This window comes from Vibrio sp. 11986-1-5 (assembly GCF_963878025.1).
In the GTDB taxonomy this organism is placed as follows: Bacteria; Pseudomonadota; Gammaproteobacteria; order Enterobacterales; family Vibrionaceae; genus Vibrio; species Vibrio injensis.
Window position 1 is genome coordinate 56534 of sequence record NZ_CAWNVW010000044.1, and the last position, 115343, is coordinate 171876.

The 115343-nt window shown below is 43.4% G+C and carries 105 protein-coding genes (2 of these 105 running past the window's edge); 59 read left to right on the forward strand and 46 right to left on the reverse strand.

Annotated elements, in window-relative coordinates:
• The 14 genes from AACS00_RS10290 to AACS00_RS10355 form a co-directional block, all read left to right on the forward strand.
• A protein-coding gene (locus AACS00_RS10290; protein ID WP_110167339.1) for a lambda-exonuclease family protein crosses the window boundary here: on the forward strand, positions 1–1673 show its 3' portion. 91 nt of this gene lie to the left of the window's left edge; 1673 of the gene's 1764 nt are visible here — the last part of the coding sequence; its start codon lies beyond the left edge, outside the window; it ends in the stop codon at positions 1671–1673.
• Between the two features lie 77 nt (positions 1674–1750).
• Positions 1751–2026 (forward strand): hypothetical protein, encoded by a 276-nt coding sequence (locus AACS00_RS10295; protein WP_110167340.1) that lies wholly within the window; start codon positions 1751–1753, stop codon positions 2024–2026.
• Positions 2027–2031: 5 nt separating this feature from the next.
• Positions 2032–2196: a hypothetical protein gene (locus tag AACS00_RS10300; protein ID WP_161426223.1), complete on the forward strand. Its 165-nt coding sequence runs from the start codon at positions 2032–2034 to the stop codon at positions 2194–2196.
• Positions 2189–2398: a hypothetical protein gene (locus AACS00_RS10305; protein ID WP_110167341.1), complete on the forward strand. Its 210-nt coding sequence runs from the start codon at positions 2189–2191 to the stop codon at positions 2396–2398. Before AACS00_RS10300 ends, AACS00_RS10305 begins: the two co-directional genes overlap by 8 nt.
• Before the next feature lie 95 nt (positions 2399–2493).
• Complete coding sequence (locus tag AACS00_RS10310) at positions 2494–2889, forward strand: hypothetical protein (RefSeq protein WP_110167342.1); 396 nt, start codon at positions 2494–2496, stop codon at positions 2887–2889.
• A 33-nt stretch (positions 2890–2922) separates the two neighbouring features.
• On the forward strand, positions 2923–3747 hold the full coding sequence (locus AACS00_RS10315) for a DUF2303 family protein (protein WP_258306855.1): 825 nt from the start codon (positions 2923–2925) through the stop codon (positions 3745–3747).
• A gap of 47 nt (positions 3748–3794) precedes the next feature.
• Positions 3795–5312, forward strand: coding sequence for a DNA cytosine methyltransferase (locus tag AACS00_RS10320; protein WP_110167343.1), 1518 nt, complete (start codon positions 3795–3797; stop codon positions 5310–5312).
• 10 nt (positions 5313–5322) lie between these two features.
• Positions 5323–5976, forward strand: coding sequence for a phage N-6-adenine-methyltransferase (locus AACS00_RS10325; protein WP_110167344.1), 654 nt, complete (start codon positions 5323–5325; stop codon positions 5974–5976).
• Entirely contained in the window at positions 5973–6176 is a 204-nt protein-coding gene (locus AACS00_RS10330; protein WP_110167345.1) for a hypothetical protein, read from the forward strand. The genes AACS00_RS10325 and AACS00_RS10330 overlap by 4 nt, the downstream gene beginning before the upstream one ends.
• 60 nt (positions 6177–6236) lie before the next feature.
• On the forward strand, positions 6237–6605 hold the full coding sequence (locus tag AACS00_RS10335; protein ID WP_110167346.1) for a hypothetical protein: 369 nt from the start codon (positions 6237–6239) through the stop codon (positions 6603–6605).
• A gap of 5 nt (positions 6606–6610) precedes the next feature.
• Complete coding sequence (locus tag AACS00_RS10340; protein ID WP_110167347.1) at positions 6611–6886, forward strand: hypothetical protein; 276 nt, start codon at positions 6611–6613, stop codon at positions 6884–6886.
• Positions 6887–6952: 66 nt separating this feature from the next.
• Positions 6953–7135, forward strand: a complete 183-nt coding sequence (locus AACS00_RS10345; RefSeq protein ID WP_110167348.1) for a helix-turn-helix transcriptional regulator — start codon at positions 6953–6955, stop codon at positions 7133–7135.
• 269 nt (positions 7136–7404) lie between these two features.
• Positions 7405–8292, forward strand: coding sequence for a sce7726 family protein (locus tag AACS00_RS10350; protein ID WP_110167349.1), 888 nt, complete (start codon positions 7405–7407; stop codon positions 8290–8292).
• Entirely contained in the window at positions 8258–9187 is a 930-nt protein-coding gene (locus AACS00_RS10355; RefSeq protein WP_110167350.1) for a sce7725 family protein, read from the forward strand. Before AACS00_RS10350 ends, AACS00_RS10355 begins: the two co-directional genes overlap by 35 nt.
• Positions 9188–9319: 132 nt before the next feature.
• On the opposite strand, the gene AACS00_RS10360 is transcribed toward AACS00_RS10355, so the two are convergent.
• From AACS00_RS10360 to AACS00_RS10395, 8 genes are all read right to left on the reverse strand, one after another.
• The gene (locus AACS00_RS10360) at positions 9320–9940 is read right to left on the reverse strand and encodes a hypothetical protein (RefSeq protein WP_110167351.1); all 621 of its coding nucleotides are present in this window, start codon (positions 9938–9940) and stop codon (positions 9320–9322) included.
• 35 nt (positions 9941–9975) lie between these two features.
• Positions 9976–10155, reverse strand: a complete 180-nt coding sequence (locus AACS00_RS10365) for a hypothetical protein (RefSeq protein ID WP_110167352.1) — start codon at positions 10153–10155, stop codon at positions 9976–9978.
• 54 nt (positions 10156–10209) lie between these two features.
• Positions 10210–10578 carry a hypothetical protein gene (locus AACS00_RS10370; RefSeq protein WP_110167353.1) on the reverse strand — a complete coding sequence of 123 codons (369 nt, stop codon included), beginning with the start codon at positions 10576–10578 and terminating at the stop codon, positions 10210–10212.
• Entirely contained in the window at positions 10575–10859 is a 285-nt protein-coding gene (locus AACS00_RS10375; protein WP_110167354.1) for a hypothetical protein, read from the reverse strand. The genes AACS00_RS10370 and AACS00_RS10375 overlap by 4 nt, the downstream gene beginning before the upstream one ends.
• Before the next feature lie 79 nt (positions 10860–10938).
• A complete protein-coding gene (locus AACS00_RS10380; RefSeq protein ID WP_181397545.1) occupies positions 10939–11322 on the reverse strand; it encodes a hypothetical protein in 384 nt (127 codons plus the stop codon).
• 3 nt (positions 11323–11325) lie between these two features.
• Entirely contained in the window at positions 11326–12441 is a 1116-nt protein-coding gene (locus AACS00_RS10385) for a hypothetical protein (protein WP_445285992.1), read from the reverse strand.
• 1409 nt (positions 12442–13850) lie between these two features.
• Complete coding sequence (locus AACS00_RS10390; protein WP_110167501.1) at positions 13851–15047, reverse strand: tyrosine-type recombinase/integrase; 1197 nt, start codon at positions 15045–15047, stop codon at positions 13851–13853.
• 398 nt (positions 15048–15445) lie between these two features.
• Positions 15446–17344 (reverse strand): DEAD/DEAH box helicase, encoded by a 1899-nt coding sequence (locus AACS00_RS10395; RefSeq protein WP_072670631.1) that lies wholly within the window; start codon positions 17342–17344, stop codon positions 15446–15448.
• 589 nt (positions 17345–17933) lie between these two features.
• Here AACS00_RS10395 and AACS00_RS10400 point away from each other — a divergent pair.
• Both AACS00_RS10400 and rnb read left to right on the forward strand, forming a co-directional pair.
• Positions 17934–18896: an OmpA family protein gene (locus AACS00_RS10400; RefSeq protein WP_110167356.1), complete on the forward strand. Its 963-nt coding sequence runs from the start codon at positions 17934–17936 to the stop codon at positions 18894–18896.
• 279 nt (positions 18897–19175) lie between these two features.
• Positions 19176–21179, forward strand: a complete 2004-nt coding sequence (gene rnb / locus AACS00_RS10405; protein ID WP_110167357.1) for an exoribonuclease II — start codon at positions 19176–19178, stop codon at positions 21177–21179.
• Between the two features lie 70 nt (positions 21180–21249).
• Here the strand turns inward: rnb and AACS00_RS10410 are convergent, their stop codons facing one another.
• On the reverse strand, positions 21250–21921 hold the full coding sequence (locus AACS00_RS10410; protein WP_110167358.1) for a MaoC family dehydratase: 672 nt from the start codon (positions 21919–21921) through the stop codon (positions 21250–21252).
• Positions 21922–22110: 189 nt separating this feature from the next.
• Positions 22111–22884 carry a helix-turn-helix domain-containing protein gene (locus AACS00_RS10415; RefSeq protein WP_110167359.1) on the reverse strand — a complete coding sequence of 258 codons (774 nt, stop codon included), beginning with the start codon at positions 22882–22884 and terminating at the stop codon, positions 22111–22113.
• Between the two features lie 339 nt (positions 22885–23223).
• Here AACS00_RS10415 and AACS00_RS10420 point away from each other — a divergent pair, with 339 nt between their 5' ends.
• The 8 genes from AACS00_RS10420 to AACS00_RS10455 all read left to right on the forward strand — a co-directional run bounded on the left by AACS00_RS10420 (position 23224) and on the right by AACS00_RS10455 (position 34505).
• Positions 23224–24078: a hypothetical protein gene (locus AACS00_RS10420; RefSeq protein ID WP_110167360.1), complete on the forward strand. Its 855-nt coding sequence runs from the start codon at positions 23224–23226 to the stop codon at positions 24076–24078.
• A 165-nt stretch (positions 24079–24243) separates the two neighbouring features.
• Positions 24244–28320, forward strand: coding sequence for a zinc-dependent metalloprotease (locus tag AACS00_RS10425; RefSeq protein WP_110167361.1), 4077 nt, complete (start codon positions 24244–24246; stop codon positions 28318–28320).
• Positions 28321–28519: 199 nt separating this feature from the next.
• Positions 28520–30172 (forward strand): peptide ABC transporter substrate-binding protein, encoded by a 1653-nt coding sequence (locus AACS00_RS10430; RefSeq protein WP_110167504.1) that lies wholly within the window; start codon positions 28520–28522, stop codon positions 30170–30172.
• Between the two features lie 4 nt (positions 30173–30176).
• Complete coding sequence (locus tag AACS00_RS10435) at positions 30177–31142, forward strand: ABC transporter ATP-binding protein (RefSeq protein ID WP_110167503.1); 966 nt, start codon at positions 30177–30179, stop codon at positions 31140–31142.
• Positions 31132–32157 carry an ABC transporter ATP-binding protein gene (locus tag AACS00_RS10440; protein ID WP_110167502.1) on the forward strand — a complete coding sequence of 342 codons (1026 nt, stop codon included), beginning with the start codon at positions 31132–31134 and terminating at the stop codon, positions 32155–32157. The genes AACS00_RS10435 and AACS00_RS10440 overlap by 11 nt, the downstream gene beginning before the upstream one ends.
• Complete coding sequence (locus AACS00_RS10445; RefSeq protein WP_110167362.1) at positions 32154–33122, forward strand: ABC transporter permease; 969 nt, start codon at positions 32154–32156, stop codon at positions 33120–33122. The genes AACS00_RS10440 and AACS00_RS10445 overlap by 4 nt, the downstream gene beginning before the upstream one ends.
• 17 nt (positions 33123–33139) lie before the next feature.
• On the forward strand, positions 33140–34072 hold the full coding sequence (locus tag AACS00_RS10450; RefSeq protein WP_110167505.1) for an ABC transporter permease: 933 nt from the start codon (positions 33140–33142) through the stop codon (positions 34070–34072).
• Positions 34073–34292: 220 nt separating this feature from the next.
• A complete protein-coding gene (locus AACS00_RS10455; protein WP_110167363.1) occupies positions 34293–34505 on the forward strand; it encodes a hypothetical protein in 213 nt (70 codons plus the stop codon).
• 186 nt (positions 34506–34691) lie between these two features.
• Here AACS00_RS10455 and AACS00_RS10460 read toward each other — a convergent pair whose 3' ends face one another.
• The 6 genes from AACS00_RS10460 to phhA all read right to left on the reverse strand — a co-directional run bounded on the left by AACS00_RS10460 (position 34692) and on the right by phhA (position 39865).
• Positions 34692–36122, reverse strand: a complete 1431-nt coding sequence (locus AACS00_RS10460; protein ID WP_072670640.1) for an aspartate kinase — start codon at positions 36120–36122, stop codon at positions 34692–34694.
• 111 nt (positions 36123–36233) lie between these two features.
• Positions 36234–36620 (reverse strand): ectoine synthase, encoded by a 387-nt coding sequence (locus AACS00_RS10465; RefSeq protein WP_110167364.1) that lies wholly within the window; start codon positions 36618–36620, stop codon positions 36234–36236.
• 9 nt (positions 36621–36629) lie between these two features.
• Positions 36630–37895, reverse strand: a complete 1266-nt coding sequence (gene ectB, locus AACS00_RS10470) for a diaminobutyrate--2-oxoglutarate transaminase (protein ID WP_110167365.1) — start codon at positions 37893–37895, stop codon at positions 36630–36632.
• An 11-nt stretch (positions 37896–37906) separates the two neighbouring features.
• Entirely contained in the window at positions 37907–38461 is a 555-nt protein-coding gene (gene ectA, locus AACS00_RS10475; RefSeq protein ID WP_172465337.1) for a diaminobutyrate acetyltransferase, read from the reverse strand.
• A gap of 287 nt (positions 38462–38748) precedes the next feature.
• On the reverse strand, positions 38749–39081 hold the full coding sequence (locus AACS00_RS10480) for a 4a-hydroxytetrahydrobiopterin dehydratase (RefSeq protein WP_110167366.1): 333 nt from the start codon (positions 39079–39081) through the stop codon (positions 38749–38751).
• A complete protein-coding gene (gene phhA, locus AACS00_RS10485; protein ID WP_110167367.1) occupies positions 39071–39865 on the reverse strand; it encodes a phenylalanine 4-monooxygenase in 795 nt (264 codons plus the stop codon). Before phhA ends, AACS00_RS10480 begins: the two co-directional genes overlap by 11 nt.
• A 243-nt stretch (positions 39866–40108) precedes the next feature.
• On the opposite strand from phhA, the gene AACS00_RS10490 reads away from it, so the two are divergent.
• Positions 40109–42091, forward strand: coding sequence for an acetoacetate--CoA ligase (locus AACS00_RS10490; RefSeq protein ID WP_110167368.1), 1983 nt, complete (start codon positions 40109–40111; stop codon positions 42089–42091).
• Positions 42092–42149: 58 nt separating this feature from the next.
• Here AACS00_RS10490 and AACS00_RS10495 read toward each other — a convergent pair whose 3' ends face one another.
• A complete protein-coding gene (locus AACS00_RS10495) occupies positions 42150–42731 on the reverse strand; it encodes a class I SAM-dependent DNA methyltransferase (RefSeq protein ID WP_110167369.1) in 582 nt (193 codons plus the stop codon).
• A gap of 193 nt (positions 42732–42924) precedes the next feature.
• On the opposite strand from AACS00_RS10495, the gene AACS00_RS10500 reads away from it, so the two are divergent.
• Complete coding sequence (locus tag AACS00_RS10500; protein ID WP_072670647.1) at positions 42925–43803, forward strand: LysR family transcriptional regulator; 879 nt, start codon at positions 42925–42927, stop codon at positions 43801–43803.
• Positions 43804–43980: 177 nt separating this feature from the next.
• Positions 43981–44880 carry a cation diffusion facilitator family transporter gene (locus tag AACS00_RS10505; protein WP_072670648.1) on the forward strand — a complete coding sequence of 300 codons (900 nt, stop codon included), beginning with the start codon at positions 43981–43983 and terminating at the stop codon, positions 44878–44880.
• Positions 44881–44929: 49 nt separating this feature from the next.
• On the opposite strand, the gene yddG is transcribed toward AACS00_RS10505, so the two are convergent.
• Together yddG and AACS00_RS10515 are read right to left on the reverse strand one after the other, a co-directional pair.
• Positions 44930–45835 (reverse strand): aromatic amino acid DMT transporter YddG, encoded by a 906-nt coding sequence (gene yddG, locus AACS00_RS10510; RefSeq protein WP_110167370.1) that lies wholly within the window; start codon positions 45833–45835, stop codon positions 44930–44932.
• Between the two features lie 25 nt (positions 45836–45860).
• On the reverse strand, positions 45861–46265 hold the full coding sequence (locus AACS00_RS10515; RefSeq protein ID WP_110167371.1) for an OsmC family protein: 405 nt from the start codon (positions 46263–46265) through the stop codon (positions 45861–45863).
• An 859-nt stretch (positions 46266–47124) separates the two neighbouring features.
• Here AACS00_RS10515 and AACS00_RS10520 point away from each other — a divergent pair.
• The 4 genes from AACS00_RS10520 (at position 47125) to AACS00_RS10535 (ending at position 51392) form a co-directional block, all read left to right on the forward strand.
• Complete coding sequence (locus tag AACS00_RS10520; protein ID WP_072670651.1) at positions 47125–47598, forward strand: dCMP deaminase family protein; 474 nt, start codon at positions 47125–47127, stop codon at positions 47596–47598.
• 547 nt (positions 47599–48145) lie between these two features.
• Positions 48146–49579: a glyceraldehyde-3-phosphate dehydrogenase gene (locus AACS00_RS10525; protein ID WP_110167372.1), complete on the forward strand. Its 1434-nt coding sequence runs from the start codon at positions 48146–48148 to the stop codon at positions 49577–49579.
• Positions 49580–50013: 434 nt separating this feature from the next.
• The gene (locus tag AACS00_RS10530; protein WP_258306856.1) at positions 50014–50991 is read left to right on the forward strand and encodes a VirK/YbjX family protein; all 978 of its coding nucleotides are present in this window, start codon (positions 50014–50016) and stop codon (positions 50989–50991) included.
• Between the two features lie 152 nt (positions 50992–51143).
• Positions 51144–51392, forward strand: a complete 249-nt coding sequence (locus AACS00_RS10535) for a hypothetical protein (protein WP_072670654.1) — start codon at positions 51144–51146, stop codon at positions 51390–51392.
• A 42-nt stretch (positions 51393–51434) separates the two neighbouring features.
• On the opposite strand, the gene yghU is transcribed toward AACS00_RS10535, so the two are convergent.
• Positions 51435–52295 carry a glutathione-dependent disulfide-bond oxidoreductase gene (gene yghU, locus AACS00_RS10540; protein WP_072670655.1) on the reverse strand — a complete coding sequence of 287 codons (861 nt, stop codon included), beginning with the start codon at positions 52293–52295 and terminating at the stop codon, positions 51435–51437.
• A 449-nt stretch (positions 52296–52744) separates the two neighbouring features.
• Between yghU and cspE (AACS00_RS10545) the strand changes: the two genes are divergently transcribed.
• The 6 genes from cspE (AACS00_RS10545) to AACS00_RS10570 all read left to right on the forward strand — a co-directional run bounded on the left by cspE (AACS00_RS10545) (position 52745) and on the right by AACS00_RS10570 (position 58212).
• Positions 52745–52957 (forward strand): transcription antiterminator/RNA stability regulator CspE, encoded by a 213-nt coding sequence (gene cspE, locus AACS00_RS10545; RefSeq protein WP_004397054.1) that lies wholly within the window; start codon positions 52745–52747, stop codon positions 52955–52957.
• Between the two features lie 258 nt (positions 52958–53215).
• Positions 53216–53359, forward strand: a complete 144-nt coding sequence (locus tag AACS00_RS10550; protein ID WP_167363660.1) for a hypothetical protein — start codon at positions 53216–53218, stop codon at positions 53357–53359.
• A 325-nt stretch (positions 53360–53684) separates the two neighbouring features.
• Positions 53685–53966 (forward strand): YhdT family protein, encoded by a 282-nt coding sequence (locus tag AACS00_RS10555; RefSeq protein WP_072670656.1) that lies wholly within the window; start codon positions 53685–53687, stop codon positions 53964–53966.
• Entirely contained in the window at positions 53959–55407 is a 1449-nt protein-coding gene (gene panF / locus AACS00_RS10560) for a sodium/pantothenate symporter (RefSeq protein ID WP_110167373.1), read from the forward strand. The genes AACS00_RS10555 and panF overlap by 8 nt, the downstream gene beginning before the upstream one ends.
• Positions 55408–55876: 469 nt before the next feature.
• The gene (gene cspE / locus AACS00_RS10565; protein WP_072670658.1) at positions 55877–56089 is read left to right on the forward strand and encodes a transcription antiterminator/RNA stability regulator CspE; all 213 of its coding nucleotides are present in this window, start codon (positions 55877–55879) and stop codon (positions 56087–56089) included.
• Positions 56090–56472: 383 nt separating this feature from the next.
• Positions 56473–58212, forward strand: coding sequence for a formate--tetrahydrofolate ligase (locus tag AACS00_RS10570; RefSeq protein ID WP_110167374.1), 1740 nt, complete (start codon positions 56473–56475; stop codon positions 58210–58212).
• A gap of 133 nt (positions 58213–58345) precedes the next feature.
• Here AACS00_RS10570 and folE read toward each other — a convergent pair whose 3' ends face one another.
• On the reverse strand, positions 58346–58999 hold the full coding sequence (gene folE, locus AACS00_RS10575) for a GTP cyclohydrolase I FolE (RefSeq protein WP_004396634.1): 654 nt from the start codon (positions 58997–58999) through the stop codon (positions 58346–58348).
• Positions 59000–59149: 150 nt separating this feature from the next.
• On the opposite strand from folE, the gene moeA reads away from it, so the two are divergent.
• The 3 genes from moeA (at position 59150) to AACS00_RS10590 (ending at position 62056) form a co-directional block, all read left to right on the forward strand.
• Complete coding sequence (gene moeA / locus AACS00_RS10580) at positions 59150–60385, forward strand: molybdopterin molybdotransferase MoeA (protein WP_110167375.1); 1236 nt, start codon at positions 59150–59152, stop codon at positions 60383–60385.
• A gap of 8 nt (positions 60386–60393) precedes the next feature.
• The gene (gene moeB, locus AACS00_RS10585) at positions 60394–61146 is read left to right on the forward strand and encodes a molybdopterin-synthase adenylyltransferase MoeB (RefSeq protein WP_072670661.1); all 753 of its coding nucleotides are present in this window, start codon (positions 60394–60396) and stop codon (positions 61144–61146) included.
• Between the two features lie 79 nt (positions 61147–61225).
• Entirely contained in the window at positions 61226–62056 is an 831-nt protein-coding gene (locus AACS00_RS10590) for a sulfurtransferase (RefSeq protein WP_110167376.1), read from the forward strand.
• A gap of 40 nt (positions 62057–62096) precedes the next feature.
• Here the strand turns inward: AACS00_RS10590 and AACS00_RS10595 are convergent, their stop codons facing one another.
• Positions 62097–63086, reverse strand: coding sequence for a sugar-binding transcriptional regulator (locus AACS00_RS10595; RefSeq protein WP_072670663.1), 990 nt, complete (start codon positions 63084–63086; stop codon positions 62097–62099).
• A 487-nt stretch (positions 63087–63573) separates the two neighbouring features.
• Between AACS00_RS10595 and tal the strand changes: the two genes are divergently transcribed.
• Positions 63574–64524, forward strand: coding sequence for a transaldolase (gene tal, locus AACS00_RS10600; protein WP_110167508.1), 951 nt, complete (start codon positions 63574–63576; stop codon positions 64522–64524).
• Between the two features lie 78 nt (positions 64525–64602).
• The gene (gene tkt / locus AACS00_RS10605) at positions 64603–66594 is read left to right on the forward strand and encodes a transketolase (RefSeq protein WP_110167377.1); all 1992 of its coding nucleotides are present in this window, start codon (positions 64603–64605) and stop codon (positions 66592–66594) included.
• Between the two features lie 63 nt (positions 66595–66657).
• Here the strand turns inward: tkt and AACS00_RS10610 are convergent, their stop codons facing one another.
• The 3 genes from AACS00_RS10610 to AACS00_RS10620 all read right to left on the reverse strand — a co-directional run bounded on the left by AACS00_RS10610 (position 66658) and on the right by AACS00_RS10620 (position 70217).
• Positions 66658–67860 (reverse strand): nucleoside phosphatase, encoded by a 1203-nt coding sequence (locus AACS00_RS10610; protein ID WP_110167378.1) that lies wholly within the window; start codon positions 67858–67860, stop codon positions 66658–66660.
• A gap of 3 nt (positions 67861–67863) precedes the next feature.
• Positions 67864–69423: a methyl-accepting chemotaxis protein gene (locus tag AACS00_RS10615; protein ID WP_110167379.1), complete on the reverse strand. Its 1560-nt coding sequence runs from the start codon at positions 69421–69423 to the stop codon at positions 67864–67866.
• 167 nt (positions 69424–69590) lie between these two features.
• The gene (locus AACS00_RS10620; RefSeq protein WP_004396643.1) at positions 69591–70217 is read right to left on the reverse strand and encodes an OmpA family protein; all 627 of its coding nucleotides are present in this window, start codon (positions 70215–70217) and stop codon (positions 69591–69593) included.
• A 152-nt stretch (positions 70218–70369) separates the two neighbouring features.
• Here AACS00_RS10620 and AACS00_RS10625 point away from each other — a divergent pair, with 152 nt between their 5' ends.
• The gene (locus tag AACS00_RS10625) at positions 70370–70996 is read left to right on the forward strand and encodes a thiol:disulfide interchange protein DsbA/DsbL (RefSeq protein ID WP_110167509.1); all 627 of its coding nucleotides are present in this window, start codon (positions 70370–70372) and stop codon (positions 70994–70996) included.
• 15 nt (positions 70997–71011) lie between these two features.
• Positions 71012–71482: an FKBP-type peptidyl-prolyl cis-trans isomerase gene (locus AACS00_RS10630; RefSeq protein ID WP_110167380.1), complete on the forward strand. Its 471-nt coding sequence runs from the start codon at positions 71012–71014 to the stop codon at positions 71480–71482.
• A gap of 105 nt (positions 71483–71587) precedes the next feature.
• Here the strand turns inward: AACS00_RS10630 and AACS00_RS10635 are convergent, their stop codons facing one another.
• The gene (locus AACS00_RS10635; RefSeq protein WP_110167381.1) at positions 71588–72208 is read right to left on the reverse strand and encodes a beta-phosphoglucomutase family hydrolase; all 621 of its coding nucleotides are present in this window, start codon (positions 72206–72208) and stop codon (positions 71588–71590) included.
• A gap of 186 nt (positions 72209–72394) precedes the next feature.
• Between AACS00_RS10635 and AACS00_RS10640 the strand changes: the two genes are divergently transcribed.
• Together AACS00_RS10640 and dcuC are read left to right on the forward strand one after the other, a co-directional pair.
• Positions 72395–73513, forward strand: coding sequence for an acyl-CoA desaturase (locus tag AACS00_RS10640; protein WP_110167382.1), 1119 nt, complete (start codon positions 72395–72397; stop codon positions 73511–73513).
• A gap of 339 nt (positions 73514–73852) precedes the next feature.
• Entirely contained in the window at positions 73853–75220 is a 1368-nt protein-coding gene (gene dcuC, locus AACS00_RS10645) for an anaerobic C4-dicarboxylate transporter DcuC (protein WP_146205774.1), read from the forward strand.
• 84 nt (positions 75221–75304) lie between these two features.
• Here dcuC and AACS00_RS10650 read toward each other — a convergent pair whose 3' ends face one another.
• From AACS00_RS10650 to AACS00_RS10665, 4 genes are all read right to left on the reverse strand, one after another.
• Positions 75305–75769, reverse strand: a complete 465-nt coding sequence (locus AACS00_RS10650; protein ID WP_110167383.1) for a hypothetical protein — start codon at positions 75767–75769, stop codon at positions 75305–75307.
• Between the two features lie 60 nt (positions 75770–75829).
• Positions 75830–76087 carry a hypothetical protein gene (locus AACS00_RS10655; RefSeq protein WP_110167384.1) on the reverse strand — a complete coding sequence of 86 codons (258 nt, stop codon included), beginning with the start codon at positions 76085–76087 and terminating at the stop codon, positions 75830–75832.
• Positions 76088–76089: 2 nt separating this feature from the next.
• Positions 76090–76986, reverse strand: coding sequence for a metal ABC transporter solute-binding protein, Zn/Mn family (locus AACS00_RS10660; RefSeq protein WP_110167385.1), 897 nt, complete (start codon positions 76984–76986; stop codon positions 76090–76092).
• Between the two features lie 127 nt (positions 76987–77113).
• A complete protein-coding gene (locus tag AACS00_RS10665) occupies positions 77114–78130 on the reverse strand; it encodes a TonB-dependent receptor (RefSeq protein ID WP_258306857.1) in 1017 nt (338 codons plus the stop codon).
• 114 nt (positions 78131–78244) lie between these two features.
• Between AACS00_RS10665 and AACS00_RS10670 the strand changes: the two genes are divergently transcribed.
• Both AACS00_RS10670 and AACS00_RS10675 read left to right on the forward strand, forming a co-directional pair.
• A complete protein-coding gene (locus tag AACS00_RS10670; RefSeq protein ID WP_110167386.1) occupies positions 78245–79528 on the forward strand; it encodes a hypothetical protein in 1284 nt (427 codons plus the stop codon).
• 366 nt (positions 79529–79894) lie between these two features.
• Positions 79895–81526: a methyl-accepting chemotaxis protein gene (locus AACS00_RS10675; protein ID WP_110167387.1), complete on the forward strand. Its 1632-nt coding sequence runs from the start codon at positions 79895–79897 to the stop codon at positions 81524–81526.
• Between the two features lie 72 nt (positions 81527–81598).
• Here AACS00_RS10675 and AACS00_RS10680 read toward each other — a convergent pair whose 3' ends face one another.
• From AACS00_RS10680 to AACS00_RS10690, 3 genes are all read right to left on the reverse strand, one after another.
• Complete coding sequence (locus AACS00_RS10680) at positions 81599–82786, reverse strand: trans-sulfuration enzyme family protein (RefSeq protein ID WP_110167388.1); 1188 nt, start codon at positions 82784–82786, stop codon at positions 81599–81601.
• Between the two features lie 13 nt (positions 82787–82799).
• Positions 82800–83795 (reverse strand): isopenicillin N synthase family dioxygenase, encoded by a 996-nt coding sequence (locus AACS00_RS10685; RefSeq protein ID WP_110167389.1) that lies wholly within the window; start codon positions 83793–83795, stop codon positions 82800–82802.
• A 454-nt stretch (positions 83796–84249) separates the two neighbouring features.
• Positions 84250–84837: an RBBP9/YdeN family alpha/beta hydrolase gene (locus AACS00_RS10690; protein ID WP_110167390.1), complete on the reverse strand. Its 588-nt coding sequence runs from the start codon at positions 84835–84837 to the stop codon at positions 84250–84252.
• 230 nt (positions 84838–85067) lie between these two features.
• Here AACS00_RS10690 and AACS00_RS10695 point away from each other — a divergent pair, with 230 nt between their 5' ends.
• Positions 85068–86069: a sigma-54 interaction domain-containing protein gene (locus tag AACS00_RS10695; protein ID WP_258306858.1), complete on the forward strand. Its 1002-nt coding sequence runs from the start codon at positions 85068–85070 to the stop codon at positions 86067–86069.
• Positions 86070–86234: 165 nt separating this feature from the next.
• Here the strand turns inward: AACS00_RS10695 and secF are convergent, their stop codons facing one another.
• From secF to AACS00_RS10715, 4 genes are all read right to left on the reverse strand, one after another.
• Positions 86235–87137 carry a protein translocase subunit SecF gene (gene secF, locus AACS00_RS10700; RefSeq protein ID WP_072670679.1) on the reverse strand — a complete coding sequence of 301 codons (903 nt, stop codon included), beginning with the start codon at positions 87135–87137 and terminating at the stop codon, positions 86235–86237.
• A 2-nt stretch (positions 87138–87139) separates the two neighbouring features.
• On the reverse strand, positions 87140–88972 hold the full coding sequence (gene secD, locus AACS00_RS10705) for a protein translocase subunit SecD (protein WP_110167393.1): 1833 nt from the start codon (positions 88970–88972) through the stop codon (positions 87140–87142).
• A 66-nt stretch (positions 88973–89038) separates the two neighbouring features.
• Positions 89039–89515, reverse strand: a complete 477-nt coding sequence (locus AACS00_RS10710; protein ID WP_072670681.1) for a hypothetical protein — start codon at positions 89513–89515, stop codon at positions 89039–89041.
• Between the two features lie 126 nt (positions 89516–89641).
• Positions 89642–90310: a hypothetical protein gene (locus tag AACS00_RS10715; RefSeq protein ID WP_110167394.1), complete on the reverse strand. Its 669-nt coding sequence runs from the start codon at positions 90308–90310 to the stop codon at positions 89642–89644.
• A gap of 197 nt (positions 90311–90507) precedes the next feature.
• Between AACS00_RS10715 and AACS00_RS10720 the strand changes: the two genes are divergently transcribed.
• Together AACS00_RS10720 and glgC are read left to right on the forward strand one after the other, a co-directional pair.
• A complete protein-coding gene (locus AACS00_RS10720; protein ID WP_110167395.1) occupies positions 90508–91905 on the forward strand; it encodes a sensor domain-containing diguanylate cyclase in 1398 nt (465 codons plus the stop codon).
• A gap of 394 nt (positions 91906–92299) precedes the next feature.
• Positions 92300–93514: a glucose-1-phosphate adenylyltransferase gene (glgC, locus tag AACS00_RS10725; protein WP_110167396.1), complete on the forward strand. Its 1215-nt coding sequence runs from the start codon at positions 92300–92302 to the stop codon at positions 93512–93514.
• Positions 93515–93610: 96 nt separating this feature from the next.
• Here the strand turns inward: glgC and AACS00_RS10730 are convergent, their stop codons facing one another.
• Both AACS00_RS10730 and AACS00_RS10735 read right to left on the reverse strand, forming a co-directional pair.
• Entirely contained in the window at positions 93611–96499 is a 2889-nt protein-coding gene (locus tag AACS00_RS10730; protein WP_110167397.1) for a chitinase C-terminal domain-containing protein, read from the reverse strand.
• 289 nt (positions 96500–96788) lie between these two features.
• A complete protein-coding gene (locus tag AACS00_RS10735; RefSeq protein ID WP_110167398.1) occupies positions 96789–97697 on the reverse strand; it encodes an AraC family transcriptional regulator in 909 nt (302 codons plus the stop codon).
• 203 nt (positions 97698–97900) lie between these two features.
• Between AACS00_RS10735 and AACS00_RS10740 the strand changes: the two genes are divergently transcribed.
• From AACS00_RS10740 to AACS00_RS10755, 4 genes are all read left to right on the forward strand, one after another.
• A complete protein-coding gene (locus tag AACS00_RS10740; RefSeq protein ID WP_110167399.1) occupies positions 97901–99049 on the forward strand; it encodes an iron-containing alcohol dehydrogenase in 1149 nt (382 codons plus the stop codon).
• Between the two features lie 158 nt (positions 99050–99207).
• Complete coding sequence (locus tag AACS00_RS10745; RefSeq protein WP_146205775.1) at positions 99208–99657, forward strand: hypothetical protein; 450 nt, start codon at positions 99208–99210, stop codon at positions 99655–99657.
• Positions 99658–99954: 297 nt separating this feature from the next.
• A complete protein-coding gene (locus tag AACS00_RS10750) occupies positions 99955–101046 on the forward strand; it encodes a calcium:proton antiporter (RefSeq protein WP_181397561.1) in 1092 nt (363 codons plus the stop codon).
• Between the two features lie 199 nt (positions 101047–101245).
• Positions 101246–101701, forward strand: a complete 456-nt coding sequence (locus tag AACS00_RS10755) for a methylglyoxal synthase (protein ID WP_072670689.1) — start codon at positions 101246–101248, stop codon at positions 101699–101701.
• 105 nt (positions 101702–101806) lie between these two features.
• Here the strand turns inward: AACS00_RS10755 and pncA are convergent, their stop codons facing one another.
• Entirely contained in the window at positions 101807–102424 is a 618-nt protein-coding gene (gene pncA / locus AACS00_RS10760; RefSeq protein ID WP_110167402.1) for a bifunctional nicotinamidase/pyrazinamidase, read from the reverse strand.
• A 13-nt stretch (positions 102425–102437) separates the two neighbouring features.
• Positions 102438–104501, reverse strand: coding sequence for a DNA helicase IV (gene helD, locus AACS00_RS10765; RefSeq protein WP_110167403.1), 2064 nt, complete (start codon positions 104499–104501; stop codon positions 102438–102440).
• A gap of 184 nt (positions 104502–104685) precedes the next feature.
• Here helD and yccS point away from each other — a divergent pair, with 184 nt between their 5' ends.
• From yccS to AACS00_RS10780, 3 genes are all read left to right on the forward strand, one after another.
• Positions 104686–106839: a YccS family putative transporter gene (yccS, locus tag AACS00_RS10770; RefSeq protein ID WP_110167404.1), complete on the forward strand. Its 2154-nt coding sequence runs from the start codon at positions 104686–104688 to the stop codon at positions 106837–106839.
• Between the two features lie 92 nt (positions 106840–106931).
• Positions 106932–107216 (forward strand): hypothetical protein, encoded by a 285-nt coding sequence (locus AACS00_RS10775; RefSeq protein ID WP_110167405.1) that lies wholly within the window; start codon positions 106932–106934, stop codon positions 107214–107216.
• Positions 107217–107349: 133 nt separating this feature from the next.
• A complete protein-coding gene (locus AACS00_RS10780; protein ID WP_110167406.1) occupies positions 107350–108609 on the forward strand; it encodes a hydroxymethylglutaryl-CoA reductase in 1260 nt (419 codons plus the stop codon).
• A 60-nt stretch (positions 108610–108669) separates the two neighbouring features.
• On the opposite strand, the gene modC is transcribed toward AACS00_RS10780, so the two are convergent.
• The 3 genes from modC to modA are packed head-to-tail and all read right to left on the reverse strand — an operon-like array spanning position 108670 to position 111243.
• Positions 108670–109782, reverse strand: coding sequence for a molybdenum ABC transporter ATP-binding protein ModC (gene modC / locus AACS00_RS10785; RefSeq protein WP_110167407.1), 1113 nt, complete (start codon positions 109780–109782; stop codon positions 108670–108672).
• A complete protein-coding gene (gene modB / locus AACS00_RS10790) occupies positions 109779–110480 on the reverse strand; it encodes a molybdate ABC transporter permease subunit (RefSeq protein WP_110167408.1) in 702 nt (233 codons plus the stop codon). Before modB ends, modC begins: the two co-directional genes overlap by 4 nt.
• Entirely contained in the window at positions 110461–111243 is a 783-nt protein-coding gene (gene modA, locus AACS00_RS10795) for a molybdate ABC transporter substrate-binding protein (protein ID WP_110167409.1), read from the reverse strand. The genes modB and modA overlap by 20 nt, the downstream gene beginning before the upstream one ends.
• A 188-nt stretch (positions 111244–111431) precedes the next feature.
• Here modA and AACS00_RS10800 point away from each other — a divergent pair, with 188 nt between their 5' ends.
• Positions 111432–111956, forward strand: coding sequence for a hypothetical protein (locus AACS00_RS10800; RefSeq protein ID WP_181397549.1), 525 nt, complete (start codon positions 111432–111434; stop codon positions 111954–111956).
• 60 nt (positions 111957–112016) lie between these two features.
• Here the strand turns inward: AACS00_RS10800 and AACS00_RS10805 are convergent, their stop codons facing one another.
• Positions 112017–114569: a LuxQ periplasmic sensor domain-containing protein gene (locus tag AACS00_RS10805; protein WP_181397551.1), complete on the reverse strand. Its 2553-nt coding sequence runs from the start codon at positions 114567–114569 to the stop codon at positions 112017–112019.
• A 36-nt stretch (positions 114570–114605) separates the two neighbouring features.
• On the reverse strand, positions 114606–115343 hold the 3' portion of the coding sequence (locus tag AACS00_RS10810) for a substrate-binding domain-containing protein (protein ID WP_072670698.1). The gene runs 354 nt beyond the window's last position; 738 of the gene's 1092 nt are visible here — the last part of the coding sequence; its start codon lies off the right edge, out of view — the gene reads right to left on this strand; it ends in the stop codon at positions 114606–114608.

Here is a 115343-nt window from a genome sequence, read left to right on the forward strand (position 1 = left end):
AAGTCTCTGCAGCCCTTGGTTGCTCACCATACAAAACTCGCGATCAACTGATGTATGAGAAAGCCACCGGCATTAAGCCTGAAATCAGTGGTTATCAAGAGAAAATCTTTGCCGATGGTCACCGCTTTGAAGAAATGGCCCGTCCAATTCTTGAAGGCAAACTCGGTGAGGAACTTTATCCAGCGACCATTACCGGTGAGTGTGAAGGGCTTACCCTACTCGCTTCACTGGATGGCTTAACCATGGATGGCGATGTAGCTTTCGAGCATAAATCCCCAAACAGCAAGCTGATCGTCAAAATTGCAGAGCAAAGCCTAGATACACACTATGTTGTTCAAATGGAGCAGCAGTTAATTTTATCTGGCGCAGCGCTTTGCAAATTCATTGCCAGTGATGGTACCGAGCAAAATTGGCACGAAATGGATTACCGACCTGACGAAGCAGTACAAAGCTGGATGATTTCAGGTTTAAAGCAGTTCAAGGCTGACTTAGTAGAGTACAAGCAAAAGCTAGCAAACGGTGAAATCACTCAGGAAAGCAAGCCAGTGGTCACCGCCGAGATCATTCAAGATCTTCCCGCTGTTACTTATAAAATGAACGGCCTTGCGATCATCAGTAACCTAGATGAGTACAAAGCCAAAGCGCTGGAACTGGTCGAACAGTCTAAGAAAAAGCTAGAGACAGACCAAGACTTTGCCAACGCAGAAAGCATGGTTAAGGTCTTTAAGTCGGCAGAAGATAAACTTGGGCTAATGTCTCAGCAGGTTCTCGGTGAAGTAGAAAGCATTGATAGCTTCGTAAAAGACCTTGGCTTTATCAGTGAGAACATTCGCCAAGCTCGTTTAGCGCTCGATAAACAAGTTAAGTCTCGCAAAGAGGAAATCAAAACTGAGTTGGTTCTCAGTGCAAAAAACGAAGTTCAGCAACTTATTAATGAAGCATCAACAAAGTACAACGCGCCATTTAACGTTAAGTTTGACTTTGCTGCGGCCATTAAAGGTAAGCGCAACATAGAAAGCATGCAGAGCGCCATCAATGACGAGCTAGCCAAAGCAAAAGTTGCACTGTCTGAACTAAAAGATGGGGTTCAAGCTAACTTGGATATCATCAATCAACATGGTGAGCACCGCTTCTTGTTTAACGACTGGGCGCAAATTGCCTTTAAAGCACCGGAAGACTTTGCAACGCTCGTTAAATTGCGTATCGCTGAGCACAAAGATGCCGAAGAAAAACGTCTTCAAGCAGAACGCGATCGCATCCGTAAAGAAGAGGAAGCCAAAGCGAAAGCAGAGGCCGAGCAAAAAGCGGAAGCGCTGCGCAAAGAGCGAGAAGCGGAAGAGCGCCAAAAGGCCCAAGCCCTTGCTCAGCAGCAAGCGAAAGACTCTGCCGTTGATAAAGCAATAGCTGAGGTTCCGCAAGCTCCATCAGAAAATCGACTAGAAGCGGCTAGAAAAGTGTTAGCCGAAGCCGAAAGCGCAGAGGTAAAGCCTTTCAAATCAACGATGAGTATTCTACTTGATGAGAAAGCAAACCCAGAAGCAACCATCACTATCACAACTGGTGAATATGACGAGCTTGTACGTAAGTCAGATTTACTCGATGCCCTATTCGCTGCCGGTGTTGATAACTGGGATGGATACAGCGAAGCAATGGAAATGCTTAAAGCTTCCTAGTCAAACCAAGCCACTTTTTTAGTGGCTTTCTTTTTAAATCAACTTAGGGACTAGCCCCTGAGTGGAGGTAACGACCAATGATCACCGCAAAAGAAGCCTATGCCCTTAGCGGCCCAGATACGTCCGATTATCTTTCTTTTCTTGAAGATAAAATCTTATCCGCAGCAAACAATAAGGCCAAGCAAATTACGATTCGCGAACTGCCTTATGCCCAGTGGCTTTACGATGAAAATTCACTGTCACAAGCCGAGAAAGATGCCTTGCGAGTTCTTCGAGAAAACGGATTCAAAGTTAGCCTTTATTACAAAGAGCTTCAATTTGTTGATATGGGCTTAGTTATTGCGTGGGGGTAGTTGTAATGAGCAATGAAGACATTATCGCCAACCTAGCGAATAAGCTCGAGCAATCTGAATCGGATAAAGCAGAGCTAGTCGCAGCATTAAAATCTCTACTTTCAGCAGAGCTATCACGTAACGCCTTATACAGCGCTCGCAGATTAATGGAGAAATACAGCCATGCCTAAAACAAAACTTTCATTCACCGCCGACAAGGTAACCCACCATGGTATTGAGGTGATCGCCGAAGGAGTTCCGGTTGAAGATGTTATCAACTCCATTTCAGAAGATGATGCCGCCGAGTATTTTGATACAGAACTCCTACTTAGCGCCATTGGTTACGAGAAAGCCGCAGCTTGGCTTGAAACCATGGGCTACCAAGTCATTTAAGCAAGGTAACGACCAAATTTTAGAAAGAAGGGAAGCGAAGAACGTCTCTTTCCTCTTTCTCTGTATCACCGTTCACTAAATAGAGAGGCGTTTTTATGTCCAAACCAGAATCAGGGAACCTCAGCATTGAGGACCGTACCACCAATTTTCCAAAGCTAATGCAAGAGCTCGATGGCGGGGTTATTTCTAACGTTGTCGGTTTAGCTCTATCGAACGTTGCGCGAGCTGTCTCGTACAGTGATAAACAAGGCAATGTGAAAATCGATTTAAAACTAAAACCCATGGGTACCAATAATGAAATGGTAGAAATTACCGTCAACATGTCGGTGAAAGAACCCAAGACAGGTTTTGGTACTAAAAATGAAGATTTTCAGTACACCTCAATCGCATTTGTAGGTAAAGGCGGCAAGCTTACCTACGATCGCCCCAAAGAAGATATTCGCGGCCAGCTCATCTTTGATGATTCCAAACAGCTTCGCGAAGTACGTTAACCCCTCCCCCTGAATAGTAAAGAGAGAAAAACCATGAGTATGGACAAAACCGCCATTCAACAAATCCAAGAAGCCGGTAATGCGAAAGAGTTTTTAAATCAATTGGCAAAAGCTGACTTTCCAGTTGCCGCCCTGCCTGAGTCGTTCAATATACACGATTTAGAAAAATTCATGCCACACCGTAACCTGTTCCGTGGCGTCATGGAAACGAGCAATATCGCTGAGTTTGTGCGGTACCATGAAGAGTTTCAAATCGAGGGTAATCAGTGTTTCATAGGGATGGAGCGCATGTCAGCCATCACGATCTTCGATATTGGAACCATGCAGAAACCCGGTCACTGTAAGCACCAAGCCAAATTAAACCTGCGTAAAACGGCATCATATAAAGCACTTCTAGAAATCAATGGGGAGCGCCTAAATCAGAAAAAGCTGGCTGAATGGATTGAAGATTACAGCGAACTGATCCAAGTGTTTTCAACTACGGGTGACCTTATTGAGAATTCCGTGGCTTCTGCAGCAGTGCGTAACATGAAATTCGAAGCCAAATCTGGTCGCGAATCCAACGTAGATGATTTTAGTCACCATCAATCAGAATACGAGTCCATTGCTGTTCGCACTAAAGAAGAGTTTCCCATGCCAGCGGTGTTTAAGTTCTCTTGTGAACCTTATTTAGGATTAAATGAGCGCCACTTTGAACTACGTATGAGCACTATTGGCAACGAAACATTAATTCTGCGTATCAAAAAACTCGAACAGCATGAAGAAGAAATGGGCGAAGAGTTTAAAGAGAAACTGACCAGCCAGTTTATTGATGACGACATCGTCATTACAACGTTTATCGGCTCATTCTCCTACTAATATCGTCTAAGCCCTCAATCGAGGGCTTTTATTAAGGTAACGACCAAATGATACTACCTAACGAAATAGTTGTAGATAATTTTGCCGGAGGCGGTGGCGCATCCACAGGGATGGAGCTTGGCCTTAACCGTCATGTCGATATCGCAATCAATCACGATCCCGAAGCGATTGATATGCACAAAATGAATCACCCAGAAACGAAGCACTATTGCGAGTCGGTTTGGGATGTTGATCCAATCGAAGCGTGCGAAAGCCGGACTGTTGGTTTAGCTTGGTTTTCGCCGGATTGTAAGCACTTCTCTAAAGCCAAGGGTAATCGACCCGTTGATAAAAACATTCGCGGCCTTGCTTGGGTTGCAATTCGTTGGGCTGCATTAGTTCCAGTGTGCATCATAATGCTTGAGAACGTTGAAGAGTTTATGACTTGGGGGCCAGTGGTAGAAGTTGAGCCGGGTAAGTTCAAACCATGCTCGAATCGTAAAGGCGAAACATTCCAAGCTTTCTTAAAAGTGCTCACCACTGGATTGGAAAAAAATCATCCCGCATGGGAAGAAATTCGCGAAGCATTGGGAAGCTGCTTTCCCTATGACCGCTTAGAAAAAGGCTTGGGCTATAAAGTCGATTATCGCGTTTTAAGTGCTTGCGATTATGGCGCGCCAACCATTCGCAAGCGTTTTTTCCTAGTGGCTAGAAATGACAACAAACCGATTGATTGGCCAGCACCCACACACGGCCCAAAAGGTTCAGGATTAATCCCTTACGCGACTGCAGCAGACATTATTGACTGGTCAATCCCTGTTAAATCCATCTTCGGAAGAAAAAAACCACTTGCCGAAAAAACAATGGAACGCATCGCCAAGGGGCTGGAAAAGTTTGTCTTTAGTTCTGATTCACCTTTCATTGTTAACGACGAATGCGCATTTATTGCCAAGCACTACACAGGCGTTACTGGTTCAGATTTAAGAGAGCCATTAGCGACCGTTACAACGACTGATCATAACGCACTAGTTATGGCATTCATGACAAAGTTTAGAGCTGGAAGTGTTGGTTATGATATTGAAACGCCAGTTCATACCATCACATCCGGTGGCGAACAAAAAAGACCTGGCACAGCAAATACGCAAGCACTAGTAACCAGCCACATGGTTAAACTGCGTGGAACAAACGTAGGTCACCCAACAGATGAACCGCTGCACACAATTTCAGCCGGTGGTTTTCATCTTGGTGAAGTTAGAGCCTTTCTTATCAAATATTATGGCACTAGTTTTGGTGAAGATCTTCAATCGCCACTGGGGACTGTAACAACAAAAGACCGTTTTGGTTTAGTTACGGTTCGCGGTGAGCAGTATCAAATTGTTGATATCGGCATGCGTATGCTTGAACCTAATGAGTTATTTGCAGCTCAAGGTTTCCCGTCTGATTACAAAATCACTCATAACTCACAAGGCAAGAAAATAAGCAAAGCAAGCCAAGTGGCAAGATGCGGTAATGCGGTATGTCCTCCGGTTGCTCAAGCGCTTGTTGAAGCGAATTTGCAGCCATTATCTAAACAAAAAGCAGCATAGGTAACGACCAATGAACCACTACGCTAAGGCTTTAGCCGAAACCCAAAGCCGATCAAGCCATAAATTAAAAGAGATTGGTGATCAATGGCAAACCCCAAAAGCAATCGCTTGGGGTTTATTCAGTACCTTTAGTGCTCGTCTCGGCTCAATTGTCATTGACATCTTCGCAGACGATTGCAACACCCTTTTACCGAATTACTACACCGCTGCCGATAACGCTCTTACCCAAAACTTAGCCGCTGATTTAAGAAAGATTGGCGGTAGCGCCGCCTACGGTAACCCGCCCTATTCTCGCCCTTGTTTCGATGATGACGAGAACGCCATCACAGGCATGGAACACATCATTGAATGGTGTCGAAAGCAGCGTGATGAAGACGCGAAAATCATACTGCTTATCAAAGCAGCGACTTCAGAATCGTGGTGGCCAGAAGATGCAGATTTTATCCAATTCATTAAAGGTCGCGTTGGATTTGAAGCGCCTGGTTGGTTTGTGCCAGAAACAGCAAAAGACAAGCCAAGCTCGGCAGGCTTCCCCTCTGCCGTGGTCATCTTTGACAAGTCTTGGGCATGGGAGCGCCGACCAATAGAGCGACTAAGCCGTGATGATTTAATCGCGCAAGGTAACGTTATCTTAGAAATGATGAATAAGCAGGTGGCAGCATGAAAGAGCAAAATATTTCTATTCCGATACCAACTGATATTGGCGATCACGAAACATTAAGGGATTACGCTTTACGCAAAGAAGCGGAATGCAATGAACTACGCGAACGCGTTGCAACGTTGCGTGAAACGATAAGCGAAGCTTGCATGATGAACGACGCTGAAAGAGTTTCAGAAAAACTAGCTAACGCATTATCAATTTGACAGTCCCTGCTTTAGCAAAGCCCAGTAGCTACATTGCTATCAACGCTGGGAGGTAACTCAATGCAATGTAGCCACTGCAAAAAAATCGCTATTACATCAAAACCGGAACCACTTTGTGAAGATTGTGCGCTAGACACCGCGCTTTCGCTTCTTGCTGTATGTAGGTTGAGTGAATCATCAATTCATGCGCTCATTCAATCTGGTTTCAATATACCGGTGATCACCGATCGCCATTATTCCGCAACCGATATAGCAAAAGAGCTAGGAATATCCGCACAGAGAGTCGGCAAGATAGCCAATGCCAACCACCTCAAAACAGCAGATCACGGTCAATGGAGGCTAAGTCAGGCAGCAAACAGCAGCAAACAAATCGAAACCTTTTTCTACAATGATAAGGGACGAGAAAAGCTCAAACAATTGTTGAGGTAACGACAATGGAAATAAACAACGACCATACCAATGCAACAAGAGTTCACCAAGGCACTAACGGAGGTAAAGCTTACCAAGCAAAATGCTATCAGCACTGGGCATCGGTACGCTTTCATGTTGAGTTGGCCTATTTAACTGAAAAGTCTTACGCCGGTGCAGCTCGAGAACTTAATCGAAAAAGAGTGCCAACTATGAAGGAAAACTCTCAGTGGTATGCACAAACCGTGAAGGATGCGCTCGAACATTACGGTGCTATTGATTCACACAGTAGTGACGACTAAATCGCGGCGATGACGCACTCAACGCCAGTCATATCATGCTTGAATAATACCGAGAAGGTGAAACTCATGGATAATCAATTCAAACCATTTATTACCGATAAAGAAATAAAATCCACTTTTGGTATCAGCCAGCCAACGCTTTGGCGCTGGACGAAGAACTTAGGTTTCCCGCCACCGATTGAGGGAATGAAAGGCCGACGCTCATACCAAAAAGTGATTGAGTGGGCAAAGGAAAAAGGAATAGCTTAATTAGGCTCCCCCTTATGGTTAAACGACGATGAGGGGGAAATAAGACAAATGGCGGTTTCTTAGTCAAAGCCTCTCGTACATTGATAATCACTGAGCTGAGCATTTAATCAATGTTGTAAGTACTCGGTTCTTCAATTTACTTGCATAATCTCAAATTTATAGCATTTATATTGAGTTAGCCCTCCCTATAATCTAGAATCCTCGCCTTTGGCATACTAGTATAGATTGTATATTTTAAAGTTTTGCTCCAACAAAAATCGGATAACACCATGAATTATAAGCAACTAGCAAAAATGTTTACTAGTACAAACATAACTAAAGTTGCTCAGGGTGATCTCAGCCTTGTGCATGATGTTACTAGTGATTTTCCTACGCTAAATCATGCGAAAACTCTTTGTGAACTTTTCGAAGCAGCATATACATTGCTTTGTAAGCATTACCCTAATGAATACGTTATAAAAAACATTATTGCTAATAATATTTTATTAGGCACACATTCCATGAACACCGCGAGTATGCTAAGCGAATTACGCATCGGAACAAATAAAGCAGACTGTGTCATCATCAATGGCTACTCTACATGCTATGAAATCAAAACTAAATTTGATTCATTAAAACGCTTACCTGAACAATTAGCGGCTTATACTTCTTCTTTTGATAGAACGTATGTGGTGACCCATGAAATACATCTTGATTCTTTACTCAAGATTCAAAAAAATATGCCAAGCTTCGGCATATTAGTATCTAATAACAAAAATCAGTTAAGCCGTAAAATTGAAGCCCCCTTAAACACAAACTTCGATACTGATTTAATGTTTCATACTCTACGAAAAAATGAGTATGTGGATATAGCACGCAGTGTTATTGGAACAGAACCTAGATGCCATCAAACAGAGCTATTTAGTGTATGTAAAGATATTTTCTGTGCGCTAGATACAACTGAAGCCAACGAGCATTTCAAAAGAGTCCTTAAAATACACCGTCGTAATGATCACAAATTTATCGACAAATTACCTAAATCAATGAAGAATCTTGGCATTAGTTACAACATTCACAAAAAAAACAAAGACAACATCATATTATCACTATTGAATTGCAATCAGTTTAATAGAGAGGTGTTTGATGTATTTTCCATTCATGAGAGGGAAGCAGTTTGAACTCGCGGCTCTTAGAGAAGTAGCTCCAAGATTAAACCCAGCCAAAGTTCGCCCAATAATTGAGCCAATCAATGATAAAATTGACCTACTTTGTGCAACAGTTGAAGTCCTAAATAAACATCATGTGATTCCTCACATTATAGTAAATCCACAAGTTGGTGATTTAGCTAGTGACTCACCTGATCATCTGAATATTGAAATCTCTGCCCGTGGTGTATCATTCATTCCTTGTGTAAGACTAAATAATCAAAATGTCATATATGCCCAAACGTTGTTACAACAGCTAAACCACGATGACGTAAAGTTTTCGCTATACTTCGAAGAAGATATACAAACCAATATTACTGCACATACGTCAAAAGCAGTGGCCAATATTATCCAAAACCTCAATAGATACTCTCATCATTTTAGTAACTCATTGCCAGCTAGCGTAATTGTAGGTAGCTCTTTCCCTGCAAAACCAAGAAATGCAGACTATAGCAGAACACCTCAGTTTTTCTCAGATGCACACGTTACATACAAAAAACCACTTATTCAAAATCAAATCGGATTTGGTGATTTTCTAACAATTGATGACAGTTGGTCTACTTCTGGAGGACCAGCTTTTGTGATCGCCCTTCACATAACCTATATTGATGAATCAAATAGTAATATGTACGTTAAACATTGTTTATCAACTAAAAATCCAAATGATCAAAGTGACCCAGCAGGTAAATTTAAGGAAGCGCTAAAGGAACTGATTGATTTTGCGAATATGACTCCTAGTCTCAACCAAAATACACTTGGGTTCCAAGAGTATTTAAAAATTCACAAGAATGGGACATATCATGGCTTAGGCGTCCCCAAAAAGTTGAGTATGATGCATCACATTGAAACACTTAATGATTATCTTTGATATCATAGGTCGATTTAATTATCTTCTGCTTCATTGCAAAGTTGGCAGATAAACCGCTAACACGACATATTTTTGTATAAAGAAAATAAAAAGAGTGGTTACGCTTAATAATAAGAAGTAGCCACTCTTAATCTATTTAGCTTTCTTACGACTTTCTAATTCAGAAAAGTGCGTGTCAGGAAAAGGGGTAGTGTAAGATTCGCCAATGCCATCAAAAAGAACAACGACATCTGTTACATTCTGAGGTGATTTAATAACCCAATTATTAGGGTCACTATTTTTTTTAGCAGTACAATCACTAAATTTATCAAAGCAATTCTTAGTATAAAAAACTCTAACTCTAGGCCCATCAACAATCACCTGCATTGAGCCTGAATTAGATTTGAAGTTCTTGTAATAGTTATCCATTACTTTCATTTTAGCTTCAGCGTCTTTAGGGATAACGGCAGATATTCGGTGGTAAGAAACCAACTCACTATTAGGAGTGGGGTTCCCCTTAGCCCACTCACCTTCAATATAAGCAGGAGCATCCATACGCCCACCTGACGAATGAGCACCTGGATAACCACCTACAGAGCCCATAGCAAAGTTTACTTTCCCCCCTGAGACTGTAGTAACAGTCATTCTATATACAGAATGTCGCCCTGTAGAACTGCCATTAGTAAGCCCAACATCTACCACATAAGGCTCTGGCCCACAGCCCCATAAGCTAAAGAACAATATGAGATAGAGACTATTTTTCCAATGAACCATTATTAAATACCTTGAGGCGATTAAATCCACCCCACTTATTGGTCAGCTTTCTTACGACTTTCTAATTCTGAAAAGTGCGTGCCAGGAAAAGGGGTAGCGGAAGATTCACCAATGCCATCAAAAAGAACAACGACGTCTCTCGTGCCTTTAGGATCTTTAACAACCCAGCCATTGGGATCGCCATTCTTTTTAGGAGCGCAATCGTTTAAGGTCAAACCACCTGCTACAAGATTGCTTTTTAGCTGAGTGTAACCATTTGTTCTTTAAAATTACTGTAATGCTTTTTCCAACACAGTTAAGGTTGGCACTAGAAGCCAACTCCAGATTCCAACACTATTAATCCACATAAACAATCTAAATTTTTTTGACTCAGTCTTAACTCGATATCTTATAAACGGGTAAGCTATCCAGTACCTTGTTAGACGACTGACTATTGAATAAGAGGTTTGGCATTGCCATCTTAGATAACCTTTCTCATCGTAAAGCTTGTCTAAGTTTTTAGCTAATTGCTTATCAATAAAAACAATGCGTTGTATGTTACCTAAACCAACCACTGCACTCATTATCACACCAGGGATTCCCCATATGATGGCGTAAATTGCAAAAACTCCACTTATAACACTAAGCAAATCACTCAAAATAAGTCCTCAACTAATCCTCCACTTGACTCCGTCAACTCGATAGCTTTTTCATATACAATATCCCCCACATTTTTACCAACAGTTCCGCCCGCCACACCACCTATAGCACCACCTGCTACAAAAGCACCAATAGAAGCAATGGCTAATACGGGAGCAGTGGTCACACCTAAAACACCAAGAACTAGCATAGTTCCCGCAACGGCTACATTTCCACCAATAGCCCCTCCACCGCCCCCCCCCAATAAACCCGACCACTTCACAGCTAGATATTTTGCCACAGTTCCCTGTGCTATCTAATTCGGCGTATGAGCTTAACGAAAAATTTGACAGGAATCAGCATGCTCATCCCTAATAACGTCAAAAATCAATTATCCCTAGTGTTTTGGCAAACAACCCTAAAACAATCAATCCTATCCAACACCAAAAACCTAAGGAATTAAACCACATAAAAATTTTAAATTTTAATGAATCGGAAGTTATACGGTGACGAATAAATGGGTAAGCAATACAATAGTCAACAAACCTTGACATTATGTTATATGACATCATGCATTGATAATTTGAATGAAGTTTATCAACATTCTTGGATAATTGTTTGTCGATCCATACAATTCGTTGGGGATCCCCAAGAGAAAGTACTGCGCCAAATATTACACCGGGAATAGACCAAATAATGGCATATCCTCCAAATATAGCTGCGGGAATCATAATTAAAAGCTCCCACCATGAAGCTGTAGACATAAATTACTCCATAATCCATTCGTACACTGAGTAGGCAATATCTCCTGCTTTTTTCCCTGCAGTAGTTCCGACAATTCCCCCTATTGCACCACCAGCAACAAATGCTCCAACAGAGGCTATCGCAACAACAGGAGCGGAAGCTGTTCCCAATAATAGAATGGTAGTACCCACAGCTAATGCCCCTAGCTTACTCCCCAAGTAAGTTCCCCCAATAAACCCTGCAACTTCTCGAGTCGTTACTTTACCACATTCACCAGATCCATCTACAGAACAAGCTTCGTACATATTCTTAGCACCGCTCGCACCACCAAGTATCAATCCCACATACCCAACACCTCGAGAGGCAGCGATGCCAATAGCTACATTTGCCATCCGTTTACCTAAATTGGGTACAAAACCCTTAGCTATGATCTCATCAGCATTATGGATAATGGAGCGAGTAGAAAGTTTAAGATTGCGTTTTATCTGAGTGTAAATGGGAAGTTGAACACTACGTTTTGATAAAGCTGCAAAACTGCCGTCTAGCTTTTTAAATAGATTGGCGCGTTCTGAGACAAAAGAACCATAGTTAATCCCACCAGTTCGGCTTGCCATGGCAACTTGAGCAACGTAGAGATGATTAATTTCGAGAAGCACACCGTTAATGTTTTTCAAATGCTGTTGCACCCCAGCGGCTATAGCGCCCACACCCATTGACGCATAAGCGTATAGATCACCAGGTAAGCCATCCGAATCGATTTTTTTCATCGTCTCATCGGCATAGTAATCTAATAATTCAAAATGTCGATTGACAGTCGCTACTTGATCTTCAGTAAGTTTAGCCAACTCGACACTTGCAGCTTGAGCCTCTTCAATCAAGGCGTCTAGCTTTTCTTGTTGAGAGGCATTTTTTGGCTCCATCGTTGGTAATATAACAATTTCACCTTGGCGAACAGGATCGTTTAGGTGCGTATTGTACTTTTTAATTACCGCTCGGTGTTGCTCACTGGTTTCGGAGCTAAACAACGTTTCCCAATAGGTATCTAAGTCTTGTGTTTGCTCTACTTGGGTAAAACCTAAATCAAATTCCGTTGCACTCTCCGAAATGGTTTTTAGGTTCACCAAAGGAATATCAGGCACTAAAGAGTGGTTAACGTTGATCGCTTTCACGTTGGTATCGACAAGGAAGCGCTCAGAATAGTCATAAAATGCGTTCAATGGATGATTAAACGCATCAGGAGCCGCAGGCGGTAAACCGTAGCTAGCCCTATTCTCTTGTGGCTCTTCGGTTTGAGACTTATCTTCTCTGGCAATAACAGGTTGTTTAGCCGCCTCTAGCAACGCAGGTATCGTCAACTTAACGCCGTGCTGACTCAACCACTCATCATTAAGGTTATCCAGTACGTCACGGGCAATTTGCTGTTCAAGATACACCAGATATTGATTCTCAACGATCTTGCCGCCAATTTTCCAATACACCAATAAGGCATTTTGATACATGTTGTAGGCTTGGGTGTCATCTAAACGTTCAGACGTCGAACGAGTCCCGTAAAAGCTCCATTTTTTATCGCCAAGCAATTTGTACTCTTGGATTAATTTCCCATCGTGAAAATGATAAAAATAGCCTTCGGTTGGCAGGCCAAGCCGTTCACCCAATTGAACCGCTGGACAAACGGGGATAAACCCTTCATAGGCGGTCTGTGTACCAATAGGTTTCACTTTCACAGGCTCTTCAAGTGAAATGCCCATCGGGTAGGATGCGATTTCAGCCACTAAGCGTTTAGGTTCATCAACGGCAGTAAGGACGGTGTATCGAGTACCATGCTCGGTTTTAGATTCCGTCCAACGGCCAAGCATTGCCTCGTTTTTCGTCTTAGCTAATACGAAGGAACAACAGACTCGATGGCGAAATGACTCATCAGAACAAGCGATCTCAAAGCAATACTCGTATTTGAGAGGAAGAGGCTTATCTGAATCACTTGGCTTTGCTGGCTCTGGAATGTAAGGAGCCATCGGTAAAGGAGGATGCAAGTTACGACTTTGAGTTGCCCCAGAAACAGCCCCTGACATATTGGTGCGAGCAAGCAGCGCTTTTTGAGCGGCAGGTTCGAGATGGTCAATAGTTTGATTATTGATCACCCAAGCAGCGTTACCCATTTCGTTTGATTCTTTGATCAACATGGGGGTCACAGGTGAATCATTTAATAATAGCCAATGGCCTTGCTCGACCTGTTCAATAAATTGATCAACACTAAAATTGGCAGGGATCGCGGCTTTAAGGGCTTTTTTATCGAGAGAATCGAGCGCACCTTCAACTTGCGCAAATTCATGAGCCATCAACTCGGTGATACGAACGGCTTTATAAGTCACTGACGTTCCTTTGGATACACTATTATATTTTTGCAGCTATTTTAGCCAGTTAACTCATCAAGACCAGACTTAAAGACCTATTAGACAAGTCAAATTATGAACCAACATCACATTATATGAACAAGATTGAGCATAATTACGCAAATAGCGGTGTATGCACCTAAAAAGCCACCTGAAATTTAGTGACCACTACAAATCACATCACACCATTTCTCATAAGCTTCCCTTTGTTCATCAAGATAATCGTAATCGAGATAATGGCTTTGTACGCCAACGTGAACTTTATGCCCTAACATGGTTTCACCGACGTGATACTGAATGCCCATCGACTCCCATATATTGCGTGCTGTTCTTCGCATATCGTGATTCGTTGTTCGAGGGAAACCTAGCTCTTCCATCTTTACCGCTAGTTTGGCTCCAAAGTCCACAGGAATACTCTCTGCCATAGGTCTATCTTCCTGAGCAACGACGGGAGGAAACATAATTTCAAACTCGGGCCATATTTCAAACTGTCTTTTTATGATTGTCGCGGCAAGCTCTGGTATTGCTCTGCGGATCTCCCGCCCATCCTTCTTCCTTGTCTTATTGTTCTCCTTCGGCACTGTCCAAACCATCCTATCCAAGTCAAAGTCTTGCTTCTTAGCTAAACGCAGCTCATTCGAACGGTTGGCAAATATCATCATCAGCCGCAAAAAGTTTTTATTACTCTCATGTACAGGTAGCGTTGATATTGCCTTCCAAATAACAGGCACCGACTCAGCATCCTGCCTCCCCCTTTTGACATCCGTGGGTTGGCCAACATCTTGCTTTTTCAATTCAGAAATGACGTTATGCTGCACTAAACCATGACGTACCGCGTAGGATATAACCTGTTTTAAACGTGACATAAGGTTAGCCGAATGCTTAGGGCCAACTCTTCGTTTCGCCTTTTGAAATACTGGCATGAAGTCCGATAGCTCCAACTGCTTAACTGGATAAGCCCCAAGATAAGGAGAGATATCAACCTCAAACATCTTTTTAAGGCTGGGCCATCGCTTTATGTTCTCTTTGGCATGGTATTCAACCCAGTAATCAATGATCTCATCGAGAGTGATAGGTTTGCTGGTTTCCGGTGCCAATGACTTACGGGGATCTATCCCACTCGCTACGAGCTCTGCTTTCGCATCTCTTTCTCTTAATGCGTCTCGGATCTTCATCGCAGGGTATTCACCAAGCTTTAGCTTTATCGGCTTACCAAAAAAGCTTACTCGATAAATCCAAGTAATTTTACCTTTCGGACTGATCCGAACACCAACACCATCACGGTAGGTAATTTCTGGTTTGCCACTGTACGGTTTCCCGTAAACAGAGCGCAACCAAGTATCTGTAATTGTCACGATAGCTTGTACCAAATTTTCAGCGGGAATAAGATTTGGTACAAATTTGGTACAAAGCAAGGACGAATGCAAGCTAATTATGATGGCTTCATGTCGATCTAAAAAATGGAAAATTAAAGAAAACTTGATTTAACTGTATGAAATAAAAGATAAAAAATGAAAGGATTCGAATCTTGGCTAGGAATTGAGAATGTAAAGGAAAGGGAGGCGTTGACATACACCAAGCAACACGTGTTCAGTACGTTAATAGTAAACATCGATGGTCACTCGGTAACACGAATACCGGATCATCAACGCTGGGCGATTGTACCTAGGTCACATCCTTAATGTAAAGGATGAATGCGAAAGCAAATAAAGAAGCCCGTAGTATTTCACTACGGGCTTAATATCAGTAGTAATTAAGCTTCGCTAGGGCGACGGCTTGAAGTACTTGGGCGATCGCCGCGATAGCTGCTACGACCATCAGCGCCACGGTTACGGTCAAAACGGCGCTCACCTTCACGAGGAGGACGAGAATCGCTACGTGCTGGACGAGCACCATCACGAGCGCCACGATAGCCACCGCCATCACGATTACCTTCTGGACGACGACCACGTGACTCGCGGAAGTCATCAAAATCACAGACAACGGCACCCACTTCTTTCTGGCGAATGCGCAGTTTACGTAATTTACCGGTCACGTCGCTAGACATGCTTTTTGGTAACTGAACAAACGTATGGCCTTGAGCTAATTTAATCGCACCGATTGAGCCTTTGGTTAAACCAAGCTCATTAGCTAATGCGCCTACGATATCTTTAACTTGTACGCCTTGATCGCGGCCAACTTGTAATTGATAAGTATCCCAATCAACATGACGAGCGTTATCACGGCTACCAAATTCACGGCGGCCATCACGACTGTCGCTACGACCATCACCTGATTCACGACGATCACGACGACGAGATTTATCACGCTCAATCGCCGCTAGCATTGGATCTTCACCGGTATAAAACAGTGGACGTTTACCCTGCTGACGCTTAAGCAAAATTGCTGCTAGTGTCGTTGCGTCAACATCTAATGATGCTTGCAATTTCTCAACCAATTCAGCAAATTTTTCTAGTGCGGCATGATCTTTATCCGCTTCTAACTCAAGGCCTAGCTGAGCTAGACGTGATTCAGCCACTTTATCACGATGAGGTAGCTGGATCTCTTCCATAGAAGTACGTGTTACTCGTTCAATGGTACGCAGCATGCGAATTTGGTTGGTGCGAACCAACAAAATCGCTTTACCTTTACGTCCAGCACGACCAGTACGGCCAATACGGTGAATGTAAGATTCAACATCGAATGGAATATCATAGTTGAATACATGGTTGATACGCGGCACATCAAGACCACGAGCCACAACATCCGTTGCTACTAAAATATCAATCACACCTTGTTTGATATGATCAACCGTACGCTCACGCAACGATTGAGGAATATCACCGTGCAAAGCAGCGGCTTTAAAGCCACGCGCAATTAACCAATCGGCTAAACGCTCAGTATCTTGACGGGTACGAACGAACACGATAGAAGCGTCCGTTTCTTCAGTTTCAAGTAGACGAGCCATGGCTTCGTCTTTCTCTACACCTTTAACAACCCAATATTGCTGCTCAACTTTTGCCACAGTTTGGTTTGAACCCGCCACGTCAACACGTGCAGGATCACGTAAAAAGCGGTCAACAATGTCTTTAACAATCGGGGGCATCGTGGCAGAGAATAATACACGCTGAGCTGTTTCTGGCGATTGTTCCATGATCCATGTTACGTCATCAACAAAGCCCATTTTTAGCATTTCATCGGCTTCATCTAGTACGAAAGTATGGCATTCGTCTAAGTGCAGACGTTCACGTGTGATCAAGTCTTTAACACGGCCAGGGGTACCAACGATGATATGAGCGCCTGATTTTAAAGCACGCATTTGCTCAACGATAGAAGCTCCACCGTAAATCTCTAATACTTTCAAACCTTTAACATTTTTGCCAAGGGTTTTAATTTCCGCAGCAACTTGAATTGCTAGCTCACGAGTTGGCGCCATAACAATCGCTTGTGGCTTGTACTGAGCAAGATCAAGTTTATTAAGAAGCGGCAAAGAGAAGGCTGCCGTTTTACCGGTACCGGTTTGCGCTTTACCTAATGCATCACGACCTGCTAATAAAAGAGGAATGGCGGCAGCTTGAATTGGAGTTGGAGTAACAAAGCCCATTTCGTTTAGGGCAGAAAGGAGTGTGCTGTTTAGTGCTAAATCACTAAATTGAATAACGGTATCTTGCATGTGGATCCCACTAAAAGAATAAATAACTAAGGTCCCACGTGCTATACCATTTCCAACCAATCCTAAAAGAAGAGCTGATTCCGTTCAGATGCGGATGAGTCTCAAAAAGCATCAAGCCACTAGGGACATCTAAGGGAGGCGGATTATTCACTAAAAGCATAAAAAAAGCCAGAAAAAATTGAAATTCATCACATATTTTTTCCTAAAGATGACAAAAGATACAATCTGTATGAACTTAACTCACTCTTTGCAGAAACTTCATTCACATCCCCCCAGCTCCCCGTCAAAGTGACTCATCGGTGTCATCCAATCTATATGTCTAACAGTGCTAATCCGCTCGTTGATCTCACAACATGACCAACATGCTGAAACATCGAACCGAAAAACAAAGCGGATTTTTCCTACGCCTGCTGTCTCTTTCACTGATATCTAATCATGCATACTTGCCGAATAATGACTAGGACTTAGCGAAATGGTTGATCTAATTCCGCATAAAGCAGTGGCAACTCGTTATTGAACAGTGTTTTTTAACACATTTGTTAATAATTAAAGAAATAGAAGTAAGTCGTTATTATTTTAAGGATAAGTAATGAAAAAAAATCTGGTCTCTCTTTCCATCATCGCTGCATTAGCGATGACAGCCGCCAGCGTTAATGCCGAGACTCATTCTGATTCAGCGATCGATTCATCAGGCTGGTGGATTGGGGCAGCATCTGGCGTGACAACTGCAGATGGAAAATCCATCACCGGGCACAGAGATAAAGCCATCAGTCCTAAACTTGAATTAGGATACGATGTTAACCAATACTGGGGAGTTTATACTGGTTATGACTATGTGCATCGCTTAGGTGTTGATAAGCTACATATCGGATCTTTGGGATTCAAAGGTCAATATGAGTTCATGGATAACCTCTCTGTTTTTGGTAAATTAGGCGCTTCTTATATTTACTCTGATGACAACACATCCAATATAAAAACAGATACATTTACTGGTTCGGTAGGCATTGGTCTTGAGTATCAACTTACTAATGCAATTTCAACAAAAGTAGGTTACGACTACTATGACCATGTACAAGTAAAAGAAGGCCGTAAACCGCATCTACACCAGATTTACTGGGGAATGGCGTATAAATTTGGCCAACCAGCAACACCAAGAGTAGTCACTGAGCAGGTGGAAGTGATTCAAGAGCGAGTCATTGAAGTCCCAGTTAAAGTTGAAGTTGCTAAGCCAGCTCGTACTGATTTCCTACTGCCTTTTGCTTTAGGTAAATCAACGCTCGAAGATCTCTCTTACTTCTATCTTGGTGAAGTTGTTGATGTGATGCGAGCTAATCCAGCGTTGGTTGCTCATCTAATCGGCCGTACAGATAGCACTGGTTCTGATGCGATCAATAACAAGATTTCAGCGCAACGTGCTCAAGCGGTTTCTCAATATCTTCAATCTCAAGGCATTGATGCAAGAAGAATTAACGTATCATCGGTCGCAGACTCTCGTCCTTTAACTCAAGGCAGTGCTGATATCGAGCGTTCAGTACAAATCATTCTTAAATAAAAGATCCCAATACCCTCTCTTCGGAGAGGGTATTATCCGCTTTAACATCATACTGCAGTGTATCCCCAGCATTAATTCCTATCTTCTAGACGATAAGCCATCTACTGCAAACGAAAGAGTGCGCTATACTTTTAGCGTATTGCCAAGTACCATGTAGATCATGACAGATTGATCAATATCCCCCGCGAGTAAGCCACCTATTTAACATTCTCAGAATCGCTTTTAGGCAGTGACAGGGAACCCAATCGCACTTTAAGAATTAAAGGGTTACAATTAAACATGTTTCAAGACAATCCACTTCTTGCTCAACTTAAACAACAAATTCAAGAAAACTTACCCAAAAAAGAAGGCCAGATCAAATCGACCGAAAAAGGCTTTGGTTTCCTTGAAATAGATAGCAAAAACAGTGTCTTTATCCCACCACCCTATATGAAAAAATGTCTGCATGGTGATAAAGTCATAGCGATTATTCGTACCGAAAATGATCGTGAAGTCGCTGAACCACAAGAATTGTTAGAGCCATCGTTAACACGTTTTATTGGTCGTATAAAAATTCATAAAGGCAAAATAAACGTTGCCCCTGATCATCCTCAACTGAAAAAACTCCCGCTGCGAGCTAAAACCCGAAAAGGCATTAATCCACAAGATGTACAAGAAGGTGATTGGGTAGTAGCCACATTAATCGGTCATCCACTCAAAGGCGATACTGGTTTTTTGGTTGAAATCACTCAAAAAATTACCGATGCTGAGGATAAAATTGCCCCATGGTGGGTCACCTTAGCAGAAAATGATTTACCCAACTGTGAACCTCCCGGTGTGGAGCATTGGTCACTGAACGATGATTCTGCTTTGCAGCGTATCGATTTAACCCATGTACCGTTTGTAACTATCGATGGCAAATCGACCAAAGATATGGACGATGCATTATACGCGATTCAGCGCCAAGATGGCGGATTTGATGTCACGATAGCGATTGCCGATCCCACTGCGTATATAACCGCTAATGACAGTATGGATAACGCCGCACGCGAGCGTGGATTTACTATCTATCTTCCTGGGCGCAATATTCCTATGTTACCGCGTGAATTAGCGGATAATCTTTGCTCACTGATCGAGAATGAAACTCGTCCAGCTCTGTGCTGTACCTTAACAGTCGATAAAGATGGCGTAATTAATAGTGAGAGTATTCGTTTTTTTGCAGCTTATATCCGATCACAAGCACGTCTTATCTATGATGAGGTATCAGACTGGTTAGAAACCGGTGAATCTCAATGGCAACCAAGCTCTGAAATTGCGCAAGTGGTTCAGGATTTGTATGCCTTTTCTCAAGCTCGCGCCCAATGGCGTGAAACTCATGCCGTAGTTTTCCCAGAAAGGCCAGATTATCGCTTTGAACTCAGCGAAGATAACGATGTTATCGCTATTCACGCCGATAAGCGCCGTAGCGCGAATCGCCTCGTTGAAGAAGCGATGATCACAGCCAATATTTGTGCAGGTAAAATACTGCAATCGTCTTTTTCAACTGGCGTATTTAACACTCATGCTGGGTTTAAAAATGATAAAATTACTGATGTTATTGCGCTTATCAAAGAACACGGTGCTGAGTTTGATGAAGCTTCACTAACCAGTCTAGAAGGATTTTCTGCCTTACGACGCTGGTTGGTCAGCCAACCGACTTCTTATCTGGATAATCGTCTGCGTAAATGGCAAACCTACAGCGAGATTGGCAATCAACCTTTACCTCATTTCGCAATGGGGCTGGATATCTATGCGACATGGACATCACCAATCCGTAAGTATGGTGATATGGTTAATCATCGTCTGTTAAAAGCTCATATTCTCGGTACAGATCCCGAGCAATGGCCTGATGAGCAATTGGGTGAAGAGCTAGCTATACATCGTAAACATCATAAAATAGCCGAGCGAAATGTTGCCGACTGGCTCTATACACGTACTCTTGCCGAAGAGCCGAGCAAACAGACCCGCTTTACTGCTGAAATTTTTGATATTAACCGAGCGGGTATGCGAGTTCGTTTACTCGAAAATGGCGCAAGTGCTTTCATTCCGGCCACACTCATTGTCGACAATAAAGAGCGAATCGTTTGTCATAGTGAGCAAGGAATCTTAGCGATTGATGATAAGCCAATCTATCGATTGGGTGACACATTAGAAGTCGTCTTAACCGAGGTTAATCAAGACAATCGCAGTATTGTTGCGAAACCAACCCAAACCTTTGCTGGGCTAGCAACGTCGGCCGATAATATCGACGCCGAGTCAGTCTAAAACCAAATCGGTATAAAAACTAAGGGGAAGCATCGGCTTCCCCCTTTTTATCACTGTCATATAGGTAGAATTAAAAGTGCAGTTGAATGACCGAAACCACCACGCATGCGGGGCGACGGACGCCTTCTATTTCTACTTTAATTTCACGTTCAATCTCTAAGCCTTTTTTCACTGGCGTGACTTTGAGTAACGTACTGACAGCGCGAAGACGATTCCCTGCTTTGACTGGATAAGGGAATCGTACTGAATTTAAACCAATATTAACGACCATTTTCGCCGTCGGAAAAAGCGGTTGATTGGCATCAACGCTATCGGTCAATTTTGGTAATAGGGATAAGGTTAAAAAGCCATGAGCAATCGTCGTTTTAAATGGAGACTCTACGGCAGCTCGCTCTGGATCGGTATGAATCCACTGCTGATCCTCCGTCACGTCGGCAAATTGATTAATGCGCTGCTGATCGACGGCTAACCACTGCCCAGTATGAATAACTTCACCTAACTTATCCGTCAACTCATGATAAAGCGCTTGAGCTTCTGGCTTTAAAACAATTTCGGCTGGCAAGCGGGTATCTTCATTCGCTGGCTGATGAAATTCTTTCACCCACGAAAAAAGCTGACGACTGTTCGCTCTATCTAAAAAACCATCCCAGTACTCACGTACCACTGGCGACATCCATTGCTTAAATTCCGTAGTCTTGACTAAATTTTCAGCACGATGCTTTAAAAGATCGCTTACTTTCATCAGAACCTCATTCCTAACAAAGAAACACTGCTAATTTGTTAATTTTGAGACACTTCACACTAATCCGCAAACACTTTCGAGCGTACAACTGTATGCTATAGAGGATTTATCATTAATAAACAAATGGTTACCAATAAAACATTATTTTATTAGCAACCTTAACTTAGAGTAAATACTTCATCTTCATACCTATTTGCCAATCCGCTCAGAGAGAATTTTCAAAAAGGTTGGCTCTATCTCTTTTATCCCTTCCGATAACCAAAAACCGTTTCCTTCAGTGACCGCAAATAAAAGATTTTTCCGCAGCGCTTCACTGTTTTTCAGTTTGTTATTTTGAAAATGAAACTGTTGTATCTTCTCATACAACAGATCCGCTAACTGTTTCGTTTGCTCATTTGTTAACGTCACTCGACATAAACCAAGCTGAGGTATATGGCAGTTAGCAAAGACATCCTGCTTTAACTTGCTCGTAAACAGTTGATCAAGTTTTGAGCCCTCATGGAATGAGTAGTAAGGCGGAGTCAGATAATTGATCCCCGAGTTGTGCGGCTTAATCTCAATCAGCCCCATCACCTCTAGTGCCCGCAAATAGACATAAACAGTTTGATCGGAAAGCTGGTTTTCCTGCTTCACCTGTTCAACAGGTTTGCCCTTTACTCGAATTTCGTTAAAGAAGTCATAAAGAAAAGGATATTCAAAGAAAAGCTCATCTCGCTTTTCACCACTTAAATCTAAACTATCACTATGAATTTCACCCGCCAAGCGAACCAGCTCTTCAAGGTTAGTGTCTAGGATCGATGCGTATTCAAGTAGTTTATCGAGACTGATTGATTGACTATGAAAATGGCGTTTCAGTGTTGATACCGGAACGTTAATTCTCTCCGACAACTCACTGTAAGTGACATTTTTTTCTTTTAATTTTTGGCGTAATGCTTGCAGTAATAAATTGGCACAGAAACTCATACAACATCCTTGCTTATGTGGTGCGACCTTGGCACCTACTTATTCTTATCGGCTGATCCGACCTGTCAGCAGTTGAGCACAATAGCTTATTTATATTCTGCTGTTCAATAGCTCAGTAGATGAAACTTTACGGTATCAATAAATAACACCCCACAAATCACTCCCAAAAATAGATTGCTTGAATTAAGTCAGTTGAGTTACAAGCATGTTAAACAAATATAACAGTCACATGCATCTCTATCACTAAGGAATGGTTTAGCTCACATTGATGAGTAGAAACTGGTGAAACATACATGATGAACTGCCATACAACACACATTGCAACATGGAAGTTAATACATGCAAATCTACTCTTTATCACGGATAGTGATGCTATCGTCATTGCTGATGATCAGTCATCAAGCCGTTGCCAACACTCAACCTTTTGTTTACCCACAAGAGTTAGAATCGGAATCTGAGCAAAGCGCTGATTTTGTACCCATCTATGCAGCCAGTTTAACTTTTGGCTATGATTCAAATATTTACAACAAAAATGATTACCGTTCAGAACGTAAGCTATGGTGGAACAGTACACTCAGCCATACCTTTGCTCCTCATTATTCAATTTCGCTTTCAACTGGTGCTTATCGCCCATTACAGCAAGAGCGCGGTGATTTTTTTACCGACACGGCTATCGCTTTACACCGACAATCTCAATTTACTTTTGGCGAAACGGGACGCATTGGCTGGCAAGCTCAATTCACCCTGCCAACATCAGAGTTTTCACGCAAAGACAAACTGACGACCGCCCTAAGGTTATCAACCCCTATCCAGTGGCAAGCGGTCAATATAGATTGGCAATTGACGCCTCGCTTACGCAAAAATTTCCACCGCTATGAAACCGTGGGCGAGCGTTCGCTAACCGAATGGATTTACGGTTTTCACTTTCTTGGCAGTTACCAGTGGCGCGATTTTACTTTCAGCAGTTCAGTGCTGGGAGGCAATACCATTAGCTACGCTGGTACGCGACGTAACTCATTCGATTACGCAGGTGATGTCAATCTCAGTTACCGCGTAAACCAACATGTGGCCTTTAATGTCGGAGCCTCAAACTCCGGTGTTTATTACGATGCCGCACAGGGTACCTTGGGGAACATCGATCTTTTTGATGCAGATAGAGTGATTTACTCCGCCAGTATCAGTTTGAACTATTAACAAACACCACTCGATTTATAACAAACCATCACACATTTATTGCTTTCATCGGCATCACCCATCATGGGTCATTATTATCCGTTCAATAATGACTCATTGTCTGTGCTTGACGAATCGGTGGATGTGTACGAGTAAATAAACACAACAAACATAGGTAGCAATACGATGAGAAAACTCTTGTTAGCATCGTCGATTACCGTCATTTTGGCGGGATGCGGCGCAGATAAACAATCTTATGACACGCTTCCCCGTGATATCAAAGAAATCGCGGTAAAAGATCTTAAAACAGAAGGTCGCTGGTTTTACGTTCCGACCACGGGTGCCGCTCCGCGCTTTGCGATTAATCAGTTTCCTTTTTTACAAGGCATGGGCCGCTATGCAGAAGTCTGTTTTAGTGAGCGTGGTTTAGAAGTTCGCAACTACGATAGCAACTATCCAGATGCGACTCTCCCTAAAGATGCTAATGGTTATTGTATACCACAACCAAGCAACGCCGTGGGCAGTGATAGACAAACGAATTTCTCACACATTTTAACCATACCGGGTGATTTCGCCGCTTATCGTTGTCAAGAAGATCGCTATGGTGATTGTGTTAATAAAGAAGAAGCAAACAAAGACGCCAACCTCCCTTTTCGTGCTAACACACATTTTACCCCTAAGCCTGAAGATCTATTGATTGCAGAGCTGAACTGGGAAGACTTTTATGGCATTCGTGAAGGTATTTCTGAGATAGGCAAAGCAGAACTGATTTCTTGGAAGTTTGATCCTAAAGCTGGCGTACTCAATTTTGAAATTGAGCGTACATTCAAAATTGATGAAGATAAGCGTAGCTCGTACATCAAATGGGAAAACCGCGCAGGGCTGCGTGATGCCATTCAAGACGGTGCGTTTAAATCTCGTTTTCATTACTCTTTAGTTCATGAAAGCCAATTAGCTTCCACGGATTATCAGCCGATTCCCTACCCTGTAAAAGATGAAAATGACATCGGTTTTTTTACCACGTCATCGAAAGTTCTAGATCCTATTACCAACCGCTATGATAGAACGGTGACCTATCTCAATCGTTTCAATCCCAACCAACCGATTGAGTACTATTTAAGTGATAGTTTCTTTGAGCCAAAAAACAAACTGTTCTTGGACTCAACATTAGAAACCATCGATCTTATGAATCGTACCCTTAGGATCATTGAACCTGATTCAGGAAAGCCACCCATCACGATTGTCAATCGTAACCAACCAATGAATATTCATCCCGGTGATCTTCGCTACAATGTAATTAATCTTATCGATGAGCCGCTGGCCAATGGATTGCTCGGTTATGGTCCATCCGTCAGCCACCCTTTGACTGGTGAGATTTTAAAAGCTCATGTTAACCAATACTCAGGAGTTGCTCGGGCAGGAGTACCTTTCTATTGGGATAATTTAGTGCGGTTTTACAATCGTGGCCAAATTGAACGCAGCTTATCGGATAGTGAATCGATAACCACGGCTCACGCACAAAGCAGTCAAGCCCTATCTCAAGATATTGCCGCTCGCTTAGCGCAGCAGAATGTATTGCGATTAATGGAACAAGTTGAGCGCGTGGATACTACCCAGTTTCAGGTACCGTTATTAGGCGCTGATCATGCCCTAAATCAAAGACCGTCTGCGAGCCTTCCTGAATCAATCTTTCGTAAGTTTGATGATGACATGAGCCTAGAGGAGCTACTGCATGCCGAAGAACGCCGTTTAGCCACTTGGTCTGAAAACAATATTTATCCTGTCGAAGCCACTTGGGTTTCCTCAACCTCTAAAACTCTATTGGATAACTTGCCGTTAACCGATGCAGGTTTTTTTGACACCATCACTAACGCACAAGGGGAACAAGTTAAACAATTAAAACGCTGGTCTGCTCTTCCTAGCGGATTGAAACAACAAGCGGCAGATGCGATTACGGTTGCAACTTATGCCTCAACGCTGGTGCATGAGCTAGGGCATAACCTTGGGTTGCGTCATAACTTTAAAGGCTCAAATGACAAGGCGAACTTCTATACTCAACAAGAAGCGAAAGCCATTGGTCTCAATAATATTCCCGCTTATAGTTCAATCATGGATTACGCACCAAGCATGCTCGATCAACTACCCACTTGGGGTAAATATGATCTTGCCGCCCTTAAGTTTGCCTACGGCCGTAAAATTGACATCACAGCGCCAGCAAATTCAGTGCATGCTCAGTCTGATGCAGAGAATCCCTTTATTTTGAGTGCGAGAAATCCAAATAACCCCAGTTTACTCGATTGCCAACCTCGTGGTCAGCTCAACGATGGGCAAGTACGGTATAGTTGTGACTTATCGACGTTTGATGCGATTGCTTATAATGCTCATCAATCGCCTTATCGCAACGCCCTGTATGAGCAAGTGCGCTATGGCGCAATAAACTATCTCGCCCAAATTAAACAACAACATAATTTGTCAGAGTTAGCGCAGATCAATTATCAGTTCTGTACTGATGGTAATGTCTCTCTCAATAGCGATTGTAACCGCTTTGATGAAGGAACGAATTTAACCGAAATCGTCACCTATTCATGGCAACGTCATTTAGACAGCTATGATGCTCGTAATATTGGTATTCATGGTATTTCTGGTTTATTCAATAGTGATTATCCAAGCTACGTTTTACGTCGCTTTAGAGAAATGAATGAAATTCGTGATATCTTAGAAGATCATGAGCGCATCGATTATCGTTATCGTTCACTAGGTATCGCTCCTGCTGGTGCAAAGCCTGGGGATTTTCTCAGTAGCTTAACCAGTAATCCCGAGTACTGTCGTGGTCAAGACACGGATTTTTGGTTCTGCGATTTAGGTAATGCGTCAAAGCTCGCGGCACAGTTCTTTTTAGACGTCTTAGCGACTCCAGAACATCAATGTGTTTTACAAAATGGTAATCAATATCGAGTTGAATCATTAGGGCATATGCTCAATGGCTACTCATTCAAGATACCTGCCACTTACAATATTGGTGATGCATCTTGCTTTGACTCGGTAAGCTCTGAAATCATTAACGATTTTGCTCGTGGATTTACACCCGTAGCAGAGACGGTTAATGGTCGATTCATTAACTCCGTCAAAGGCTTTGACCCCGATTTTCCATGGTCAAATGCAGTCTCAGTGTTAGGGATATGGCCTGATAAATTGCTCGCCAGTAATTTACTTGCCCGTCGCTATTCACTACGCCAAACCGATGAAGTGAGCTATGCTAACTTGCTCGATCTACCTGGTGTTAAAGCGCAATTTGATAATATTATGGCTAACCTCATCGCTAAAGAAGCGCTCAATACTCCGATTGCTTTGCGCGATAAAGATGGCAATGCTTACACACTCCCTATCAATAGTGGGGTCACCGTCAATCTGCATAAAACCGAATTATTGGAATCTTTACCACCATTACCTCGTGGAATCATGGGTAGCTTCAATATTTCTAAGAACTCTCGAAATAACTTAGCCAACTTGATCTTACAACAAGCCGTTGAGCAGATGCAGTCGAATGATTTTGAAGTGCGCAGTCGTGGTATCGCCCAATACGACAGCTGGACTAAACAGCAAGATCGTTCCGGCACTATCGCTGGTGAAACCATACCGTTTGATCTCTATGGCCAACGTTATGTCGCCAGCAAAGCCAACACCATGGCTTATCAATACGCCAGTGCTCTACAGGCAAACGAGGGTTATCAGTTAACCACCAAACTGCAAAACTATTCTAATGCCGAGTTACGCGCAAAAACCACGCAAATTGAAACGGCTTGGAATGGTATCTTGGAAACGATTATTCCCGCCTTTCATAGTCCGATCAAAGCACTTAACCCTGAGTTAATACAACGCTTTGTGGAGCTTAAGATAGATGAAGGCGATGATGAAGTTGAAAGATTTATTGCTTTTATCAATGCATTAGCGATGGAAGATAACACACCTCTGCTTAAGAAAGAGAATCTCTACCAAAACCGTGATAATCCGTTAACGTTTAGCCTCCCAGAGCTCTATAACATCTTCTGGCGTAGTCGTGCCCTGTTTGCATCCGATTTTCAAGAGCAGTACTTCACTGCCGTTGACAATGTCGCTCAAGGCTATGCCAATGAATCAGTGGATCAACAGTTTTTCTGGACAGCCGATCTCTCGTTAATTAACGCTTACGCCAATGGTGAATTTGAGCGAGTTGCCGGCCAGTATTATCAGATTCTTGATAGTTTACCGATTTCAAATCGCTAATAGATAACCAATGATGTCTGATAAAGAATTGTATTGATCCTCATTATCAGAAAAACACTTTCCCAGCTCACTTTTTGAGCTGGGACTTATTAAATCTAGACACAGATTCAATCATTCTCTTGGCATTAATGCCTTTTATTGAATGAAAGAAACAAATATGCAACATTACCCATTGATTATTACACATGGAGCCGTGATGATGAAAAAAACACTCTTAGCAGTCGCTTTAAGCAGCAGTTTGCTTAGTGCGACAAGCATTGCCAATGATCTTTCATTGGGCATTACTCAATTCCCAAGTAACTTACATCCTGTGATTGATTCAATGACAGCCAATTCGCTGATTATGGGGACCGCCTTTCGTGATATGGTCGCTTACAACCATGATTGGCAAAGTTTCTGTATGTTATGTACAGAAACCCCTTCTTTGGATAATGGACGTGCGGAAAAATACACCAGAGAAGATGGTACACTCGGTATCAAACTCACCGTTGAGCTCAAAGACGATTTATATTGGGGAGATGGTACACCCATCACCACCAAAGATGTACTTCTGTCTCATGCCGTTCTGACCGATCCTAATGTCAAAGGCATTCCCGGTTTAGAAAGTAACCGAATCATGGAGAAAGTGGTGGCTTTGGATGACAAGACCTTCGAGGTCTATCTTAATAAAGCGCACTTTAAGTACCGTGATTATGTTCCGTCTGTACTCCCTGCGCACCTAGAAGAAGCGATCTATCGCGAAGATCCAACGACGTATGATCGCCGAACGCTGTACGTTACCCAGCCCACTCATCCTGGTTTATACAATGGACCCTTTCGCATCACGCAAATTTCACAAGGTAGCTTTATCACCTTAGAGCGTAACTCGCATTGGAAAGATCAAGCGCCGGATTTTAATCGCCTGATCTTTAAAGTCGTCGAAAACACGGCAGCGCTTGAGGCGCATTTGTTATCAGGCTCTGTCGACTACGTTCCGGGTGAGCTGGGCTTTTCGATTGAACAAGCCTTACAATTTGAGAAGCGTCACGCGAATCGCTTTACGGTCGAATACGCGCCAGGATTACTCTACGAACATCTTGATACTCAAATGGATAATCCGCATCTCGCCATTCGTGAAGTACGCCAAGCGCTGATGTACGGCATGAACCGAGAAGAGTTGGTCAATCGTCTATTTGAAGGACGTCAACCCGTTGCTCACAGTAACGTTCATCCACTCGATGTCACTTTCTTTGATGGGGTACATCAATACCAATACGATCCGGTCAAAGCTCGCCAATTGCTTGAAAAAGCCGGCTACACGCTGCGCAACAATGTCATGGTTGATAAAGAAGGTCGTCCACTCCAGTTAGAATTAATGACTACCGCCGGTAACCGCTCTCGTGAGTTGGTTCAGCAAGTATTGCAATCACAATGGCGACAAATTGGCGTACGCGTACAAATTAATAACCAACCCGCTCGCGTCTTCTTTGGTGAAACGCTTAATCAACGTAAACATCAAGCACTCGCAATGTTTGCTTGGGCTTCTGCACCTGAAAGCCCGCCATTAACTACGCTTCATTCAGCGCAGATCCCATCGGCACAAAATAGTTGGGCTGGACAAAACTACATCGGTTACAACAACCCTGATATGGATGTGTTACTCGAAAAAATTGAAGTGGAGCTCGATGATGAGGCTCGTCATCAACTGTTCCACAAAATGCAGTCACTTTACGCTGAAGACTTACCGGCGTTACCTCTTTACTTCCGATCTGATAGTTATGTGATGCCAAAGTGGCTAAAAGGCGTGCGCCCAACGGGTCATAAATACCCCTCTACCTTATGGGTAGAAGAATGGCGTAAAGATGGGGCATAAACCAATGAGCGAAGTATTATTAGATGTAAACCAATTGCGGGTGACCTTCCATGGTCACCCAGCCGTGCATGATATTAGTTATCGTATCCATGCTGGTGAGATTGTTGGAATTGTCGGTGAGTCTGGCTGTGGCAAAAGTCTAGCGTCTTTAACCTTAATGGGGTTGCAACCATCGATTATGCAAGCCTCTGGTTCGGTCACGTTTGCCGGACAAAATATCCTGACCAATACCGCTGAGCAATGGCAAAAACTACGCGGTGAAGGCATCGCGATGATCTTTCAAGAGCCAATGACCGCCTTAAATCCGGTGGTCACGGTTGGCGATCAAATTGCAGAAATGTTTCTTCTTCATCAAGGAGACAACAAAGCACAAGCGCGACAAAAAGCGATTGAAATGCTGGAACAAGTGCATATCCCCGATCCACTGCGTCGCGCCAAAGCTTATCCACATGAGCTGTCTGGTGGCATGCGCCAGCGGGTAATGATAGCCATGGCGCTCGCCTGTCGGCCTAAACTGATCATTGCTGATGAACCAACCACCGCCCTTGATGTTACCGTACAAGCGCAGGTTTTAGACTTGCTTGAAGAGCTGCGAGAAACCACCGGCACCGCCATTCAATTTATTAGCCACAATTTAGGTGTCGTCTCACAACTTGCCGATCGCGTCGTCGTGATGTACGCCGGTCGGGTGGTAGAAGAAGGAACCTCTGATCAATTGTTTAGCGATCCACAGCATCCTTACACCCAAGGACTACTCGCTACCCTACCGCGGATTGGCCACCGTCAAGCTCGTTTACCCGCGATTGCTGGGAGTGTGCCCCCGCTTGGGCAACGCAGTCTCGGCTGCCCATTTGTCGATCGTTGTCAGCAAGCAAAACCACTCTGCCACCAGCAGATGCCGGCAACACTCTCCCTTTCAAACTCGCACAGCGTTGCGTGCCATCAAGTGGAGTTTGCCCATGCTAGTTAAACTCGATAATGTCAGCCAAGCGTACCCAATTGGCGACAGTGATTTTTTTGGACGCCATCAGCAATATCTTCACGCGGTGGATGATATTTCACTGCAGATTAGCAAAGGCGAAACCTTAGCGATTGTCGGCGAGTCTGGCTGTGGCAAATCCACCTTAGGTCGAATGGTCTCACTGCTTGAAAAACCAAGTAGAGGCGAGGTGTACATCACTGGCCAACCGACCGCTAACTTAAGCAAAAAAGCCATGAAAGCGCTGCGTAAGCAACTTGGGCTGGTCTTTCAAGACCCTTATTCGGCGCTTAACCCTCGCATGACCGTCTCACAACTGGTCTCTGAGCCATTAGAAGTCTATGGTATGGGTAATCGTGAGCAGCAACGCGCTAAAGTATTAGAGGCATTATACTCGGTTGGCTTAAGTGAAGATGCACTCAACCGTTATCCTCATGAGTTTTCGGGCGGACAACGTCAACGGATCTGTATCGCTCGCGCATTGGTATTGGATCCAGAGCTGATCATTGCGGATGAGCCATTATCCGCGCTGGATGTCTCGGTACAAAGCCAAGTGCTCAACTTATTTGTTGAGTTAAAAGAAACTCGCCAACTGTCGTTCTTTTTTATCAGTCACGATATGGCGGTCGTCGATCATCTGGCGGATACAGTTGTGGTGATGTATTTAGGGCGTATTGTCGAACAAGCGCCGCGCGAAGCTTTCTTTTCTGCCCCTGCTCATCCTTACAGCCAAGCCCTACTTGCTGCCGTACCCGAGGTCGCTCTGGGGCGCAGACGTAAAGGCTTAGCGCTACAGGGGGATGTGCCGAGTCCGATTAATCCGCCATCCGGATGCACCTTTCATCCGCGTTGTGCTTTTGCTGATGAGGTATGCCGTCAGAAGAAACCCGCGATGCAAACCCTCGCGCACGCCAAACATCAAGTCGCTTGTCACTATCCGCAATTAGTGACCCATTCTGATGTGGTAAAAAATGACGCTCATATTGCTGTTATGGAGGTTTCATGAAAACCTATTTAGCTAATCGTTTTATTCAAAGCCTATTGGTTTTGCTGTTTGTTTCCTTCGTTTCTTACAGTCTTATTGGCCTGATGCCGGGCGACCCGATTGATTTGATGTTTGAATCCGATCCGACCATGACACCTGCCGATGTGGCAAGAATGAAAGCGTTATACGGATTGGATCAACCGCTCATCACTCGTTACTGGCACTGGCTAACTTCCGCTTTGCAAGGAGATTTCGGTTATTCAAGACTCTATTCGCAACCAGCGATCGATGTCTTGATCCCAGCGGTGATCAATACCTTAAAATTAGTCGGCTTCGCGACTTTCTTCTCTTTAGCGATTGCTATTCCCGTCGGTATTATTGCCGCGTTAAAACACCGTAGCTGGGCGGATTATTTAATTAGCTTTGCTGCGTTTGTCGGCTTTTCTACCCCTGCATTTTGGCTAGCCTTAATGCTTATTTTACTCTTCTCTGTCACCTTGGGCTGGTTTCCGGCTGGCGGAACGGGACAAGCTGAAGGGGGTGGGTTTTGGTTAACCGCTAAACATATGGTACTCCCGACGATCACGTTAACCGTGTTAAACGTTGCTAGCCACTCACGTTACGTACGTGGCACCATGCTGGAAGTGATGCGCCAAGATTATATTCGTACCGCTAAAGCTAAAGGGGCAGATAATAAACGGGTGGTGATTCATCATGCCCTACGTAATGCGATGATCCCACTCGTCACTATCGTTGCCCTTGATATTGGCTTTATGCTCTCTGGAGCGTTAATTACCGAAACGATTTTTGCTTGGCCGGGAATGGGAAAACTGATTTTTGATGCCATTATGGGGAATGATTACAATCTGGCGTTGCTCGGCTTAATGGTGATTACCTTTACCGCATTATTGGGTAACTTAGTGGCCGATTTACTGTACGCAAAATTGGATCCGCGTATTTCTCTAAGCCGAGGAGCGACATCATGAGTCAAGGAACAACGACGATGAGTTCGAATGTTGTGCTTCATGAGCAGCCAAAAGCTCAGCCTAGTGTTTCACCTTGGCGTTTAGTCTGGAACCGATTTAAACGCCATAAAGCGGGTGTAGTCAGTGCCATTTTTGTTGTACTGCTGGTGATCCTGTGTTTCTCTGCCTCTTTGATTGCGCGTTGGATCGGACATGACCCGTTTGACGTCAATTTCTTTGCTCGTTTAGAACCAGCGAGCAGTACCCATTGGTTAGGAACCGATGAGCTGGGCCGTGATGTTTTTTTACGTCTCTTATATGGTGGACAAATCTCATTAATGGTTGGCGCAGTGGCGGCATTTGCCACAGCGATTATCGGTAGCTTGATTGGTGTTTGTGCCGGATATTTTGGTGGAAAAATCGATGCTATTTTAATGCGCATTGCCGATTTCACCCTCTCACTGCCTACCTTACCATTGATGATTGTACTTGCCGCCGTGGACTTACGTAAGTTAGGTCTACCCGATGAATGGGTGCAAGGCGATACCATTAGCCTGTTACGGATCATTGTGATTGTCGCTCTCTTCGGTTGGCCGACTACTGCACGCTTGGTGCGTTCTGGCACCTTATCAGTTCGTGAACGTGAATATGTCAAAGCCGCGGTCGGTTATGGCGCTTCTTCCGCTCGCATCATCCGTAAACACGTATTGCCGAATGTGCTATCACCGGTGATCATTTCGACCACCATGGCCTTAGGTGGCGTCATCTTGCTTGAGAGTGCTTTATCTTTCCTTGGCTTAGGTATTCAGCCGCCCCTGCCTTCATGGGGTAATATGTTGCAAAATGCCCAAGAAATGATTTGGCAATCCCCAGGGCTGGCGATTTATCCTGGAGTGGCTATCTTATTCACCGTCATGGCGTTTAACTTTCTGGGCGATGCGCTACAAGATGCGTTAGATCCTAAAGCTTAAACCCTCATACTTTATTAAGATCATTCACGCCGCCCTGTATTCGAGGGCGGCTTTTTTTTTCAGTCATGTTAATCTTAAGACGGCTTGATACAAAACCAATGATAGTGAGAAAAAACAAGCACACTATTTTTCCTTATCCCGCTTGAAGTCCGTATTTTTTGCCTTATTTATATGGGTAAGCCACCTACATTGACTGTTAAACGTATTAACGGGGGTAACGATGAATACCTTGCCCAATATCCATTTACAAATCTCGGAAACTGCTTCGGGAGCAGCAAGTCCAAATTGGCCTGCGGTGATGGCTTTTCCTCAACGCAGCCAAGATACTCTTTTTTTACCGCCGCCAAAACGGGTGGTTATTTTAATACCCGAACTGTGGTTATGGCTGGACATCATGAAACTCGCCAACCTTTGGAAACCGACGATTCATTAATCGTCCAAATTGACGAACCGCTACCTCAATGCGCGATCAACAATCAAGCTTGATTGTTCAACCCAACGGTTAAGGGACAGAGAGATTGATTGAACAACACCGCAATAAAATACGAAACCGCTACAAGGTCATCAGCTCTGTAGCGGTCGAATGGTAGCAGTTGAATGGCTAAAGTTCGCGGACGGCCTAAGCCGCTTTAACTTTGTCGTCCGTTTTCACACTGGTATTTTGGCTAATTAGGGCTTGGTGTAAAGCGCAAATTGCACTGTTATAATCACCATCTTCCACCACAAATTGCACATTAACATTGCGCATCGATGAGTGAGCAGCCATCGGGTTGACCCCCGCTTCCATTAAAGACTGCATGCCTTTACCGAGCGCGAGGTTAGTATTAATCGACGCTCCAATCGCCGAGATTAACGCAACCATTTTTCCTGAAATCGACGCATTCGGATAACGCTTCTCTGCTTTATACAGGACATGATTCAAGTTATCGCTCGTGCCACTCAAGAAGTAAGTCATTGAATTTGCGTTCATTTCTTTACCAACTAAATGGACTTTCGCTTCAGCAATGATTTCCATCAGTTCATAGCTGGCATTATCAACATTACCCACCATGCTTTGATCAAACATATGTAAGGCGAACACTTTGTTGCGCCCAGCAATGATCTCGACTTTATTGGCTTCCGGTTGATGATGATTTGAAATCAGCGTACCAGGATGATCCGGCTCAAAGGTATTTTTGACTCGAAGTTCAATGCCTTTTTTACGTAATCCAGCCGCAGCGTTAGGATGAATCGCTTCCATACCCAAATTAGCCAACTGATCGGCCACATCAAAATTCGTCAGTCCCAGCGGGCGAACTTTCTCCGGCCCGACGACTCTAGGGTCTGCGGAGCTAAGATGATATTCTTTATGAATGATCGCTTGAGAGGCGTCGGTTAAGACAGCTATTCGGCTAAAAGTCATTTCGCTGTAACCGCGATCGTAACTCTTCATCAAGCCTTGATCGCAATAAGCGTAACCGGTAACAATGGGTAACTCTCGCGTCACATCAATATCCGCAAAGGCACGCTCAATCACCTCATCCAACTGGCCACGCGTTTGTTCACTCCAACCCGATAAATCGACAAACCGAGCATTAATGCCCAACGTTTTCAATTTAAGCGTGGTGTTATAAGCGCTGTGCGCTTCGCCAATAGAAGAGAGGAACTCTCTAATTTGTGGTAAATAATGACGCAGTGAAAACTGACCATATTGGCAGGTTTCTAAAATGTTGTTGACGCAATTGACCGCTTCAGAGAGACGAGAGCGAATAAACTTATCGGCGCGAATTCGACTCATGGGATCGGCAAACAGATTTTCGTTGATCATCAACATCCGTTGTTCAAGCTCGTATATCGCGTCTTGCCAGTGTTCATCACGCTTAGCAATCATTTGATAAATACCCGGTTTCCCGGTGCGTTTACACTCTAAAAGTGCATCGGTCATCCCTGAATAAGCCGATACCACAAACACTCGTCCATACGGGTTAGTCGGCTTTAAAAAAATATTGTCCAGTACAGCATCAAACGCCGACATGGAAGTACCACCGATTTTTTCTACGGTGTAAGACATAAGGTCTCCTTGTATTGAATATCGGTTAGGTTAGGTTAGGTTAGGTGAGTAAGCAGCGTAATAGACTTTGATTCGTTCAACATCCATTTACACTGCTTATGGTCAGTAGATTCACTCAACGATGGGATAAACACCATCTTTATCATGAACTTCCGCTCCCGTTATCGGAGGATTGAATACGCATGCCATCACCATATCGGCCTCTTTATGGGCTCGTAGATAATGCTCATCATGCTTATCCAAAATATACAGAGTACCCGGTTTAATGGGATAAGTTTCACCGCCAACAACTTCTATCTCTCCTTCACCAGACATGCAATACACCGATTCCAGATGATTTTTGTAGTGTATGTGGGTCTCGGTATTTTGATAAATCGTCGTGATGTGAAACGAGAATCCCATATTATCGTCTTTGAGCAACATGCGTACACTTTCCCACGTTTCGGCGACGACGCGACGTTCACTTTGTTGGCATTCTTGTAATGTTCTAACAATCATGATCTTTCCTTAGGATGCTTTTTGAATAAACTGCGGAGCGACGTTTTCCACCGCTTGCTGGAAAATCGTTAAGCCTTGCTCCAGTTCATTTTCACTGATCGTCAAGGGGCAGAAAAACTTCACCACTTCGTCTTGTGGCCCTGCGGTTTCAATCACCATGCCTAAACGAAAACACTCACGAGCGATCGTGTTAGAAATCTCACCATCTTGACATTCAATACCTTGCATCAATCCACGCCCTTTCAAACGCGTAAATAAGCTTGGAAAACGGCGGATGGTCTGCTGAATCGTATGGGTGACTTGTTCAGCTCGGGCTTTAATGTGCTGTTGAAAATCATCATTAGCCCAATAGGTTTGTAATGCTTTCGCCGCCGTCACAAAGGCGTGATTATTACCACGGAAGGTACCGTTATGCTCGCCGGGCTTCCAAACATCTAACTCTGGTTTAAACAGCACAACGGCGAGCGGTAAACCATAACCACCAATCGATTTTGATAACGTCACAATATCGGGTTTGATCCCAGCTGGTTCAAAGCTAAAGAAGCTTCCCGTACGTCCACAACCCGCCTGAATGTCATCGACAATCATCAGTACACCGTGCGCTCGACAAATTTTACTCAGCTTTTGTAACCAAGGATAAGAGGCTGCGTTTAATCCCCCTTCACCTTGTACGGTTTCCAATAGCACAGCGGCAGGTTTATCCAAACCAGAAGAAGGATCGCCAAGCATAGTCTCAAACAACGCTAAGCCATCGATATCGGCATAACCGTCGTAAGGGATACGAGTCACCCCTGATAGCCCCATACCAGCACCACCACGATGATGTTGATTCCCTGTGGCGGCTAAAGCGCCATAAGTACAGCCATGAAAGCCATTAGTGAAAGCCACAATATTGGTCCGGCCGGTTACTTTACGCGCCAGTTTCATCGCTGCCTCAACGGCATTCGTCCCCGTTGGTCCGGTAAACTGCACTTTGTAATCAAGCTGTCGCGGATCAAAAATGTAGGTTTGTAGCGCATGTAAAAAATCAGCTTTCGCTTCTGAGTGCATATCCAAACCGTGGGTAATACCGTCTTTATCAATGTAATCAAGCAATGCCTGTTTAAAAATGGCGTTATTATGGCCGTAATTTAACGAGCCTGCGCCCGCTAAGAAATCTAAGTAGGCATCACCATCTTGGGTATACAGCCAGCTTCCTTTTGCTGTAGAGAACACAACAGGAAAATTATTGGCATAAGATTGAACGTTTGATTCTTTCTTTTTGAAGATATCCATAACGATGGGATTTATCCTTTTTGGTTGGTGGGAAGAGAGAGCGGGATACGATACAAGTATTCCGTGTCATGCTCGCCATCAAAGTGGCGAGTCTCATCGAGAAAAGTAGACACTTCACCGCGTTCGCCATGTGCTCGATCCAGCTTTTTAAATAATTTCCAAGAGCCTTGATTATCACGAGTAATGGTCGTTTCTAACACTCTGATATCGCTCAATTCATCACGAGTCAGCAGCTCATTCAGCATATGGAAAGCCAGACCCATACCTCGCGCAGTGGGACTCACTGCGACTTGCCAAATGAATAACTCATTCGGCTTATCCGGCTTGCGATAGGCTGAAATAAAACCGACCAATTCCTGATCACGCTCAGCAATCACACAAGTGTTTTGAAAGTGGGTAGATTGTAAGAAGTTACAGTAAGCAGAGTTTTCATCCAGCGGAGCACACTGTGCTATCAGATCATGAACTCGCTTACCATCCGTTCGGTGTGGAACCCGAAAAGTCCACTCATCCTGAGTGTTTTGCATAATTTCTGGGTATGCAACCCAAGGCGATGCTGTCATCATAGCTTGATACATATTATCCATTAGAACTCTAAACAAGTTTCTTTTCTAAACTAACAGTCTCAGCGACTTTTTCAAGCTTAAATTTTACCAAAAAAGCATAACCACCCCTTAATGCAATGATAAATATACATAAAAAATAAGAATAAAACTAAGACCATCAAAACAAAAAGATTAGATGTGTAACAATAATGACAGTTTTATGAAGATAGAATGAAGGGGCATATGAGGATGAAACTGGGGGGAAGATCACTCAGGCGAAGACTCAATATCGCCTGAGGATCATTCACTTAACGAGGCAGTTTGTCACAGCGTGCAGCACAAATAAAATCGTTATTGTGCAGTCCATGAATGGCATGGGTCCACCAAGTTAATGTCGTTTTACCCCATTCGACTGTGATTTTAGGATGATGATGCATCGCTTCAGCAAGGTTTGCTACCTGCTCAGAAAACGCCCAAGCCTGCTTGAAATTGTTAAACCGATAGACTTTTTCTAACTGCGGAACACCGTCTCGATGCACCAGTGCCCATCCATCAAGCTCACTCAGTAATGTCTGCTGCTGATCTTGAGTTAAAGCAGTTGCGTTGCTATCACAGGCTTCACAACGTAATTCATCCAACATAGTTTTCTTCCTTTACAGTAAATGGCGCGGGTAGTAAGCCTAGTGCCATGGCTTGTTCAACATAATGCATTAAATCTAATTGACTGAGTGAGTAAAGCTCACCTATCTCTTCCAATACGTAATAAACTGGCTGAATATGATCGATTCGATACGGGGTGCGCAGTATTTGCAACAAATCAAATCGTCGATGCTGCGAGTCTGGTTTATCTAGCGCGCAGCGTGTTTCTGCAGGAGAAGAGAGAATACCGCCGCCATAAATTTTGACGTTCCCCTGCTCTTTGACTAAGCCAAACTCAACCGTGAACCAATACAAACGAGCTAAATAAGCCCGTGCTTTAGGAGAAGCACTCTTACCTAATTGACCATATCGATGAGTAAATGCCGCAAAATCAGGGTGCGTTAACATGGCACAGTGACCATAAATTTCATGGAAAAAATCGGGCTCTTGTAAATAATCAAACTCTTGTCGAGAACGTAAAAACGTTGCCGCAGGAAATTTTTTATCGGCCAATAACGCAAAAAAATGATCAAAGCTGATTAAGGCGGGCACGGGGGCAATTTGCCAGCCGGTTTCTCGATCTAAAGTATGATTGAGATCAGATAGCCGTGGCACTCTATCCGCTGACAGTGCCAGTAAATCCAAGCCATCTAAATAGGGCTGGCAAGCGGTCTCACCGACAATCGACTGCTGACGAGCGACAAGATCGTGCCAGACACTATGCTCTTCTTCACTCCAGTCGATCTCACCGTGTTGATTGAGTGATTTAGCAACATAACAACTCATGACGGAATCTCCGTAACACTATTATTACATTTAGCGTATTCACGGTTGCTTCAATCTGCCATTCATGACCAAGGATTGCTCCCGCCCTTTGCGTAACATTTTATTTACAACCATCGCTTGTATTTAGCCTCATTAAGCATGCCTGAGTACGTAATTTTGCTTGTTTATCAATCTTCTTTTTTTGACTTTACAGCAATTTATACAACACTTTGGGTATCTAATATTTGCTAACTTGAGGAAGACATGTCTCACTTTGACCCGATTTGGACGCCCAGCCAACAACGTATTCATGCTTCTGAACTGTACCAATTCATGCAACATCTTCATCAACAAGGCTATACGATGACTCACTATGATGAGTTGCATCAATGGTCGATTGAATCTCCCGAATTGTTTTGGAGTGAGGTCTGGCAATATTGTGATGTGATTGGCTTACGAGGCACGTTATTATCAACTCAAGGTGAAGCTCGTTGGCCACCATTTATGCCCAGTCGAGATACAATTTGGTTTCCACACGCTGAGCTTAATTACGCAGAAAATTTACTCGCTTATGCCTACCAACAACCGGAAAATATTGCCATTTGGTTTAGTAATGAGCGCGGCCAAAGTCGCCATTTAACGTGGCAACAGCTCTCTGATCAAGTCTGCATGATTCAGCTGTGGTTGATACAAAATGGTATCGGTCGGGGCGATGTAGTTGCAGCGTATCTACCGTATATCCCAGAAGCGATCGTGGCTATGCTCGCGACCACCAGTTTAGGGGCAATCTGGACATCAACTTCCCCAGATTTTGGGGTTAACAGCGTGGTTGAGCGTTTTGCACAAGTGGAGCCTAAAATTCTATTTTGCTGCGATGGGTATACCTTTTCAGGTAAAACGCACCAGATGCATGAACAAAACTCCCAAGTAGTGACTCGATTACCGACGCTCAATAATGTCTGCCAAATTGATTATCTGCAAAAGCGCGCCTATAACCCAAGCATCAATGAACACTTTTCCCATTGGGCATCCATTCTCGCTAGCTATACACCAAAAGGATTAACCTACCAACGCGTAGCATTTAATGACCCTTTGTTTATTCTTTACTCTTCAGGCACGACTGGACAGCCTAAGTGCATTATTCATTCTGTCGGAGGAACCCTACTGAATCATCTGAAGGAGCACCAACTGCACTGTGATATCCAAGCTAACGATCGGGTGTTTTACTACACAACCTGTGGCTGGATGATGTGGAATTGGCACGTATCAGCGCTGGCAAGTGGAGCGACTTTAATTATTTTTGATGGTAGCCCAATCTATCCAAATCCCAATGTTCTCTGGCTTTTGGCTGAGCAATCAAAAACAACGCTGTTTGGCACTTCTGCTATTTATCTAGAATCATTACAAAAATCGGGACTTTCGCCCAATCAACATCATCACCTCGCAGATCTTAAAACAATCTGCTCTACTGGCTCAGTGCTCTATCCTCATCAGTTTGATTATGTTTATCAACATATTAAGTCAGATGTACATCTCGCTTCGATTTCTGGAGGCACTGATATTTGTGGCTGTTTTGTCTTGGGTAATCCACTCTCACCCGTCTATCGGGGAGAATGCCAAGTTGCGGGGTTAGGCATGGACGTAGCGGCGTTTAACTCGCGGGGCGAAGCGGTCATACAACAGCGCGGAGAGTTAGTCTGTCGCAACAGTTTCCCTAATCAACCGATTGGCTTTTGGAATGATAGCGGCGAGCGCTACCACAATGCTTACTGGGCTAAGTATCCGAATACTTGGCACCATGGTGACGATGTCATGCGCTCAGAACAAGGCGGATTTATCTTCTATGGCCGAAGTGATACGACACTCAATCCTGGCGGAGTACGCATCGGTACTGCAGAGATTTACCAAGCACTTAAATCGATTACCGAGATAGCGGATGCGGTCGCCGTCGGCCAAAAGCAGCAAGGCGATGAAATTATTGTTCTTTTTGTTGAGTTGTCACAAGGTGCTTCGCTCAACGATCAACTGATCGAGACCATTAAACAACAATTGCGCACCCAATGTTCACCAAGACATGTACCGAAGAAAATCTACCCGATTTCTAAAGTACCGAGAACGCGATCCGGTAAATTGGTCGAGTTAGCGGTTAAGCAAATACTTAATGGGCAAACGGTCGACAATCGTCATGCGATTGATCATCCTGAAGTGCTTGATGAGGTGGCGAGTTACGTCAACGCGACCACCTAATCAACCAACGCCGCACTCTACTCACATCGTTGGAGAGACTCAAACCAGACGTGTGCGGTTATTTACGTCCTAGTGCAAAAAAGGCAGCTTGTGGTCCATCCGGGGTATCAATAACAAACGCTTGTGCAACCTCAATAGTCGTAAAGCCGGCTTGGGTAAAAGCTTGTCTGACGTTGAGTTCATGTAGATGGTGAGCAACCAACGCATTGTCTGCTAACCAATCCCACTGAATAAACAAACCACCTTCGTCTAGTAACGAGTAAATAATATCGACCACTTGTGGAAAGTCATCAACATAAGCACACACGGAAGCGGCGACGACAAGATCAAACTGCTTTCGAAAAGCTGGATGTTGAGCCACTAAGCCGCGCGTTAAACTATCAACCACAGGCTCAACATTAGGCAGCTCTTTTTTATCGAGCTCCTCAATCATCGATTCTGAGCAATCTAATGCGACGATATTTTTCGCCAGAGGAGACATCATCTGACTTAAGAAACCCGTTCCACAGCCATAATCAAGAATATGCTTGCCATCCAAGGACGTTAAGGTTTTCAGTTGCTGAAATACCTGCTGAACAAACAGCGTGTTTGTTGTATTGTTTTCCCAATCTTTCGCGAGATTATCCCAGTCGTGTACCATCATGGTCTCCGTATTACGTCTTGTATTCTGGTAATATGCCAAGATTAAACCAAAATAGAGTCAACTTCATAGCGTTAGCGAACAATCTTGGTTAAGAAAATACAATATTCATCGTAATGCTGAGAAAATCGACAATGAAAGTGGAAGTGATCAGCCTTGATTAACCTCGCTCCCGTTTAATAATGGAACCCTCATGAACCTATCACAAATAGAAGCATTTTGTGCTATCGCCGATGCAGGCTCAGTTTCCGAGGCGGCTCGCCAACTGGAATGTAACCGAACCAAACTGAGTATGGCGGTAAAAGCGCTGGAAAATGAACTTAAGGTTGAGCTATTCGTTCGCAGTGGTAATCAAGTCACATTATCGGAAGCAGGCAAGGCTATCTACAAAGACTGCCAAAGCTTATTAATTACAGCGACCAGAATTAAACGCACCTGCTCACAAGTGTGTGATGAATTTGCCGCTGAAATGTGGATTGCCCGGGATGACTCTCTGCCTGATGTGTTATGGCAAGATTTGGCTCATTCGTTGAATAAATTATTTCCTAATACATCCTTTAACATCGTCTTAGCTTCGAGTGGTGATCTAGCCAGCTTAGTGGCAACCGAGCAAGTGGACTTTGCGTTTGGTGTCGATTACGAGCGATTGGATGATCCTCGTATCAGTTATCAGCCACTTGGAAAAATCCGCATGATGTCGGTCTGTAGCGTCAGTCATCCTTTAACCAAACTCAAACGAGTTTCCGATGAAGACTTACGTAAATCTATGCAAGCGGTGATGGTCTACTTAAATGATCAAGATAACTCCAATCTTGAACCCTTTTCTCGTCGTTATATTGGCTTCTCAAGTTTTGAATATATGCTGGCGACCATATTGACCGAAAGTGCTTGGGGTGTGTTACCTGAGCCATTAATTCGTCATCATCTGCGCGAACAACGTTTAACCGTTATTCGCCATACCTACGGCTTAACTCAAGAAGATTATTGCATGTATACCATCCCCGGCGGTGCTGAAAATCCAGCCATGCTTTGGCTAGCCGATAAGCTAAGTGACTACCTATTTGACTTTTAAATAACCAATGGCAGTCAGAGTCAATTTTATTGACAGCAAAAAGACACCATAACTCATTGTTTTAAAATTAGTTTTTACTTTAATCATGTTTTTTATTTAGATCTGTAAGTAAATTGCCATTGTAATAGGCCGATTTTAAGCCAAAATACGTTTAGTTTTTAAATCGGTAGATGTTTTATGTGTGCTCAAACAAGTTTAAATGAAAATCGTGTCTTAACCTTCTCCGCCCTTATCGCATCAGTATTTGCCCTTGGCGGATTAGTGGTTGGTTTACTTGTAGGGTCATTAGTTATTGTCTTTGATGGAGTCTACTCTCTCATCAGTTTACTGTTAACATTATTGTCGCTGGTCGCTTCACGTTATATACGTAAGCCGTCTGATGCGCAGTTCCCTTTTGGTCGTGCGCTATTTGAACCTGCGGTTATTGTTATCAAAGGCAGCGTGATCTTACTACTCGTCACCTACTCACTCTATTCTGCGATCGGTGCTTTAGTCACTGGCGGTAGAGAAGTCGATGCTTCGATTGCGACCCTTTTTGGTACAATCAACGTTATCGGCTGTGGCTTAGCATGGTGGTATATGGCAAAACTTAGCAAACGCCACGCTTCAGGCCTGATTGGTGCAGAGGTAAAACAATGGCAAATGGATACACTGCTCAGCCTTGCAGTAACCATCGGCTTTATTGTGGCACTGGGTGTGACTTTTACCCCCTTCGCTCACTATGCGGTCTATGCTGACCCACTGATGATGCTTGCTATGTCGTTTTATTTTTTAAAAGTACCTTTCGGGATGGTGAGAAATGCATTACGCGAAATATTCCTCATGTCACCGAGTAAAGATATTTGTAAGCGCGTTGATCAAAGTATTATCGATGCCTGTAAAGAATCAGAACAAGATATTGAATTAACCGGAGTGACCAAAGTCGGTCCAGAATTATGGGTAGATGTGGATATCTATCCTGAAGACAACAGTGATGTAATTTTAGTCGATGATATCGAACAAACCAGAAAAACCATCGCTAAGCGTTTATCTGGGTTACCACTGAAACTACAAATTAACGTCAATATCGCTCGTTAATCACTGTTTACCCTAACCGATAAACCCGCCATTTACGGCGGGTTTATTTTTAGGTGGTAGCTTCAATCAGTTTAGGTTTATCACGCGTTAACCACCAACAGAGTAATGAACCTAACGTCACCATTGCAACCCCTTGCCAAAAGCTGGTATCGAGTATCACACCAAGAATTAACGATGAAAAAAGCGTCGATATTACAGGGGTAAAATAAGAGAGTGTGGCTAATAACAACATATTGCCACGCAAAATAGCGATATTCCATAATGCATAACCACTGCCCATCACCACACCAGTCAGTATGACATTAAAGGTGGTGATTGGGCTAAAGCTCAATGGCCCTTCTTGGCTTAGCGCGTACTTTATCCATAGCACTATCGCTGTAGCGATAAAAAACAGAGCGATAGCATTTTGACCTTTTGCAATTAATTTCGTCACGTTGCAATAGATTGCCCAAATCACCGCCCCCATAAAGGCCAACCCATAGGTCAAAGGATTACTGGCAATATTATTTACCACATGAGTGATAGAGAATCCGGCGTCTCCCGTTAAAGTCCAAACAACGCCAGTAAAGGCCAGACCAACACTCGGATAAAGCCAAACGCTGACCGTTTTTTTACTTAAGATAACCGCTAGTACTACCGTGATCGCTGGCCATAAGTAATTAATCACCGCCATCTCTAAAGCCTGATAGCGGTTATTGGCCATACCTATCGCTAATGCCAAGCAGATTTCATAACTGACAAATAATCCTCCTCCAATCAATAGATAGCGAAGAGAAAAATGTTGCCGTTTAGGGACACCAAGCACGACGATTAAAAAGAGAGCGGCAATAGTATAGAGTAAAGCTGCACCACCAATCGGTCCGAAAGCTTCAGCCACAGTGCGCATTAAACCAATCATTGCTCCCCACAATAAAATGGCAGCAATCCCACATCCTGTATATTTAAAATGGCTCATGCCTGTTCCCTTTTCTGCTCATTAGTTAAGCATTAATGACTTCCCAACTGTGGGTGAGCTCAATACTTTCACCGAGCATTAAACAAACTGAGCAGTATTTATTGAGTGAATCTGCCACCACTTGTTCAACAATTTCTGACGATACCTTATTCCCTTCAATCGTAAAATGCAGATTAATATGAGTAAAAAGACGCGGAGCCGTTTCTCGACGCTCAGTGATCAACGATACACGACATCCCGTTACCGCTTGCTGAGCTTGCTTTAAGCCATTAACCACATCCACTGAGCTACATCCCCCAGCGGCCATCAACACCATTTCCATCGGGCTGGGCGCAGAGGAGCCTGCATTACCATCCATCACGATAGAGTGTCCTGATGGTGATTGACCAATAAATCTTAATCCATCAACCCATTGTACTTCTGCTTGCATCGAATAACTCCTATCTTTAGCCTACATTGGCCTTGCAAAGTGAATATTATCTTTAAGATAAACGGGGCTTCATCGTGACGAACCGATGACCATCACAGCAATATATCTAAGGCAATGAAAAAAGCCAGTGAGTAATATAAAAGAAAACCCCACTAAGCTTACGCCTAGTGGGGTTCAGTTCTTACTCGCAGCAATCCGGCTACTAATCAAGTGCTCCCTGCATCAATTCCTTGATAGTCTGCTATATCCATTAGCACATTCCGTTTCATCGCCATCCTAGCGGTGTCCCTTGCTCTATCATCCTGATAGACGTGCCTTATTCCTTTAAGATGTCCATTAACCATCCGTGATAACCATCCTAGTTATTCGCGTCCTGCTAATGTCTTTCGCTTTCCTTGCCGATGTTTCATCCTGAATCATCGAATCTTCTTCCTGAAGATGACCTATCCTTGGGTCTTTCCTGTTCCGTGTCGGCTTCCTGCTGACAAATTCAGAATACGACAACCTGGTTTTTCAGCAAGGCCGTTCATTGACACTACTATTAAAAATAGTAACCCATCATATAGATAAACAAATAAAAACAATAAGTTAAGAACAAAATCACCATTTAAGCCATGATAAGAAACGCATATATCGCACATTGATTGTAAGAGATTTCTCACAAAGCCTATCGCTAAATATCCCATTCTGGTTTTGAGAAGGGTTACGCAAAGCGAGAGGTTTGTCTCACTCTAGTAACAAGGGGGACTGAATCGATCAACGTTTATCTAGCGTCTAGGCAGCAAAATTTATCTAGACTAAGCTCAATAAAATCACGATCATAAGCAATAAATAACGTTACGTTAAGGAAACCAATATTATGATTTCAAAATGGGCGCAACGCTTCTATCAAATGGCCGAGCTGGTTGGCTCTTGGAGTAAAGATCCGTCTACTCAAGTTGGTGCCGTAATCACTAAACAAAATCGCATTGTCTCTGTCGGCTTTAATGGTTATCCACACGGGATCTCTGACAGTGCAAACACCGACGACCGAGATATGAAATATTTAAAAACATTGCACGCTGAAGAAAACGCCATTCTCTTCGCTAAACGTGATTTGGATGGCTGTGAAATTTATGTCACTCACTTTCCGTGCCCCAATTGCGCGGCCAAAATCATTCAAACTGGTATTTCTGCGGTGCATTGCCCTGAACAATCTGATGATTTTCTTTCCCGTTGGGGCGAAAAAATAAAGGTGAGCCAAGATATGTTTTTACAAGCAGGGGTAAAAGTGAATTGGTTACCTTTGGCTGAACTCAAACCGATCAATCAGATCCCACCAACGAATCTCTAATTAATACCACCAGTAACCACTTAAGAGTGCCTTGTCTGGTAACCACCGTTCATTCACAAACAGGTAGGTGAAAATTAACCTACCTTGTTCTTGCCAATAACCCTAATCAATTAAGAACTACTTTCAGATCGCGAACACATTCAAACCACATGGATTAAATCACGCTGATCAATACCGATTAACCTGCTGAATAAATAGGTATTTTAGATTGAAATCACAAAAATTAAGTAACTAATTTTTCTCTTTCAAATACAACTATGATTTCAATGCATATCCTCACGAAATAAGTGACATTAATTAAAATTGTCAATACCGATTTAACCCTGAAAAACCCCGTTAAAAAACCAGAAAATAGTAGAACTACAGCCTAATATATGGCCATTAATTTTACTAGCAGAATAACCGCTCAAGATTTACAATCCCGACACAATCCAATAACAAGCTAGCTCAATACTAAACACAATACAAATTGTGATGGTTGAGCACGTGATGCTTATCGCTTGCGGTGACATCACGTTTAACCCTACGTGAAAGGTCTTAAGTCAACATGAGCCCAGAAAAACATCGCCTCGATTGGCAAATCAGCCAAACCATCGCTGAATCTATGTCGCCTCTGATTGGCAAACTTTACCGACAAGCAGGTGTAGAAATCTTATTGTTTGGTAAAACGCTGATCAATGCGACCACGATTGACATCATCAAAGCTCATAAAATTGCGAGTCGCTATATCGGGGAATCTTTATCTCTTGAACAAACCATACCTTTGCTCACTTCACTGGCAGAGATGACCCTATCGCCTTGTAAAATCGATATTGGCCAATTAGCACATCGTTATTGGCAACATCATGATGACGCCGATGCTATGCAAGATTACTTGCATACGGCACTTGTTGAAGCGGTGAACGGCCAACCTATGAATCAACCGAAAGACGTTGTGCTTTATGGTTTTGGACGTATTGGCCGTTTATTGGCTCGTTTATTAATAGAAAAAAGTGGTCCGGGTTACCCATTACGCTTACGTGCGATTGTCGTTCGTGGCGGTAAAGACGGAGATTTAGAAAAACGAGCCAATCTATTGAGACGAGATTCCGTCCATGGCCAGTTCAACGGTAGTATTATTATCGATAGTGAACGCAAGGCACTGATTGCCAATGGCAACTATATCCAAATGATCTATGCTGACTCACCGCAAGAGGTCGATTATAGCCACTATGGTATTCACGATGCGCTTGTCGTTGATAACACCGGTGTGTGGCGCGACAGTGAAGGGTTGAGCCGTCATTTAGCTTCTCCAGGTGCGAGTAAGGTTTTGCTCACCGCGCCCGGTAAAGGCGATATTAAAAATGTGGTTTTTGGCGTCAATGAATCGGTGATTACCGCTGACGATACGATTATATCGGCGGCAAGTTGTACAACGAATGCGATTACGCCAATTCTTAAAGCAATGCACGATCAATATGGTGTCCTATCTGGGCATATTGAAACCGTTCATTCTTATACCAACGATCAAAATTTGATTGATAACTTCCACAAAGGTGAACGTCGTGGCCGATCTGCGTCTCTGAATATGGTGCTGACTTCTACAGGTGCAGCGAAAGCCGTCGCCAAAGCGTTACCCGAGCTAGCAGGAAAATTAACTGGGAATTCGATTCGCGTACCGACACCTAATGTGTCCATGGTGGTTGCTAACTTAAATCTAGCCAAATCCGTCGATAAAGAGTCGTTAAACCACTATTTAAGACAAATTGCAACCCACTCCCCTCTTTCCGCGCAGGTTGACTATACCGACTCAACTGAAATCGTTTCGAGCGATTTAGTCGGTTCACGTCATGCTGGCGTCGTTGATGGTGCTGCGACTATCGCCCAAGACAATCGCTGCGTTTTATATGTCTGGTACGACAACGAATTTGGTTACAGTTGCCAAGTGATCCACTGTATGGAACAAATGATGGGAGTGCGTTACAAAACGTATCCTCAATAATCTTAACTGGCTCCACAACATAATAACAATAAACCGAATGTGCTGAGCGAAAAGCGGCGGAACGAGTTACGACGCTTTTATATTGTTGGATAGCCAATGATGCTCAGGACAGATGGATTAATCCCCCCATTGCCGCTTATCACGACCGATAGGCGGCTTTTTTATTTTGATCCACTAACGATACTCTGCTCTCGGGTTATGGCTAACTCATATAACTTACAGTTATTAATCAAGGTCAATCAATACATTGATATAACTACAATTCAGGCTTTCGTTGACAGAAAAAGGACAATAGATCAGGAATTATGATTAAGAGATAAGCAAAGCGCAGCGTTATTAATAAGTGAGCACTATACATCACCTCGATTAAGACAATCCCATACAAAAAAGTACACAAACACTGTAGCGGCCTGCTTGGCTGTAGGTAATAATACTTGCTGGATATTATCTTTATTATAGTAGTGGTAATTCGTGTGCGTTTAAAATTAGCCTCGGCAGCTCATGCCCAAAGCCAAAAGCATAAATTGAGAGATATCAGTAAGTTTATTATTAGGTCTTATCTTTATCCTCGTCATTTCCAAAAGATGGTAAATTTATTCCATCATGAGCGTCGGCAACATATTTTTATCCGTCAGCCAAATTATATTATGAAATGTATGATTCCATTTCTACATATTGGTTTAAGTAAAAGTGATGTTATACAGCTCCTCGATGACCACCATTCATGGCTAGAGGCCACGTTTTCTCGTGCCGCTATTTTAAGAATACATACAGATAAATTATATTTAGGCAACATAAATATTGACGATAAAAATTATCAGCTTACTTTAAGCTTCGATGGAAGAATACGTAAAGAAGCTGAATTAGCATTATCATTAGAAGATAGTATCGGCCATACTTATTATACTTTAGGCTTCACGATTCAGAACGATCTATTATTAATTGGTTGTATGCAAGGTACTATTAATGATAATGGTTTTAGTCGCACATTCACCAAAACTATCTATGGTTTAAGGCCTAAATCATTTATGGTTGAAGCGGTTCAATTTATCGCTCAATATTTAGATATAAAATCGATTTATGCGGTTAAAAATTCAGCCCATATTTATAACGCAAAGCGATATGGTAAAAAAAGCGATACCATCAATTTAGACTATGACCAATTATGGCAAGAACACGATGGCATAGAGCACAATCGTTGGTTTTACTCTTTACCCTTGTATGCTAAGCGTCGCACAATGGAAGAAATAAAGCGTCCGAAACGCAAAATGTACCGTGAGCGATATGCATGGTTAGACGCTTACCAGCAGCAACTCTATGCCTTGTTGCAGCCATCATTACTCTATCCTCATAATCTTAAGATGAGTATAGCTGAGCAAGTCGCTTGGCTAACCGATGACTCAACTCAATAACCCATTAGCCAGCGTCCATAATAGGGAGGGCGACACATTCTCCCTATGTGAAACTTTTCATCAACGTTAATACCATTTGAATAAGCATCGTTCATGTTTTCTTCATCACAGATGAGGTATGATAAATTGATATCGATTTAGGGAGACTGTTTATGTATCGAGTATTAGTAACCACCTTGACATTAATCTGCGGTTTTTTCGCCTTAATCTTTGGCTTACTACTCGCGATTCCACTCACCTTGATCGCCATCATCAGCGGTAAGCGGTTAGAAAGGCAGCTAAGACGCCGCCCTTTTCATCAAGCTCACAATAACGAAAGTGAACATGTTATTGAAGGTGAGTTCGAAGAAGTACCACATCGGGAACAACATTCCGAACAACGTAGCGATCACCGTCAATAACATTTAAGGTGGCGTTTTACTCGTTCACTGGACGATTTCAACTTACTTCGGTTGCAGTGCCAATATGCGATCAATATCTTGTGCGTTATGACGCTCAGCTAACTGCTCCCAAGCCTCTCCCCATGTTCGGTTGACAATTCGACCACGTTGCACTGCCGGACGTTCTGCAATGGTTTTCGCCCAACGTTGTACGTGTTGATAAGATTGCACATCCAGAAACTCAGCCGCATTGTAAGCATTGCCTAACACTAGATTGCCATACCAAGGCCAAATCGCCACATCAGCAATCGTATATTCTTCACCCGCAATATAAGTCTGTTTGGCCAGTTGTTTGTCTAACACATCCAGTTGACGTTTCGCTTCCATTGCAAATCGATTGATAGGATAAGCAAACTTTTCTGGAGCATAAGCATAAAAGTGACCAAATCCACCGCCCAAATAAGGCGCCGAACCTTGTAACCAAAACAACCAATTCATCACTTCTGTCCGTTTGGGTAAAGCTTGTGGTAAATAATGACCAAATTTTTCAGCAAGATAAAGCAAAATATTGCCCGATTCAAAAACGCGAATCGGCGATGCTAACGAACGATCCATCAATGCAGGGATTTTCGAGTTAGGATTAACCTCAACAAATCCAGATCCGAATTGCTCACCATCACCAATTTTTATCAAAAAGGCATCATACTCCGCTTGTTTAACACCTAATGCTAATAACTCTTCAAGCAAAATAGTCACTTTTTGCCCGTTAGGTGTTCCCATTGAGTACAGTTGAATCGGGTGTTGACCTATCGGTAACACCTGTTCAAAACGAGCACCAGAATCAGGTCGGTTAATACTTGCCCATTGTCCGCCATTTTCACTCTCCATGGTCCAAACCTTAGGTGGTATATATGCTTGTGTCATTACACTCTCCTTGCTTGTTATTATCTTGTCAGTAAATCTTGCCAAAACATCGTTTATACCCAAACGACTGGAAGTTGCAGGTAGACGGTAAGTGAGTGAATCCCCATGAGCATAGGCAAATGATGCGATTGGGGAGCCAACACCGCTGCTGCTTCAAGTAGGAAGAAGATACTCATTGTTAATTAACTAAGATATTGGGGCAGTTTCCAAACGTTCAAGCGATACCACGATCATCTCGGAATAAATAAGTCTCGCTATTTATTCGGCAACGTGTATAGTGAACTTGGCTCTTAAAGCAGAGTTGTTAATGTGACATAAAGTGTAAGTTTTTGATCAGAAAACCATCGATACCCTTCGTTTAGTGCCTGTACAAGTTTACCTTCATCTACCATTCAATTGCTTATCTATCAGCCAACATTAATTTAGTATCATAAAATATAGAGGTAATTATGTCAGGTAAAGTGACAGGTTCAGTAAAATGGTTCAACGAAACTAAAGGTTTCGGTTTTCTTACTCCAGATAACGGCGGAAGTGATGTTTTTGTTCACTTCAACTCAATCGCTTCTGAAGGATTCAAAACTCTCGCTGAAGGCCAAAAAGTAAGCTTCAACGTTGAGCAGGGCAAAAAAGGCCCTCAAGCAGAACAAGTAACCGTTCTGTAATAGAATGTTGATGGCGTGATACTTTATCACGCCATTGTTTTATCCATCACTTCCTTCTCCGCTTTGAGAAAAGCTTGCCACTCACGATACCGCACGACCAATATTTCTCGTTGAAATAACACTGAAATAGAGGTGTTAACGATGATGCACGGATTACATTCACTTTTGTGCAACAAATCTAATAACTCGGTTCTTAAGCTGGCCTTTAATCCTCATTAGTGTACTAATAGGAATCATTTTTTAATGGATGATACCAACATGGCAAAAGCCCCAAAAAAAACCAAAACAACCGCTCCTCAAGCAGATAGCAATGAGAAAACTCCGTTAACTCAACACCAAACGCGTAAAAAAATTGAAGATATTCTTGAGCAAAGAGCCTTTGAAAAACAGTATGGTGAGTAAATTACCTCAGGCCGATTGCCTTTTAGCAGCCGTCATTCGCTAAAAGGCCAACGCCTCACCCTCTCTCCCCATTTTCTTAGTTAAGTTAACCATGTTGAATTAATTAATACGTATCCGCACCAAACCACTCTGTCAACTTCATGCAATATTTTTTGTTTCTAACGATAGATTTGTAATACCATACCCCCCCTTAGAAACCAGCACCTCCCAAACTGTTCGCTCTTGCCATCATCGGCTTTGTTCAACATTAGGATTAAGCACACAGATAGCGATAATCCGATGTTGGCTCCAAGTTGCTAGGGATGCCTAATCACTGAGGATACGGATGAACAACCAACAACGTATTATTCAACAAACTCACCGCGAAGCATTAGCTGCCCTACTTCTCGCTTTGAGTTACTTTATCTGGTGGTATATCACGGCTTACGGCTTCTCTGCACCTTTTGATGATCTTGAATTGCCACCGCTCTACTTCGGAATGCCACTGTGGTTTTTACTCTCTTGTCTTGTAGGCCCGCTGATATTTACTCTGCTCTGTGCCTTAATGGTCAAATTCATTTATCGCGATATTAGTCTTGAACCAGATGTGAAAACCTACGATGAATAACCAACTTCTCTTACCTCTTATTATTTACTTAATAGGCGTATTTGCGATCGCTTTTTTTAGCCGACGTAGAACAACAGATGGCGGCTTTCTTAATGAATACTTTCTTGGTGGGCGCAGTATGGGAGGCTTTGTACTTGCGATGACGCTCGCGGCGACTTATGCCAGTGCTAGCAGCTTTATTGGTGGGCCGGGGGCCGCTTACAAGCTTGGTTTAGGTTGGGTCTTGTTAGCGATGATCCAGTTACCAGCAACTTGGTTAACGCTCGGTGTATTAGGCAAAAAGTTTGCAATTGAAGCTCGTCGTCATAATGCTTTGACTCTCAATGATATGTTATACGCTCGCTTCAAAAGTCGCAGTGTGGTCATATTGGCATCGACGTCTTTATTACTGGCATTTTTTGGTACGATGGTCGTACAATTTGTCGGTGGAGCACGCCTATTACAAACGGTTACTGGGCTCTCTTATCAACATGGTTTAATGCTGTTTGCTTTTACTGTTGGTCTTTATACAACAATCGGCGGGTTTCGTGCGGTAGTAATGACCGATACCGTGCAAGGGATCATGATGTTAATCGGAACTTTTGTGTTGTTAGCAGGGGTTATCCACGCTGGCGGTAGCCTTGGTACACTAGTCACGGAACTGCATCGTATTGATCCTGCGTTAATTACCCCCTACGGCCCCGATCAATTCCTCAGTCAGCCATTTATGTTGAGCTTTTGGATACTGGTTTGCTTTGGTGTGATTGGGTTACCCCATGCCGCCGTTCGTTGTATGTCTTATAAAGACAGTCAATCGTTACACAAAGGTATAATCTTAAGCACCATCATGATGGCTTTGTTGATGTTTGGCACCCATTTATCGGGAGCATTAGGGCGCGCTATCGTGCCGGATCTTACTAGCCCAGATCAAATCATGCCGACCTTAATGATCACCGTTCTTCCGCCTTTATTGGCAGGAATTTTCCTCGCCGGCCCCATGGCCGCGATTATGTCGAGTATTGATTCACAGCTAATCCAAGCCTCGGCGACATTATTAAAAGATCTCTATCTTAACTATATTAATCCCAGACTTATCGATGAGCCGCAGGCAGAAAGTAAGCTGACTCGTTTATCTTTATGGGTGACGATGATTTTTGCTTTGTTAGTTTTTTTTGCTGCAACCAATCCACCGGAGATGATCGTTTGGCTTAACTTAATGGCACTCGGAGGCTTACAAGCGGTATTTCTCTGGCCTTTGGTACTCGGCTTATATTGGAAAAAATCTTCATCAACTGGCGCATTAAGTTCAATGATAGTAGGGCTCACCACCTACACGAGTTTAATGTGGTTAAAACCTGATTTAGCCGGAATCCATCCCATCGTTCCCACCCTACTGTGTGGATTGCTCAGTTTTATTATGATGAGTTATCTAAAACCGGACACAGTGCAACCACTTGCATAAAGAATGGCTGAACGTTAAGTAAACCAAGTAAAATGCATTTCGATCTTTATTATTCTTTAGATGACCACAAGGTTAATAGAGACAAAAAAGTGCCTATAAGCTCGAAGGAGAACATCACTAAGTATGTTGGTATGGAATATGAGTGAAATTCTTTAAATTCATTACATAAGAATTATTCCATAAGATATCAGGCGTTAAACGTAAACTATAACTCTTTGTTATCTATACACAAGCTCTGTAATAACGAGCCAATATTAAAAATAATTCTCGCTATTTAGGATTCTGTGTGTATAGTTAAAGTTGGCTCTTACAGAAGAGTTGTTAATGTAAATTCAGTATAAGTTTTGTTTTATACAAGTCGCGAAACCTTTCGTTAAACCTGTGTCAACTTCACCTAGATAGATCATTCAATAGCTTGCGTTATCAGCCAAAATTCATTCTATTAAATTTAAGATATTTAGAGGTAACTATGTCTGGTAAAATGACAGGTACAGTAAAATGGTTCAACGAAACTAAAGGTTTCGGTTTCATTTCTCAAGACAACGGCGGTAAAGATGTGTTTGTTCACTTCAACTCTATTGTCTCTGAGGGCTTCAAAACATTAGCTGAAGGTCAAAAAGTAAGCTTTAATGTTGAAGAAGGCAAAAAAGGCCCACAAGCGACTGAAGTCACGCCTTTATAAGCCAAATTTCAAAACGCAGTGCTTAGCACTGCGTTTTACTTCACTCCCCTGCACTCTCGTTCATTCTTCGCTTATTGCAGTCACACTTTATTCGGAAATCTATGTCTAGAAGATCGACCAGACAACGTCAATGGTACAAACTATCTTGCAAAAAAGATGCTTTTCGTACCAATAAATAACTCTTCTCACCGTATCTATAATCTATCACTCTACTGAGCCATAATACTTCCAATTTGTCTGCTGAGATCATTAATCCGTCAGCATGTAACGGAAGGCTGAGATGTCTCTTTTTACTATCAATCTCCTTTACAAGCATTTTTTACACGTTACTATCGCAGCAAAATGGTGTTCTTCACCCTATTTAGCCTTACTACGAGGGTTTTATGCTGTCAGATAGTGAGATTTGCCGTACAACTCCCCTACAACATATTGAGCGCATCGCTAAAAAAGCGGGCTTATTGGCTGATGAATTTCACGGCCAAGGCACTTATAAAGCCAAAGTTTCCTTACACTGCTTACAACGCCTTAAAAATGTTTCTTCAGGGAAATTGATCTTAGTTACGGCCATTACTCCTACGCCACTTGGCGAAGGTAAAACGGTGAGCACGATAGGCTTAGCGCAAGGCCTTGCGCACTTAAACCAATCCGTTATCGCTTGTATCCGTCAACCCTCCATGGGACCAGTTTTTGGTGTCAAAGGCGGAGCAGCAGGTGGTGGCTATTCACAAGTTGCACCGATGGAAGAGCTCAACTTACATCTTACCGGTGATATTCATGCCGTCACTTCGGCGCATAACTTAGCCGCAGCAGCGATTGATGCCCGCCTATACCACGAAACTCGTCTCGGTTACCAAAATTTCTCCATACAGACAGGGTTACCTGCACTGCGAATCGATCCTAAACGTATTGTTTGGAAACGAGTGGTCGATCATAACGATCGCGCTCTGCGTTACATCACTGTCGGCCGTAATCCTGAAGGCCAAACAGCGAACGGCATTGAACGAGAAGACGGTTTTGATATTTCAGCCGCTTCTGAATTGATGGCGGTTTTAGCTTTGGCAAAAAACTTAGCCGATTTACGTCGCCGACTTGGTCAGATTATTCTCGCTTATGACCTCGATGGACAAGCGATCACCACCGAAGATCTCAAGGTCGCGGGAGCCATGGCGGTTTGTATGAAAGACGCGATAATGCCAACGTTAATGCAAACCTTGGAGGGCGTTCCAACCCTCATTCACGCGGGTCCTTTTGCCAACATTGCCCATGGTAACTCATCGATTATTGCTGATGAGATTGCCAGTAAACTAGCAGATTACACCGTGACAGAGGCTGGTTTTGGCTCTGATATGGGCTTTGAAAAAGCGTGTAATATTAAAGCCAATGTAGCTAATAGAGCCCCAGATTGTGCGGTTATCGTCGCAACTTTACGTGGAATTAAAGCCAATTCAGGGCTATTTGATCTAAAGCAAATAGACAGTCAGTTACTTTTTCAGCCCGACGACGCGGCACTGACCGCCGGCTTCACCAACTTACAATGGCATATTGATAATGTGAATCGCTATGGTATTCGAGCCGTGGTGGCCATCAATCGTTTTCCACAAGATAGCGAAGAAGAGCTTCAGCAACTACTTAGTTTGATTAAACGTCTACCTAATGATGTCAAAGTCGCCGTTTCAGATGCCTTTTCTCAAGGAGGGTATGGCGCACTAGACCTTGCCCAGCAAGTCATCGCTCAATGCCAAAAAGCCACACATTTTAAACCTCTTTATCAAGCGCAAGATTCACTGCTCAATAAGCTCACTGCGGTTGCGAAAAGTTATGGCGCAACGACCATCGAGCTCAGTGCACTGGCTAAGCAACAACTGGCCGAATTAGAAACACTACCTTATCAGCATTTCTCCGTTTGTTTGGCTAAAAACCCGATGTCTCTCACCGGAGATCCCGCTATTAAGGGTGTACCTAAAGCCTTTACTCTCACCATTAGAGAGTTAAAACCATGTGCTGGTGCAGAATTCATTTATGCCCTATGTGACAACGTGCTTACCATGCCCGGACTTCCAGCAAAACCCAGTTTTATGGCGATTGATCTCGATGATGATGGCAACATCACTGGTTTGAGTTAACCGCTCTAAATTAACCCATTCTAAGTTAACCATGGTGGTGACTTATTGAAGAAAAAAGCCCTAACGGATTTAATGCTAGGGCTTTTTTCTTCATTACTTTTTCTTCATTAATAAAGCAAACAAATATTTAGTCTTAACGTAATCCGTGCAAAAACTCGGCGCGGGTGGCTGGGTTAGATTTAAAAATCCCCCCTAAAGCCGTCGTGGTGGTTACGCTTGTCGCATCCATAACACCTCGAGACTTTACACAATAGTGAGTAGCGTCAATCGTTACCGCGACATCGTCCGACTCAAGTAAGGTCTGCAACGCAACTAGAATCTGTTGCGTTAAACGCTCTTGCACCTGAGGGCGCTGAGCAAAAAAACGTACAATGCGATTAATTTTTGATAAGCCGATGATTTTACCACGTGGAATATAAGCCACCGCAGCTTTACCATCGATGGTCACTAAATGATGCTCACAGGTACTGGTCACGGTAATATCTTTAACGCGTACCATTTCACTGACTTTCATTTTATTTTCAATGACGGTGATTTTTGGGAAGTTTTTATAATCAAGCCCAGAGAAAATCTCATCAACATACATTTTGGCAATGCGATGTGGTGTCTCTTGTAGACTGTCATCTGCTAAATCTAAACCCAGAAGAGTTAAGACTTCACGCATATGAAATTCAATTTGCGCTTTTTTCTCTTCACGGCTAATTGCATTGGGTTGCATTGGCGTTTCCTGACCGCGGCTCTCTAACGCTGCCTTCACTAACTGGGCGGATTCGCTCAAAATTGACATTTCCCCTACCTCTTCATTACCCCTCTCGAATGGCAGACAAGAATACTCGGATTTTTGAATAATTACATCCCTATTTTATGGACGGACATTATTGTCACGCCCTTTCTGTGTTAAAGTACCAACAAAAATAACCACCATAGGATCACCAATATGGGCTGTTGTGATGCGCCGGGCTTAATGCCGATTGAAGATGCGCTGCATTCCATGCTTTCTCGTATTATCCCAGTGAATCAAACACAGCAACTACCGCTTGCTGAAGCTCTGGGATTTGTCTTAGCCGAAGATATTCTCTCTCCGATCCCTGTACCTCCTTTTGATAACTCAGCGATGGATGGCTATGCCGTCAGACGCGCTGATATCGTCCATAATCAGCCCTTGCCGGTCGTAGGAAAGTCGTTTGCTGGTCAGCCATATGCTGGGGAGTGGCCACCGATGACCTGCATTAGAATTATGACTGGCGCACAAATTCCAATCGGTTGCGATGCGGTGATCATGCAAGAGCAAGCGCAAGTCACTGAGCAAGGTATTCGATTTGCTGTGACCCATGTTCAACCAAATACCAACATTCGTCCGATGGGCGATGATATCGGACACAATGATCTGGTCTTGCGCAAAGGTGCACGTTTAACCGTTCGTGATATCCCAATGATCGCGACTTTAGGTATTGGTCATGTGAGCGTATTACGTAAACCTAAAGTCGCCTTTTTCTCTACCGGAGATGAACTAAAACCACTCGGTGAGGCGCTCTCTGAAGGGCAGATTTACGATAGCAATCGCTATGGTATCAAACCGTTGCTTGAAAATTTTGGCTGTGAGGCTATCGATCTGGGGATCATCCCTGATTGCCCAGAGACATTAAAAGCGACTTTTCATCAAGCGCAACAGCTTGCGGATGTCGTCGTCACATCTGGTGGCGTCAGTGTCGGCGAAGCTGATTACACCAAAGATATTCTTGCCGAACTTGGCGAAATTGGTTTTTGGAAGCTCGCGATAAAACCAGGTAAACCTTTTGCTTTTGGTCGATTGGAAAACGCTTGGTTTTGTGGTTTACCGGGAAACCCTGTATCGGCGATGCTGACCTTGTATGTTCTGGTGCAGCCTATGCTGGCCAAACTGGCAGGACACAGCGAATGGCAAGCGCCTCAGTCTATTCCTGCTCGAACTAAAAGTCCCTTCAAAAAATCGCCAGGTCGCACCGATTATCAGCGTGGTATTTATCACCTTGAAAATGGGCAGTTTGTCGTAGAGAGCACTGGTAATCAGAGTTCTGGCGCTTTTCGTTCAATGAGCCTTGCCAATTGTTTTGTGGTATTAGAGCAGGACCGCGGGCGAGTAGAAGCTGGTGAAATCGTGAATATTCAGTTGTTTAATGCCTGTTTATCTTAAGGAACACCATGGATATTTTATCTGACCAAGAGATGCTGCGTTATAATCGGCAAATCATCCTTAACCAGTTTGATTTTGAAGGACAAGAGGCGCTTAAACAAAGCTCTGTATTAATTTTAGGTGCTGGTGGTTTAGGATGCGCGTCCAGTCAATATCTTGCAACAGCAGGTGTCGGTACAATAACCTTAATTGATGATGACTGCGTTGAACTATCGAATTTACAGCGCCAAGTGTTACATAGTGATACCGATGTCGGGCGTAAAAAAGTCGATTCGGCTGCAGAATCATTGCGCCAACTCAATCCTTATCTAACCGTCAATACGGTGGATCAACGTTTGACTGACGCGCCGTTAAAACGCTTAATCGAACAACATACTGTAGTGGTCGATGCTTCGGATAATGTCGAGGCGCGTAATCAATTGAATCGACTCTGCTTTGCAACGAAAACGCCGTTAATATCTGGCGCGGCGATTCGTATGGAAGGCCAAGTCTGTGTATTTCGATATCAGCATCCTGATGAACCTTGCTACCAATGCTTGAGCGCTCTTTTTGGCCACCACGTACTCACTTGCGTTGAAGCGGGAGTAATGGCACCTGTCGTCGGTATTATTGGCGCGGTCCAAGCCATGGAAACAATCAAAATCATCGCCGATTATGGACACACCAAACTGGGTAAGCTTTTAATCTTGGATGCCTTATCAATGACCTGGCGTGAGATGACTTTACCTAAACAGGCCAGTTGCCCAATTTGCCACACCTGAAGGATAACGACGTGAAAAACGCGGTATTTTTATTGCGCCGCATGATCACTACTCCCTCTTATTATAAGGAATAAGCCGCATGTCCCCACTGATTACTCCAACTTGGCTCTATGAACATTTAAGCTTACCTCAGTTAGTCATTTTGGATTGCAGCATTGAATTTCAGATTCCGAGCGAAGGTGAAAAAGATTGGCAAAACAAAATCCCCGGCTCACGTCGATTTGATTACGACCATGAGTTTTGTGACATTGATAGTGCGTTGCCACACATGATGCCTGCCCAAGCGCGTTTTAACCATCTCGCACAACAATTGGGCATCAACCAAGATTCAGTGATTGTCGTCTACGACAACAGTGGGACGTTTGCTTCTCCTCGCGCTTGGTGGATGTTCCGTGCTTTCGGTCATCAGCAAGTCTATGTTCTCAATGGTGGATTACCGGCATGGAAAAAGGAAGGCTATCCTTTGACTCAAGCGTACTTAACGACCGTACAGAATGGTGATTTTACTGGTGAGCTTGATCCACGTTACTTTGTTGATGCTAACTACGTATTGAGCAAACTCAACGATCCGGCCAGCCTTACCATCGATGCACGCTCAGCAGAACGTTTTCTGGCTCAGATTCCTGAACCTCGCCCAGGCATACGAAGTGGTCATATCCCGCGTTCATGCAATCTGCCCTTTACTCACTTGGTGAATGGTGGCGAGCTAAAACCAATCGACGAATTAAGTTCTATTCTCGCCGATAACCTCTCGGCTGCTGATGAGTATCTGTTTAGCTGCGGATCAGGCGTGACGGCGTGTATTGTTCTTCTCGCCGCTTATCTTTGTGGTTATCAAAACCTCGCCATTTACGACGGTTCATGGACAGAGTGGGGACAACGCGATGAGCTACCTATCGAGCCATCCTGATCGCGTGATTGCTATTGACGGATGGCACTGCGTTAATCATCTACTGTACGTTGCGCATCTGTTCATCGAGGTTTAATACCGTCAGAGCATTACTGACGCTAGTGGCAATAACATCTATCGCTCCGGTGCGTAATGCTCCCAGCAGCGCAAGCGGCTTACTGTTTTCGGCCGCAATGGCAATCACTTCAGATATGGGCCGAAACTCGTCAATCCCCAATCCAATTACCCGATCACTCATCACGGTATTGGCGATTTGCCCATAGATATTAAAGAAATCGTAACCAGCAAAATCACCAACAACACCTTGCTGTAAGCGAGACTGAACGACTTCGTCAGGTGTAAACCAACCGAGGTCAACCATATAACTGTTTTCACTCATATCGCCAATCCCTACTAAGGCAATATCGGCTTTACGAGCTAAATCTAAGGTTTGCTTAACCGTTGCATTTTGCATAAAAGCCAATTTTTGCGCGCGATTTTCCGCATAAGCCGGAGCGTATAGCGTTTCCGATGTGCCGCCGTATTTTTTCGCCATTTGGCGACAAATATGATCGGCATTAAACATCCCCCCACGAGGATGAATACCACCAATACTGCATACAAACTTACAATCTCGTGGCGTAATGACGCCGATATGATGGGCAACTGCCGAGACATTTCGACCTTGTCCAATAGTCACAACCATGCCATTTTTTAACGTGCCGGATAGATAATTTGAAACTAAGCCCGCAACTTGTTGCCTTTGTTGCTCTTCATTCGGTTGATCCAAGGCTACTAGAGCACGTTTTATACCAAAACGTTCAATCAATCGCTGCTCAATTTTCGCACTAAAAACAGGGTGGTATTTAACGGTGATTTCGACAATACCTTCATCACGCGCCTGCTTGAGCATACGTCCAACTTTCGCTCGTGAGATAGCAAATTTTTTAGATATCTCTTCTTGGGTCGCTCCATCTTGATAATAAGCGACAGAAACTTCCGTGAGTAAGTCGGTACTTTCGACAGATATATCTTGATGCAAAGTCGTCATGATGATCTCTTTATTCTGCAAACCCATTGAAATTGAGAGCCGCAGCGAATAGGTGGATAACAAAAAACATGAGCACGCTGACAATTAACGCTTCAAACAGTAAGGAGCAGGCGCGCAAAAAAACGAACATTGAGCATATGCTCATCGTGCTAGGATAAGTGAAGTCCGCCTTCATTTGCAACATTTGTTCATGACAATGACATTTTCTCAGCATAACAAGTTTCTCTCAATCAACCCTTGTCGTGACTAGCTTAGATTAGGCAAACGTTTCTTTTTCTACCTGCGAAATAAATAACATAAAATTGTTGATTCACATCACCATAAGCCACTAACTATGATTGACTTTCTAACTGGATAAGATAAAGATGGTCACATCATTTACTCAACGAACGAGCAAATGTTCAAAGCATAAGTTCGGTCGCTGATCATAATTGCGTTAGCTTTTCTGCCATACATTGGCTTGGCCAAAAGAAATAGGATGAACGATATGAGCAACAAATTAGAGCAACTTCGTAAACTGACTACTGTGGTTGCGGATACTGGTGAAATCGATGCCATTAAAAAATACCAACCTGAAGACGCTACCACCAACCCTTCGCTGATCCTAAAAGCTGCCCAAATCGCAGAATACGCGCCGCTGATTGATGCTGCTATCGAATACGCAAAATCACAAAGTTCAGACAAAGCAAAACAAATCCAAGATACCTGCGATATGTTGGCAGTGAACATTGGTAAAGAGATCCTGAAAACGATTCCTGGACGTATCTCAACTGAAGTCGATGCTCGTCTCTCTTACGACACCGAAGGCAGTGTCGCCAAAGCTCGCCAACTGATCAAAATGTATAACGATGCTGGGATCAGTAACGATCGTATCCTGATCAAACTCGCTTCAACGTGGGAAGGTATCCGCGCAGCGGAAATTCTTGAGAAAGAAGGCATCAACTGTAACCTCACGCTGTTGTTCTCTTTCGCGCAAGCTCGTGCATGTGCTGAAGCTGGTGTCTTCCTCATCTCACCATTTGTTGGTCGAATCATGGACTGGTATAAGGCAAAAGAAGGTCGTGATTTTGCACCGCAAGAAGATCCAGGCGTCGTATCAGTAACAACCATCTACAACTATTACAAAGAGCACGGCTACAACACCGTCGTGATGGGTGCAAGCTTCCGTAATATTGGTGAAATTTTAGAGCTTGCTGGTTGCGACCGTTTAACCATTGCACCGTCACTACTGGCTGAGCTTGAAGCAGCAGAAGGCGAAGTCGTTGAAAAATTAGTCGATTCAAAAGGCACCAAAGCTCGCCCTGCACCAATGACTCACGCAGAATTCCTCTGGGAACATAACCAAGACCCAATGGCAGTTGAAAAACTGGCTGAAGGTATCCGTAACTTCGCCGTTGACCAAGGTAAACTGGAAGTCATGATTGCAGCGAAACTGTAATTCGCTCAAGAATTAAAATTTGGGGAACGATTGACGTTCCCCTTTCATTTCTAAATCTACTATTTGTCGGTAATTATTATGGAACGTAAACAACTCGCTAACGCAATTCGTGCATTAAGCATGGATGGAGTTCAACAAGCCAATTCTGGTCACCCAGGTGCACCAATGGGGATGGCGGATATCGCTGAAGTACTTTGGCGCTCACACCTAAATCACAACCCACAAAATCCACAATGGGCTGACCGCGACCGCTTCGTGCTGTCTAACGGCCATGGCTCAATGCTAATTTACTCACTGTTGCATCTAACTGGTTATGAACTGTCGATTGACGACTTGAAAAACTTCCGTCAACTGCATTCCAAAACTCCAGGCCATCCAGAATACGGCTATGCACCCGGTATTGAGACCACTACTGGTCCACTAGGCCAAGGTATCACCAATGCGGTAGGCATGGCGATGGCAGAAAAAGCACTGGCGGCTCAATTTAACAAGCCAGGACATGACATCGTTGACCACTTTACTTATGTCTTTATGGGCGACGGCTGTTTGATGGAAGGTATCTCCCATGAAGCGTGTTCGCTGGCGGGCACTCTAGGCCTTGGTAAACTGATTGCCTTTTGGGATGACAACGGTATTTCGATTGACGGCCATGTTGAAGGCTGGTTCTCAGACGATACACCAAAACGCTTTGAAGCGTACGGCTGGCATGTGATCCCAGCGGTTGACGGCCACGATGCAGACGCGATTAACGCGGCGATTGAAGCGGCCAAAGCTGACCCACGTCCAACACTCATCTGTACTAAAACCATCATTGGTTTTGGTTCACCAAACAAATCTGGCTCTCATGATTGCCACGGCGCACCACTAGGCCATGATGAAATCAAAGCGGCGCGTGAATTCCTTGGTTGGGAGCACGGTCCATTTGAAATTCCGGCTGATATTTACGCTGCGTGGGATGCAAAAGAAGCAGGCCAAGCTAAAGAAGCAGCTTGGGATGAAAAATTTGCCGCTTACGCTGCTGAGTACCCAGCAGAAGCGGCGGAATTCAAACGCCGCGTTAATGGTGACCTTCCTGCAGAATGGGAAGAGAAAGCCACTGCTATCATTGCTGAGTTACAAGCTAACCCAGCCAACATTGCGTCACGTAAAGCATCGCAAAATGCCCTTGAAGCGTTCGGTAAATTATTACCAGAATTTATGGGTGGCTCTGCTGACCTAGCGCCATCAAACCTGACCATGTGGTCTGGCTCAAAATCACTCACCGCTGAAGATTTCTCTGGCAACTATATTCATTACGGTGTGCGTGAATTCGGTATGACCGCCATCATGAATGGTATCGCATTGCACGGTGGTTTTGTCCCTTACGGCGCGACCTTCTTAATGTTTATGGAATACGCTCGTAACGCCCTGCGTATGGCAGCGCTGATGAAAGTACAAAACATTCAGGTTTACACTCATGACTCGATTGGTTTGGGTGAAGATGGCCCAACTCACCAACCGGTTGAGCAAATCGCTTCACTGCGTTTAACTCCGAATATGAGCACATGGCGTCCCTGTGACCAAGTGGAATCTGCAGTAGCATGGAAACTGGCGATTGAACGTAAAGATGCGCCATCAGCGCTGATCTTCTCACGTCAAAACCTCGCTCAGCAGCCTCGCACCGCAGCGCAAGTGGCTGATATTGCTAAAGGTGGTTATATCCTTAAAGATTGCACTGGTAAACCTGAGCTCATCTTGATTGCAACGGGTTCTGAAGTGGAGCTAGCGGTGAATGCGGCGGCTGAACTGGAAGCACAAGGTAAGCAAGTCCGCGTGGTTTCAATGCCATCAACCGATGCCTTTGATAAGCAAGATGCGGCTTACCGTGAAGCGGTATTACCTGCCGACGTGACTAAGCGTATTGCCATTGAAGCAGGCATTGCGGATTTCTGGTACAAGTACGTTGGTTTTGGCGGCAAGATCATTGGTATGACCACCTTTGGTGAATCGGCACCAGCGGATCAGTTGTTCAAGATGTTTGGTTTTACGACTGAAAATGTGGTGAAAACGGCTAAAGAACTATTGGCTTAATCGTTAACCGAAAGCTGATAAACAAAATCCCGCCCTGGCGGGATTTTGTTATTTAAAGATGAATTATAAACAGCCCGTTTTATTCCATCGACATACCGGAGGCTCAGAATTGGCTAAACAATCATTACTGCGACAGATTGCTGCTCCGAGTGGCCAATCGGCGTCTTTTTTGACTGGTGCATCATTGGGTACGCCTAATGCTTGCAGGTATTTGGGTAAATAAGCGACACGAAAACACGACGTTTCTGCTTTATGGCAAGCACCGTTATTGATACAACACTGCTGCTCATCATTCGTTTGACGATGCTTAAACGCGCCCGTTAAATACCATTCGGTTTGCCCACCTTGTTCGGTTGGGATTTGTCGATACTGTGCTTGTTGCTGATACTGATAGTTATAAGGATCTAAAATACCACCTGACTGGGTCAATTTCAGCGTCTCTTGACACGCTGATAACTGCCAGTTTTTTTGACGACTGCCTATACCATGTTGGCAACTTTCAGCAACCCCCAGTACTTTCGCCGCCTCATCTTGCCCCAAGCCTAAAAATGAGTAGCTGTATATGGGTAACTCTTGATTTCCAACTTTGACACGACGTAATGCATCATTAGGTTCGCAATCGGGGCATGGGAAAGTAATCTGGCTGGAAGCTCCGCCCATTTCTACAATACCAAATTGCGTATTTTGCACTTCATCATGTACCGCTAACCAAGCGTATAATCCCTCTTCATAGCCAGAAAGAGTTTTTGTTACCACTTCAACCGAATCTGGTAATTGCTGGCGTAACGCTTGATTCAGCGCTTGCCACATTTGTTGACTTTGTTGTGGATCATTTTGCTCAGCAATACGCATACCTGCTGTGGCATACACCATCACCGACTGCAGTTCACAGGCCGTTTGCCAGTTAAAGGCTCGCCATGCTGGCTTGCCCTTCTTATTGCGCGGTCCTTCTGTCTTTATCTGTTGTAATGTATCAGCCAACTGAGTGATCACTAATGGAATATCCTGCGCTGTTTTCCCTCTATTCTGGCGAATAGGATCAGCTAAAGCTTCCATCTTAGGTCCTTGATGAACCTTCCATTGGTCTGAACGCTGTTCATAGACATACATTCGCGTACCGCTACTGCCCGCATCATAAATAATATGGCATGGGTTCTTTTCATGCGCGAAGACGCTCGTTGCTGACAACAACGAAATAAGTAAACTGCTGCCGACTATCATGCGCTTAGACAGTAACGTCATACTTGGTTTTCTACTTTGATACATGGTTTATTTCTCTTCAAACCGTTTCGCAAGTTGATGAAAGTCATCCACTTTGTGGTTCATTTCAATGCTATATTCTTCAACTTTATGGGTTGCAGCAAGGTTTTGAGTGGCGGCAGAGGCAATCGAGTGAATATGTTGATTAACCTGATGAGTGATATCACGTTGTGATTGTGCTGCTTTCGCCATGTCAGCTACCGTATCGTGCATTTCTAGTAATAAGCTTTCAACTTGTTGTAAACGAGAAGCACTTTGCTCAGCCACCTCGCCACAAGCCTGAGTTTGCTGCTGACTTTGATGAATTTCTTTTTGCCATCCATCAATCGCTTGCAACATCGCATTAATACTCGATTGGATCTGCTCGGTGGCTTTTTGCGTTCGTCCCGATAAGGCACGGACTTCATCAGCAACGACCGCAAATCCACGTCCTTGCTCACCCGCTCGCGCTGCTTCAATCGCCGCATTCAACGCTAACAGATTGGTTTGATCAGCAATTCCGCCGATTTCTCCCATCAATTGACTCACTCGCTGAGCTTGATCGCTCAAAGCATAAGTGGTTTGAGTCGCTCTTTCTGCTTGCTCGTTGAGTTGCAATAAATTTTTCTGGGTCAGATCAATGCTCTGTTTGCTCTGAGTGCACTCTACGCGAGCTTGATCAATCAATGCATAGGAAACTTGAGTATTGTCAGAAACGGCATTCGCAGCCGCTTCAACCTCATCGGTAGCCTGCATTACTCGACGAATATCTTTTTCCTGCTGAGTTAATGCTTGTGCTACTTCGGTACTGGTTTTATGTAAGGTATTGGCCATAACTTGTAGTGGTTTCGCCGAATCCATCATCCGACCTAATACCGTTCGAATCCGAGCCGATGCCATTTTTAAATGATAATCAGCAATGGAAAACTGATGATTACCTGAATAAATCAATCGACTAATGCTGTCGTATTGTTGGCGCAGCTGAGCGAGCTGACGCGGTGTATCAATCAGCTCTTGGCGGAAAAATAATCCTAGAGAGATAACTGGGAGCACACTTGCCAAAAGCTGACTGCTCTGATCTCCCCACAAAGAGGCGGCAATCGGTGCACTCAATGAACCAAGTAATATCGCATAACGAACGGAATCCGCTATTGTCAGTGAAAATTTCCGGCCAGAGCGTTCAGCTTGACGCAGCCCTTGATAGGCTTTGTTGGCAATATCAACCCAACGGCGTTCAGGCTTGACTCGCACTGATTGATAGCCGGATATTTTTCCGTTTTCATAAATAGGCGTTACATACGCATCCACCCAGTAGTAGCCATTATCTTTGGTTTTATTTTTGACTATTCCACGCCAAGCATGGCCCTGTTTGAGACGCTTCCACATATCAGCAAATGCGGCTTTAGGCATATCATCATGGCGTACAATATTGTGATTTTGCCCTAATAGCTCTTGTTCGGTAAATCCGGCAATGCGACAAAAGGTTTCATTACAATAGGTGATCACACCTTTTAAATCGGTGGTTGAAACCAGTTGATCGTGTTGGCTAACGGGAACTTCTTTTGTTGAGGAAAACTGACGGCCTGACATAATTTCGTAACCTATGATTGGTTTTGTGGCGACTGTATACACAAAATAGAGAAATGTTTCAAAGTATTGTCTCATTTTAGTTGCACAAGCGTGAAAACTATCAATCTACGCTTAAATGAGCCGTAAAAACTATTCAGTCAGTCACATTTAACCACATCGCTCATTACTTACTGACTATCCATAATCATCAACAATTCAACACGACGATTACAAGCGCGGCCTTGAGACGTTTGATTGGTACAAGCAGGTGTATGCTCACCATAACCGCGGGTATAAATTGCGGCTAGTGATACTTGTTGTTCTAACAAAATATTCTTCACTGTGTCAGCTCGACGCATCGACAAGCCATCGTTAAATCGCTCGGTACCGGTATTATCGGTATGCCCTTCAATGACAATGTCAATCTGTGGTGTATTAGCCAAATAGCGTCCCAGTTGAGCGAGCCATTGTACTGATGCACTTGGCACTACCGCCGATCCGGTTTGAAACTGCACTGCACGTTTGAGTTTGACCATCGTATGATCGCCAGGGATAAGTTCATAATCTAAGCCATTGGCGGATAAGAAACTTTCTAAACTACTATCGGAGAGGGTTTTCATCGGTTGATGCGTAGCAGGCATAGACTCGGTTTTTGCGGCCATAAGTGAAGCAGGAGCCAAACGCCAATCGGGATAACGGACCTCAGCATCATTTTTCGGTGCTGTGTCTAATAAATTACTTTTGAACATTTTATCGGTGGCCAGAGAGCCACACCCCGATAAAAACAGTAGCAGCGATAATATGAAGACTTTCATCCGTTAGGTTCCCATTTTTTAGTATCACCTTGGTTATCGGCCGCCAGCGCAAAACTTTATGATGTATTGCTAACAATTTGCTCTTCTGCTGTTTGCCTCACAAACAGAACTGGTTAGACTGAACCCTCTTTATGATTTTAATTTGGTTGATTATGAAAAAAAATCTTATTCGCTTTTGTGGACTGATCATTAGCGTAGTGTTAATTCTCGGTTGTAGCGAGTCAACAGGCCCGAAACAAGGTGTTCATTACCAGAAATTATCTAAACCACTGAGCTCCCCTTCTCTTGCGCCGATCACCGAAGTGTTTGCACTCACTTGTACTCACTGCCGAACCATGGAAACCTTTATACCTGAGCTTGAGCAACTCACTGGACAACGTTTCGGCAAACTGCATGTTACTTTTAATCAAGGTGCTCAATTAGGTGCGATGATTTATTACAGTGCAGTGATGCAGTTGGATGGCATCCCTGATCACGATATGATGGATGACCTATTTGCTGCCGTACAAATGCCTGAAGGCACTACGCCAGCAGAGCGTAAGGCCGCCATTGATCATGTCTTTCATAGCCGACATATCATTAGCCCTTATGATTTTAATGAAATGCAGCAACAACAGCTAATGACAATGCTCGCTGATGTCGAACAGATGTCAGCACAGGCGCAAATCAATGCGGTCCCAACTTTCATCGTCAACGGTAAATACCTGCTACTGACTAGTAGTCATAGTGACCTAGCCAATATGGCAGAAACGCTGACTTATCTACTTAAACAACCGTAATAAAGTATCTGTATCATGAATAAAATATTGATTGTTCTCGTTATGTTATTAGCCGTGTTTTTTATCTATCGAAGCTGGAATAACAGTAAGATAGCTGAACAAAATCATGCGGTAGGAGAACGCTTTTTACAAGAAAACCGCCAACAACATGACGTCATTGAAACTGAAAGTGGCCTACAGTACCAACTCTTAAATGCGGGTACTGGCGAAACTCGTCCTAGCCCAACCAGCCGAGTAAAAGTGCATTATGAAGGCCGTTTTCTTGATGGCAGCGTCTTTGATAGCTCCATGCAACGCAATGAGCCAATTGTGTTTGGCTTAAATCAAGTCATCAAAGGCTGGCAAGAAGGTGTACAGTTAATGGTGGAAGGACAAAAAATGCGCTTTTTTATTCCTAGTCATTTGGCTTACGGCAAAAATGGGGCGGGTCCCATTCCTCCTGCAGCAACGTTGATTTTTGATGTTGAACTGATTGAAATCCAATAATACGGCTTAGTCAGGCATCACCGATAACAAGAGTCATTATGAATAAAACTCATCATAATGACTCTCATCTAGCTGTATCTAACAGACTGATTACCCTTTCCCATCTTAAGCGGTTACCGTTAATACTCGATTAACTGGATGGAAAACTAATCCCGCAGCGGTCACTAATACACAATCCATCCCGCCGGCATGCGCCGCTTGCATACCAAGTTCAGTATCTTCAAATACCACGCACTGTTTAGGTGTTAACTCAAGCAGTTGGCAAGCACGTAAAAATGTTTCAGGATGAGGTTTATGATGTTCCACATCCGTTGCCGTGACTAAAGCATCAAGTTTATCGAGCACCTTAACCTGAGCTAATAAGTTTTCCGCTGATCCTCTCTGACTGCCTGTGCCTATCGCGATTTTCTTTTTACCTAGCTGAGCACAAAAAATGTCATAGGTCGCAGCAATTAAACCTCCCTTATCGGCCAATTGTGCAAAGGTATGCATTTTATGGTCAGCGACCTGCTGAGCATCCAGATCTAAGTCGAACCGTCGATTGATCTCACTGACAATCTTAAAACTCGGCATTCCTCCCATACTGTGAAGCCACTGACCATAAAACGGAAAATTAAAGTGGTCCGCAGTTGCTTGCCAAGCTTGAAGATGCGCTGGCATCGTATCGATCAAAGTACCATCCATATCAAAAATCAGCCCATCATATTGGCTTAAGTTGAGTGTCATTTATCCCTCCAAGAGATCAGCAATGGTCATTTACGCTACTTGAAATACGGTAAGACAGCAAGTGAATGGTTAATCAGCGATTGAGTCCGTCGGTGTTGTTCGGATCACACTTTGTAGCAAAACCCTTTTGACTTACAAGTGTACGCTGATATTCTGGTGCACAGTTGTACGCTAAAAGGCATTATTATGGATACTAAACCGCCGTTAATCTGGCTTAATGTGATTATTTTTTCATTCAGCTTCGCACTCGCTGCTCTCGTAGCTCCTTGGTATGGCTGGCAATTTGGTTATGGCTGGGAACATCTTTTCTGGTTACTCGCTTGCTTTTCATTTTGTAACCTATCCATTACCGTCGGCTACCATCGTCTGTGGTCACATAAAGCTTTCGAAGCTCATTGGTTAGTGCGCTTACTGTGTGCGTTAGGCGGTGCATTTGCCTTACAAAATAGCGCTCTACACTGGTCATCGGATCATCGAGTTCACCACAAGTTTGTCGATCAAAACGATAAAGACCCCTATTCTGCCAAACGGGGCTTTTGGTATTCGCACATCGGCTGGATGCTGCGCCACTATAATCAGGCTACCTACGCTGACTACACCAATTGTCGCGATCTCCAGAAAGATAAAATTGTTATGTGGCAACACAAATACTATCTACCACTGGCAGTCACGATGAATATAGGTGTACCGTTACTGCTCGGTTGGTGGTATCAAGATATCATCGGTATGTTACTGGTTATCGGCGCGGTCAGATTAGTGCTCAATCATCACACCACTTTTTTTATCAATTCACTGGCCCATATTTGGGGCAAACAGCCCTATACCGATAAAAATACCGCACGTGATAACGGAATTTTGGCTTTCTTTACCTTTGGTGAGGGTTACCATAATTATCACCATATTTTTGAAAATGATTATCGAAATGGTATTCAATGGTGGCATTATGATCCGACCAAATGGTTAATTAAAGCCTGCTCATGGTTAGGTTTAGCGAAAAAATTACGCGTTGCACCAGCAATAAAAATAGAAAAAGCACGAGCTGAAATGCGCTTGAAATACGCTCAAGCAAAGCTTTGTCACCAGCATCAACGAATTTTTATCCACCTCCAACAAGAGTTTGATAGCTTTGTTGAAGTTCTTCACGATTATTACGATTTGAAAAAACAGCTTTTAGAAAGTAAAGCTAATTCAGCGATTCAAAATTACGAGCGGTCACTACTTAAAACTCGCTATCAACAAGTGAAAATTCGCTTACAAGAGCAAAAGCAGCGTTGGTATCAGTTAACGAAGCAGTATGCTTATTAAGTGATTCGTTATCCCCTTTGACTGATGCTATTAGTAGCCGCATGAAGATAATGATTGCATCTTCATGCGGTGAAGATCTTTCTTATTGTTATATGGATTACAACGAGAAATATATGTCGGATCCATCACCAACAACTATCAATTTAACACTCCAACAACCAATAAAAATCAATGTAATAAAATAGTTAGACACTTTTTATCCTATTAATATTTTCATTTGTTTTAGATCATACTAGTAGCAAGTTAAGCTCGTGCTATTGCCAAGTTTTCAGTAAATTCTCCAGTTACAAAAAGCCATAATTTGTTACATGGGTGAAGCCCATTTTACTGGAGAAGACTATGCTTGAGCTGCTGATTGGCGCAATCGTCACCATTGCGGTTGGTTATTTTATTGTTAAGGGTTATAAACCTGCTGGGGTATTGCTAACCGCCGGAATAGCCTTGTTATTAATGACTGGGATATTAGGCTACGCGATTTTACCCGCATCAATCACACCAACCGGTAACTTGATTACCGATTCAATGGAATATGTGAAATTTACCCTGCAAAACCGTGGCGGCGGTTTAGGTATGCAAATCATGTTACTGTGCGGTTTTGCCGCTTATATGACCCATATCGGGGCAAATAACGTGGTGGTTAAACAGTTTTCTAAGCCACTTTCGATTATCCGCTCACCCTATGTCTTACTGGTTGCGGCTTACATTGTCGCTTGCTTAATGTCCCTTGCGGTAAGCTCTGCAACAGGGCTGGGTGTGCTACTGATGGCAACCCTCTTCCCCATGATGACGGCGATGGGTATTTCTCGCCCTGCTGCAGTAGCGGTGTGCGCTTCTCCAGCCGCCATTATTTTATCGCCGACTTCTGGTGATGTGGTGATCGCGGCGGAAAAATCTGGGTTGGCTTTGCATGTCTTTGCCGTGGAAACCGTTCTTCCTGTTTCTATCAGCGCGATCATCGTGATGGCAATCGCTACCTTCTTCTGGAATAAATACCTTGATAAGCGAGACAATACTCCAATGGAGCGCGTAGACGTTTCTGCCATTGAAGTGAAAGCGCCAGCCTATTACGCGATTTTGCCATTCTTACCGATTATTGGTGTTTTCCTATTTAATGGTGAAACTATCCCCGGCTTATCCTTGGACATTTACACTATTGTTGTCGTATCGATTTTTGCTGGTGCGGTGATTGATTTCATCACCAAACGCTTTGATGGTAAGAAAACCCTCGAAGATCTGGAATCTTGCTATGAAGGTATGGCAGAAGCATTTAAAGGCGTGGTCATGCTATTGGTTGCAGCAGGGGTTTTTGCTCAAGGACTGATGTCGATTGGTGCGATTGACAACCTACTTGGATTAGCCGAAACCGCTGGCGCTGGTGGTTTAGCACTGATGCTAATTTTAACCATTTTAACCATGGCTGCAGCTATCGCCACAGGCTCGGGTAACGCTCCGTTTTATGCGTTTGTGGAACTTGCCCCAGCGTTAGCCGCGAAAATGGGCGTTAACCCAGCGTTTTTAATTATTCCGATGTTACAAGCTTCAAATTTAGGCCGAACCGTTTCTCCAGTATCAGGGGTCGTAGTTGCCACCGCGGGTATGGCGCATATCAGTCCCTTTGAGGTGGTTAAACGTACTTCTGTTCCGGTGTTGGCAGGTCTTATTACTGTTATTATCGGCACTATGGTATTGGTACCAATGATGGCTTAGGGGCAGGGTCACTGCTGCATTTCATTAACAGATTTAAAAATAAGGCGCATTACTGCGCCTTATTTTTAAATTATCGTTTTTGAGTTATGGGTTAAAAGCTGAATCTTGTTGACACAAGGCTCTTGCTTGAGCACCAAATACCATCACTACCGCGCACCACATCATCGCAAATACCACCGCAGGACCAATCGGCCAATCCCAATAAAGAGAAGCCGCAAAGCCAGCTATCATCGCTATATAGCCTATCGCTAAACCGACAGCGGTTTTACGTTGCCAAGGTACATAGCATACCGCTAAAGCCGGTATGATAAGTGACGCAAACTCTAGATATACGCCTAAGTTAATCACGAGCGGCGGGATGGCAAAAGCGAATAGAAAATAAAACGCTTTACCTTGTAGCCAAGCGAAGCGATAACGCACAACGATTAACATCGCGAGAGCAATAACCAATACGGGAATAACGTCTTGCCATTGAGCCCACAATAAGCGACCGTTTAATAAACTCTCTATACTTTCTTTACCATGCGGCTGCTGAGCAACCAGTAACATTGCTGCACAAGCGGCTAACACATAAAACAGGCCAATGAAGGCTTCTAAGTGGGTTTTGATTCACCCCTCAAAAAAGCACAACAACCCAGCCATACTAAAGGTGACAACACTAGCCGCTAACATTTTCCACCATAAGGAACTGCTGTACTGCGGCCACCATAGCTCCATCGCTAACATACCGACCGCCGCCATTTGCGCCATCGCTAGGTCAATAAATATCACCCCTCGCTCTAGCACCTGCCTACCTAGAATCCAGTTGATCCATAAAGAGATAAAGCCAATTAACAATGGGGCTAACATCCATCCGTAAGCACTCATTATTACTCCTTAACTAGGCTCAATAAGCGCTCAATAGAATCATCAACCAATGCGATCAATGAGGCCGTATTCGGCTGTCCACCAACACTTTGCGCCAGTTCCACTACCGGCACATTGGTACGCGATGCTAACCAGTAAGCCGCGTCTTTAGGCTGGTGAGAAGCATAGACAATACCAGATAAACTCGACCAATCTTGCTGTGCCAAGCGATTTAAATGACCCGCCGTTGGTGGGATACCGGGTTTAGGCTCTAAATCCGCCACTTGCTCCATGCCTAACCAATCAAATAAATAGGCAAAGGTAGTATGATAACCTGCTACTTCTCGCCCGTTGAGTGGGGCTGCTCGCTCTTGCCACTCTTGCATTTTTTTATGCCATTGCCAGCGAAAGCGTGCGCCATTGGCTTTAAACTTCGGAGCATCATCGGGGGCTAGCAATGCCAGACGATCACTCAATGCTCGTGACACAGCAATCATATCACCAATCGCAAACTGAACGTGGGGATTACCATGCGCATGAACATCGCCCATGGAGCGATCAACGTGCTCATGTTCATCCAGTAAACGCACATAATCACTGACCCAAAACAAACCAGGCTGACCATTTTGTATTTGACGATTACGGCTCTGCCTTTGCAGCTCAGGCAGCCAACCAATTTCCAGCTCAGCTCCAGAGCAAACCACCAAATCGGCATTGCGCATACGCGCAATAAGCGAAGGGCGAGCTTGTACATAATGAGGATCTTGCAATGCCGTAGTGGCTGAAAAAACTTGTGCCTGTGGTGCATGGGCATGGACTAAGTCAGCCCAATCGGGCTGACAAACAAACACATTTAAGCTCGCCATCGCTGGCATACTGACACAAGCGAATAGACTCAATAATTTAAAACGCATGAGCATGGTGCGCTCCAAAAGACATGACATACTGTAGGCTAAAGAGGGTTTGATCGCCCTGAGTGTGATTTTCACGGGTAATTTGTCCACGTACCCGACCAAAATGAGAAGCATGCCAATCTAATGCGAGATCTCACTCTTTCAAATCATCACGACTGAATTCACCATGGAAATGATCATCATGAGCATGGACATCTCCACTCACGGTGCGCATTTCTCCATAACGGGTACTCACTGTCCAAGTCGGATTAAATTGATAAGCCACTTCTGCGTACCAACCATTAGCACTTTGTTTCGCGCCTGGAGCTGTCGCCATTTGTGTATCAAAGCGATTGTCCAAATACCAAAACTCGGTTGTTGCTCTTACATTACGTTGACGATAATTACCTTCCGGTGCCCATTTCCACGTGAAATCCGTACCGTACAAATTACGACCTGTTAATGAGGGCCCATGCGAATGACCGGCATGATCGTGATCATGGTCATGATCATGGCTGTGATCGTGTGCGCCTGAAAACTGACGGCCATTACCGTTATACAGTGAACTGATTCCCCAGCGCCAACTGTGTTCAAGTCCAATATCAGCCCCCACTTGGAGGTTAGCCGTATATACCCCCACCGTCGCTGGCTTATCATAACCAGCATCTAATGGCTTACCACCTAACGCTTCGACGCTGGCTTGCAGATAAAAATCGGTTGGTAATAACCAAGTCATTTGCACACCATCATCAAAATAATGGCCGCCAAGTAAGGCGCGATACACTGCCGGACGCTCAACAAAGGCGTCTTCATGCATGTGCTTACTGTTTAAGTAGCCGACATTGGATAACAGACGTCCTGCTTTAAGCTTTAAGCCAAACGGTAAACTCATGGTTTCTATCCATGCTTCTTCCAGCTCTAACTCGGTTTTAGAACCATGGCTATCTAATACCGCCACCAACTGACCTTTAAAGTTATGATCGATGTTACTGCTTAACATCAGCTCAGAATGACCAAGGCCAAATCCCTTGTCACGACTTCCCCAATGGCGATTGTCGCTCTGATAAGCACCATCTAAAACAACACCAATATCGACTTGTGGTGATGCTAAGCTTTGTCCAATAAAACCCATTACACCAAACCCAATCACCGCTACGACTGATTTATTCACCAAGTTTCTCCTATAAATGTACACAATGATTATTGATTACCTATTGATGGTAACGAATGTTATGTTATAACATATCAACAATCAACTGCTACTATGGTACTTAAGGAAAAATCCATGTTGTCTCTATCTCATCGTCAAGCCCCCAGGCTGGCTGCACTGTCACTCAGCGTATTATTGCTATTAGGTTGTCAAGAAGGTGAAAATAACGCCACCAGTAACGAAGACTCCGATCATCATCACTCGATTATTACTTCTCGGCTGCTGATTTCAGAACACAATAGCCAAACACTACACCTGTTTGATAGCCAAGCTTGGCGTCAGCGCACCCAATTTACTTTGCAACAAACACCCTCAGGGCTGAAAACCAGTCCGAAGGGACGATACGCTCTAGCTCTGCAACGAAATTTTGATCAAGTCGAAGTGATTGATAGTGGTATTGTCGCCGAACAACATAGCGATCATTATCATTTGCACAATCATAGTCCGAGATTATTGTCTGATCGCTATCAGGGAGTAAAGCCAACTCACTATGACGCCACACAAGATCAAGTCGCACTGTTTTTTGATGGTGATAGCACAAGTAGTGCCAACGCGCAGTTTCGCGTGTTAGATGAGCAGTCGATAGGCCAAGCCTCTAGCGTTGCCAGCCATTCCTTTGACCATGCCCAACATGGTACTGCCCAGTTACTGAGGGATTTCGCTTTTACTGGGATTAAAGATCAAAGCACCACTAGCTTGCCGGATAAGGTGATCGCTTTGCAAAGGCATAATGATCATTTTCATCAATTTCATAATTTCCCCGCCCAAGACTGCGCCGCTTTACATGGCAGCGCGCAAACGACAAATGCCGTAGCGTTTGCGTGTTTAGATCACGTTCTTGTCATCAATATACAGGGGGAAATAATAACGTCACAAACCATCAACAACCCAACGTTTGACAACGGCACTCGCTTTGGAACGTTATTCGGCTATCCAGTCAGTGATACCCTGCTTGCAGTGGCGAATAACCAGCAATTCTTCAGTTTGAAAAATGGTCATTTTCAAGAAATCAACTGGAAAACCGAGCAAACGCAACGCACCCTCGCCTATTTAACCACTGAGGATTACTTATTCATCATTACGCCACAAGCACGGTTGATCGCTTATCATGCAGCGGATGATTTTGCTCAACAATTCAGTTTATCGCTCTGGGACAATGTACCAACATTAGCAGAAGGCCAACGGATCCAAATGGCCTTCGATCCGAGAAATCAACAGTTATTCATTACCAATCCGGCAGATCAAACGGTGCTGCAACTCAGCGTGACTGAGTCACGGATTGTACAGCGTCATCAATTAGGCTTTATCCCTCAGTTTATTACTTGGTTAGGCACCACTGAGCACGAGCATCATCACTAAACCTGCCTTTGCAGCCCATCGTTTCGCTGGGCTGCAATAAAGCCATTCACTCCATCAATCGTTCAACATTTGACCTCGATAGACATTTAAATGTGATTGGTATCATATTTTTTTGGCTTAATCCTTCACTTGATGCTAGAATCCGCGCCAATTAATTAGTCAGATAATTCTTACACACTGACTATTGCTAGGGATAACTTACCCACAGTACTTGAAGTGGCTCGCTATATAGCAAGTAAATGTATGCTTGATACACAAAGAGAAGCTTTGTGGTGAAAAGAATGCAATACCGCTATCTTCCAGCAGCAGGGTATATCATCATACGGATGTGACCGATTAGTTTTTACCGCGAGGTCACCCACTACCATGTCGTTTTTAAAAAATTTAGCCATTCGTAAAAAAATTGCGCTAGCGTTTAGTATTATTGCTGCCGTCAATATTGTTTTTGGTGCTTATCTTTACCGCTCTCTCAATACGATTCAGCACGATGTACTTAACCTAACCGACGATACTTTACCATCAATGATGATGGTCAATACCATTAAGTACAATATGTCCTCGGTACGTCGAGCACAAATTGGTCTACTTTCCTCTGATGATAGCCACGAAATCGCCGAAGATATCCGCTGGATGGATGATCACTATCGCACTATTGATGCCGATTTAGCTCGCTATGAAAGCAGTATTTGGACCGATTATGAGCGCTCTATTTTTATGCCTGTTAAAAATTTATGGCAAGAGTATTTGCGTGCATTAAGTTCTTTTAATAACGATATTTTGAGTAATAACATTACTGAAGCTCAGCGTGATTTACAAAATGCCTATCCAACGTTTGAGCGTCTAGAACTGGCGGTGGATGAGTTACTAAAACTTAATCTTTCCTATGTCGATGATAACCGCACTGAATTAACAGATTTAATTGATACTATTAGTCAATTTTCTATTTCCAGCATTGTTGCCCTGCTTGGCTTTATGGTCTTTATGACTTGGCTACTGGCGAATTTAATCTGCCGTCCTTTACAACAAGTGGTTAATCAAGCCAACGCGATTGCCGATGGAAACTTAGGCCATCAAATGGATCGCCAACAAATTGGTCAAGATGAGCTTGGTGAACTGGCTGACGCTTGCACCACCATGCAAAATAATTTACGTGTGATGGTCGAAGAAATCGTTGCCGGCGCAACACAATTAACTCAAGCGGTTGATGAAGTCAGCGCGGTATCGGAGCAAACTTCGCAAGGTATGCGCGAGCAGCAAGAAGAAGTGATGCAAATTGCGACCGCAATGACAGAAATGAAATCCACCGTGGCAGAAGTGGCACGCAGTACCGAAGTGGCTTCAGATTCTGCCCGTAATAGTAACCAACAAGCCATCACTGGCGCACAGCAAATGAATGTGGTGGCCAACTCGATTATTCAGGTAACACAAGAGATCTCGCAAGCCGAGCAACGCGTGCTGGAGCTCGAAGATCAAGCGCAACAAATTAATATGGTCGTCGATGTGATCAGCAATATTGCTGACCAAACCAATTTGCTTGCTCTCAATGCCGCAATTGAAGCCGCGCGAGCTGGTGAACAAGGTCGTGGCTTTGCCGTGGTTGCCGATGAAGTGCGAGCCCTTGCAGGCAAAACGCAGCAATCAACGGGTGACATTGTGGCTATTATCCAGAACTTACAAAGTTGCGCAGCAAAAGCACGCCAAGCAACAGCACAAAGTAGCGAGTTAATGGGCCAATGTGTCAATCAAAGTCATCAGACTCAAGAAGCGATTGAACAAATCAGCACCCAAAGTGCGCAAATTGCCGATATGACGATTCAAATTGCGAGCGCTTGTGGTGAGCAAGATTCCGTCAGTGAAGAACTAAGCCGCAACATTGAACGGATTAATGAGTCAGCGAAACAAGTCGCGCAAGGTTCATCAAGTGCAGCTCAAGCCTGCGTTGAACTTAGTCAACTCGCCGCTCAATTACAAAGCACGGTCAATCGCTTTCGCGTATAAAGCCTGTATTTAATATTGAATAAAGAAATATTGCATACAGAAAATGGCGAGCTTTTATGCTCGCCATTTTTATTATAAAACAGACACAAATGCCCCCTTAACTTTATCATGAGCCAACGCTATCGCTTGGCTTAGATCAGCAATGAGATCATCAGGATGCTCAACACCGATACTTAAACGGATCAGTTTATCGGTTATCCCATATTTCTCCCTCTGCTCTTTATCTAAGCCAGCATGAGTTGTCGTCGCAGGATGACAAGCTAAACTTTCCAAATCACCTAAACTTACCGATTGTTTGAATAGCACCAGACTATCTAGGCATTTTCTTACCGCATTAAGATCGGATTTTAATTCAAAACTGACCATCGCTCCCCATGCTGGCGGATTTTTATCATCACGACTTTCGGTTTCTAATCCAGGGAAATAGACTCTTGCTATCAGAGGATGCTTTGCTAAAAACTCCGCGACTTTAAATGCTCCATTTTGGTGCTGTTCCATTCTCAAAGATAAAGTCCTTAAACCTCGATGTAATAAGTAGGCTTCTTGAGGACCAAGGCATGATCCAAGTTGCTTATTGGATATTCCACGGATGAGATTTAAATAATGGTCGCTCCCTGAAATCACGCCAGCAATAATATCTCCATGACCACTTAAATACTTGGTGGCACTGTGTATAACAATATCAATACCCAATTCTATCGGCTTGAGTACAGCAGGAGATAAAAAAGTATTATCACAGACTGTAATCGCACCTATATTTCTAGCTGTACTAACAACTGAATGAATATCATTAACTCTGACGGTTGGGTTAGAGATAGATTCAAAAAATATGACTCGAGTATTGGGATTTGCTCGCAGAGTTAAATCCGATACATCAGCGTAATGAACAACTTTTATGCCCATTCGAACCAGTAAGTTATCACATAAACTTTGTGTTCCTCCATAAATAGGATCGACAATCGCTAATTCATCGCCGGTATCTAATAAAGAGAGTAATACACTACTGATTGCTGACATACCACTCGAAACAGCTAAAGATTGTTCAGCTCCCTCCATATTCGCTAATTGAGTTTCTAACATACTAATGGTTGGATTACGCATTCGGCTATAAACATAACCATTCTCTTCGCCTGAAAAAATCTTTTTACCATTTTCAAAATTATGGTATTCAAATGCACTACTTTGATAAATGGGTATAGTTAATGAGCCAAATTGATCTTCTATTACACCACTGTGTAGTAATTGTGTTTTATTATTCATATTTATCTACTTTTTAGTTTTTAACGATAGTTTTATAATATTTATTAGCCACTTCAGGATGAGATCTTAAACGTCCTTTTAATACATTATCTCCCACTTGATAGAATAGTGGATTATTGGGATCTGAAGTTGGGCCCAAAGCTTGATTTTTTAACTTTTCTGGTAGTAATAATTTAGGAACTCGACTCTCTAATCTGGGTCCCATAAAATACGCAATAGAGAACCGCTCCTGTCCATGATTAGGGCTTACTACACGATGTTCAGTTGCCTTTAAATAGCCATCTGAAGCAAGCTCGAGTAATTCACCAATATTCACAATTAAGGTGTCTTTTTTCGGTGGAACCGCGAGCCATTTATCATTAATTAATACTTCGAGACCACTAACCTTATCTTGGAGAAGTAACGTTAAATAACCTGGGTCTTTGTGTGCACCTACGCCTTGACGTGAAGAGCTCTGTGCCAAATCAACATTAGGATAGCGGATCAACTTTAGATGTTGATATGGATTACCCATTATCGAGTGATTAAATACATCGGGATCTTGTTCTAACGCCAAAGCAAAGGCTGATAACAACTCTTGAGCAATAAAAGACAGATCATTCATAAAGTCTAAAATAAGCTCACGCATATGAGGAATACTTGCTGGCCATTGATTAGGACCATAAATATTCATCCATAGCGGTGAGTCTTCTAATTGCCTTGCTGGTTCTTCATTCATGACATCAAACTGTTCACGTATATCTATGCTCCCTTTAGTTTTTTCCTCTCCAATACCAGAAAAACCTCTGAAATGTGGGGAGTTAATCATGGAAACTTTATTTTTCTCTTCTGAAGATAAAGTGAAAAAATCAGTGGCTATATGATGAATATGATTGATTTTTTCATTATTAATACCAAAATCTGATAGATAAAAAAAACCAACCTCTCTTGCAACTCGGCTAAGTGAATAAATAAATTGGTCTCTATTGGAGTAAAGTTCAGCTAAAGATAGCGTTGGTAATTCATGCATTGTTATTTTCTCCGTAGTTTATATTCTATTTTAATAAAACCATTATCACGAAAACGTTATAGCTAGTGAGTAAAAACGTAGATGTTTAATAAATCACAAAATTAAGGTTTAATAGGCCCTCACCATAAAAAAGTGATATACCCAAACAACTTGGAGTTGCAGGTAGGCGGCAAGTGAGTGACAAATTTGTCTGGAACAAATTTGAACAGCCGTAGGCTGGCCTTTGGTGAGAGCCACGGATGGCTCTCATAATCCCCATGAGCATAGATAGACTATGTGATTGGGGCGAATGAACGTAGCCAACCCCCCTGCAGCTTCAAGTCGGAAGGGTATATTTAAATTTAGGCTAAGTTAAATGTTCTATTAATAGCTAATCTAGTCGTTTTTAAGCATGGATATTGATATCTATTATTTCTCCATAAAATTAAATCTAATTGCTAATTTTAAATAAATATTATTTAAATGAATTAACATTTCGTTGGACTTGTAATTGAATATCATCAATAAGTGCTTTTACTTCCGGCCATGGTCCATGTCCTGACTCCATATTAATATGACCAACATAACCCGCATCGTAAGTCAGTAAGCCCAAATCAGCAGCTAAACAGCAAGCATGGTCATAGTTCATCCAAGGATCATTTCTACTTACTACCATGGTCCCCAAAACACCAAGGGCGCGAATTGTTAACGTTTCAACAATCGAACGTTCGTTCGGAAAATCAGCCCTATGGCCATAAGAAGTGAATCGATACGGCGAAGCCGGTGCAACAAATAAGACACCACTCACTTTTGATTGTAACTGTTTTCGAACGATAGCATCTAAAGCGGCTAAGCAACCGAAGCTATGAGCAATGATGATAATGGGTAGCGTTTGCTGCTCTAGATACTGTTGGATCTGTGCTGACCATTGACTAAGAATCGGTTTATGGTGATCAATCGCCTTTATCCTCTCCGTGTTAGGGTATTGAGTCTGAAGCCATGTTTGCCAATGCTCATTAGGGCTGCCTTTATAACCTGGAATCACCAAAATTTTATCTATCATACTCAATCCCTAATCAATATAGATGAATGTAACCTATTGATTGCACAAGTCATGCCAAATCAGCGAATTTTATAAATTAGTTAAATATCAATGTAATCAACTGAAAATTAATGGTTTTCACATCTCTATTTCACTAAAAAATTCTATATAACTTTTTATTACTATATGGAATAAAAACTCATTTCTAAATAACAATAAACCCTTTAAATTTAACAGGTATTCCTCGAAAAATGAGTATGACAAAAATGGTTATTGGCGAAAATCACGGTCTAAAACAAACAATGCAGCAAGTACAATTGGTTTCATTGACTGATTCTACAGCTCTTATCCTTGGGGAGACCGGATCTGGAAAAGAAGTGATTGCCCGTTATATCCATAATCACTCACAGCGATTTCAAAACGACTTTATCCGAGTAAACTGTGGTGCTATCCCTTCGGAACTGATTGATTCAGAATTATTTGGGCATGAAAAAGGCAGCTTTACTGGTGCAATCTCTCAAAAAAAAGGATGGTTTGAACGCGCCGATGGCGGTACGTTATTTTTAGATGAAATAGGTGAATTAAGTTTAGCGGCTCAAGTGCGCTTATTACGAGTATTACAAGAAGGCTCATTTACTCGGGTTGGAGGGGAAAGAGAAATCAGCGTTAACGTTCGTATTATTGCTGCTACACATCGAAATTTAGAACTCTCTGTCCAGCAAGGATTATTTAGAGAGGACTTATGGTTTCGTATTAATATTTTTCCAATTCATCTACCAGCATTGCGCCAACGCTTTGGTGACATGCAACAACTCACCGAGCATTTTGCTCACAAAGCGTCCAATCGTCTAGGTTTACCTCTTTGTTTACCAAGTAATGAACAGATAGATTACTTAAAACGCTACCATTGGCCAGGTAATGTCAGGGAATTACAAGCCATTATCGAAAGAGCGGCGATTTTAGGACAGGGAAAATATCTTGCCATTGAGCAATCGTTAATCTTACAACCTGACTCTTTGCAAGAGCCGACCACATCTCCACTAAACAGTGAAAGTCATGCAGAAGTCTCATCATTCCTTAGTTTAGAGAAGGTGATATATGACCATATTTGCAATGCGTTACGTCATTGCCACGGAAGAATAGAAGGTCCTTTTGGAGCCGCTAAACTACTCGCCATTAATCCAAATACTCTACGTTCAAAAATGCGTAAATTAAATATATCTCGTCATGCTTGCCATCATTACCGTTCCTAAAATCTATACCCAAACCATTTGGAGTTGTAATGAGTGAGCGCCAATGAACATAGCGTGTCTATGTTCATTGGAGGATCGAACGTAGCCAACACCTTTTCAGCTTCACGTAGGAAGGGGATAAACCGTATAAAAACCCCCTTGAGGTTATCAAGGGGGTTCCGATATTTAAGGCGCCATATCAACTTCAACCGGCAGATAATGCTTGGACTCTAAATGTAACCATTCAGGGAGTACGGTACCGATGGAAATGGATGACCACGTGCCAGAAATAATCCCGATAAACATGGCAATAGCAAAGCCTTGTAATGGTTCGCCGCCCATTAACCAAAGAGCAGACACTGTCATTAATGAGGTACCTGAAGTCACCATCGTGCGAGAAAAGGTTGCAATCACCGCTTGATCATTGATCTCTGCCAGCGGTGCTTTGGGTTTAGCAACCAGCAGTTCACGAATCCGATCGGAAATAATGATCGAGTCATTCAGTGAGTATCCTAAGATTGCTAAAGTGGCGGCAAAAACGGTTAAGTTGAACTCCATTTGCGTCACCGCAAAAAAACCGAGTACTAAGATCACATCATGCAATAGCGCTAATAAAGCACCACTCGCCAACCGCCATTCAAAACGAAACGAAAGGTAGCCCAATATACATAAGATACAAATCAATAATGCTAAGCCACCTTGATCGATCAATTCCTCACCAACTTGTGAGCCAACCATGCTATTGCTCACCACTTCAATCTGAGATGAAATAGTACTCAGTAACGTCTCTATTTCTGGAGCACTTTGTTGCTCTTCTACTAACGGGTAACGAATGACCCAGCGCCCTTCCTCACCAGACTGAATCACACTGGTAGAATCACCCAGCTCCGGCTTGAGAGTATTTAAGACTTGATCATGGGTTAATGATTTATCCACTCTGACTTCGGTTACCATACCGCCAGTGAAATCTAGCCCCATATTAAGACCACGAATCGCAAAAGCCGCTAATGCTAACAGGGTTAAAGCAATCGAAACGATATTGGTAATGTGACGAATACGTCGAATATGTTGTTTTAGATAAGTCACCATCGTTATATCCTCACATCTCGGCGACTATCACGTCCCCAAATCAAATTAATTAATGCCCGTGATGCAAATACACCGGTAAACATACTGGTGATCAACCCTAATCCCAGCGTTAATGCAAAACCTTGAATCGGTCCATTACCAATCGAATACAAAACAATCGCAGTAATCATCGTAGTCACGTTGGCATCCAAAATGGTGCTAAACGCACTGCTAAAACCTTTATCAATCGCTTGAGCAAAACTACGCCCTTCATTTAACTTATCGCGAATTCGCTCAAAGATAAGCACGTTGGTATCCACCGCCATACCGACCGTCAACACCAAACCAGCAATCCCCGGTAAGGTTAATACCGCTCCCGGCAATAACGCAATTAAACCAAATAAACACACCATGTTGATCAACAAAGCAGCGTTCGCCACCCAACCTAAACGGCGATACCATAACGCCATAAAGGTTAACGTCAATGCCATCCCTAACGCCAAGGCCGCAAAACCATTTTCAATATTTTCAGCACCGAGCGATGCACCGATGGTTCTTTCTTCGACGATTGTCACTGGAGCAGTGAGTGATCCGGCTCTTAACAACAATGCCAGTTGTTGAGCATCTTGATTCGAACCTGCGCCGGTAATTCTGAACTGGCTCCCCAATTGCGATTGAATCGTCGCCACACTGATCACGCGTTCGCTGCGTTCCGTCTCTCCATTAGCATTGGTTTTGTACTCTCGATACACGGTCGCCATGGGTTTGCCAATATGCTTGGCGGAGAAGTCACTCATTAGCTTGCCACCCGCATGGTCAAGCGAGATATTGACTTCAGAAAGACCCATTTTATCCATACCCGCACGAGCATTAACGATATGATCCCCTGTGAGTACTGGACGTTTATGTAAAATGACTAACTGACCATTATTGTCTTTCAGTTGTAAATCATCACGGCTGGCGATACCGCTGGTATTGACTTCATAAAATGCTAAGCTGGCTGTTGCACCAATGACGTTTTTCGCTTGCGCAGGGTCTTGCACACCAGGTAACTCAATACGAATACTATGTTCACCCTGACGCTGAACTAAAGCTTCAGTGATGCCGAGTTCCTCAATACGATCACGCATGATTTTCAAGTTTTGCTGGATCGTTGCCGATTGAAAGTCCAATTTATTTTGCTTACTTGGCTGAACGGTCAGTTGATCAGAAGATAGCTTAACATCCCAGCCTTGATAATTTTCTTTAACAAACTGACTAATCTTATTCAGTGAAGCACGTGAGTTAGCGGAAACTAAAAAGCCATCATTACCGTATGCTTCGATTTTTACTCCTCTAAGATGTTGAGCAAGCAACATTTCTCTCACATCGTCTGTTAGGCTATCTCGTTGCTCTTGGAAAGCTTTATCCACGTCAACATTTAATAGAAATTGCACCCCACCCCGTAAATCTAGGCCAAACTTGATCGGAGTAAATCCCATCTGCGTGAACCAAGAGGGTGCGACCGAAACATAAGAGAAAGTTAAACTTTCTCCTTCTTGCACGAAATTATCTAATAACTTGCGTGCTTGGCTCTGCTCGGTTTCAGTTTTAAAAACCAGCGTCGTGTGGTTATTTTCTTGACGGATTTCTTGGGCAGCAATTCCTTGCTTTTGCAATAATTGATTAACCGTTACCACATTATTTAAAGGGCTGTCTTTTTGATTAGACTCAATTTGAATTGATGGTTGTTCACCATACCAAGTAGGAATGGCACTTAAACCGAGTAAGATAACGGTTATAACCAATACCACGTATTTCCATGTCGCATAGCGATTCATAATACGCGCTGGCGTTTTAGCGGTTTTTCTCTGCATAACTCTCTCCTCGGGCATAGCCGAGTTAAAAAACTAAAATTGTGACATTGTCACGTAAAAGTGAGATTAAGCAGAAAGGAAATGGCTATTTAATGCCACGTACATGGCGTTGGTCTCTTTCCAACCGGAAAGACGATGTGAGGCATGAAAATGCTGATAAGGAATGGACGTCCAAGTTTGAGCGGCATAGCGATCCGCATCGATAGAACGAGGCAGAGCGTCATTTCCTTCAAGATGAGGAAAATCAAAGCCATTATCGAGAGGTAAGTTAATCTCGGTGAGCTGCAAGCGAGGCGGATTAAGAATCGCTTGAACTATACTTTTCGCCAACGTGTCGCTGGTTGGCACCGAGTCAACATCGATCGGACTCTCTTGAGAATCAAACTCAAATGGATTTTGTACGCCATGTGAAGCCGCATTCCAAACAGAATGGTTGAGAGTAATGCTTGAATTAGCGTAATTTTCCGAGCACGCCAACGCTTGCGAAGGTAATAACAACGCAAGAAAAGCTAACCAGAAAAAATACGTTATACGTTCGAGCATGATCAATTCATTCTTAATAGGACAGCTCAGTGTAGAACTGAGTAGAGTGTGACTCAAGTAAAATTTTCGTCAAATATAACTAATGCGTTTATCGCTAATCGTAAGCTATGGCTAATATCTTAATCATTATTGATAAAAAATGGCCCCAGTTTGTGCATTAAGATAAATTTTATTTGCTTGGTTTAAACCACCACAATAGACAAAATAAACGTCCTCAGACTGATAACGAACGGAGCGAACCCAACCTCCTAACTCTTTAAAATCACCCGGAACACAAGTTTTATCACTCAGTAGCTGATCCGTGGTTTGAATAAACATGGTTTTAAACACCTCTAAATCATCTGAATTCATAATATAGCTCAGTACGGTTTCACGCCGTTCCTCTGGGGTGATCACAGGCGGATCAACCACCAGCCCATCCAATGGGATCCACTCCGCCACTTCAGGTCCCCCTTCTTCATAGACGTAAAAAGGCGTTAGTCTTCCCCACCCCTCTTGTTTTTCATACAAAAATACCGGCTCACCACGATAAAGTAACCGATGAACAAATCCATCTTTATCCGGCTTCTCGCGCACACCAAGGGTGGGCTCATTGACGTAGTAGTCCATGATATCTGGCATGACAAAAGCAGGAGCACTTGGTTCGTATTCTTGAGACATCGGTGCCTCAGGCATCAAACGTTGATTTAGAGCCTCTAGCCGTTCTTGTTCTGGCTTGTAATAAAATAGGTAATAGCCAGCGCCCGCACACGCTAAACCAAAAATGAGAAGCAGCAGCATGAGTACTTTCTTCATAATCGTTAACTCCTCATTCTCTCTTTTACTGGAAGGTTTTCTTATTAGCCAATACTCAGTTTACATTGTAAATTTTCATTTTTCCTGATTACCGTATATGCACCAATGTTGAGCAAGCGCACGAACTGAACATATTGGAAGTAATCTCTCGCTTTAAAGGTCTATAATCACCGCTTAATAATCATTATAAGTTAATCATGTCATCGTCACAGGCTAAAAATCTCGCTCAGTTTTTTATGGTATGGTGCATTCTCGGATGTGTGCCTTTTCTCTATTTCGCGCACGAGCTTGCAAAACTCGAACGTCACTCTGTACCGACTAACACAGAATCAACCATCGCCGTCGATACCTCACAATTTACGGCTTTAAATCACAATGGAGAAACGGTTCTTCATTTGTCGTCCTCCTCAGACGATGACGCTAATGATCCCATTGCCCATTTATCGCAGCAATCACCGGAACTCTGGCGATCGATTCAACAACAAGATCAAGGCTTGTTTATTTATCAAGGCCGTCAATATCATTTTATGCAACTCTCGCTACCCAAGACTGAGCGAGAAGGGGCAAGCTTAATAATTTTCAACAGTCATGACCCACAGACCCTAGAGCAACAACGCACCGCGAAACGTCACGATCTACTCGTGCAAGCTACCAGTATTTTTCTACTGCTGGGTATCGTGGCTGGAAGCGGCGTGGTTTGGAATATCACTCACAAAAAAAATAGCCTTGAGAGCCAATTAGCCTTGGCTGCAATGAATGGAATGTCTGCCATTGTGATTACTGATAAGCAAAACCGGATCATTAAGGTTAATCACGAATTTACCCGTTTAAGCGGCTACCAGTTAGAAGAAGTTCAAGGTAAACAACCCTCTATATTTGCCTCCGGTAAACACAATCAGCAATTTTATGTCGATATGTGGAGATCGTTACAAAAAGAAGGCATTTGGGAAGGTGAAGTCATCAATAAGCGTAAAGATGGCTCACAACTAACAGAAATTCTCCGAATTCAAACCATTTTGGATGATCGAGGCATTATTCAATATTATGTCGCTTCATTTGTCGATATTACTCAATATAAATCGCTGGAAAATAAGCTGCGTGAACAAAGTGAGAAAGATGCCTTAACGGGGATCTGGAATCGACGTAAATTTGACCAACAAATTCACCTCGAATGCCATCGAGTTAAACGTTACCCAGAATATGAACACTCTTGTCTCGCCATTTTAGACATTGATCACTTTAAACGAATTAATGATCAATTTGGCCATAGTCATGGCGATTATATTATTCAGTCCGTCGCTGAAACGCTGCGTGATGGTCTACGCGAATCAGATTTTTTAGCGAGAATTGGTGGCGAAGAATTTGCGATAATTTTACCCCATACCCCCATCGAGGAGGCACAAGCGGTTATTGAGCGATTACGCATCAAAGTTTATCAACTTCATGCTAAGCGTGTTTCGATTAGCGCAGGACTCACTGACATTATCGGTTCGGAACAAGAAGCTTACCAGCGAGCAGATAAAGCGTTGTATGAATCAAAAGCCACGGGGCGCAATCAGGTTTCCGTATTACTGAGTCGTGAAATGGCAAGATAAGTGATGAAATTCAATCGACCATTCACCTCACCAGCAATGTGCACTTGCACAAATCTGGTGCAAAAGATAAGCATCACTCATCGTGTCTCTCTATTGTTCTAAGATAATAACGATGCTTTTTCTTACTCTTTCAGTCGATATTTCAACTCTATAATGCAGTAGAAACACCGTAAGTATGTAATGAGGTTTTCTCTGCCATAGCGTTGCACCATCGTAGACTAACCTTGAATAAGCGCCAACGATGGCTAATCATTCATGGCGCATTTCAAAATATCAGCACCAGTACTGCCATATCAAGGGCGAGGATAATATGATAAGTGTTTCACCATTTTGGCCCAATATTTGTACTATTCTGTATAAAATTATCCATTGCACAATAATAGGGAGATAAAAGATGCAAGATACCTTAACCGTAGTTTTAGCTGGAGGAATGGGTTCACGCTTATCTCCCCTAACCGATGATAGAGCAAAACCCGCCGTTCCGTTTGGCGGTAAATATCGTATTATCGATTTTACCCTCACTAATTGCTTACATTCAGGTCTACGGCGTATTCTGGTACTCACACAATATAAATCACACTCCTTACAAAAGCATTTGCGCGATGGTTGGTCAATTTTCAATCCAGAACTGGGGGAATTTATTACGGTCGTCCCCCCTCAAATGCGCAAAGGAGGTAAATGGTACGAAGGCACTGCTGATGCACTGTTTCATAATATGTGGCTGCTATCGCGCAGCGATGCAAAGTATGTTGTCGTGCTTTCCGGCGATCATATTTATCGCATGGATTATGCGGCAATGCTGGAAGAACATATTGAAAATAAAGCAGAACTGACCATTGCCTGTATGGAAGTGGCTCGCCAAGATGCCTCAGCATTTGGTGTTATGGCGATTGATGAAGCGCAACGAATTTGTTCTTTTGTTGAAAAACCAAACGACCCACCTGCTCTGCCGAATAATCCTGATCGCAGCTTGGCGTCGATGGGCATCTATATTTTTACCATGGACACACTAAGGCAAGCATTATTCGAGGACGCGGAGCTTGAGCATTCAAGCCACGACTTTGGTAAAGATATTATCCCCAAACTTATCCCATCGGGCCGAGTATTTGCTTATCAATTTGCTAATGAAAAAGGACGTGTCGCTAAAGATTCTTACTGGCGAGATGTTGGCACCCTTGACTCGTTTTATGAAGCCAATATGGATTTACTAGAACCCGTCCCGCCGATGAATCTTTATCAAAAAAATTGGGCGATTCGCACCTATGAACCGCAACTGCCACCAGCACGTACCGTCTCGTCAGCTACCGGAAACGAAGGCATTTTTATTAACTCGATCATTGCCAATGGTGTGATTAATTCCGGAGGCTCAGTACAACACTCCATCGTCTCATCCAGCGTTAGGATCAATGATGGAGCAACGATAGTCGACAGTATTTTATTTGATGATGTCGAAGTCGGCGAAGGCTGCCAGTTAGTCGGATGCATTATCGATAAACACGTCAAGATTCCACCTTATACCAAAATTGGTGTCGATCGCGCTGCTGATTTACAACGCTTTACGTTATCGGAAAAAGGCATTGTTGTCGTGCCGGAAAGTTACCAGTTTTAAACAACCTCGGCTTGAATCGTTAAGTAATAGCATAGAAAAGACCGCCATGTATCGGCGGTCTTGTTACCTGTTACCGTTAACCAGTCATACTAATAACTATGGGCAAGCCACTTCATCCCAAAACCAATTAGTTTGCATCGGTGATTCCCAAGGTCCTGGGTTATTTTTGGCAATAAAACACTTTCCGTTATACGTCACTGTCGTGCCATTAGCGACTTGGCTAACACCGGGTTGCCATTGTACAACGTCTCCAGGTGTGCTACCTCCATTGCCCGGGTCTTCACCATTACCACCGCCATTACCACCGCCATTACCATCAGAAAGGTCGGCCAACGGTAAGTCTGGCTGCTCAGACTTAAAAGCGTACTCTCTGCCATTAATATTAACGCTGTAGTTCGCAGGCCCAGAAATCGGCAAGTAATACACCATATCCAGTTCATAACTCTCTCCCGCTGGTAATGCTTTCCATGCGGGTAATGAGAAGGCAACACGATGCATCGTACCATCTAAGCCGCCAATATTATTGCCTCGCGTATGGCCGGAAGAAATAACCGCTAACCCTGCACCAGATTGATCTTTCGCGTTATCCGGTGTGGAAACGGGGATATCAAACTGGAACTGCGTGCCTCCAGGAAGATCAACCCCAGTATGGTTAGTAAAGGTCAAGCGAGGGTTAATGGGATAGTTTTGATCGCCAACTTTAAAGCCATCAATAGTCACGCGAATATCCACCACTTGATCAGGGATGGCTCCCGTCGCTACTCGATTGCCGTAAGGGGCAGCAGATTTAAATTTTTCATACATGGCTTTGGTCATGGTATTACCCATGTGATACTCACCATTACCGCTCGCACAAGCTTGCTCTGTCCAATCGATTTGTCCACGCTGACCATTGGCATCAAACACATAGCAGTTATAGTCTCCGGCTAATTCCCAGAACATAATACCGCCGATCTCTTTATCAATAACGTAGTCCGCTTTAATAGTGATCGATTGTTTATCTTCGGTAGAAAGGAAGACTCGTTTTTCCGCGTTCCATAACCAAGGAGCGATCGCAACACTGTCAAAGTGACGCTGGTATTGGCCTACCCATGGCGTACTCTCAGGATGCAATCCGTAAGCGGCTAAATAAGAGCCCCAAATACCTTGTTCAAGGTTTTTGGCATGCCACATTGGGTTAGAACCTGCGCCCATTTCATTCCCATTGGCATCCAAATCATGCCACATGTTATCTAATCCTAACGCCCCGTAACCGCAATTATTCTTTTCTCCTTCCCCAGTACCCGCAGGACACTCATTTTGATTCGGTAACGGTGCTCGTCCCCAAAGGCCATTTTCACCTCCCGTCACCCCTTGCCAACCTCGCGTATAGTAAGGCACACCAATATTAATCCGTCCCGCTGGCATTGAGCCACGGAAATAATGGAAAGCCCAATCGGTGTTCAGATAGCCGATGCCACCATATTGTGCTGTCGTATAAACACCCCATTGAGCAAGTTCAGAGTCTTTACCGGTATCGTAAAGAGCGGCATTATGTCCAACATGATCATTCCACGCACCATGTAAGTCATAAGTCATGATGTTGACATAATCGAGGTACTTAGCCACTTCCATGGTTTCCATACCACGTAGTAAGTAAGCAGATGAAGGGGCGGCAATCGTCAGCATATAATGAATACCATCTTGCTCACTGGCGATATCTAATCGCTCACGTAGTACCCGCATTAACTCATGGTAAGAACGCATCAGATAAGGACGACGTGATTCTGCGAAGGCTTTATCATCGGGATTACCGGCACCAGACATCGAGGTTGGATATTCATAATCGATGTCTAAGCCATCAAAACGGTATTGACGCATCATCTCTATTGCTGAATCAACAAAAGTAGAAATCGCCTGATGATTAATAGAACCATCAGCATTGGTCGTCATTGTATAGAAACCACCATCGGCGATTCGTTCACCATTATCGGCAAAATGACCACCCGTTTCCGCCCATCCACCAATCGAGATCAAGGTTTTGACATCATAACGTTCTTTATAGGTTGCTAACGCGCCAAAGTGACCTTTGAAACCGAGTGTCGGATCAATATCAACCCCCTCCCATTCTTTTCCGACTGCGGGGTTGTTGGGATCATCAACATTACCGATGTTGACCTTGCCATCAGAGCCAATACTGACAAACGCGTAATTAATGTGGGTCAAGTTTTGCCAAGGAATATCTTTCACTAAATAGGAGGTTTGAGGATCATCTCCCGCTCGCCAACTGGTGAAATAACCAATCACACGCCTTGGTTGGCCACCCGCCATGATTTCACGTCCTTGCTCGTCGTAGACAGTACAATAAGGAACATTAACGCCTTCAGTTTGATACAAACCATCCGGACGACACGTATTGGCAATAGGCGCATGGGCGACGGTTAATGTTAATATCGAAGAGCTGGATAGTGCACCTTTATCATCCGTTACTTTAGCTTGGATAGCTAAATTTCCAGAACGGGTGACTTCGTAATCAAAAATATATGGCGCTTGTGATACCGTTGCTACGCGTTGGCCGGAGATAAAAAATTCCACCTTCGCCACTTGACCATCGCTATCGTCGGCGTCCGCAGAAACTCTTACTGTATCACCCAACTCAGCGGTGTTAGTTGACAGGGTTATTTCAATCGTTGGCGGCTGATTATCATCCACCCCCGTATCGCCATCTTCACCACCGTTGCCCATATCACAGCTACCTAGTAATTGCCATGGTGCATAATCACCGGAGAACTGGGCTGGATTATTATTTTGTGTCCAATATTTCGCTTGATAGGCCACATGATTATGCTGAACCTGAGCACCGCCAGTGTATACCGCACTAGATTGCCAATCATCCAAACCATCGCAGTTTACGGCGGCATAGCTGTTCAACGCCAGTAAACAGGAGACGGAAAGTGTACTGAGTGTAAATACCGCTTTGGGTACATTTACTTGCTTTAAGCGCATCTCATTTTCCTTAAGTTATTGTTTCCACGTATTAAAGCGTACAGTCCTTACTCTGCATGCTTTAAATCTTTCGTGAAATAACTGTAGAACAGTCCACTTATTTAGCACCTAATAAAGTGTCAAACTTAAGAATCACTCGCAAAGGAGTGCTTAAAACGTACAAGGTTTACATACTTATTTTGCATCAAGAGCCAACTTATTAAACAAAGGCTAGCTTTCAAAGTTGGAGCATGATACGCAAGGACGACGACTCAATAGTGCACCACAAATAGGCTCAAGATGGTGATGATTAAACTTTCAATAAAGCACCACGTGGAGTGTGATTAAAATGGCGTTTATACTCTCGGCTAAATTGTGAAGGACTGGTATAGCCGACCAGCCGCGCAGCATCATTGACTCGCTTACCCTCGATTTGAATTAACTCTTTGGCTTTATTTAAACGGACTTTTTTAAGGTACTGCAAGGGCGATTCCATAGTAACGCCACGAAAAGCTTGATGAAAAGCGGAAATACTCATGTTCGCTTCTTCTGCTAACGTATTAACTGTTAAAGATGTGGCGTAATCACGATGCACTTTACTCAGCGCTTTCGCTATTCGAGCATAATGTCCCTCGTGATGAGCCAATTCAAACAGCACATGCCCCTCTGCGCTGGTTAACGCTCGAAAAGCCATCTCTTCAAGTAAAGATTGCCCTAATAGCTCAGCCTCCAGTCCATCAATCAAAGCATTCATCAGCCGTTTACAACTGTTAAGCATGGGCGGATTCATTTGTACCGATTTCAGGCCACAAGGATTATTAGCATCCACTGGCGGTTGAAAACCGTTTTCCTCTAAAGCGGCGACCTGTTTGAGCAATAGTGAATGCTCAATATCAATCGTTAGCCCTAATAATGGTTGATTCTGTTTCGCTACCGCTTCACATTCCAGTGGCATCGGCACCCCCACCACCAGATAGTCGTTCGGCCCATAATCAACCGCAATTTCCCCTAAATGGATGCGTTTCTGACCTTGACCTAAAATCACGATCCCAGACTGATAGATAAACGGCTGACGCGGGTTACCTTGACTACTGCGATAAAACCCTACCCCAGAGATCGCAGTGTCCACACAACCTTCGAGTTGATGCAACGCATATTTATCGACATAGTTTTGCATCAATTGCGCCAGATCGGCATTTTTCTCAGTTTGACTCACCATTCTGTCCACACCATCAACCATTGTAGAAATAGGCAATAAATTTACAGGAATGGCTCTATTATCACCACAACTATTCTACTATTATGCATCTTGCAATGTATCAACCCTATACTTGACTCCCCTAAAAACGATAGCCAGATCAGCCATGCTGCATCTTTAAAGAGGCTAAACGGTCGTCATTTCAACAATAAGAGGTACGAGTAATGCAATTTACCTATGTCAATCCGACTCAGATTTATTTCGGTCAGCAGCAAATCGCAGCAATCAGCCAAGCGATCCCACGTCAGCATAAGGTTCTGGTCATCTACGGTGGTGGCTCAATTAAACACAATGGCGTTTATCAGCAAGTGGTCGATGCCCTGCAAGAACATACTTGGCTGGAATTTTCCGGCGTCGAGCCAAACCCAACCAAAGAAACTCTTGATAAAGCCGTTGCTATCGTTAAGCAGCAAAAGATTGATTTTATTCTTGCTGTTGGTGGGGGATCAGTGATTGACGGTTCAAAATACGTCGCCGCCGCCGCTAAATACTCAGGGGATGGCTGGGATATTATGTTAGGTAAGCACCGTGTCACCGATGCCACACCGATTGGCGCGATTCTCACTTTGCCCGCTACTGGCTCTGAATCAAACTCTGGAGCGGTAATCACTAAAGCAGAGACTCAGGATAAACTTTCCTTCTTATCGCCACATGTACAACCTAAATTTGCCGTGATGGATCCCGACGTAATGAAGACGCTACCAGAGCGTCAACTCGTCAATGGTTTGGTCGATGCTTGGGTACATATTTGCGAACAGTATCTCACCTATCCAACCCAAGCGATGGTCCAAGATGGCTACGCTGAAGCGTTATTGAAAAATCTATTGGTGTTGGGCGACAATTTTGCACAAAGAGATAACGATGCTTGGCGTGCGAATTTGATGTGGACGGCTAATCAAGCACTGAATGGATTAATCGGCAGTGGCGTTCCCCAAGATTGGGCGACACACATGATTGGCCATGAACTGACCGCGTTATGGCAAGTGGATCATGCTCGCTCATTAGCCATTGTCCAACCCGCTCTACTGCGTAACCAATTAGCCGCTAAGAAAGCGAAGTTGGAACAAATGGGGCAACGGGTATTTAACTTAGCACCGAGTGAAGATTTAGCATTACGTACTATTGATGCGATTGAAGCTTTTTATCATCAGTTGAATGTCGATACTCAGTTTTCTGCGCCCAATATGACCACTAAGCAAGCTGTCGATAAGGTAATTGAACAGTTGGAAGCGCATGGAATGATTGCTTTGGGTGAACATCAAGCGATCACCCTTGAACAATCACGCAATATTCTTACACAAGCTTTTATTTAATCGATCAGAGCAGTACTGCGGTGCTGCTCTTTCCTGCCGTATTTTTAATCCCCCAATAATAAGATTTTTAAATTTGTGACCGCTATCATTTTTTATTGACGGTAAATTGAATCTCTTCTACTATTTGCGCAACTTTTCATCTGAATAGTGTGACCATTGTGACCATTCATCGCCTTAACATACTGATGTTTGTATTGTTAATGAGCTTGTTTTTTGCTCAGGCGGGCGTGTATTCACAAAATCATCCGACATTTTCATTGAGTGATTCTCATCTTACTGTTGTTCAAGATGATGCAAGTGTTTTAACTTCGACATCCAGTGATATCAATTATAATAAAGCAGCCGTACACCCTCATCATGCTATCCATCATTTAAACCATTACCGATTAAATAGCGAAGATGAATACGCTTCATTGGGGCTGAGTCCTAACTACTACTTACTCGCTGAAATTGTCTTATTGCCTATTGCTATTCTATCGATTGGCTATCGCCCATTGTTCAACCCCAATATTCATTGGTCTTATTATACACATCGTTCATCAACCTGTATTTATGGCTGTAACAATAACAACCTACAATACAAGTTTACCCATTCTCGTCATTACTAATTTAAGACTGGTTTAGTCTTTCATAAATACCATATTGCTAAAAACTGATCTTCTTTGATAGACGGTATGTATTTCTATACCTAATCAACTAACCATCAGTAAGATAATGGTTTATCTTTCTAACCACTTAAATATTTTTAACTAATAACGAGTTATATACGATGAAACTTAAACATAAACTTATTCTTTCTTTATTAATACTCATTTTTATCATGAGTAGTTTTACTGCTTGGTCTGCATCTCATCATCCTGTTATCGACAGTATTGTATCCACTTATAACCCTACATGAGGTGCACATAATGAAATTCATCCGTAATGAATGGGTATTATTTATAGGATTATTAACTGTCCTATTTTTCAAAACGATCGGTAATGATCTTTTACTAGGCTCTAGCAGTAGTTTTTTGTATTGGTCATCCGCTGGTTTTCTATTTATTATTGTTATGTTGTCTATCTTTGGTGTTGTAAAACACTCTGATGCATTAGCAATTAATCTTGGCGATCCGTTAGGGACTTTGATATTAACGCTATCGGTGATTTCCTTAGAAGTGATCATGATTTCATCAGTGATGTTGACGGGAGACTCGAACCCAGTATTAGCCAGAGATACTATGTTTGCTGTCATCATGTCGATATTAAACGGCTTAGTCGGTGTAGCATTACTCATTGGAGGTCATAAATATCATATACAGAAATATAATATTCAAGGTATAAATTCTTATTTAGTCGCAATTGTGCCCTTAACTATTTTATGTTTAATACTACCCAATTTTACCAGTAAGAATGAGTTTGGTGAAATGTCCTTCATCCTTGCTTCGGCTTTGGTGGTTATCTCTATTATTCTTTATGGTATCTTTTTATATGTACAAACAAAAAGCCATAGTTACTTTTTTATCGATGAAGATAACGATCATACCGATGAACACCATAGTATTCTAGGCAGTAATACTTATCACTTTTTATTATTATTTGGCTATTTGATTGTGGTTATCTTTCTTGCCAAGAGTATTGCCATACCTATTGATGCAAGCATTGGACACTTAGGTGCTCCCGCAGCATTAGGTGGACTAGTCGTTGCATTGTTAGTACTCGCTCCTGAAGGTGTGGGAGCAATCAAAGCTTCTTTAAATAATCAGTTACAAAGGGCTATGAATTTATTCTTTGGTTCAATATTGGCAACGATATCACTGACAGTACCTGCCGTCATTATTATTTCTAATATCATTGGAGAACCCATTATATTAGGTTTAGAACCCGCACAAATGATTCTTTTGATCGCAAGTTTAATGGTCGCAAGTATTAGTTTTAGACATGGTAAAACGAATATCCTTAATGGGATCACTCACTTATTTTTGTTCTTTATCTATCTTGTACTGATTTTCGACTAATCACTCCCCCCATCATTGGTTTGTCGCTATCTTGATGGGGGAATGGCGTTTACAAGATTTAACGCCATCGTCAACCAGATAAAATAGCTTAAATCGTACCATAGCAAGCGCCAGTTCGAGTTTTTGTCGTAAAGTCATTGAATAAGCGTATAGTTTTAGTTATTTAACTCTGACTCTCTACCGATTAGGAAAGATGGCAATGAAAAAAACAACACGCATTATGGCTGCGAAAAAGCACGTCGCTTTAGTTGCTCATGATAACTATAAAGGCGAATTGCTACGTTGGGTGGTTGAAAACCAATCTAAGCTTGAAAAACATGAACTGTACGCAACGGGCACAACTGGTCATATGCTCAATAAAGAAACCGGATTAGCGATTACCAGCATGATCAGCGGTCCAATGGGTGGCGATCAGCAACTAGGCGCTAAAATTGCCGAGGGGAAAATAGATGTCTTGATTTTCTTTTGGGATCCGCTCAATTCTGTACCACATGATCCAGACGTTAAAGCTTTATTGCGGATTGCGAGTGTGTGGAATATTCCTGTCGCCACTAACCGCGCTACGGCAAAATTTTTATTTAATTCAATACTCATGGAGCAAGAAGTCGAGATCGAAATCCCTGATTATCATGCCTATCTTGCTGATAGAACGTAATGAACTTCACTCCATATCGATAAGCGACGATTGATCAACTTCAATACTTCCTGTTATCGATGAATAATAACAGTAAGAGGCGTGTTATCACGCCTCATTATCTACTCAGACCATTGCCTGCTGCGATAAAATCACTCTGCAACCCGCCTCTTCCATCGCTTGCCAAGCCTTATCAATATCACCTTGTGCTAAATCAACCCCGCGACAAGCATCTTTAATGACCCAAGTTTTAAATCCTAATGACACAGCATCCAACGCAGTAAATTTCACGCAGTAATCTGTAGCCAGTCCGGCAATGTACACATCGCTGATCGCATGTTGCTGTAAATACTCGGCTAATCCTGTTGCATGGCGACGTTGGTTATCAAAAAAACCACTGTAGCTATCGATATCAAGATGAGTCCCTTTGTAGATAATATGTTCGATAGCATCGAGATTAAGGCCTGCGATAAACTCCGATCCGGCGGTATTTTGTACACAATGATCCGGCCATAATATCTGTTCAATGCCAGAGAGCATGATAACTTCTCCGGGGGTTTTACCTTGAGTAGAAGCAAAGCTCGCATGCCCTGCAGGATGCCAATCTTTAGTGGCAATCACATGATCAAAATGAGGCATTAATAAGTTAATCACTGGGACGACACTCTGCCCTTCAGGGACAGGCAAAGCACCATCGGACGCAAAATCATTTTGCACATCTACTAAAATCAAAGCCTTATACATACTATTCCTTTATTCATATCGATTTACTGACTGGATATCCCTCGGTGAGCAACTCTTGGATAAAACAAGAGCCATTACCGCTGTAAGTTATCCAGACTTTCTCTTTGGCTCGGGTCATGGCGACATAAAATAGACGGCGCTCTTCTGCAAATGGAAAATCCACTTTAGATTGGGTCAAGGCGCTATCTAAATGACGGGCTTTCACTCGCGCGGGAAACTGCCCTTCATTAACCGCTAAGATAATAACAAAATCGGCCTCTTTGCCTTTACTCGCATGACAGGTCATAAACTCAATTTGCAGTGAGGCATATCGCCGTTGCCATTCTGCCAGATGCTCTGGTTGATGATAATGGTTACGACCTAATAACAACACCTGTTTCGGCACTTTAGCCTGACGATTAAGTTTATCGAGTATTTTTTCAATTTGATTACTGGCACACAGGACAACCGCTCGCTGCTTCTGCGACTTAAAACTATTTAGCGTCTTGGGTAACTGATGAGGATTTTTCTGCACAAACTGATTGGCAACCAAACCAATTTGATCGTTAAAACGATAAGTCGTATCGAGATGATGAATGGTCGACTGCGGAAAACGCGCTGCAAATTCCGTGGTTAAGTTGACATCCGACCCCGCAAATTGATAAATCGACTGCCAATCATCTCCCACCGCAAATAAATTAGGATGATGCGGAGCCTGTTCACACAACGCTTGTATCAATGCCAAACGAGCAGGTGAAATGTCTTGATATTCATCAATCATGATGAATTTCCAAGCCACAGAAAACTTCCCTTTACGTACATAATCCGTTGCTTGGCTGATCATGATATTAAAATCGATCTGCTGTTCATCTTTCAACATTTGCTGCCATGCTTGGTAGCAAGGCCAACACAAAGCAAGTTCACTATTCAAACGAGGATAATCAACATGATCAATGAGTTGTTGCTGAATCGCTTTTTTCGTCGTTCCCAGCTGAGCGAGTTGATCGAGCTGCTTTTCCAACCATGCGATCAATTTAGGGTTTTCAACGTGACTCCCTAATTCATCATCACCGACTAAATAGGCAATCGGCCACTGCGCCAAATGTTTCTGCCAACGCTTAAAGTTGGTAGGTGTCATCCAGTGGCGCTTCAACCAGTCCATACACCAAGCTTTTTTCAGCTTATCATCCAATGCCAACGGAGAAATCACAGCGGATTGGTTTTCCACTTGATTAATTATTGATAATCCCAGTTGATGAAAGGTGTTAACACGAATGTTATCGGCGGCAAGACCAATCTTACTTTTTAAACGCTGATCCATTTCATTCGCGGCATCTTTGCCAAAAGCCATCAACAATAGTTCATCCGCTTGCGCTAAGTGGCTCTGTAACAAATAAGCCACTCGAGCCGTGAGCACACTGGTTTTACCTGAACCCGCACCAGCAAGCACCAAGTTATGATCATCATTGATCAACACCGCTTGCTGCTGAGATACATTAAGCGGAGAGGATTCAAGTTGTGAAAAAAGAACCGTCCAATTTTGACGCTCAATGTCTAACCAAGCTTGATTGCGGGCTTGTAAGGCTTGATCGGGAGTCAGTAACCAAGGTACTAATGGCTCCATCGCATGAGGTAAATGTTTAATGGCTTCTTCTAAACTCATGTTCATCGCGGTTAGATCAGCAAAAACGTGATTGATCCATTCCTCTAGCGGCGAATGCGGTAAAAAAGCTGGCAAATGTTGTAAATGGTGCAGTTTTTGCTGCCATTGAGGTAAATGTAATCTCAATTGCTGACATTGCTGATCAAGCCATTGTTGATAGACGTTGACAATATGATGCGCAAACTGTCGAGCTTGTTGCCAAGGCAAACCTTGTACAACCCAAACGCGTTGCGTATCTTGCTCTGGATGAGCAAAAAATCGTAACTCCGCCCACAAAATCCCGCGTCGCACCTTCACTTGTCCGTTCCAGACGGTAAAAGGAATCCGCTCTTCACTGTGCAACGAAGAAAGCACCAAACGCTGATTTTCTAAGCCAACATGGTGATATTCATTAGCAATAAAAAATTGTGCAGTTTGGGTTGCACTTAGCTGCATTTTCGGCGGTTCCTCTCGATTTTATCGACCTACATCATAACTCAATCATCAATAGCAATGAAAAATTAATGTCAATAATCAACAACTCACTAAGACAGAATGATACTTTTATTATTCTTGATCAGAATGTTAGCGTAAAGTTCTGCTAAACTGTGTGTTTTAAGGTTTGACATCGAATCTCACTGTGCAGCGACTTCATTTACTTCGCCTTTATTGGGCAAACAAAACCATTAATTACTGCCTACTGATCCTGATCACGCTCTTAGGTGTTGTCATTCCCGCTTGGCACTATCAAGTTAACACTTGGATAACCCCCCTGATCCTTGGGGTCATTGCCGCCGCCTTAGCAGAGCAAGACGATAAATTTACTGGCCGCTTAAAATCGATCGTCCTGACCTTTATTTGTTTTGCGATAGCCGCCTTCTCTATCGAAATTTTATTTGATACACCGTGGCTATTTGCGATTGGACTCTTTATTTCAACCTTCACTTTTATCATGCTGGGTGCCATCGGTACTCGTTACGCCAGTATTGCCTTCGGCTCTTTATTGATCGCCATTTACGCCATGCTCGGTGCCGACCAAAGTACGAACCTTTGGTTCCAACCGTTACTATTACTGACGGGCAGCGCATGGTATTACCTTCTGTCAATGCTGTGGCACGCATTTTGGCCAATGCAACCTGTCCAACAAAGTTTAGCCAACGTATTTGTTCAACTCGGCCACTATTTTGAGGCTAAAGCCGAGTTATTTTATCCTGTCTCCAATTTAGCCCCCCAGCCACATCGAATTAATGAAGCCAATTTAAATGGAGCAACCGTTAACGCGCTGAACCAATGCAAAGCGACCTTGCTTGCCCGCTCAAAACGAGGGCATGTGGATGGTGCCAGTGACCGTTTCCTTGGTCTGTACTTTGTGGCGCAAGATATCCATGAAAGAGCCAGTTCGACCCATTATCGCTACCAAGAGCTCGCAGAGTCTTTTGCACGTAGTGATGTGCTGTTTCGTTTTAAGCATCTGTTGCAGGCTCAAGCTCAAGCCTGCCACGATATCGCTCTCTCTATTCAGCTCGGCCAACGCTATCAGCACTGTAGTGATTCGATCATCGCCTTAGACGAATTACAGCTCTCTTTGACATACTTACAAGAGCAACAACAGTTAGAGTGGAAGCAATTATTAGCTCAGCTCAGCTATTTGTTTAATAATCTTGCTACGGTTGAAAAACAGCTCAGTAACGTCAGTAATCCCGATGTGCAAAAGACCGAAGATGATGTCTTACATGATACGGAAGCACACTCTATAAAGGCCATGTGGCAACGAATTCAAGCCAACTTTCATCGCGACTCATTACTGTTTCGTCATGCCGTTCGTATGTCTATCGCTCTCACCGCTGGCTATGGGATTTTACAAGGATTGGATTTAGACCGTGGATACTGGATCTTATTAACCACCTTGTTTGTTTGTCAGCCTAACTACGCGGCAACACGGCAAAAGCTGGTTTCCCGTATTATTGGCACCCTCGCGGGGTTATTGATTGGCGTTCCTCTCCTAACACTTTTTCCCTCACAAGAGAGCCAGTTAGCATTTATTGTGATTTCCGGCGTGATGTTTTTCGCTTTTCGTCTCAATAACTACGGTTACGCGACCGGATTTATTACCTTATTAGTGCTGTTTTGTTTCAACCAGCTCGGTGCCGGTTACGCAGTGGTACTACCACGTTTAGCTGACACTCTGATTGGCTGTGCTCTTGCTGTTGCCGCGGTGGTGTTTATTTTTCCAGACTGGCAGTCAAAACGTCTACATAAGGTCATGGCCGAAGCCGTCCAAGCCAATAAACAATATTTAGCGCAAATCATTGGTCAATATCGTATCGGTAAAAAGGACAGTCTGAGTTATCGGATTGCACGACGTGATGCCCATAATCAGGATGCTGCGCTTGCTGCCGCGGTCAGTAATATGCTCGCAGAACCGGGAAAGTATCGATCGGCAACCGATGAAAGCTTTCGTTTTTTAACCCTCAATCATGCATTACTGAGTTATATTTCAGCGCTCGGCGCACACCGCACTCGAATCGATGATGAAAGCATCCATCAATTAGTGCTCGATGCCCATCGAGTTATTCATCAACATCTTGAAGTGTTGTATCAGCAATTATTTACCCATTGTGAACAATGTGATACCAGCGATATCGACAATATTGGCTTGGAGAAACGGCTTTCTGAATGGCGAGAAGAGGATGATAGCTCTGCACGTATGGTGCTACAGCAGCTATATCTTATTTATCGAATGTTTCCAGAACTGCATTCTCTGGCGAGTAAATTTGCCGTCCGAGTGCATTGATAGTGAATAGCAACCACGACTCACCCGCGATGGGATAAAGTTGCACTCCAAGACGGACCAGAGTATGCTTAAAAAAACAGCGAGGAAGTATTATGTCTGTCTCTGCCGTCTCTTCTGGTTATCCTATTCTTCAGCAGTCATCAAAAATGGCTGGCGAAGCGGCGCATGAAATTCAACAGGCTCAAATCCACACTTCTCGCGCATCGCAAGACCCTGCTTTGCAGCGCAATTCTCTTGATACTCCCCCAAGCAAAAAGCCTGATACGGTTAATGCGTTAATCAATCTCAACCAAGCTCAACAATACAATCGTGTTGGAGCAAGCGTCATTCAACGTGAACAAGAGATGATCGGCAGCTTACTGGATGTTCGTGTATAATCCCTCGCTCAGCGATAATTGGTCATCATCAACTGATGCCATTGACTACCATAAATTGTCAGCACCGATGACTAGTTATTGAGTTTGCTGATTCGCTCAGTACAATGCTCGAAAAATTTTAATTGTGATCTCTATGCCCAAATTTACTCTGCCATCGAGCGGAGAAAGTCGCGCTTTCTCCGCGCTTTCATCTGCTGATTCATTACAAGATGCCTTAGCAGCGCATTTTGAGCCAGCGAGCAAGACACTGATCGCAAGCTCAAAAATGACCCCACACCATGTAGAAAAACGTTGGCAAACCCTTAACCAACCTGAAGCACAGGCACAATTATGGGATGACCAGACTCAGCGTAATCTCGCTCATTACAGTAAAAATATTGAATATTTTATCGGCACCGTAAAAGTCCCTGTTGGCATGGCCGGTCCGCTACGAGTCAATGGACTGCATGCTAACGACGACTTTTTGATCCCTTTAGCGACGACTGAAGCAGCCTTGGTCGCTTCTTATCATCGAGGATGTAAATTGATCACCGCCGCTGGCGGAACCAGCGTGATGCTATTAAATGAAGGCGTTACGCGTACTCCAGTCTTTGCTTTTGATCATCTTGCGCAAGCCGGGCAATTTATCGCTTGGGTAACCACACAGTATGAGCATTTTAAACAGCTTGCTCAGGCAACGACCGCCCACGGTCAACTGCATGATATTAACGTCACCATGGAAGGTAACCACGTTTATCTGGTGTTTGATTACCTAACCGGCGATGCCTGCGGGCAAAATATGGTGACCATCGCCACTAACGCTGTCTTTGAATTTATCGTCCATCATTCTCCTATTAAGCCGCGACATGCTTTTTTGGATGGCAATTTATCGGGTGATAAAAAAGCCAATAGCCATGTTTTACGTCATGTACGCGGTAAAAAAGTCACCGCGGAAGTGCATCTCTCCGCGGAACTGATCAAAAAATACCTGCATACCACTCCTGAAACGATGGTGAAATTTGCCGAAATGACTACGATTGGAGGAGTACTGAGCGGTAGCGTTGGCATCAATGCACATTATGCAAATGCTCTCACCGCTTTCTCTATTGCTTGTGGTCAAGACCCGGCTTGTGTGGCGGAATCTGCCGTGGGAATAACGCGGATGGAGCTCAACTCACAAGGCGGATTGTACGCTTGTGTTACGTTACCGAACTTGATGGTCGGCACCGTCGGTGGTGGCACTTCACTGCCTAGCCAAAAAGCGTGCTTAGCACTACTTGGGCTAACGGGAAACGGTAACGCACGAGCCTTAGCCGAAGTGGTGGCAGGTTTATGTTTAGCAGGAGAGCTATCGATTGCTGGGGCTTTCAGCGCAGGGCATTTTTCAAGAGCCCACCATAAACTTGCGCGCTGATCCATCCATAAAGGGAAGGTTACCCTTCCCTTTCCTAACGCAGCTTGAACTAAGCGTCACCTAGGGATGAGTTACCACAATATCTCGCTGGGTAACACTCACCCCTTTAATCTGGGCATAAACCTGCATACCAACGTGTAAACCTAGCTCTTGTAACGCCCATTCGGTGATGGTTGACCATAGCCAACAGTCATCGCCGACCGTTAATTGCAAAGCAACACTTTTGCGTCCTTCTCCTTGCTGAAGATGCTCGATACGCGTGATTCTGACTGGTAAAATATTGCGAATTGAGGTCGCTTGAGGAAACTGTCGCGTCACTGACACATCAGTAGCACGAATTTGCAAACGAACCCTCTGCCCCTCTACAGCATCTTCAATTTGCTGTACCCATAAACCGACCTGCTCACTCAAAGCAACATAACTCAGCCCATAATCTAGACGATGATGAGTAACGTTGCCCAATAACAAAGTACTTTGTTCACTAAACGATTGCCATGGACGCATCAACGAGGAGGACCATACCTGCTCAATCGGTCCCGATATCAATTCTCGTCCTTGATCTAATAACACTAAGTGATCCGCTAAACGTAAAATCTCACTCATGCTGTGAGTCACATACAAGATGGGAATGTTGATCTGCTGACCAAGGCGCTCTAAAAAAGGCATGACTTCTCTCTTGCGAGGTAAATCTAACGAAGCCAGAGGCTCATCCATCAATAATAAGTCAGGTTTGGATAATAAAGCCCGCCCCATCGCGACCCGCTGTTTTTCACCCCCCGATAAATCATGCGGATAACGTTCCAATAACGCATTTAGACCTAACAAACTCACTATCGACGTAAAATAGTCATCGTCGGCCACCGATACACCATAAGTCAGGTTACCACGCACTCGATAGTGGGGAAAAAGTCTTGCTTCTTGGAAGACATAGCCTATTCGACGCCGCTCAGTAGGAATATTAATCCCTTGTTCAGAATCAAATAACACTCGATTCGCTGTTTTTATATAACCAGAATCTGGTTGTTCTAACCCACTAAATAAGTTAATTAACGTCGTTTTTCCAGCACCTGAACGACCAAAGATGGCACTGACACCACGGCTGGGTAAGTGCAAATCCACATCAACCTGCATACAACCAAGCTGCTTTTTCACTTTTAGATGGAGGTCAGTCATTGCTTCATCCCCAAACGACGGCGCATACGCCGATTCAGCCATTCAGAAAAAAACAGCGACACTAAGGCAATCACAATCGAAATAAGACACAAACGCGCGGCTTCCATTTCTGAACCAGGAGTCTCAAGAAAATTGAACATCGCTAACGGTAGGGTTTGTGTTTCTCCCGGAATGTTCGAGACAAAACTGATCGTCGCACCAAACTCACCGAGACTGCGCGCAAAAGAGAGCATAGTACCGGTAATAATCCCAGGTAAAGTCAGCGGTAAGGTGATGGTAAAAAAAACTTTCAGCGGCGACGCTCCTAACGTGCGCGCAGCTTGCTCAAGCCGAGGATCAACCATTTCAATACTCAAACGAATCGCTCTGACCATCAAAGGCAAAGAAATCACAAAACAAGCGAGTACGGCTCCACGCCAGCTAAAACTAAAAGACACGCCAAGCCATGTCTCTAACCAGCGACCAATAACGCCTTGTTTGCCCATAGTAATTAACAATAGATAACCGACGACAATTGGTGGCAATACCAAAGGGAGATGAATAAGACTATCGAGAATGCCTTTACCGATGAATGTTTTTCTCGCCAATACCCAAGCAAGGATAATACCAATCGGCAGCAACCAAATAATGGCATAAGTGGCGACTTTCAGACTGAGTTGCAAAGCAAGCCATTCATAATCACTGAGCAAACGGTTCATGCGCCATCTCTGTGGTAAATCCATAGCGAGCCAATATCGACTTTCCCGTTGGTGACGTGGCGTAATCAATAAAAGTTTGGTTGCTTGGCTTATCCGTCAACCTCAATAGAGGATAATGAATGGTATTGTGTAAACTGACATCAAATACGGTCAAGGTCGTCACTTTATCACTCGATTGAGCATCAGTTTGGTAAACCATTCCCAAAGATGCCTCGCCTCGCTCGACCAAAGCCAGAGCTGAACGAGCATTATTAGTCGGAGCCAAATAAGATCGCACCTCATCCCAAACCCCAAGCGAACTCAGCACTTGCTGAGCATAAATACCAATAGGTACGGCCTCCGTATTACCAACCGCTAAACGACTTTTGGCTAATCGCTGTAGCCATTGCTGCGAGTCAGCGGCATCAAATGGTGCAGAGGAAGCCGTAGCTGGCTGGATCAACACCACACGGTTACCAGCAATTAAAGTTACATTTTCACGGCCAATATGTAGCTTCTCGATCAGATACAGTGCCCAGTCATCATTGGCGGCTAAAAATAGATCCGCTGGTGCACCACGCTCAATTTGTCGGGCTAAAGCGGAAGACCCACCAAAAACAGGCACGACTTTTGTAGGATGGCTCGCCTGATAGTGCTTAATCAATTCATTGACGGCGTTGGTCATCGACGAAGCGGCATATAAGTGGAGCGTCTGTTGTGCCAACAACGAGGGACTGAACACCAGCAGCAATAATGAAAATGCACCTTTTAACTCTTTCAACATAGTGATATTGCTTCCCTAAATGGCAACCCAAACGGATTAACTAAAGTTCGAACTTTGGTTAACCGCTCATTTTGCGCCTATTTTACCAGCAAAGTATGAATAGAAGATTGATTAATTTACTTAAATGGCCTGTAATTCGCATACGATTATTGTATCTTTACGCTTTCTTCTTCTAGGATGAACATTTCATGCTCACAAGACTCTCTAGCAGCATTCTTTTATTGTTAGTAACGCTAACCTCACATGCCGCTTTCGCCAATAATTTTAATTACAACTTTTTTGAGATCAGAACGGCACTAAATCCTGAATCGTTCGGTGGAGAGTTTAATACTTATTTTACCGAAAATTCGCACATCATTGGCCGAGTCGACTCCCGTTTTGAAGGGGATTGGGATGCCGCCGTTGGTATGGGCTTCAATGGTCCAATCAACCCTTTTGCCGATATCTATGGTCAAATGCTCGTTCATAGCACACGAGGCAGTCGTGAGGAAGGCAGTAAAAATGACATGATGCTCGAGCTAAACGTCGGTACTCGAGTATGGCTGACCGAAACTTTAGAGGGGCATATGCGCATTGGCCGTAATGAGGATAACTCCATATTTATCGCGGGCATCCGCTTTCACTCAACCCAACAAATGGCACTAACCGCTGAAGTCCGTAATGCTGGTATTTGGGGACCACAAATTGGTATGGGAGTTCGCTTCCATTTTTAATCGATTAGTAGCATCCTCTCTGTTGTGATATCGACTTGAGCGCTGATACTTCAACAATCATCAGCGCTCTGAGTTAGCACGTTGTTGTTTAAAAAAGCACAGAGCTTGATAAAACATCTCTTCCTTGAGCGGCTTCACTAACACGTATTCCGCTCCCGCCTCAATGAAGGCTTGTTGTGTCTCTAGCAAACCATCGGCAGTGCAGGCATAGATCGGTAACGAGCATTTCATCTCATGCCAAATAATCCGCGTGGTATCAATCCCCCCCAAATAGGGCAATTGATTATCCATAAAAATCAGATCGTAATCTTGTTCCTTTACCCGCTCGATAGCTTGTAAACCATCACTGACCCAATCAACCTGTATTGAATATTTCTTACAAAACGCTTGTAAAATAAAGGCATTCGTACGGTTATCCTCTACCAATAATGCACGTACAGGCTGAGTAAATAATTGATAGCGATCCGTATTAGCCTGTTGGGCTTCCCTCAAGTCCTCATTAACAACAATACGAATAGGAAACTGCAAATCAAAACGCGTACCATAACCAATCGCTGATTTTACCGTGATCTCACCATGCAATAATTCAACCAAACTACTGACAATCGATAAACCTAAACCACTGCCGCCGTATTCGCGAGTTGTGGTCGATTCCGCCTGTACAAACGGCTCAAAAATGCGCTGCAAATTCGTTGCTGCGATCCCGATACCCGTATCTTCTATGCAAATCATTAACCTATCGATGTCGCCTTGTTGAATAAGCCCTAATTTAATGCTAATCGACCCCTGATGGGTGAATTTAACCGCATTACTGAGCAAGTTGAACAAGATTTGATTTAGGCGTATTTGATCACTATACAAGCGAATTTCAGGTTCAATAGCACATTCAATCATTAGCTCAAGTCCCTTTTCTTTACATAGAGGGCCATAGATACGCTGAATCGCCGAAATCACATCCAGGATCGGAAAGTCACTATTTTGGATGAGAAATTTTCCCTGCTCAATTTTTGAAAAATCGAGAATATCATTCAACACAGCGAGTAAATGCTCACCGCTGCTGCACAATACATTCACTAACTCTTGTTGCTCTTGAGTAAGCGCGTTTTGTTTTAATAATTGAGAAGCACCTAAAATACCGTTTAATGGCGTCCGTAATTCATGGCTCATTTTGGCGAGAAAATCAGCCCGCAACCGAGCAGATTCTTCAGCTTGTTCACGAGCGAGGCGGCTTTGCTGCTCTGCTTCCACCATCGACGTGATATCTTGTCCTTGAGTCATGATCGAAACAATCCGCTCATCTAATATGATCGGTGACAAATTCCATAAAATGGTTTTACCATCAAGCTCTGTTTTGAGCGCTTTGATAATGTTACCTTGTGCCGCTTGCTGTACCGCGACAATCAACTGAGGTTTTACCCGAGCAAAAAGAGAATGCTGTTGAGAATAATGACTGAGGAAATAAGCCTCAGCCGACGGATTCATGCGAATCAATCCCCCCTGAGCCGTCCATAGCAGAGTCGGCAATAACGAAAAATTAAAGAGATCCTCAAACTGTTTTTCTTGCTCGGCCAGTTGATGAAAGGTGCTTTCTAACGTACGTCCAAAGTGATCAAACTCAACAATTTGAGACCCCGGGAAATAGGCACCTTCACGTAGCTCAACCACTTGATGGGTATAGGTCATCAAACGTGCCATTTCGTTTTCAATTTTACGTTGTAACCACCAACGAACAACAATGAAAACGAAAGCGATCGCCGCAACGACAGCAAACATCCAAAATAAGTAATTATTACGCAGAGAAAGCGCATTTTGGTTACTCTGCACAGCGTATACCGTGAGAACGGTTGGCGCTCCGGCTAAAGTTAATGGTGTGCGACTCACTACATACTTGCCATGAACGTCGTAACCTTCTTCGCCTTCTTTAACTACCTCATCCGCTTGATAAGCTTCTACCCCTGTGAGGGTAGAGGCTAACACGTGCTCTCCCGCAGCAAGTACCAGCTGTTGTGAGTCACTGCGCTCACGTAAGTTTTCGACTAAAGCAACATTATTATTCAGTACCAAACTAATGTATAAAAAACCTAAAGACTCACCGCTTACGGTATCAACAATCGGCGCACGGCGAACCAAAAGGTAAACATCACCCATTACCGATGGCGTAGTGATTAAATGCCAATCATGACTAAAAGCCACTTGTTCAATAATATGAGTAAACGTGCTATCCGCTAAACCATAAAACTGGGCATTGCCATCATCCCAAATCGGCTGACTGACATTAGCGATAAATCGAAAATCCGCCATATGGCTGATATCCGTTTGATCAATACTCAGAAAATACTGTTCCAGCTCATTGGTTAACCGACCGTGCAACGCATGAATTAAGGTGGCATTTTTCGCGCTGCTGTCTTGGTGGACTTTTAAGATAGTCAGACGAGAATTAAAGATATTCTGAATCAGATTAGCCGTTTGATTAGTGGTCCGTATCACTTCTTGAGAAATTAATCGGCTACTAACTTGATAAGTATGAAGTAAAAGACCAAGCGTTAATAAACTCAACGTCATCACTATCGCTCGACTGATCAGGGTAGCTATATTGTTTTTTTTATCAGCCATGATGAACCTCGGCACTGCAATTACCTTCAATCATGATTAGCGATCAGAATATCGGAACGCACGTTGTTTAAATCGCTCAACTTGTTCAGCGGTGGTCTCTTGGGTCACTAATTCAAATTCACCCGAGTAAACCAGTGGCACTGGCAAACCTGCCAGATCTCGTTTAATCGCTTCTGCCATCGCAATACCCGTATCGTCATTCATACGCATGACCGTGACCGCCAATCGGCCTTCTTGCAATGCCTCAAGTTCAGCCGAGCCTCCACCCCAACCATTAAGATAGATATCTTCACGTTCAAGCTCTTGCAGGGCTTTCGCTGCACCGAGCGCAATATCCGTCGAGCAAGCATAGAGAAAAGCGATTTTAGGGTTATTGTTAACGATATCGAGCGTCGCCTGATAGCCGCTTTCAACCGTGGCTGTGGTGTAATAAGACGAGGCTAAATGAAAATGGGCTTTAACATGATGGATAAAACTGTCTCCACGCGCTTCGCTAATATACCCTTCTGAAAAATACAGCACCGCATAATCTGCACCTTGTGGTCGCTTACGCTGGTAGAATTCGGCTAACTGCTGAGCACCAATTTCATGATCAAACCCCACATACAACAAAGGCTGACGCCCTTGCCAATGGCGGATGGGAGTAGTGATATTTTGTAAAATAACTTTCGTCTCTGAGTTATGCAGCACATGATCAATAAATTTTCGATGGCGCATGGTATCTAAGGTAAAAATCAGATAATCGGTTTTATTCTGCACCGCTTCCATTAAAGA

Excerpts from the sequence above, each read along its gene's own strand:
- folE (WP_004396634.1), bottom strand. The coding sequence starts at position 58,999 with ATGTCAATTTTGAGCGAATCCGCCCAGTTAGTGAAGGCAGCGTTAGAG.
- AACS00_RS10450 (WP_110167505.1), top strand. The coding sequence starts at position 33,140 with ATGAGTTCGAATGTTGTGCTTCATGAGCAGCCAAAAGCTCAGCCTAGT.
- modC (WP_110167407.1), bottom strand. The coding sequence starts at position 109,782 with ATGACTGACCTCCATCTAAAAGTGAAAAAGCAGCTTGGTTGTATGCAG.
- yghU (WP_072670655.1), bottom strand. The coding sequence starts at position 52,295 with ATGACACAAGCATATATACCACCTAAGGTTTGGACCATGGAGAGTGAA.
- AACS00_RS10355 (WP_110167350.1), top strand. The coding sequence starts at position 8,258 with ATGTATTTTCCATTCATGAGAGGGAAGCAGTTTGAACTCGCGGCTCTT.
- AACS00_RS10490 (WP_110167368.1), top strand. The coding sequence starts at position 40,109 with ATGTCTCACTTTGACCCGATTTGGACGCCCAGCCAACAACGTATTCAT.
- AACS00_RS10805 (WP_181397551.1), bottom strand. The coding sequence starts at position 114,569 with ATGGCTGATAAAAAAAACAATATAGCTACCCTGATCAGTCGAGCGATA.
- AACS00_RS10415 (WP_110167359.1), bottom strand. The coding sequence starts at position 22,884 with ATGAGTTTCTGTGCCAATTTATTACTGCAAGCATTACGCCAAAAATTA.
- secF (WP_072670679.1), bottom strand. The coding sequence starts at position 87,137 with ATGGTGACTTATCTAAAACAACATATTCGACGTATTCGTCACATTACC.
- AACS00_RS10345 (WP_110167348.1), top strand. The coding sequence starts at position 6,953 with ATGGATAATCAATTCAAACCATTTATTACCGATAAAGAAATAAAATCC.
- AACS00_RS10615 (WP_110167379.1), bottom strand. The coding sequence starts at position 69,423 with ATGTCAGGCCGTCAGTTTTCCTCAACAAAAGAAGTTCCCGTTAGCCAA.
- AACS00_RS10410 (WP_110167358.1), bottom strand. The coding sequence starts at position 21,921 with ATGAAAGTAAGCGATCTTTTAAAGCATCGTGCTGAAAATTTAGTCAAG.
- AACS00_RS10690 (WP_110167390.1), bottom strand. The coding sequence starts at position 84,837 with ATGATAGATAAAATTTTGGTGATTCCAGGTTATAAAGGCAGCCCTAAT.
- rnb (WP_110167357.1), top strand. The coding sequence starts at position 19,176 with ATGTTTCAAGACAATCCACTTCTTGCTCAACTTAAACAACAAATTCAA.
- cspE (WP_004397054.1), top strand. The coding sequence starts at position 52,745 with ATGTCAGGTAAAGTGACAGGTTCAGTAAAATGGTTCAACGAAACTAAA.
- AACS00_RS10715 (WP_110167394.1), bottom strand. The coding sequence starts at position 90,310 with ATGAAGAAAGTACTCATGCTGCTGCTTCTCATTTTTGGTTTAGCGTGT.
- secD (WP_110167393.1), bottom strand. The coding sequence starts at position 88,972 with ATGCAGAGAAAAACCGCTAAAACGCCAGCGCGTATTATGAATCGCTAT.
- AACS00_RS10420 (WP_110167360.1), top strand. The coding sequence starts at position 23,224 with ATGCAAATCTACTCTTTATCACGGATAGTGATGCTATCGTCATTGCTG.
- moeB (WP_072670661.1), top strand. The coding sequence starts at position 60,394 with ATGGATATTTTATCTGACCAAGAGATGCTGCGTTATAATCGGCAAATC.
- AACS00_RS10310 (WP_110167342.1), top strand. The coding sequence starts at position 2,494 with ATGTCCAAACCAGAATCAGGGAACCTCAGCATTGAGGACCGTACCACC.
- panF (WP_110167373.1), top strand. The coding sequence starts at position 53,959 with ATGAATAACCAACTTCTCTTACCTCTTATTATTTACTTAATAGGCGTA.
- AACS00_RS10660 (WP_110167385.1), bottom strand. The coding sequence starts at position 76,986 with ATGCTCATGCGTTTTAAATTATTGAGTCTATTCGCTTGTGTCAGTATG.
- AACS00_RS10455 (WP_110167363.1), top strand. The coding sequence starts at position 34,293 with ATGAATACCTTGCCCAATATCCATTTACAAATCTCGGAAACTGCTTCG.
- AACS00_RS10570 (WP_110167374.1), top strand. The coding sequence starts at position 56,473 with ATGCTGTCAGATAGTGAGATTTGCCGTACAACTCCCCTACAACATATT.
- AACS00_RS10460 (WP_072670640.1), bottom strand. The coding sequence starts at position 36,122 with ATGTCTTACACCGTAGAAAAAATCGGTGGTACTTCCATGTCGGCGTTT.
- AACS00_RS10670 (WP_110167386.1), top strand. The coding sequence starts at position 78,245 with ATGTTGTCTCTATCTCATCGTCAAGCCCCCAGGCTGGCTGCACTGTCA.
- AACS00_RS10780 (WP_110167406.1), top strand. The coding sequence starts at position 107,350 with ATGCCCAAATTTACTCTGCCATCGAGCGGAGAAAGTCGCGCTTTCTCC.
- AACS00_RS10680 (WP_110167388.1), bottom strand. The coding sequence starts at position 82,786 with ATGAATAATAAAACACAATTACTACACAGTGGTGTAATAGAAGATCAA.
- AACS00_RS10655 (WP_110167384.1), bottom strand. The coding sequence starts at position 76,087 with ATGAGTGCTTACGGATGGATGTTAGCCCCATTGTTAATTGGCTTTATC.
- AACS00_RS10525 (WP_110167372.1), top strand. The coding sequence starts at position 48,146 with ATGAGCCCAGAAAAACATCGCCTCGATTGGCAAATCAGCCAAACCATC.
- AACS00_RS10330 (WP_110167345.1), top strand. The coding sequence starts at position 5,973 with ATGAAAGAGCAAAATATTTCTATTCCGATACCAACTGATATTGGCGAT.
- AACS00_RS10710 (WP_072670681.1), bottom strand. The coding sequence starts at position 89,515 with ATGCTCGAACGTATAACGTATTTTTTCTGGTTAGCTTTTCTTGCGTTG.
- cspE (WP_072670658.1), top strand. The coding sequence starts at position 55,877 with ATGTCTGGTAAAATGACAGGTACAGTAAAATGGTTCAACGAAACTAAA.
- AACS00_RS10430 (WP_110167504.1), top strand. The coding sequence starts at position 28,520 with ATGAAAAAAACACTCTTAGCAGTCGCTTTAAGCAGCAGTTTGCTTAGT.
- AACS00_RS10480 (WP_110167366.1), bottom strand. The coding sequence starts at position 39,081 with ATGTTGGATGAATTACGTTGTGAAGCCTGTGATAGCAACGCAACTGCT.
- helD (WP_110167403.1), bottom strand. The coding sequence starts at position 104,501 with ATGCAGCTAAGTGCAACCCAAACTGCACAATTTTTTATTGCTAATGAA.
- AACS00_RS10520 (WP_072670651.1), top strand. The coding sequence starts at position 47,125 with ATGATTTCAAAATGGGCGCAACGCTTCTATCAAATGGCCGAGCTGGTT.
- AACS00_RS10320 (WP_110167343.1), top strand. The coding sequence starts at position 3,795 with ATGATACTACCTAACGAAATAGTTGTAGATAATTTTGCCGGAGGCGGT.
- AACS00_RS10350 (WP_110167349.1), top strand. The coding sequence starts at position 7,405 with ATGAATTATAAGCAACTAGCAAAAATGTTTACTAGTACAAACATAACT.
- modA (WP_110167409.1), bottom strand. The coding sequence starts at position 111,243 with ATGTTGAAAGAGTTAAAAGGTGCATTTTCATTATTGCTGCTGGTGTTC.
- AACS00_RS10325 (WP_110167344.1), top strand. The coding sequence starts at position 5,323 with ATGAACCACTACGCTAAGGCTTTAGCCGAAACCCAAAGCCGATCAAGC.
- AACS00_RS10800 (WP_181397549.1), top strand. The coding sequence starts at position 111,432 with ATGCTCACAAGACTCTCTAGCAGCATTCTTTTATTGTTAGTAACGCTA.
- AACS00_RS10630 (WP_110167380.1), top strand. The coding sequence starts at position 71,012 with ATGAATAAAATATTGATTGTTCTCGTTATGTTATTAGCCGTGTTTTTT.
- AACS00_RS10495 (WP_110167369.1), bottom strand. The coding sequence starts at position 42,731 with ATGGTACACGACTGGGATAATCTCGCGAAAGATTGGGAAAACAATACA.
- AACS00_RS10555 (WP_072670656.1), top strand. The coding sequence starts at position 53,685 with ATGAACAACCAACAACGTATTATTCAACAAACTCACCGCGAAGCATTA.
- AACS00_RS10445 (WP_110167362.1), top strand. The coding sequence starts at position 32,154 with ATGAAAACCTATTTAGCTAATCGTTTTATTCAAAGCCTATTGGTTTTG.
- AACS00_RS10685 (WP_110167389.1), bottom strand. The coding sequence starts at position 83,795 with ATGCATGAATTACCAACGCTATCTTTAGCTGAACTTTACTCCAATAGA.
- dcuC (WP_146205774.1), top strand. The coding sequence starts at position 73,853 with ATGCTTGAGCTGCTGATTGGCGCAATCGTCACCATTGCGGTTGGTTAT.
- phhA (WP_110167367.1), bottom strand. The coding sequence starts at position 39,865 with ATGAGTTGTTATGTTGCTAAATCACTCAATCAACACGGTGAGATCGAC.
- AACS00_RS10465 (WP_110167364.1), bottom strand. The coding sequence starts at position 36,620 with ATGATTGTTAGAACATTACAAGAATGCCAACAAAGTGAACGTCGCGTC.
- AACS00_RS10590 (WP_110167376.1), top strand. The coding sequence starts at position 61,226 with ATGTCCCCACTGATTACTCCAACTTGGCTCTATGAACATTTAAGCTTA.
- tal (WP_110167508.1), top strand. The coding sequence starts at position 63,574 with ATGAGCAACAAATTAGAGCAACTTCGTAAACTGACTACTGTGGTTGCG.
- AACS00_RS10395 (WP_072670631.1), bottom strand. The coding sequence starts at position 17,344 with ATGCAAGATACCGTTATTCAATTTAGTGATTTAGCACTAAACAGCACA.
- AACS00_RS10735 (WP_110167398.1), bottom strand. The coding sequence starts at position 97,697 with ATGGTGAGTCAAACTGAGAAAAATGCCGATCTGGCGCAATTGATGCAA.
- AACS00_RS10640 (WP_110167382.1), top strand. The coding sequence starts at position 72,395 with ATGGATACTAAACCGCCGTTAATCTGGCTTAATGTGATTATTTTTTCA.
- AACS00_RS10695 (WP_258306858.1), top strand. The coding sequence starts at position 85,068 with ATGAGTATGACAAAAATGGTTATTGGCGAAAATCACGGTCTAAAACAA.
- AACS00_RS10515 (WP_110167371.1), bottom strand. The coding sequence starts at position 46,265 with ATGCAAGCAGAAGTACAATGGGTTGATGGATTAAGATTTATTGGTCAA.
- pncA (WP_110167402.1), bottom strand. The coding sequence starts at position 102,424 with ATGTATAAGGCTTTGATTTTAGTAGATGTGCAAAATGATTTTGCGTCC.
- AACS00_RS10435 (WP_110167503.1), top strand. The coding sequence starts at position 30,177 with ATGAGCGAAGTATTATTAGATGTAAACCAATTGCGGGTGACCTTCCAT.
- AACS00_RS10635 (WP_110167381.1), bottom strand. The coding sequence starts at position 72,208 with ATGACACTCAACTTAAGCCAATATGATGGGCTGATTTTTGATATGGAT.
- yddG (WP_110167370.1), bottom strand. The coding sequence starts at position 45,835 with ATGAGCCATTTTAAATATACAGGATGTGGGATTGCTGCCATTTTATTG.
- ectB (WP_110167365.1), bottom strand. The coding sequence starts at position 37,895 with ATGGATATCTTCAAAAAGAAAGAATCAAACGTTCAATCTTATGCCAAT.
- AACS00_RS10400 (WP_110167356.1), top strand. The coding sequence starts at position 17,934 with ATGAAAAAAAATCTGGTCTCTCTTTCCATCATCGCTGCATTAGCGATG.
- AACS00_RS10620 (WP_004396643.1), bottom strand. The coding sequence starts at position 70,217 with ATGAAAGTCTTCATATTATCGCTGCTACTGTTTTTATCGGGGTGTGGC.
- AACS00_RS10625 (WP_110167509.1), top strand. The coding sequence starts at position 70,370 with ATGAAAAAAAATCTTATTCGCTTTTGTGGACTGATCATTAGCGTAGTG.
- AACS00_RS10595 (WP_072670663.1), bottom strand. The coding sequence starts at position 63,086 with ATGACGACTTTGCATCAAGATATATCTGTCGAAAGTACCGACTTACTC.
- modB (WP_110167408.1), bottom strand. The coding sequence starts at position 110,480 with ATGAACCGTTTGCTCAGTGATTATGAATGGCTTGCTTTGCAACTCAGT.
- AACS00_RS10380 (WP_181397545.1), bottom strand. The coding sequence starts at position 11,322 with ATGTCTACAGCTTCATGGTGGGAGCTTTTAATTATGATTCCCGCAGCT.
- AACS00_RS10305 (WP_110167341.1), top strand. The coding sequence starts at position 2,189 with ATGCCTAAAACAAAACTTTCATTCACCGCCGACAAGGTAACCCACCAT.
- AACS00_RS10315 (WP_258306855.1), top strand. The coding sequence starts at position 2,923 with ATGAGTATGGACAAAACCGCCATTCAACAAATCCAAGAAGCCGGTAAT.
- AACS00_RS10505 (WP_072670648.1), top strand. The coding sequence starts at position 43,981 with ATGTGTGCTCAAACAAGTTTAAATGAAAATCGTGTCTTAACCTTCTCC.
- ectA (WP_172465337.1), bottom strand. The coding sequence starts at position 38,461 with ATGATGACAGCATCGCCTTGGGTTGCATACCCAGAAATTATGCAAAAC.
- AACS00_RS10730 (WP_110167397.1), bottom strand. The coding sequence starts at position 96,499 with ATGCGCTTAAAGCAAGTAAATGTACCCAAAGCGGTATTTACACTCAGT.
- AACS00_RS10535 (WP_072670654.1), top strand. The coding sequence starts at position 51,144 with ATGTATCGAGTATTAGTAACCACCTTGACATTAATCTGCGGTTTTTTC.
- AACS00_RS10550 (WP_167363660.1), top strand. The coding sequence starts at position 53,216 with ATGGCAAAAGCCCCAAAAAAAACCAAAACAACCGCTCCTCAAGCAGAT.
- AACS00_RS10440 (WP_110167502.1), top strand. The coding sequence starts at position 31,132 with ATGCTAGTTAAACTCGATAATGTCAGCCAAGCGTACCCAATTGGCGAC.
- AACS00_RS10650 (WP_110167383.1), bottom strand. The coding sequence starts at position 75,769 with ATGTTACTGGTTGCTCAGCAGCCGCATGGTAAAGAAAGTATAGAGAGT.
- AACS00_RS10675 (WP_110167387.1), top strand. The coding sequence starts at position 79,895 with ATGTCGTTTTTAAAAAATTTAGCCATTCGTAAAAAAATTGCGCTAGCG.
- AACS00_RS10335 (WP_110167346.1), top strand. The coding sequence starts at position 6,237 with ATGCAATGTAGCCACTGCAAAAAAATCGCTATTACATCAAAACCGGAA.
- glgC (WP_110167396.1), top strand. The coding sequence starts at position 92,300 with ATGCAAGATACCTTAACCGTAGTTTTAGCTGGAGGAATGGGTTCACGC.
- AACS00_RS10295 (WP_110167340.1), top strand. The coding sequence starts at position 1,751 with ATGATCACCGCAAAAGAAGCCTATGCCCTTAGCGGCCCAGATACGTCC.
- AACS00_RS10610 (WP_110167378.1), bottom strand. The coding sequence starts at position 67,860 with ATGTATCAAAGTAGAAAACCAAGTATGACGTTACTGTCTAAGCGCATG.
- AACS00_RS10740 (WP_110167399.1), top strand. The coding sequence starts at position 97,901 with ATGCAATTTACCTATGTCAATCCGACTCAGATTTATTTCGGTCAGCAG.
- AACS00_RS10425 (WP_110167361.1), top strand. The coding sequence starts at position 24,244 with ATGAGAAAACTCTTGTTAGCATCGTCGATTACCGTCATTTTGGCGGGA.
- AACS00_RS10360 (WP_110167351.1), bottom strand. The coding sequence starts at position 9,940 with ATGGTTCATTGGAAAAATAGTCTCTATCTCATATTGTTCTTTAGCTTA.
- AACS00_RS10340 (WP_110167347.1), top strand. The coding sequence starts at position 6,611 with ATGGAAATAAACAACGACCATACCAATGCAACAAGAGTTCACCAAGGC.
- tkt (WP_110167377.1), top strand. The coding sequence starts at position 64,603 with ATGGAACGTAAACAACTCGCTAACGCAATTCGTGCATTAAGCATGGAT.
- AACS00_RS10720 (WP_110167395.1), top strand. The coding sequence starts at position 90,508 with ATGTCATCGTCACAGGCTAAAAATCTCGCTCAGTTTTTTATGGTATGG.
- AACS00_RS10300 (WP_161426223.1), top strand. The coding sequence starts at position 2,032 with ATGAGCAATGAAGACATTATCGCCAACCTAGCGAATAAGCTCGAGCAA.
- AACS00_RS10500 (WP_072670647.1), top strand. The coding sequence starts at position 42,925 with ATGAACCTATCACAAATAGAAGCATTTTGTGCTATCGCCGATGCAGGC.
- AACS00_RS10775 (WP_110167405.1), top strand. The coding sequence starts at position 106,932 with ATGTCTGTCTCTGCCGTCTCTTCTGGTTATCCTATTCTTCAGCAGTCA.
- moeA (WP_110167375.1), top strand. The coding sequence starts at position 59,150 with ATGGGCTGTTGTGATGCGCCGGGCTTAATGCCGATTGAAGATGCGCTG.
- AACS00_RS10755 (WP_072670689.1), top strand. The coding sequence starts at position 101,246 with ATGAAAAAAACAACACGCATTATGGCTGCGAAAAAGCACGTCGCTTTA.